This window comes from Streptomyces sp. NPDC088910 (assembly GCF_044749865.1).
Taxonomy (GTDB): Bacteria; Actinomycetota; Actinomycetes; order Streptomycetales; family Streptomycetaceae; genus Actinacidiphila.
Map to the genome: position 1 here is coordinate 57,672 of NZ_JBIVIV010000003.1, position 113,085 is coordinate 170,756.

Genomic DNA, 113,085 nt, shown 5'->3' on the forward strand with positions numbered 1-113,085 from the left:
GGACCTGTGGGCACGCCTGGCCGAACACCGCGACTGGCTGCTGATCTTCGACCGGGTCCGGTCCTACGGCGAGGGCCTGCGCGCGGCGCTGGAGGGATGCCTTCCCCCGTACGGCCGGGGCTCCGTGCTGTTCACCGTGGCCTCCCTCGACGGCGTTCGCGACCCGTCGAGCCTGGGCACCGTCGTCACCCTCGGCGAGCTGACCCGCGCCGAGATCATGGACCACCTCACCGCGAACATCGAGCCCGACCTGCTGGCGCTGGACCGCTCCACTCCGAGCAGGCTCTACGAACTGGCCCAGCGCATGCCGACCAACCCCGGCGCGCTCCAGGCGATCGACGTACGGGCCGAGTTCGGCCGCCTGTTCGGCAGCCCCGACGAACCGGTCCTGCCGCTGTACGAGTGGGCCACCGCCAAGGGCGACCGGGGCCTTGCCGGATACGTCTGGGGCGGCAGCGTGTGGCTGGTGGCGGCCGGTTACGGCCAGGGCGCGCACCTGTGGGACGCGGCCGGGAGCGCGGGCCCGGGCGTACCGCTGGAGGGCGGCCCCGACGCCGTGCAGACGCTCACCGTCTTCCCCGACGCGAACGGCCGTCCGCAGGCCGCCGTCGCGGGGATCGGCGGCGCCGTCTCCCTCTGGGACCTCCTTGCGGGCACACGGACGCGCACGCTCGTCGCCAACCCGTCGTTCGGGGCGCACCTCCTGACGACCTTCACCGACGCGGACGGACGGCTCGTCCTGGTCACGGCGGGCCCTGACGTCGCCCTGCGCTGCTGGGACCCCGGGACCGGCACCGAATTCGGCTCGGCCCTCACCCCCTTGGTGGGCCGCGTCCGCGCCCTCACCTTCTTCACCGGCCCCGGCGCACGGCCGCTCTGTCTCCACGTGACCGGGGACCACCCGCCGGAGAACCGCACCGTCCACGTCAGGGACGCCGCCAGCGGCGAGGAGGTCGACAGCGACCTGCCCGCACGGCTCGGACAGGTGGAGGCGCTCACCACCGTCCACGTCCATGGCCGGCCCGACCTGGTCGCGGCGATCGACGCCGAGGGCACGGTCACGCTCTGGGACACCGCGTCCGCTCAGCCGGTCGGCACCGTCGCTACCGGGGATACCAGCCGTGTGGTGGCCGTCGCCGCCTTCAACGGCACTTACGGCAGGCCCCTGTTGGCCACGGCCTCGTCCTTCGGCCGCGCGCGGATCTGGGACGTGGCGTCGGTGACGGCGGGTTTCACGGCGCGGGAGGCGGCCGACGCCGGTCCGTTCTCCCCGGCGCTTCCCCTCAGCCCCGACCTGCTGCTCACTCTGTGGCTGCTGGACTTCCTCGACACCGGCGACGGCGTCACAGGAGCCACGGTGTCCGCGCTGTGGGCGTCGTGGCCGGAGGGACGCGGTCCGTCCTCCGAACTCCCCGTCGACACCGCACGGTTGGTGGAAGGCAATCTGGCCGAGGTCGACGGGACGGCGCTGCGGCTGACCGAGTCGGCCCGTACCGCCGTGCGGGCCCGGGTGACCCGCCAGGACGCCGCGCGCTTCCGGCGCGCGCTGGTCGAGACCCTGTCCCGCTTCTACCCGGAGCCGACCCCCGATCCCGCAACCTGGACCGCGTACGAAAGCGGGCCGCCGTTCGGCGAGTTGGTCGGGCGGGTCGTGGATACCCGCGAGGACCAGGTGCTCCGCACCACCGACCCCATCCTCACCCTGCTCGTGAACTGGAGCCGGTATCAGCTGCTGCACGGCTCCGCGGCGGAGGCCGAACGGCTGGCCCTGATCGCGCTGGGCGACGACAGGCCCCTGTCGAGGTCGCTGTTCACCCCCAACGAGCGCCAGAGTTGGCGGATCATCTCCCTGCGGGCACGGCTGGCGCGCGGCCTGGTGCGGCAGGCGCTGGAGCGCTGCACCGAGATCGAGGCGGCTCCCGGCACCGGGCGCGGTTCGCCTTCCGCGAAGGAGGAGGCCGCGCTGGCCAGAGCCGAACTCGCGCTGTGGTGTGGCTCGTTGGATGCGGCGAAGGAGGAATACCTGAGGCTGGAGCCGACGGTGTCTCAGCGTGGTCGGCGCCTTGTCGGCCAGGGTCTCCTGAGGCACGGGTTCGTGACCGGCGACCTCAGCCGGGCGTCCCGGTCGTACGGCCGGTCGGCGGAGCCGTCGTCCTGGGGAGGTCGCAGGGACGACATGACGGCGGAACTCCTCGACAGCTGCCGGGACTCGTTCCTCGACGCCTCGATCGCGGCCGCCAGGGACGACGTGTCATCGTCCGCCATCGGTGCCGCTGTGCCGCTGGCCGAGGAGGCACTCCTGCGGTTGCGCCTCGGCGCCGCCGACAGCGGCACCGAGGCCGACCTCGCGTCTCTGGCCACGGCCGCGACACGCGAGCACTTCGATCTGTACCTGGCCCTCACCGAATTGCTCGCGACAAGCCTCGCGCAGTACGCGTCCGGCACGCAGTGGGCCGAGCGGGAACCGTACAGCGACGACCGGTGGTATCCGGCCATCACCCGGGCCCAACGGCACATCGATGCGATGCGGCCCTTCGTGGAGCGCGCGAACGTCGAACGGCCGCATCTCTACGCGCGGTTCAGGACGGCGGAGGGCCATGTGCTGCTGGCGGCCGGGGACGTCCAGGCGGCGGCGGTCCAACTGCTGCGCGCGCACGACGCCACCGTGGACGTCTACGGCTCCCGGTGCCCGCTGCTGCCGCGCCTGGAACTGCTGCTGGCCCGCGCCCGTGAACTGGCGGGTGACCGGTCGCGGGCCGAGGGGCACCTGTCCGCCGCCGAGTCGCTGCTGGACAGCCTCTTCGCCGACCGCCCGCACCAGGACCGGGTGACCGCGCTGCGGGCCAAGTCCCTGCTGGCGAGGCGGCGTTCGGACGCGCGGGACGCCGAGCGGCAGGCGCAGAGCATGGCCGCGCGGCTGCTGGCCGACAACCGGCAGGGCTGACCGCGGGTCAGCGCCTCACGGCCCGGTCTTCAGCGCCAGCCACAGCTCCATACGCACGTCCGGGTCGTCCAGCGAGCGGCCCAGGATTTCCTCGACGCGCCGCATGCGGTAGCGGAGCGTGTGGCGGTGGACGCCCAGGTCGGCGGCGGCGGCGTCCCATTGGCCGTGGTGGGAGAGCCAGGCGTGCAGGGAGGCGACGAGGTCGCCGCGGGAGGTGGCGTCGTGGTCGCGCAGCGGCCGCAGCAGACCTTCGGAGAACGCGCGGACGGCGTCGTCGGCGAGGAGGGGCAGGACGGAGCCCGCGCCGACCTCGCCGTGCTCGACGAGGTTGCGGCCGCGGCGCAGGGCGACGGCGAGGGCGCGTTCGGCCTGGCGGTGGGCCTCGGGGACCTCGGCGGGGAGTACGGGCGCGGACAGTCCCGCGGCCAGCGCGTCCTCGGCCTCGGCGAGGTCGGCGGCGGTGGACAGGGCCATGGACTCCTCGGCGGCGAGCACGATCAGCCGTGGGCCCTCGCGGACCGCGAGGAGTGCGTCGCCGGAGCGGGAGGCGACGGCCTCGGCGCGTTCGCCGAGGAGGGTGACGGCGTCGGCGCCCGCGGTGGCGTGGGCCTCGGCCGGTTCGGCGATGAGCACGCGGACCGGGTGGTCGAGGAGGGTGCCGTAGAGCTTGCCCGCGACGCTGCGGGCGTGGCCGGGCTCCCCGGCGAGCAGCATCCGCAACAGGGCGGCGGCCAGGCGCTGTTCGGCGTCCTGGAGGGTGCGGGACTGTTCGAGGGAGAGGGTGAGCAGGGCGACGGCGGCGTGCACGACGTAGCGCGCGGCGGTGTCGAGGCGTTCCTCGGTGCCGACGGCGAGGAAGCCGCGGGGGCGGCGGCCGGTGCCCAGCGACTGGAGTTCGACGCGGTCCTCGCTGCCCGCGGGTCCCGCGACGGCGGCGCTGGCCGGGGCGGGGGTGTCGCGCAGCCGGTCGATCTCGCCTGCGAGCCGGGCCGCCCTGCGGCCCGCCCAGTCGGGGGCCGCGGCCAGGACGGCGCCTGAGGCGTCGTAGAGCGCGGCCCAGCCGTCGAGGTGCTGGGCGAGGCGGCTGAGGAGCGCGGCGGTGCCGTCGGGGGCGAGGGCGGCGCGGGTCAGTTCGCGCTGGGCCTCGAAGCCCGCCGTGACGGCCTTGTACTGGTCGGCGGCGACGGCCGCGGAGACCGCTTTGCTGATGGCGATGAACGGGGTCTTGCGCGGCACCTCGAACAGCGGCAGCCGGGCGGTCTCCGCCGCGGCCACCAGGGCGGGGGGCACGGCGTCGTGGCCGACCCCGACGCCGAAGCCGAGGCCGACGACTCCGGCCGCCGCCAGCCGCGTCACGTACGCGCGTATGTGCTCCGCGTCGTCCACGGGCAGTTTCAGGCCGGTGGTGAGCAGCAGTTCGCCGCCCTCCAGGTACGGTCCCGGGTCGTCCAGCTCGCTGGTGTGGACCCAGCGCACTTCGGTGTCCCCCAGCCGGTCGCCTCCGGCGAGGACGGTGAGCTTGAGGACCGAGTGGTGGGCGAGGGACGCGAGCGTGAGGGGCATAGGTGCCTGGTACGGGAGAAGGCCGATTTTTGGCCGACCGGGAGCGGTCGCCACCCCCAATTGTGCCGCACCGTCCAGCACTGCCCTGACGCCAGCCGCCAATACCGGACACGCACGCCCCGCCGCCGCCCGACCCGACCGGGCCCGCACGCCCGGTCGCGCCCCACCAGACCGGGCCCGCACGCCCTGCCAGCGCCACCGGCGCCCGGCCCGCACGCCATCAGCCGCCCCCGGCGCCCGGCCCGCACGCCCTCGGCGCTACCCCCGCAGGTCCACCAGGACCGGCGGGGCGCTCTCCCCCGCGGTGGTCGTGAGCGAGACGACGGCCTGCCCGGCGGGCACGGTGTGGGCGAGGTCGGAGGCCGACCAGCGTTCGCGCTCGACCTCGCGGACGGTGACGGCGTCGGCGGTGACGACCCGGCCGGTGATCATCCGGCGTGCCACGCGGTTGACGCGCTGCGCCATGCCGCCCGATTGGTCGGCGCGGGTGACCTCGCGGGTCTCCACCCGCGTGGTGCCCCAGGACTCGGCGAAGAACTTGCCGTCCCACGGCGTGACCCCGGCCAGGGACATCCGGCAGCCCGCGGCGGCGACGAGCGGGCCGCGCAGGTGCTCGGGCACGTCGGCCAGGGTGCGCAGGCCGAGGACCATGCCCGCCGTGGTGGCCGGCAGGGCCGCCAGCGCGCGGACGGTCTCCGCGGTGACGGCCTGGCCGATGTCGTCGACGATCAGGCAGACGAAGCGGGTCCAGGTGCGCTGGGCGCGGACGGCGGCGGTGAACTGGGCGAGCAGCAGCCGGACGAGGATCCGGGAGGCTTCGGCGTGGCCGCGTTCGGGCAGTTCGATCCGCACCCGGATGGGGTGGACGAGCGCTTCCATCGAGAACGGCCGGGCCCGGTCGGGGGCGCCGAAGGAGCCGGCGAAGGCGGGCCGGTCGAGCAGCGCGATCCGGTTGGCGAGGTCGCCGCCGATGTCCCCGGTGCGGGCGGACTGCCGCTGCCTGGCGTCGAGTTCGCGCAGCAGCGCGGGCGCGCCCGCCGCGTCCACGGCGCGGCGCAGGTCCTCGTACGCCTCGGGGGCGCCGTCCAGCAGTTCGCGGAGCACCGGCACCGGGGGGAAACGGCCGTGCGCGGCGGCGTAGGGGCCGAGGAGCTGGCCGAGGGCGGCGACGGCTCGGCGTTGTTCGGCCTCGGGGCCGTCGACGAGGGCTTCGGCGAGCAGCCAGGCGGCCATGTCGGGGTCGGTGGTGCCGCCGTACAGGTCGAGGCTGTAGCGGGAGGCCGGGTCGCCGGGCGCGATGACGACGTCGTACGCCTCGTGCAGTCCGAGGTCGGTGTCCGCGCCGGCCACGACGACCACGGCGGCGGTGCCGGTGAGCGCCTGGAGGCAGAGCGACTCGGCCGCCGGGCGCATGACGCGGCGGGTCCTGTCGGCGCCGGGCGGGCCGACGACGAGCAGTCCCGTACCGAGCAGGGCGGGGTCGAGGGCCATGCCGGAGCCGCGGTACTGGAAGCCGTTGCGGTCGTCCTCGACGCCGCGGCCGATCCTGACCTGGCCGCCGAGCAGGTCGTGCGGGGCGGTGCGGGCGGGCAGGTCGCGCTCGCCCGACGGGTGGAGGCAGGCGCCGCCGCCGAGGCGCCGGACCTCGTCGGTGAACGCCAGTACCTCGCGGGGGCGCTGCCGGGTCTCGTCCCAGGCGTGCCGGACGCGGACGCAGTCCACGTCGTTCATCCGGCCCAGGCCCACATCCCGCGCCAGCCGGTCGGCCGCGTCGGAGCGCCCGGCCGCGCGCAGTTCCGGCCAGTCCGCGGGGGTCTCCCCGAAGGGGTCGGCGCCGGTGCGGGTGTACGAGGGGGCGGCGGGGCGCGCTCCCGCGGTGTCGTCGGGCTGCCAGCCGGGGATGCCGAACCAGCCGCCGAATGTGGCGCAGGGCCAGGCGATCAGCGCGGCGACGAGGGCGTAGATGGCGTAGGTGACCGCGGCGGCCCGGTTGGGGTTGCCGCCACCGCTTATCCACGAGTACGGGAAGAGGTCGAGCACCGTGTCGAGGAGGGGCACGTAGCCCGTCCAGCTCAGTTGCCACACCAGGGCGCCCGCGGCGAGCGCGAACCAGCCGCGGCGCGCGGGGGTGTTCAGGAAGCGGCGGGCCGCCTCGCCCCAGTTGCCGAGCCTGCCGGTGATCCAGACGATCACGGCGGCCGACAGCACGCTGTAGAGGTTCTGGGTGAAGACCTCGGGACGGGACTGGTGGCCGCTGAAGGACCAGCTGTGCGGGGTCAGGATCTTGAGCGGGAACTGCCACCAGGGCAGGAAGCCGTTGTTGCGCAGGGACCAGATGAGGATTCCGGCGAGGAGGGCGAGTGCGGCGCGGCCGAGGACGCGGCCGTCGGGGACCCGGTCGGCTTCGTTGGGCACGTGTCCGTAGGCGTACACGCCGGGCGCGTCGGAGATCCGGGGGGTGCGCAGCCAGCGCTCGGTCTCGGACATCGGCGGTGCCTGTTTGGGCACGGGGGGCGCGGCGGCCGGGCGCGCCGGTGTCCCGGCGGGCCGGGGCGGCACCTCGGGCCGGTGGCCGTACCCGTGCGCGCCCTCGTGATCCATGGCATCCATGGTGCGTGCCCCTCGCCCCTCGTCGCCGACGATGCGCTCAATGTAGTCGAGCGGCTACCGCCGTAAAAGGATCTTGCCGGTGGCGGGCGGTGGCACGCCGCGGCGCGCGCACTGGCCGTTACGGCGAATCGTCGGTGGGCAGTGTTACCTATCGGCGTATGCGGGCGGGCCGGGACGCGGCCTAGCCTGCGGGAAGAGCTGAAAAGTCCGAAGAGATCCGAAGAGACACCGCACAGACACCGCCGCCCGGCTTGAGGAGAGCACCCGCCATGACCGCACTTCCGCAGGAACGCAAGCTGGTCACCAGCATTCCCGGCCCGAAGTCGCAGGAGCTGTCGGCGCGCAAGAGCGCCGCGGTCGCGAACGGGGTGGGGGTGACGCTGCCGGTGTACGTGACGCGCGCCGGGGGCGGCGTGGTGGAGGACGTGGACGGGAACCGGCTGATCGACTTCGGCTCCGGGATCGCGGTCACGTCGGTGGGCAACAGCGCGGAGGCCGTGGTGCGGCGGGCCACGGCGCAGCTCGCCGACTTCACGCACACCTGCTTCATGGTGACGCCGTACGAGGGGTACGTGGAGGTCGCCGAGGCGCTGAACGAGCTGACGCCCGGCAGCCACGCGAAGAAGACGGCGCTGTTCAACTCGGGCGCGGAGGCGGTGGAGAACGCGGTGAAGATCGCGCGTTCGTACACCAAGCGCCCGGCGGTCGTGGTGTTCGACCACGGCTATCACGGCCGGACGAATCTGACGATGGCGCTGACCGCGAAGAACATGCCGTACAAGGAGGGCTTCGGGCCGTTCGCGCCCGAGGTGTACCGGGTGCCGCTGGCGTACGGCTTCCGGTGGCTGACCGGGCCGGAGCACGCGGCGGAGGAGGCGGCGGCGCAGGCGATCGACATGATCACCAAGCAGATCGGCGCGGAGCACGTGGCGGCGATCGTGATCGAGCCGATCGCGGGCGAGGGCGGCTTCATCGAGCCCGCCAAGGGCTTCCTGCCGCGGATCGCGCAGTTCGCGAAGGACAACGGGATCGTGTTCGTCGCGGACGAGATCCAGACCGGCTTCTGCCGTACCGGTCAGTGGTTCGCGTGCGAGGACGAGGGCGTGGTGCCGGATCTGATCACGACGGCGAAGGGCATCGCGGGCGGTCTGCCGCTGGCGGCGGTGACCGGGCGCGCGGAGATCATGGACGCGGCGCACGCGGGCGGCCTCGGCGGCACCTACGGCGGCAACCCGGTGGCGTGCGCGGCGGCCCTGGGCGCGATCGAGACGATGAAGGAGCTGGACCTCGCGGCGAAGGCGCGGCGGATCGGCGAGGTGATGAAGGCGCGGCTGACCGCGCTCCAGGAGAAGTTCCCGGCGATCGGCGAGGTCCGCGGGCGCGGCGCGATGATCGCGGTGGAGCTGGTCGAGCCGGGCACCACGACCCCGGACGCGGCGCTGACCGGCGCGATCGCCCGCGCGTGTCACAGTGCGGGCCTGGTTGTCCTCACTTGTGGCACCTACGGCAACGTGTTGCGTTTCCTCCCGCCGCTGGTTATCGGGGAGGATCTGCTCAACGAGGGCCTCGACATCATCGAGGAGGCCTTCGCCGGGGTGTGACCGGCGGTAAGGAATGGGGGGACGTGAAGAACGTGTGCGGGCCTGATGGCGGAGGGGTGATCCCTGGCCTTGTGGCCCTCCCGGTGACGTACGGTCTGAGCAGAACACCCCGCTCGGGGCGGCCTCCGAAGGAGATCACCACGGGCGACACCGCGCCGGTGTATCCCCAACACCGGCTCAGCAGTGCCCTCGCGCACGACACCGCCGGGACCGTAGGCCCCGGCACTCCTCGCCGATCGGTCGGCCGTTCGTCCCACACCCCCCGGGACGAGCGGCACGGCGGTCGCCCTGGCCGCCCCGGAACTCTCCCCCCTGTTCCGGGGCGGCTGACTTTTCTCCTGCTGCTGAGCGCCGTCGGCGCCGCCCTGTTCTCCCTGCTCACCTGGCAGGTCGAGACCGGCGGGCGGCTGGTCGGCCGCGACTGGACCGTACTCGGCTGGTTCCGGCGGGCGTCCGCCGCGCATCCGGGCGTGCACGGCACCGCGCAGGTCGTGAGCGACTTCGGCGACATCGAGGTGGCCGTGCCGGTCCTGCTCGTCGCGGTCGTGGCCGCCGCGGTGCTCGGGCTGCGGGCGGCCGTCGTCCGCTGGTGGCTGCCGCCGCTGGCCGCCTGCGTGGCCATGGCGCTGCTGCCGGTCGTCGTCGACACGGTCAAGTCCGCGGTGCACCGGCCCGCGCCCGGCCGCCTCCTGCCCCGGCTCGACGGCTACGGCTACTTTCCCTCCGGTCACGCCGCGACCTCCGCCGTCGCGTACGGCCTGGCCCTGCTGCTCCTGCTGCCGTACGTGCGCCGCCCCGCGGCCAGGACCGCGCTGACCGTTTTCACCCTCGCCCTCCAGGCGGCCGTGGGCGTCGCACTGGTGTGGTGCGACTACCACTGGCCGCTGGACGTGCTGGCGAGCTGGTTCCTGACGGTCACGCTGGTGGCGTGGGTGGCGGCGGCCGGGCTGTTCAGCCACGCGCCGGAAGCCGGCGAACCGGACGCCGACGGACCGGACGCCGACGGACCGACGGTCAGCTATTCGTCGGGAAGCCCAGATTGATGCCCCCGTGCGAAGGGTCGAGCCAGCGCTGCGTGACGGCCTTGCCGCGGGTGAAGAAGCGGACCCCGTCCTCGCCGTAGGCGTGGGTGTCGCCGAAGAGCGAGGACTTCCAGCCGCCGAAGGAGTAGTACGCGACCGGCACCGGGATCGGCACGTTGATGCCGACCATGCCGACCTCGACCTCGTGCTGGAAGCGCCGCGCGGCGCCGCCGTCGTTGGTGAACAGCGCGGTCCCGTTGCCGTACGGGTTGGCGTTGATCAGCGCCAGGCCCTCCTCGTACGAGGAGACGCGGACGACGGAGAGCACCGGGCCGAAGATCTCGTCGTCGTAGACGGACATGCCGGGCGTGACGCGGTCGAAGAGGGTGGGGCCGAGCCAGAAGCCGTCTGCGGTCTCCGCGCCCGAGATCGGGTGCTTGCGGCCGTCGACGGCCAGTTCCGCGCCGTCCGCGACGCCGGAGTCCAGATACGCGGTCACCTTGTCGCGGTGCACGCCGGTGACCAGCGGGCCCATCTCGGAGCTGGCGGCGCAGCCGGGTCCCACGGTCAGACCCGCGACGCGCTGCTTGATCCGCTCGACCAGGCCGTCGCCGACCGGGTCGACGGCGACCAGCACGGAGACCGCCATGCAGCGTTCGCCCGCGGCGCCGAAGCCCGCGTTGACGGCGGCGTCGGCGGCCAGGTCCAGGTCCGCGTCGGGCAGCACCAGCATGTGGTTCTTGGCGCCGCCGAGGGCCTGGACGCGCTTGCCGTGCCGGGTGCCGGTCTCGTACACGTAGCGGGCGATGGGGGTGGAGCCGACGAAGGAGACGGCCTTGATGTCGGGGTGTTCCAGCAGGCGGTCGACGGCGGGCTTGTCGCCGTGCACGACGTTGAAGACGCCGTCGGGCAGGCCCGCCTCCTGCCAGAGCCCGGCCATGAAGTTGGCGGCGGAGGGGTCCTTCTCCGACGGCTTGACGACGACGGTGTTGCCCGCGGCGATGGCCAGCGGGAAGAACCACATCGGCACCATGGCGGGGAAGTTGAACGGCGAGATGATCGCGACCGGGCCGAGCGGCTGGCGGATCGAGTAGACGTCGATGCCGGTGGACGCCTGCTCGGTGAAGCCGCCCTTGATCAGTTGCGGGATGCCGCACGCGTACTCCACGACCTCGATGCCGCGGGCGACCTCGCCGAGGGCGTCGGAGTGCACCTTGCCGTGCTCGGCGACGATGATCGAGGCCAGTTCGTCGCGGCGGGCGTTGAGCAGTTCGCGGAAGGCGAAGAGGACGCCGGTGCGCTTGGCGATCGAGGTGTGCCGCCACTGCTGGAACGCGTCGAGGGCGGCGTCGACCGCCGCGTCAACGACGTCGGCGGACGCGAGGTCCACCTGCCCGGTGATCGCGCCGGTCGCCGGGTCGTACACGTCTGCGTGCCGTTCCGCGCCGCCGGTCCAGCCCTTGCCTGCGATCCAGTGGGTGATGTGCTTGGTCGTCACGGGCTGACCCTTCCGTCGTTGTCTCATGTCAGTCTCCCCAGGCCGGGGAGGTGGTCACAAGCACCGCGCGGTGGGCTCGCTCCGCGGTGCGTCCTTCAGCCGCCGCCCGCGATCTGGGCGGCGGCCTCGTGCATGGCCAGTTCGAGCAGCACCGGGTCGGTGAGGTGCCCGCTGCCGTCCGGCGGCACCAGCCACCGCACCCCGCCGGTCGCCCGGCCCGGATACGGCACGACGATCCAGGTGCCGCGGCCCGCCGTCCGTACGCCGGTGGCCAGCCAGCGCGCCGCCGTGCCCGGCGGTACGAAGAACCCCATCCGGGAGTCGCCGAAGTCGGCGAGCACCGGGCCCGGCCGCTCCACGAGCCGGGTCAGGACGTCCAGGGTGGGGTAGCCGAGATCCCCGGTGAGGATCAGGACGTCCCACAGTTTCCCGGCGGGCAGCAGCGTGACCCCGAGGGGGTTGCGCTCCCACTCCCACCGGCAGCTCACCGGATCCACCGCCACCGACACCAGCCACTCGACCGCGCTTTTCGCACCGGTGCTGACCATGACCGGCTCCTCCGTCTCTTCCGCCCGACGACCGCTGTGGACGGTCGCTGTCATGGAAGAGAGCGGGTTGGGGGCCGATCATTACGCGGGTTTCGCTACTCATTGGTAGTGAAGTGGCTCACGCCGTATGCCGGTTGTGCGCCGGGGGATCACCGCGGGTCCGCGCCGGGCGGCCCCAGGGCCTGTCCGGCGGATCAGGCCCTAGCTGTCGAAGCCGAGCCCGGCGCGGTCCATCGCCTTCAGCCACAGATTGCGCCGCCCTCCCGACCGGTCGGCGCGGGCCAGCGACCACTGGGTGATGCCGATCCCGACGGTGGCCAGCGGCTCCGGCGGGAACGGCAGCGGCTTTTTGCGGACCATCTCCAGGCGGGTCCGCTCGGTCTCCTCCCCCGCCAGCAGGTCCAGCATCACGTCGGCGCCGAAGCGGGTGGCGCCCACGCCCAGCCCGGTGTACCCGGCCGCGTAGGCGACCCGGCCGCCGTACGCGGTGCCGAAGAAGGCGGAGAAGCGCGAGCAGGTGTCGATCGCGCCGCCCCAGGCGTGGGTGAAGCGGACGTCCTCCAACTGCGGGAAGCAGGTGCGGAAGTGCTCCGCCAGCTTCAGGAAGGTCTCGGGCCGCTGGTCGTACTCCGCGCGCATCCGGCCGCCGCGCGGATAGACCGCGTCGTAGCCGCCCCACAGGATGCGGTTGTCCGCGCTGAGCCGGAAGTAGTGGAAGTGGTTGGCGCTGTCGCTCAGTCCCTGGCGGCCCTGCCAGCCGATCGCCGCGAGCCGCTGTTCGGTCAGCGGCTCCGTCATCAGCGCGTAGTCGTAGACCGGCACGGTGTACGGGCGGGCCCGGCGGACCAGTGACGGGAAGACGTTGGTGCCGAGCGCCACCTGGCGGGCGGTCACCCTGCCGTACGGGGTGCGCACCCCCAGCGCCGTGCCATAGCCGGCCAGGTCGCGGGCCGGGGTGCGCTCATAGATCCGTACGCCCGCGTCGGCGGCGGCGCGGGCCAGGCCCCAGGCGAGCTTGGCGGGGTGCAGCATGGCGACGCCGCGCCGGTTGTACAGGCCGCCGAGGAAGGTGGGCGAGTCGACTTCGGCGCGGACCTGGTCGCGGTCCAGCAGTTCCGCGTCCAGGCCGTGCTCGGCGCCTTCCTGGGCGGCCTCGCGCAGTTCGTCGTACTGGTGCGGCTCGGTGGCCACGTCGATCTCGCCGGTCCGCTCGAAGTCGCAGTCCAGGCCGTAGCGGGCGACGGCCTCCTCGATGGCGTCGAGATTGCGGTCGCCCAGGCGCTGGAGCGCGTCGAATTCGTCGGGCCAGCGGGCGAGTCCGTTGGCGGCGCCGTGGGTGAGGCTCGCGGCGCAGAAGCCGCCGTTGCGCCCGGAGGCGGCCCACCCGATCCTGTCCCCCTCGACCAGCACCACGTCCCGCCGCGGATCGCGCTCCTTGGCCAGCAACGCGGTCCACAGCCCGCTGTAACCGCCCCCGACCACCAGCAGGTCGCAACTGTCGTGGCCGGTGAGCGCGGGGTGCGCCTGCGGCCTGCCGGGGTCGTCCAGCCAGTACGGTCGGGGCTCGGCCTCGGCGAGCGAGCGGGCTGCGTCCATGGTTCTCACACCTTCGTGCTGCGCGGGTCTGCGTCCGGAATACGGGGGCGGTACGGGTCAGGTGCGCGCCCTCCTGCGGCTGCTGCCGAGAAGCTGCCCGGCCAGTACGAGCAGCACCGCGATGACGAACATCGCCGTACCGATCACATTGACCTGGACGGGTGTGCCGCGCTGCGCGGAGCCCCAGACGAACATCGGGAAGGTGACGGTGTTGCCCGCGTTGAAGCTGGTGATGATGTAGTCGTCGAAGGAGAGCGCGAAGGACAGCAGGGCGCCCGCCGCGATACCGGGCGCGGCCAGCGGCAGCGTGATCCGCAGGAACGTCTGGGTCGGGGTGGCGTAGAGATCCTGCGCGGCCTGCTCCAGACGGGGGTCCATGCTCATCACGCGGGCCTTGACGGCGACGACGACGAAGCTCAGGCAGAACATGATGTGCGCGATGAGGATGGTCCAGAAGCCGAACTGGATGCGCATGTTGAGGAAGAGGGTGCCCAGCGAGGCGCCCATCACGACCTCGGGCATCGCCATCGGCAGGAAGATCAGCATGTTGGTGGTGGCGCGGCCCCTGAAGCGGTAGCGGGCCAGCGCGAAGGCGGTCATCGTGCCGAGCACGGTGGCGCCGATGGTCGAGTAGACGGCCAGCTTCAGGCTGAGCGTGAGGGAGTCGCACATGCCCGCGACGTCGCAGGGGTGCTGCCAGGCGTCGGTGGAGAACCGCGTCCAGGTGTAGTTGTAGCGGCCGTTGGGCTTGTTGAAGGAGAAGAGCAGCACCACGAGGTTGGGCACGATCAGGTACGTCAGGGTGAGCACCCCGGCGATCACCACGAGGTTCTTGCGCAGCCAGCGGATCGGACGCATCAGACCAGTTCCTCCGTTCCCGCGCGGCGGACGTAGACCATGACGATCGCCAGGATGACCGCCATGAGGATGAACGACAGGGCGGCGGCCGTCGGGTAGTCCAGCACCCGCAGGAACTGCGACTGGATGACGCTGCCGATCATCTTCTGGTTGGTGGAGCCCAGCAACTCGGCGTTGATGTAGTCGCCGGAGGCCGGGATGAAGGTGAGCAGGGTGCCGGCCACCACGCCCGGCATGGACAGCGGGAAGGTCACCTTGCGGAAGGTGGTGAACGGGGTCGCGTACAGGTCGCCCGCCGCCTCGTGCAGCTTGCCGTCGACCCGCTCCAGGGACGTGTAGAGCGGCAGGATCATGAACGGCAGGAAGTTGTACGTCAGGCCGCAGACCACCGCCAGCGGGGTGGCCATCACCCGGTTGCCCTCGGTGATGCCGAGCGCGGACGTGACGTCCAGCAGGTGGATGTGGTTCAGGAACGACACCAGCGGGCTCTGGTCGGCGAGGATCGTCTCCCACGCCAGGGTGCGGATCAGGAAGCTGGTGAAGAAGGGCGCGATCACCAGGATCAGCACCAGATTGCGCCAGCGTCCGGCCCGGAAGGCGATGGTGTATGCCAGCGGGTAGCCGATGCCCAGGCACAGCACGGTGGCGATGCCGGAGTAGACCAGCGACTTCACGAACTGCGGCCAGTACTCGTGGAAGGCGTCCCAGTACGTGGCGAAGTGCCAGGTCACCTTGAAGCCGTCGTCGAGCGAGCCGGTCTGCACCGAGGTCGACGCCTGGTAGACCATCGGGGCCACGAAGAAGACCAGCAGCCAGGCGACGCCCGCGAGCAGCAGCAGATACGGGATGCGCCGCCGTCTGCGGGCGGCCCTCTTCAGGGCGGCGGGCAGCGGGGCCGCCTCGGCCGGGGCCGGCGGCCCGGTGACGGGCGCGGTCGCTGCGCTCATGCGGCGGCCTCCCCCTCGTCGGTGTCGGTACCGGCGTCGATGTCCTGGTCGGCGTCGAGGCCGAAGGTGTGCTCGGGGTTCCAGTGCAGGACGACGGGCGCGCCGGGCACCAGGCGGCCGTCGCGTTCCACGTTGGGCACGAAGACCTCCAGCTCCGGGCAGACCGGGCTGTCGATGACGTACTGCGTGGAGACGCCGATGAAGCTGGAGTCGACGATCCGGCCGCGCACCCGGTTGCGGCTCTCGGCTATCTCGTGCTCGTCGTCACTGTGCGCCAGGGTGATCTTCTCGGGGCGGACCCCGGCCAGCACCCGGCCGCCGGTCGTCACGTCGACGCGACATCGGGCGGCGGGCAGGGTGAGCTTCTGTCCGGCGGCGGTGAGCTGGAGTTCGCCGCCGCTGACGCCGGTCACCTCGGTCTCGATGAGGTTGGAGGTGCCAAGGAAGTTGGCGACGAAGGTGGAGGCGGGGTTCTCGTAGAGGTCGGCGGGCGCGCCCATCTGCTCGACGCGTCCGGCGTTCATCACCGCGACGGTGTCGGCCATCGTCATGGCCTCCTCCTGGTCGTGGGTGACGTGGATGAAGGTGATGCCCACCTCGGTCTGGATGCGCTTGAGTTCGAGCTGCATCTGGCGGCGCAGCTTGAGGTCGAGCGCGCCGAGCGGTTCGTCGAGCAGCAGCACCTGCGGCTGGTTGATCAGCGCGCGGGCTACGGCGACGCGCTGCTGCTGGCCGCCGGAGAGCTGGTGCGGCTTGCGGCGGGCGAGCGCGCCGAGCTGGACGAGGTCCAGCATGTCGCCGACCTGCTTCTTGACGGATTTGATGCCGCGGCGGCGCAGTCCGAAGGCGACGTTCTCGTAGACGTCGAGGTGCGGGAAGAGCGCGTAGTTCTGGAAGACGGTGTTGACCGGGCGCTTGTACGGCGGCAGGGCGGTGACGTCCTGGCCGCCGAGGCGTACGGAGCCGGAGGAGGGGTCCTCCAGGCCCGCGATCATGCGCAAGGTGGTGGTCTTGCCGCATCCGGAGGCGCCGAGCAGAGCGAAGAAGGAACCGGCGGGCACGGCGAGGTCCAGCGGGTGGACGGCGGTGAAGGAGCCGTAGGTCTTGCTGATCCCGGTGAGGCTGACGGCGTCGTCGGCCGGGGTCTTGGGGGTCGTCATGAGGTGTCCCGGAAGTCGTCGGGGAGTGCGGGCTGCTGGAGCGCCGGTCAGGCGCCGGTGAGCTTGGAGAACTTCGCCTCGTACCGGGTGTCCTCGTCCTCGCTGAGCGAGCGGAAGGCGTGCGACGTGGCGTTCATCTGGGCGTTCGGGATGATCAGCGGGTTGGTGGCGAGCGACGGATCGATCTTGGCCAGTTCCTCGCGGACGCCCATCACCGGTGACACATAGGTGGTGTAGGCGGCCAGTTCGGCTGCGATCCGCGGCTGGTAGTACCAGTCGATCAGCCGCTCGGCGTTGGTCTTGTGCCGCGCCTTGGCGGGGATCAGCAGATTGTCCGTGGAGGTCATGTAACCGGCGGCCGGGAAGGAGTACTCGATGTTCGGGTCGTCGAGCCTGAGCTGCACCAGGTCACCGGCCCAGGCGATACAGGCGGCGATGTCGCCCTTGCTGAGGCCGTCGGTGTACTCGCCGCCGGTGAACTTGCGGATCTGCCCCTTGTCCACCGCGCCCTGGATGCGGTTGAGCGCGGCGTCGTACTCGTCGTCGGTGACGGTCTCCGGCTTCTTGCCCATGTCGAGCAGCGTCATCCCGACGGTGTCGCGCATCTCGGAGAGCATGGCGGCCTTGCCCTTGAGCGCGGGGTCGTCCAGCAGTTGCGACACCGAGGTGACCTTGCGGCCCTTGGTGACCTTCTTGTTGTAGGCGATGCAGGTGGGGATGCCGGCCCAGGGGTAGGAGTAGGCGCGGCCGGGGTCCCAGTCGGGGCTGCGGAAGCGCTGTTCCAGGTTGGCGAAGGCGTGCGGCAGGTTCGAGGGGTCGAGCTTCTGGACCCAGCCGAGCCGGATCATCCGGCCCGCGAGCCAGTCGGTGAGCACCATCAGGTCGCGGCCGGTGTCCTGGCCCGCGGACAGTTGCGGCTTGATCTTGCCGAAGAACTCGACGTTGTCGTTGATGTCCTCGGTGTAGTCGACCTTGATGCCGGTGGCCTTGGTGAACTGGTCGAGGCTCGGGCGGTGCTTGCCGTCGTCGGTGACGTCGATGTACTGGTCCCAGTTGGAGAAGTTCACGACCTTCTCCTGCGCCGAGTGGTCGGTCGACGCCGTGGTGTCGCCCTTGCGGCCCGCGGCCGGGATGCCGCACGCCGTCAGTCCCGCCGTGGCGACGGTGCCCAGCCCCGCGGCGCGCAGCAGCGTCCGGCGGCCGAGGGCGCCGCGCCCGCCGGTCATGCTGCGGAGTATCGCCGCGCGCACCGGCGGGGACAGGGTCTCGTACTGCTCCATGGGTGGTGCCCTTCCGCTATCGGTCTCCGAAGACGGTGCGGTGCCAGTCCTTCCGCGCCACCGCGGTGTTGTCGAACATCACGTGCTTGACCTGCGTGTACTCCTCGAAGGAGTACGTGGACATGTCCTTGCCGAAGCCCGAGGACTTCGCTCCGCCGTGCGGCATCTCGCTGACGATCGGGATGTGGTCGTTGATCCAGACGCAGCCCGCGGTGATCTCCCGCGCGGCCCGCCCGGCCCGGTAGACATCGCGGGTCCAGGCGGAGGCGGCCAGGCCGTACGGGGTGTCGTTGGCGTACGCCAGGCCCTGATCGTCGCTGTCGAACGGCAGCACCGCCAGTACCGGGCCGAAGATCTCCTGCTGGACGGCCTCGCTGTGCTGCGGCGCGCCGGTGAGCAGCGTGGGCCGGTAGTACGCGCCCGCCGCGAGCCCGCCGCCGGGCGCCGCGCCGCCGGTGACGACGGTGGCGTACGTACGGGCCCGCTCGACGACGGCCGCGACGCGGTCGCGGTGCGCGAAGGAGATGAGGGGGCCGAGGTCGGTGGCCGGGTCGGCGGGGTCGCCGAGCCGTACGGTGGCCATCAGGTCGGCGACGGCGGTCACGAAGGCGTCGTACAGCGGGCGCTGGACGTAGGCGCGGGTGGCGGCGGTGCAGTCCTGGCCGCTGTTGATCAGGGCGGCGGCGACCGCGCCGTGCACGGCCGCGTCGAGGTCGGCGTCGTCGAAGACCACGAAGGGGGCCTTGCCGCCGAGTTCGAGGTGCAGGCGCTTGACGGTGCCCGCGGTGAGCCGGGCGATCCGGGTGCCGACGGCGGTGGAGCCGGTGAAGGACGTCATGGCGACGTCGGGGTGGGTGACCAGGTGTTCGCCCGCGCCCTGCCCCGTGCCGGTGACGATGTTGAGCACGCCGTCCGGGATTCCGGCCTCGGTGGCGGCCTCGGCGAACATCAGGGCGGTCAGCGGGGTCAGCTCCGACGGCTTGAGCACGATGGTGTTGCCCGCCGCGACCGCCGGGAGGATCTTCCACCCGGCCATCTGGAGCGGGTAGTTCCAGGGGGCGACGGAACCGATGACGCCGACCGGCTCGCGGCGCACGTACGAGGTGTGGTCCGGGCTGTACTCGCCTGCCGCCTTGCCCTCCAGGTGGCGGGCGGCCCCGGCGAAGAACGCGGCGTTGTCCACGGTGCCCGGTACGTCGAATTCGGTGCTGAGCTTGATCGGCTTGCCGCACTGGAGGGTTTCGGCGCGGGCCAGTTCGTCGGCGCGCGCGTCGAGGGCGGCGGACAGCCGGTGCAGCGCGGCGGAGCGCTCGCCGGGCGCGGTGGCCGCCCAGCCGGGCAGCGCGGCCTTCGCGGCGGCGACGGCGGCGTCCACGTCGGCGGGTCCCGCGGTGGCGTACGTCCACACCGTGCGGCCCGTCGCCGGGTCCACGACGGAGTGCGTGTCGCCGCTGCCGCCGGTTCGCGGGCGGCCGTCGATGTACTGGGCTCCCGCGAACCGTTTCGCCACGTCCGTCACGTGGTCCATCACGTTCTCCTCGCCTCCGCGCCCACTCCTGGCGGCGTGGCCAAACTCTGGATTGATCGCCGATCCTGGCAGAGGAGCTGTCCTTCAACAAGTGATTCCGTTGTTGCCTTTTGGTTACGCGACGAATTCTGTGTGAATCCGGCCGTCGCGGCGATCCCCGGCGGCGTGACCGGGGGACGTCTGGGGGCCATGGTGCGACGTCGGCCGTCCCCGCCCGCCGTCACGGCGTCCCCGCCCGCCGTCACGGCATCGCCGCCCGCCGTCCCAGCGCCGTTTCCCGGTGCCGTTTACGATGAACCGCACCGATCGGACCCCTGGGAGGACCCCCGCATGCCCGACACCGCGCCCGGCTTCGGCTCCGGCCTCGACACCTTCATCGCCGGACTTCCGAAAGCCGAGTTGCATGTCCACCACGTCGGGTCCGCGTCACCGCGGATCGTCGCGGAACTGGCCGCCCGGCACCAGGACTCCGCGGTCCCCGCCGACCCCGCGGCCCTCGCCGACTTCTTCACCTTCAAGGACTTCGCGCACTTCATCCAGGTCTACCTGTCGGTGGTCGACCTGATCAGGGACGCCGAGGACGTACGGCTGCTCACCTTCGAGGTGGCCAGGGACATGGCGCGGCAGAACATCCGCTACGCGGAGCTGACCGTCACCCCGTTCAGCTCGACCCGGCGGGGCATCCACGAGCAGGCGTTCATGGAGGCCATCGAGGACGCGCGCAAGGCCGCGGAGTCCGAGCTGGGCGTGACCCTGCGCTGGTGCTTCGACATCCCCGGCGAGGCGGGTCTTGAGTCCGCCGAGCAGACCACGCACCTGGCGCTCGACCTGCGCCCCGAGGGCCTGGTCTCCTTCGGTCTGGGCGGACCGGAACTGGGCGTGCCGAGGCCGCAGTTCAAGCCGTACTTCGACCGGGCGCGCGCCGCCGGTCTGCACAGCGTGCCGCACGCGGGCGAGACGACGGGCCCCGAGACGATCTGGGACGCGATCAACGAACTGGGCGCGGAGCGCATCGGCCACGGCACCAGCGCGGTACGCGACCGGCGGCTGCTCGATCACCTCGCGGAGCAGCGCATCCCGCTGGAGGTCTGCCCCACCTCCAACATCGCCACCCGCGCGGTCACCGAGATCGACCAGCACCCGATCAGGGAGATGATCGACGCGGGCGTGCTGGTCACGGTCAACAGCGACGACCCGCCGATGTTCGGCACCGACCTCAACACCGAGTACGCGGTCGCCGCCCGGCTGCTGGAGCTGGACCACACCGGGGTCGCGGCGCTCGCCAAGAACGCCGTCGAGGTCTCCTTCCTCGACCCGGCGGGCAAGCGGGCGCTGGCCGCCGAGATCGACGCGTACACGGCGGCGTGGCGGTGACCGTCGCGGTCTCCCACCGGGGCGACCCGTACCACGAGCGCGAGAACACCCTGCCCTCCGTGCGGTCGGCGCTGCTCAAGGGCGCGGGCGCGGTGGAGGTCGACGTGAAGCTGACCGCCGACGGCGTGCCGGTGCTGCTGCACGACGAGACGCTGGAGCGGCTGTGGAAGGTGCCGGAGGCGGTCGGCGACCTGTCGTTGAACGACGTCGTGGACCTCACCGACGGCCGTGTGCCCACCCTGGCGGACGCCTTCGCCGAGCTGCTGCGGCACCCCGGCGGCGGCCGGATGATGCTGGACCTGACCTCGGTCGGCCAGGTGAAGGCGACCGTGGCCGCGGTGGCGGAGGCGGGCGTCGGCGACCGCGTCTACTACTGCGGCGGGCTCGGCGCGATGCTGACGGTGCGCGACCTGGACGCGTCGGCGGAGATCGCCATGACGTGGACGACGGTGGCCCCACCGCCGCGCTCGCTCCTGGACGAGCTGAAGCCGCGGTGGATCAATCTGCGCTTCGGGCTGATCGACGCCACGACCGTGCGGTGGGCCGCGGACAACGGGCTGCTGGTCGGCGCGTGGACGGCGGACTGGCAGCGCAACATGACCCGGCTGCTCGACCTGGGCGTGGACGCGATCACCACGAACCGGCTGGACGCCTTGCAGCGGCTGCTGCGGCGCCGCGCCTGACCGCCCCTCCCCCGCGGGGCCCGCCCGCGGGGGAGGCCGGACGGCCGGCTCAGCCGTCCAGCGAGGTCATCACGTGCTTGATCCGCGTGTAGTCCTCGAAGCCGTAGCCCGACAGGTCCTTGCCGTAGCCGGACCGCTTGAAGCCGCCGTGCGGCATCTCGGCGACCAGCGGGATGTGGGTGTTGATCCACACGCAGCCGAAGTCCAGCCGCTTGGACATCCGCATGGCGCGCCCGTGGTCCTTGGTCCACACCGAGGAGGCCAGCGCGTAGTCCACGCCGTTGGCCCAGGCGACGGCCTGCTCCTCGTCGGTGAAGGACTGGACGGTGATGACGGGGCCGAAGACCTCGCGCTGGATGATCTCGTCGTCCTGCCGCAGCCCGGACACGACGGTCGGCGCGTAGAAGTAGCCGCGCTCGCCGACCCGGTGGCCGCCGGTCTCGACCTTGGCGTGCGCGGGCAGCCGCTCGATGAAGCCGCTGACCTGGGCGAGCTGGTTGGCGTTGTTCAGCGGCCCGTACAGCACGTCCTCGTCGTCCGGCAGGCCGGTCCTGGTCTCGGCGGCGGCCTTGGCGAGGGCCGCGGTGAACTCCGCGTGGATCGACTCCTGGACCAGGACGCGGGTGGCCGCGGTGCAGTCCTGCCCGGCGTTGAAGAATCCGGCGACGGCGATGTCCTCGACGGCCTTGGCGATGTCGGTGTCCTCGAAGACCACGACGGGGGCCTTGCCGCCCAGTTCGAGGTGGACCCGCTTGACGTCCTTGGCGGCCGATCCGGCGACCTCGATGCCCGCGCGTACCGAACCGGTGATGGAGGCCATCGCGGGCACCGGGTGCTCGACCATCGCCCGGCCGGTGTCCCGGTCGCCGCAGACGACGTTGAAGACGCCCTTGGGGAGGATGCCGCCGAGGATCTCGGCGAGCAGCACGGTGGAGGCGGGCGTGGTGTCGGACGGCTTGAGGACGACGGTGTTGCCCGCCGCGATGGCCGGGGCGAACTTCCATACGGCCATCATCATCGGGTAGTTCCAGGGCGCGACCTGCGCGCAGACGCCGACCGGCTCGCGCCGCACGATGGATGTCATGCCCTCCATGTACTCACCGGCCGAGCGGCCTTCGAGCATGCGCGCGGCGCCCGCGAAGAAGCGGATCTGGTCCACCATCGGCGGGATTTCCTCGCTGGCGGTCAGTCCGATCGGCTTGCCGGTGTTCTCGCTCTCCACCGCGATAAGCTCATCGGCGCGCGCCTCGATCGCGTCGGCGATCTTCAGCAGCGCCTTCTGCCGCTCCGACGGGGTGGCGTCGCGCCACGCGGGGAAGGCGGCCGCCGCGGCGGCCATCGCCGCGTCCACGTCGGCCGCGCCGGACAGCGGCGCGGTGGCGTACGCGTCGCCGGTCACCGGGCTGACCACCTCGGTGGTCCGGCCGTCCGCGGCGTCGCGGAACTCTCCGTCGATGTAATTGCGCAGAGTACGGAGTTCGGTCACGGCGCTTGCTCCCTGGTCGTACGAGTCCGGTGTCCACGGGCTGAGACGTTCCCCAGCTTAGCCGCAGGACTGCCGTATTCGACACACCCATCCCCCCTCAACAACCGATTCGGTACCACAGAGGGCCGTCGGCGACGATTTTCATCGTGAAGGGCTTGCGCGACCGTCGACCTCTCCTGCACAGTGGGGCGCGTGGCCACTCGGGACAAGAACGGCGGAGCGCCGTCGATAGACGCGGTGTCGAACGCGATCATCGAACAGCTCCAGCAGGACGGACGCCGTCCGTACGCGACGATCGGCAAGGCCGTGGGCCTGTCCGAGGCGGCGGTGCGGCAGCGCGTACAGAAGCTGCTCGACCAGGGCGTCATGCAGATCGTCGCCGTCACCGACCCGCTCACCGTGGGCTTCCGGCGGCAGGCGATGGTCGGCATCAACGTGGACGGCGACATCGACCCGGTCGCCGAGACGCTGACCGCGCTGGACGAGGTCGACTACGTCGTCATCACCGCCGGTTCCTTCGACCTGATGGTGGAGATCGTCTGCGAGGACGACGACCACCTGCTGGACCTGGTGAACAAGCGGATCCGGGCACTGCCCGGCGTCCGCTCCACCGAGACCTTCGTCTACCTCAAGCTGCGGAAGCAGACCTACACCTGGGGAACCAGATAGCCATGACCTCCACGAACCCCGCACCGTCCGCGACTGCCTCGGACTCCTCCAGGACCGCCCACGACCACCTGTGGATGCACTTCACCCGCATGTCGTCGTACGAGAACGCCCCCGTGCCGACCATCGTGCGCGGCGAGGGCACGTACATCTACGACGACCACGGCAAGCGGTACATCGACGGTCTGTCGGGGCTCTTCGTGGTCAACGCCGGTCACGGCAGGCACGAGCTGGCCGAGACCGCGTACAAGCAGGCCCAGGAGCTGGCCTTCTTCCCGATCTGGAGCTACGCGCACCCCAAGGCGATCGAACTGGCCGAGCGGCTCGCGCACTACGCGCCCGGCGACCTCAACAAGGTCTTCTTCACCACCGGCGGCGGCGAGGCCGTCGAGACGGCCTGGAAGCTCGCGAAGCAGTATCACAAGCTGACCGGCAACCACACCAAGTACAAGGTGATCTCACGGGCCGTCGCCTACCACGGCACCCCGCAGGGCGCCCTGTCGATCACCGGGCTGCCCGCCCTGAAGGCCCCTTTCGAGCCGCTGGTCCCCGGCGCGCGCAAGGTGCCCAACACCAACATCTACCGCGCCCCGATCCACGGTGACGACCCCGAGGCGTTCGGCCGCTGGGCCGCCGACCAGATCGAGCAGCAGATCCTCTTCGAGGGCCCCGACACCGTCGCCGCCGTCTTCCTGGAGCCGGTGCAGAACGCGGGCGGCTGCTTCCCGCCGCCCCCCGGATACTTCCGGCGCGTCCGCGAGATCTGCGACCAGTACGACGTGCTGCTCGTCTCCGACGAGGTCATCTGCGCCTTCGGGCGGCTCGGCACGATGTTCGCCTGCGACAAGTTCGACTTCGTGCCCGACATGATCACCTGCGCCAAGGGCATGACCTCCGGGTACTCCCCCATCGGCGCCTGCATCATCTCCGACCGGCTCGCCGAGCCCTTCTACAAGGGCAACAACACCTTCCTCCACGGGTACACCTTCGGCGGCCACCCCGTCTCGGCCGCCGTCGGCATCGCCAACCTCGACATCTTCGAGCGCGAGGGCCTCAACCAGCACGTCCTGGACAACGAGGGCGCCTTCTTCGACACCCTCAAGAAGCTCAACGACCTGCCGATAGTGGGCGACGTCCGCGGCAACGGCTTCTTCTACGGCATCGAACTCGTCAAGGACAAGGCCACCAAGGAGACCTTCACCGACGAGGAGACCGAGCGCGTCCTGTACGGCTTCCTCTCCAAGGAGCTGTACGCCGCCGGCCTCTACTGCCGCGCCGACGACCGCGGCGACCCCGTCGTCCAGCTCGCCCCGCCGCTCACCTCCGACCAGTCCCTCTTCAACGACATCGAGGCCATCCTGCGCGGCGTCCTGACCGAGGCGTGGACCAAGCTCTGACGCTTCCAGCGCGCTCCCGCGGCGTGAGACGCCATCGCCGTGCTTTTTTTGGAGGCGCGGGGAACTGGGGCACCCGCCTGCGTCAGGCAGGCGTCGGGGGCTTGTCACCCGGACGGGCGGCTCGCGGGGGACGTACGCCGTGCCTGCGGGCCGCGGGGGCTGACGGCGCCTAACCTCCCCGGAGGGGATTGGTTCGCGAACCGCGGAGGTAACGGCATGGTGGCCCCGCCGGACAATGACGTGTTGTGGGCCCGTTCGCTGCGCCACGCGCACGACGGGTCCCCCGCGCTGCTGGGTGTGTCGCTGGGCGTACGGCAGGGCGAGATCCTGGCCGTCGTGGGTCCGCGAGGCGCGGGCAAGTCGACGCTGCTGCGCTGCCTGTCGGGGCAGTTGGTGCCGGACGAGGGCGAGGTGTGGTTCAACAGCGCCCCGGTCCACACCCTCCCCGAGACGGCCAGGGACGAGCTGCGCAGGGACCGCTTCGGCTGGGTCGGCAGCACCTCGCAACTGCTGCCCGAGCTGACGGCCTGGGAGAACGCGGCGCTGCCGCTGCTGCTGCGCGGCACCAAGTACCGCGCGGCCAGGGCCGCGGCGCAGGAGTGGCTTGACCGGCTCGACATCGGGGCCGCCGCCCGCAAGCGCCCGGCCGAACTCCTCCAGGCCGAGCGGCAGCGGATCGCGGTGGCCCGCGCCCTGGTCACCACCCCGGAGATCGTCTTCGCCGACGACCCGGGCGCGCCGCTGCACCGCCCCGACCGCGCCCTGGTGATGCGGACCCTCACCAGCGCGGCCCGCTCGCACGGCATCACCGTCGTGCTCAGCGCCTGCGACCACGACATCGCGCCCTTCGCGGACCGCGTGATCCCGCTGCTCGACGGCCGGGTCAACGCCGCGATGCCCGCGCAGGAGCGGGATTCCGAGCCGACCGCGACGACGACGCGGGCCGCGTCCGTATGACCTCGACTGTCCACACCGCCCGTGCCCTTACGGGTGCCCGCTTCGGCGGGGCCGGTGCCGTGGCCATGGCCCGTACGGGGCGGCGGCCCGTGTCGGAAGGGAGCCGGGCGTGCTGAGTTTTCGTGTCGTACGCGGGGCGCGGTACACCGCGCTGGTGCGGTGGGTGCTGGTCGCCGCCGCGTCGGCGGCCACCGGGCTGCTGCTGCTGGCCGCGCTGGGATACGCCCTCGGGCACCCGCACCGGCCGGCCGACGCCGCCGCGCGGCTGGCGTGGTGCGCGCTGCCGGTCGTGGTGACCGTGCAGTTCGCGGTCGCCGCGGGGCGGGCGGTGCCTGCGCGATGGCCGCGTCCCGGACTGGCCGCGGTGGGCCTCGGCCGGGTCGGCGTGGCCCTGCTCGCCGCGTCGGCGACCGCCCTGACCTGCGCGGTCGGCAGCGCGGTGGCCCTGCTGGCGTTTCTGCACCTGCGCGGCGACCTGACGGGCGCGCTGCCCCTCCACGGCGCCGCCTCCGACCTCCTCGGCGGCGGCGAACAGGTGCCGCTCGCGGGCGCGTTGACGCTGCTCGCGCTGGTCCCGGTGAGCGCCGCCGTCATCGGCGCGGCCCAGTTGTGGCCACCGCGCACCGTCTCCACCGCGCCCGCCCCCGCGACCCGCAAGGTCTCCGCGGCCGATCCGCCCGGCGGCCTGCCCTGGGGCGTCGCCCTGATCGCCGTCGGGCTCGCCGCCGAGGTGGCCGCGCCGCACGGCCACGAGGTGCCGCTGCCCGGCGGTCTCGGCTCCATCGCGCCGCTCGCGCTCGGCGGCTGGGTCGTCGCCACCGCGGGCATGGTCCTCGCGGGCCCCGGCCTCGTGCACGCCTGCGGACGGCTGCTCGCCGCCTTCCGCCCCGGCGCGCTCCGGCTGCTGGCCGGACGGGCCCTCCAGGAGGAGGCCGGTGCGATCGGCCGCCCGCTCGGCGCCCTGTGCGCCACCGCCGCCGCGGCCGTGGCCGCGTACGACCTGCACCGCGGCGGCGCCCGCCCCTTCGGCCCCCTCACCGCCCTGGCCGGTGTCCTGATCGTGGTGTGCGTGCTGGCCACCGCGGGCACCGCGCTGCTGGAGGCCCGGCGCGGCCGGGAGCCCGCGATGGCCGCCCTGCGCCAGGTCGGCGCCTCCCCCGCGCTCCTGCGCGGCGCGGTCGCGCTGCGGGCGGGCGTCCTGCTGGCCGCCGCCGTCCCCCTCACGGCCCTGGTCGCCGTACTCACCACCGTCCCGCCGGGCCGGTGAGCCGCACCGAGGACTATCGTTCAGACGTGCCCGCCGACATCCCGCCCGCAGCGCCCGACACTCCCCGAACTCCCGGACGGGACAGGGAAGTTGAGTCGCTGGCCGAATTCGACCAGGTCGCCCTGAGCGGTTCCTTCGCCGGATACCGCGTACAGGCCGTCGACCTGACCGACCGTACGTTCGCGCTCCTCGTCACCGACACCTCGCAGGCCGTCTTCCTCGGCTGCCCGATGGAGCCGCAGGCCCTCGCCCATGTGCGCGCGGGCGGCGCGCTGGTCTTCCCGCCCGTCCCCGACCTGCCCTTCGACCCGTACCGGGGCGCGCTCTACAGCCCCGACGAGCTGTACGCGGGCCTCGACGAGGACGGCTACGAGCGGACGCCGGACGCCCGTACGCACGCCTGGGCGCGCTCCGCCGCGGCGGAGGGCGACATACTCGCCTCGATGCTGCGCTCGATCCACGACGACGCCGTGTCCGACGCCCTCGACGAGCGCCTGCGCGGCCTCAGCGTGGTCGGCGTCATGGGCGGCCACGCCATGGAGCGCGGCTCCGACGCCTACGCGGGCGCCGCACGGCTCGGCCGCGACCTCGCCAGGGCCGGGCACACCGTCGCCACCGGCGGCGGCCCCGGCGCGATGGAGGCCGCCAACTTCGGCGCCTACGCCGCGCCCTACGACGACCTGATGCTCCGCAAGGCCCTCGCCGTCCTGGCCGGCGTCCCGTCCTTCGCGCCCTCCGTCGGCGACTGGGCCCGTACCGCCTTCGAGGTACGCGACCGCTGGCCGGACGGCGGCCCCTCCTACGGGCTGCCCACCTGGTTCTACGGCCACGAGCCGCCGAACGCCTTCGCCTCCGGCATCGCCAAGTTCTTCGCCAACGCGACCCGCGAGGACGGGTTGCTCTCGCGCTGCACCGGCGGGGTCGTCTTCCTCCCCGGCGCCGCCGGGACCGTCCAGGAGATCTTCGACGCCGCCACCCCCGACTACTACTGCTCCCGAGGGGTTCCCGTACCCCTCGTCCTCGTCGACCGCGTCCACTGGACCACCACTCTCCCCGCCTGGCCCCTCCTCACCGTCCTCGCCTCCGGCCGCCCCATGTCCCCCCTCCTCGCCCTCGTCGACTCCGTCGCGGAAGTCCCCGCCGCCCTGTCCAAGCTGGCCACCCCCTAGAACGGCTCTCTGACCGAGACGGTCAGCCGACCTTTTTCCCAACGGGGCGGATCGGTTGTCGTCGGACCACCGGCCGGTGGCGGATTGCTCGCGCGGTTCCCCGCGCCCCTGAAGGACCGGCCCTAGGGGCGGTGGGGGGCGTCCGCGAGGAGGACGACCTCTTCGGGGGCGAAGGTCACGGCGACCTCGGCACCGACCTCGGGTGCCGCCCGCCAAGGGCACCCGGCTTCGAGGCGCGGCCCCGCCTCCGGCGCCAGGACGAGCGTGATGTGGTCGCCACGAAACGTGCGGGCGACGACAGTGCAGCGAAGCCCGGACCCGGGTCCGGTGAGGCGCACCCCGGCGGGCCGGATGAGCAGGTGGCAGGGCCCCTGCGGGGTGCCGGAGGGCACCGGCACCTTCCCCCACGGCGTATCGGCGACGCCACCCCCGACGCTGGCGTCCACGATGTTGTCGAAGCCGAGGAAGCGGGCCACGAAGGGCGACACCGGCCGCTGCCAGACCTCCAGCGGCGTACCGGACTGCGCGATGCGCCCGTCGCGCATCACCACGACCCGGTCCGCGAGGGCGAACGCCTCGCTCTGGTCGTGCGTGACGGCCAGGACCGTCGTCCCCAGGCGACGGAAGAGTTCGCGCAGCTCCACGACGAGCCGTTCGCGCAGCGCCCGGTCGAGCTGTCCCAGCGGCTCGTCGAGCATGAGCAGGCGCGGCTCGGGGGCGAGGGCGCGGGCCAGGGCGACCCGCTGCTGCTCCCCGCCGGAGAGCGTGGCGACGCCGCGCCCGCCCGCGCCGGGCAGCCCGACGAGGTCGAGCAGTTCGCGCACCCGCTCCTCGCGCCGCTCGCGCGGCACCTTGTGCATGCGCGGCCCGAAGGCAACGTTGCCGCCGACGTCGCGCTGCGGAAAGAGCTGGTGGTCCTGGAACATCAGGCCGACGCCGCGCCGGTGCGCGGGAACGCCCGCCTGGTCGGCGCCGTCGAGCAGCACCCGTCCGCCGTCCAGCGGCTGGAGTCCGGCGACGGCCCGCAGCAGCGTGGACTTGCCGCTGCCGCTGGGCCCGAGCACGCACACCGTCTCGTGCGCGGCCACCTCCAGCGTGACGGCGTCCAGCGCGGCCCGCGCGCCGAACCGTACGGTCGCGTCCTCGACTCGCAGCAGCGTCATCAGAACTCCCCGGGTGAGGGGTCGGCGCCCCGGCCGCGCGGGCGCAGATTCTCCAGCACCAGCAGCGACGCGGCGCAGACCAGCATGAGGATGGTGCTCAGTGCCATGGCCTGGCCGTACGTGGACGGGCCCGCGCGGCCGAGCAGCCGGGCGACGGCGACCGGGAGGGTGGGGCTGTCGGGGCGGGCGATGAAGACGGTGGCGCCGAACTCGCCGAGCGACACGGCGAAGGCGAAGCCCGCGGCGACGGCCAGCGCCCGTCCGACGAGCGGGAGTTCGACCTCGCGCCAGACCCGTAGCGGTGACGCGCCGAGCACCGCGGCGGCCTCCCGCAGCCGGTCGTCCACGGCGCGCAGCACCGGCAGCATGACGCGTACGACGAACGGCACACCGACCAGCGCCTGGGCGAGCGGCACCAGGATCCAGGAGGACCGCAGGTCGAGCGGCGGCTTGTCGAGGGTGATCAGGAAGCCGAAGCCGACGGTGACGGCGGAGGTGCCGAGCGGCAGCATCAGCAGCGCGTCGAAGCCGCGGACCAGCCGTCCCGCCCTGCGGACCAGGGCCGCGGCGGCGAGCCCGCCGACCGTCAAGGCGATGACGGCGGCGACGGCGGCGTACCGCAGCGAATTCCAGACCGTCTCCAGCGGGGCGACGGTGAAGGTGCCGCCGCTCCGGCCCGAGCCGACGGAGCCGAGCGAGCGGTAGAAGGCGAAGCCGTAGCCGTCGGGGCCGTCCAGCGAGCGGGCGACGAGCACGCCCAGCGGCAGCAGGATCAGCAGCGCGATGACGGCGAGCACTCCGGCGAGCAGCGTCCGCTCCCCCCTGCCGCGCGGCCGGTGCGCGGTGGTGGCCGCGTCGACCAGCCGCAGCGTGGACTCCCGGCGGCGTACGGTCCAGGCGTGCACGGCGAGGATCGCGGCGACGGCGGCGAATTGCAGCAGGGTCAGCACGGCGGCGGTCGGCAGGTCGAGGAGTTCCGCGGTCTGCCGGTAGATCTCCACTTCGAGGGTGGAGTACAGCGGGCCGCCGAGGATCTGGATCACGCCGAAGGAGGTGAAGGTGAACAGGAACACCATCAGCCCGGCGGCGGCCACCGAGGGGCCGAGCGCGGGCAGCGTGACCCGCCGCCAGGCGGCGAGCCGGCTCGCGCCGAGCATCCGCGCGGCCTCTTCCTGACGCGGATCGAGCTGCGCCCACAGGCCGCCGACGGTGCGGACGACCACCGCGTAGTTGAAGAAGACGTGCGCGATGAGGATCGCCCACACGGTGGTGTCCAGGCGGACGCCCCACAGCGAGTCGGTGAAGCCGCCGCGGCCGAGCAGCGCGAGGAAGGCCGAACCGGCGACCACGGTCGGCAGCACGAAGGGCACGGTGACGACGGCCCGCAGCAGCCGCTTGCCGGGGAAGTCGAGCCGCGCGAAGACGTACGCGCCGGGCAGGGCGACGGCCAGGGTCAGCGCGGTGGACGCGGCGGCCTGCCAGCAGGTGAACCACAGCACGTGCCGGATGGAGCCGTCGCCGAGGACGTCGCCGATCCGGCCGAGCTGCCACCGGCCGCCCTGGTGCAGGCCGCGGCCGACGATGGAGATCACGGGGTAGGCGAAGAACACCCCGAAGAAGGCGGCGGGCACGGCCATCAGGGCGAGCCGGATCGCGGTGCCGCGACCGGGTACGAGCGACCGGGCCCTGCCGCGTACCGCAGGTGCCGTGCCGGTCGTGTCCGCCGTGCCGGTCGTGTCCGCCGTGCCGGTCGTGTCCGCCGTATCGGCGTGGCCCGACGTATCGGCCGCGTCCGTCTTTTCGGCGCCGGGCGTCACTTGAGGACGATCGACGACCATGCCTTGACCCACTCGTCGCGCTTGGCGGCGATCTTGTCGGGCGCCAGCGTCTTCGGGTCGGTGATCTTCGCGCCGTATGTGGTGAACACCTCGGGCTCGGCGGCGTCCTTGCGCACCGGGTCGACGTACATCTGGAGGGGCATGTCCTCCTGGAACGTCCTGCTCAGCAGGAAGTCGATCAGTGCCTTGCCGCCCGCGGTGTTCTTCGCGCCGTGCAGCAGCCCGGCGAATTCGATCTGGCGGAAGCAGGTGCCGGTGGAGACCCCGGTCGGGGACTGGGCGGGCGCGGGGGTGACGCCCACGACCTCGGCGGGCGGGCTGGACGCGTACGACACGACCAGCGGCTTGTCGCCCTTGGCCTTCTTGCCTGCCGAGGAGCCGGAGAAGCGGTCGTTGTACGCCTGCTCCCAACCGTCCACGACCTCGACGCCGTTGGCCTTGAGCTTCTTCCAGTACGACTGCCAGTCGGAGTCCCCGTAGGCGGCGGCGCTGCCGAGCAGGAAGGCCAGACCGGGCGAGGACGTCGCGGCGTTCTCGGTGACCAGCAGGTTCTTGTACTCCGGCTTGACCAGGTCCGCGAAGGTGACGGGCGGGGCCAGCTTGTGCGCGGTGAAGTACGCCCGGTCGTAGTTGACGCAGACGTCACCGGAGTCGATGGGCGTCACCCGGTGCTTGACCGCGTCGAGTTGGAGGTCGGCGGGCACCTGGTCGAGGCCCTTGGCCGCGTACGGGGTGAACAGGCCGTTGTCGAGCGCGCGGGACAGCAGCGTGTTGTCGACGCCGAAGAAGACGTCGCCCTGCGGGTGGTCCTTGGTGAGGATCGCCTGGTTGACGGCCGCGCCCGCGTCTCCGCCGCGCAGCACCTTGACCGTGTAGCCGGTCTCCTTGGTGAAGTCCTTGAGCACGGCGTCGGACGCCGCGAAGGAGTCGTGGCTGACCAGCGTCACGGTCTTGGACGTGCTGCCGCCGCTGGTCTTGGTGCCGCCCGAGTCGCTGCCGCACGCGGCGAGCGCGGTGGCGCCGACCGTGGCCAGGACGAGCGCGCCGATGGCACGCCGACGGATGGTGTTCATCTGTGCAGACTCCCTACGCCGGTATGACCCGGATCAGGTCCGAGGGTCTGCGGTCTCGTGGGCCGCACTCTCAGCGCCGTCTCAGGCGCTCCCCTGTCGGAATGTTCACTTGTCCGTACTTGTGTGATTGCACGAGCACGATAGCAGCAGGTGCGAAAGGGCTGGTCAGCGCCGGGCCCCTAACGCGCCCGGCGCCTCAGCGCTCCGAGGCCGCGAGCTGGCCGCACGCGCCGTCGATCTCCTGGCCGCGGGTGTCCCGTACGGTCACGGGCACGCCGTGGGACTCGAGCGCGGCGACGAACGCCCGCTCGTCCTCCGGCCGGGAGGCCGTCCACTTGGAGCCGGGCGTGGGGTTGAGCGGGATCAGATTGACGTGCACCCGGTGGTTCTTCAGCATCCGGCCGAGCCGGTCCGCGCGCCACGCCTGGTCGTTGATGTCCCGGATCAGCGCGTACTCGATGGAGATCCGGCGGCCGGAGACCTCGGCGTAGTGCCAGGCCGCGTCCAGCACCTCGCGGACCTTCCAGCGGGTGTTGACCGGCACCAGGGTGTCGCGCAGCTCGTCGTCGGGCGCGTGCAGCGAGACAGCGAGGCGGCACTTCAGCCCCTCGTCGGCGAACCGGTAGATCGCCGGGACCAGGCCGACCGTGGAGACGGTGATGCCGCGCTGCGACAGGCCGAGGCCGTCCGGCTCGGGGTCGGTGAGGCGGCGGATGGCGCCGATCACGCGCTTGTAGTTGGCCAGCGGCTCGCCCATCCCCATGAAGACGATGTTCGACAGCCGCGCGGGCCCCCCGGGCACCTCGCCGTCGCGCAGGCTCTTCATGCCCGCGACGATCTGGTGCACGATCTCGGCGGTGGACAGATTCCGGTCGAGACCGGCCTGCCCGGTCGCGCAGAACGGGCAGTTCATGCCGCAGCCCGCCTGCGAGGAGATGCACATCGTGACCCGGTCCGGGTACCGCATCAGCACCGACTCGACGAGCGTCCCGTCGAACAGCTTCCACAGCGTCTTACGGGTGTCCCCGTCGTCGCACGACGCGTGCCGCACCACCGTCATCAGCTCCGGCAGCAGGTCCTCCGCCAGCTTCCCCCGCGCCGCGGCCGGAATGTCCGTCCACGCCGCCGGATCGTCGGCGTACCGCGCGAAGTAGTGCTGCGACAGTTGCTTCGCCCGGAACGGCTTCTCCCCGAGCGCGGCCACCGCCTCCCGCCGCTCGACGGGAGTGAGGTCGGCAAGGTGCCGCGGCGGCTTCTTGGCCCCACGCGGCGCGGCAAAAGTGAGTTCTCCGGGTACAGGCATGATCTGACAAGTGTCGCAGATCGAAATGGGTCGGCCGGTCGCCCGCTGGTCCGGGGGCTGTCGCTCGGGCGGCGGGCCGTCGGGGTCAGCCGGTGCCGACGAAGACGGCCAGGAGGAGCCAGACCACGGGGGCGGTGGGGAGCAGGGAGTCGAGGCGGTCCATGATGCCGCCGTGGCCCGGCAGGAGGGTGCCCATGTCCTTGATGCCGAGGTCGCGCTTGATCATGGATTCGCCGAGGTCGCCGAGGGTGGCGCTGACGGCGGCGGCGAGGCCGAGGAGGAGGCCCTGCCACCAGCGGCCGTCGTCGATGACGTACTGCATGAGCAGGGCGCCCGCGACCATGGCGAAGGAGATCGCGCCGAGCAGGCCCTCGCGGGTCTTGCCGGGGCTGATGCGGGGCGCGAGCTTGTGCTTGCCGAAGCGCCAGCCGACGGCGTAGGCACCGGTGTCGCTGATCACGGTGAGCAGCAGGAAGACCAGGACGCGGCGCGGGCCGTCGTCGGCGGCGAGCATCATGACCACGAAGGTGGCCAGGAAGGGCACGTAGAAGGCGGCGAAGACGCCTGCGGTGACGTCGCGCAGGTAGTTCTCGGGCGGCTCCGTCATGCGCCACACGAGGATGGCGAGCGCGGTGAGGGCCATCGCCACCCAGGCGCCGTCCGCGCCGCGCAGATACCCGGCGATGATCATCGCCGTACCGCCGGCCGCGATCGGGATCAGCGGGGCGCGGATGCCCTTGCGCTCCGCCAGCCGCGAGGTCAGCTCCCAGACGCCGACGGCGGCGGCGACGACCACGACGCCGACGAACACCGCCTTCACGATGAAGAGCGAGGCGACGATGACCGCGCCGAGGCCGAGGCCGACCCCTATCGCCGCGCGCAGATTCCGCCCTGCGGACTTCTTCGCGGGGGGCTGCGGCGGCGGTGTCGGCTCCGGGGCGGTTGGCATAGGAGGAGTCTTCCTGCCACGCCCGGAATCGGGTGCGGAACCCGCCGGATAGATGATCGTGTCATCCGCAATCGAGCCGTCGGCCGCGCCGTTGGTGACCGTGTCCTCGGGCGCTCCCCAGTGACCGGCGCGTGGCGAAGCGCCCCAGGAAGAGTCGTTCACTGAGCTTCGCCTCGCGTCGTCGTGTGTCGGCCGGGAAGGGCTGAGGGCGGGATCGTGCATACGGTCGTTCTGCCGGTGTCCGGACGGGCGTCAGGAACGGCGCCAGGACGGGCGTGTCCGGACGGGCGTGTGTCCGGACGGACGGAGATGTCCGGGGCGGTGTTTCCGGGGCGGGCCCGGGGGCCCGGCCGGTCAGACCTCCAGCAGCTCGGCTTCCTTGTGCTTGAGCAGCTCGTCGACCTGGGCGACGTACTTCGACGTCGTGTCGTCCAGCTCCTTCTCCGCGCGGCGCACCTCGTCCTCGCCCGACTCGCCGTCCTTGACGAGCTTGTCGAGGGTCTCCTTGGCCTTGCGGCGGACGCTGCGGATCGAGATCTTGGCGTCCTCGCCCTTGGTCTTGGCGACCTTGATGTACTCCCGGCGCCGCTCCTCGGTGAGCTGCGGGAACGCCACCCGGATGATCCGGCCGTCGTTGCTCGGGTTGACGCCGAGGTCGGAGTTGCGGATCGCCTCCTCGATGTTGCGCAGACTGCTGCTGTCGAAGGGGGTGATCACCGCCATCCGCGGCTCGGGCACCGCGAACGAGGCGAGCTGGTTGATCGGGGTGGGCGCGCCGTAGTACTCGGCCACGATCTTGTTGAACATCGCGGGGTGCGCCCGGCCGGTACGGATCGCCGCGAAGTCCTCCTTGGCGACGACGACGGCCTTCTCCATCTTCTCCTCGGCCTCGAGGAGGGTCTCTTCAATCACCATGTGCTCCTGGTATTCAGAAGGCGGAGCCTGACGGTCGGGCCCCTGCGCGCGTCTTTCCTGCACGGTGTCCGACCGGCAGCCTGTTGTCCATCCCCGGACCGGGCGAACCGGGACGTGTCACCACCCGGCGCTCGGGCGGTCATTAAGCCCTGGAGCCCCGGTCGTTGACCAGCGTGCCGATCTTCTCACCCTTCACGGCCCGCGCGATGTTCCCTTCGGCGAGCAGCTCGAAGACGAGGATCGGCAGCTTGTTGTCCTGGCAGAGGGTGATCGCGGTGAGGTCGGCGACCCGCAGGTCGCGGGTGATGACCTCGCCGTACTCCAGGGCGTCGAACTTCACCGCGTCCGGGTTCAGCTTGGGGTCGGAGTCGTAGACCCCGTCGACCCCGTTCTTGCCCATCAGCATGGCCGCCGCGTCGATCTCCAGGGCCCGCTGGGCGGCGGTGGTGTCGGTGGAGAAGTACGGCATGCCCATACCGGCGCCGAAGATGACGACGCGGCCCTTCTCCAGGTGCCGTACGGCCCGCAGCGGGATGTACGGCTCGGCGACCTGGCCCATGGTGATCGCGGTCTGCACGCGGGTCTCGACGCCCTCCTTCTCCAGGAAGTCCTGGAGGGCCAGGCAGTTCATGACCGTGCCGAGCATGCCCATGTAGTCCGAGCGGGCCCGGTCCATGCCGCGCTGCTGGAGTTCTGCGCCGCGGAAGAAGTTGCCGCCGCCGACGACGAGGGCGATCTCGTAGCCGTCCGCGACGACCGCGGCGATCTCGCGGGCGATGGCGTGCACGACGTCGGGATCGACTCCGAGACCGCCTCCCCCGGCGAACGCCTCGCCGGACAGCTTCAGCAGATAGCGGCGGTGGGCGGTGGTGTGGTGGGCCGTATCGGCGCCTTTGTCCATGGAGATCTCCTCGTGCACGTACGAAGGAGGCCATTGCCGCGGGTCCTCGTGGGTTCCCTGTACGGCAATGGCCTCCTCGTCACATCTGCGGCCGGTCGGCGGGCGGCCGACCGCGTACGACCCTAGCCGGGCCGTCGGTCATTCGCTGCTTTCGTGTCCAGCGCGATCAGACGCCGACGCGGAAACGCGCGAAACGCTTCAGCGTGACGCCGGCCTCGTCCAGCACCTTCTGGACGGTCTTCTTGGAGTCCTTCGCGAAGGCCTGCTCCAGGACGACGTTCTCCTTGAAGAAGCCGTTCACCCGGCCCTCGACGATGCGCGCCAGGGCGGCCTCGGGCTTGCCCTCCTCGCGGGCGGTGGCCTCGGCGACGCGACGCTCGTTCTCGACCGTCTCGGCCGGGATCTCGTCGCGGGACAGGGCGGTCGGCGCGAAGGCGGCGATGTGCTGGGCGACGTCCTTGGCGACCTGCGCGTCGGCCTTGTCCAGCTCGACCAGGACGCCGACCTGCGGGGGCAGGTCGGGGCTGGTGCGGTGCAGGTAGGAGGTCACGTAGGTGCCGGAGAACTGGGCGAAGCGGTCGAGCACGATCTTCTCGCCGAGGGTGGCGTTCGCCTCGTCCACGTACGCCTGGACGGTCTGGCCGTCCTTGATCTCGGAGCCGAGCAGCGCCGTGATGTCGGCCGGCTTGCTGGCGGCGACGTGGGCGGCGATGGCGTCGGCCACGGCGACGAACTTGTCGCCCTTGGCGACGAAGTCCGTCTCGCACTTCAGCTCGACGAGGACGCCCTCGGAGTTGTCGGCGGCGATCAGGGAGACGACCGCACCGTTGGAGGCCGAGCGGCCCTCGCGCTTGGTGACGCCCTTCTGGCCCTTGACCCGAAGGATCTCGACGGCCTTGTCCAGGTCGCCTTCGGCCTCCACAAGGGCGTTCTTGCAGTCCATCATGCCCGCGGCGGTCAGCTCGCGGAGCTTCTTGACGTCAGCGGCGGTGAAGTTCGCCATGGGTTTAAGTCTCTTCCCGAATGGTCGGTGGATCTACGGGTGGACGGCGGGGGCATGGGCCCCCGCCGTCGTCACGCGTGGTTCACGTCGTACGCGTCGTACGCGATACGCGTCCTGCTGCTGTGCGGTTGACCGGTGGTGCCGGTGTGCCGTCGGTACGGGTCGGAACAGGCTCAGGCCTGCTCGGACTCGCCCTCCGTGGCGGCCGGGGCGGCGTCGGCCGGAGCCTCGGCGGTCTCGGCGGCGGCCGGGGCGGCGTCGGCCGGAGCCTCGGCCTCGGCGGCGGGCGCCTCGGCAGCGGCGGCGGTCGCGTCGGCGGCGGGCGCCTCGTCGGCCTTCTTCTCGCCCTCGAGCAGGTCACGCTCCCACTCGGCGAGCGGCTCGGCGACGCCTTCGGCCTTCTTGTCACCGGTGGCGGCACCGGAACGGGCGATGAGGCCCTCGGCGACGGCGTCGGCGATCACACGGGTGAGCAGCGTGACGGAACGGATCGCGTCGTCGTTGCCCGGGATCTTGTAGTCGACCTCGTCGGGGTCGCAGTTGGTGTCGAGGATCGCGACGACCGGGATGCGGAGCTTGCGCGCCTCACCGACGGCGATGTGCTCCTTCTTGGTGTCGACGATCCAGACGGCGCTCGGCACCTTCTGCATCTCGCGGATGCCGCCGAGGGTCTTCTCCAGCTTGTCCTTCTCGCGGGAGAGGACCAGCAGCTCCTTCTTCGTGAGGCCGGACGCGGCCACGTCGTCGAAGTCGATCTCCTCGAGCTCCTTCAGGCGCTGGAGGCGCTTGTAGACGGTCGAGAAGTTGGTGAGCATGCCGCCCAGCCAGCGCTGGTTGACGTAGGGCATGCCGACGCGGGAGGCCTGCTCCGCGATGGCTTCCTGCGCCTGCTTCTTGGTGCCGACGAACATGATGGAGCCGCCGTGCGCGACGGTCTCCTTGACGAACTCGTAGGCGCGGTCGATGTACGACAGCGACTGGAGCAGGTCGATGATGTAGATGCCATTGCGCTCGGTGAAGATGAAGCGCTTCATCTTCGGGTTCCAGCGACGGGTCTGGTGCCCGAAGTGGACGCCGCTCTCCAGCAGCTCCCGCATCGTGACGACGGCCATGGCCGTACTCCTTGAGGTACTCGGTTATCGCGACCGCCGGACGGCGGTCGCGCCTGACGTCCCGACGCGCCGTGCCACGAGGGACCGAGGGGCGCGGCCACCGTCCCGATGAGGGGAGTGGGTGGCGGGGCGTGCGAAGTCGACCCGGTGACCCGGATCGCCAGAGAAAGTGTACGGGACCGGTGGAGTGCCGGGCGACACCCGAGTTATCCACAGGCCAGGACCATGATCATCTTTCGCCGCCCGGATCCGGGATGCTCGTGCCATGGCACTTCACATGTGGTTGACGGTGGTGATGACAGCTCTGCTGACGGCCCTCCCCGGCGGCACGGGGACGGCGAGCGGCACGGGGACGGCGAGCGGCGCCGGTACGGCGGGCGGCGCGGGGTGCGCGGGCGCCGGCTCGGACGCGCGCTGCTGGCCCGTGGCAGGGCCGGGAGTACGGGGGCGGCCGGCGGTGCTGCGCGCCTTCGAGCCGCCCGCGACGCCCTATGCCGCGGGACACCGCGGGGTCGACTTACGCGCGGGGCCGGGGAGCGTGGTGCGGGCGGCGGCTCCCGGCGAGGTGACCTTCGCGGGGAAGGTGGCGGGCACCGATGTCGTCGTGCTGCGGCTCGACCGGCCGGACGCGAGCCTGCGCGTCACCTATGAGCCGGTACGGGGGACGGTCGCGGTCGGCACCCGGCTCGCCGCGGGCGGGCCGCTGGGAGCGGTGACCGACTCCGCCGTCCACCGCTCACCCGGTTGCCTCCACTGGGGCCTCCTGCGGGGTGACGTCTACCTCGACCCGTTGACCCTGCTGCCGCCGTGGCTGCTGCGCGCGGGGCCCTCCCGGCTGCTGCCGGTGTTCGGCGCGGCGGCGGGCGGGACGGTACGGAAGGCGGTGGCGGCAGCCCGGGTCAGGGGCGACCGGTCACCCCGTGCAGCGCCATCGTGACGGCCGACTCGGTGATGTGGACGGGGTCTTCTGCGGCGCCGAGTTCGATCCGGCGGACCGCGGCGTCGACCACGCCTTGCAGGAGCATGGCGGTCAGGCGGGGCTCGGCGTGGCCGAGGGCCGCGAGGGCGGCGCCGACCATCGTGACCAGGCCGCCGTGGGCGGCGCGGATCTTCTCGCGGGCGCCCGCGTCCAGTTCACCGGCGGAGATCGCGACGACGGCGCGGTGGCGGCGGTCGCCGACCAGCGCGAGCTGGCTGCGTACGTAGGCCTCGATCTGGCCCTCGGCGGTGTCGGCGGCCTGCATGGCGGCCTCGACCTCGGCGGCCCAGACGGGGAAGTCCACGGCGCACAGCTCTTCGACCACCGCGGCGCGGGAGCGGAAGTACTCGTAGACCGAGGAGCGCGCCAGTCCGGTGCGCTCGGCCAGGGCGGGGAAGGTCAGCGCCTCCGTGCCGCCCTCGGACAGCAGCGAACGCGCGGCGTCCAGCAGGGCCTGGCGCTGCATCGTCCGGTGTTCGGCCACCGAGGCCGCTCGAATCCTGGGCATCCCACCACTGTAGACACTGTGCCGCGCCTGTCACCGCCCGACGTCGGCCAGCTTTGCCCGTAGTTGGAGGACGGACTTGGTGTGGATCTGGCTGACCCTGCTTTCGGTGACGCCGAGTACCTGGCCGATCTCGGCGAGTGTCAGGCCCTCGTAGTAGTAGAGGGTGACGACGGTCTTCTCGCGTTCGGGAAGGGTGTTGACCGCGCGGGCGAGCAGTCGGCGCAGCTCACGGTCCTCGGCGACCTCGACGGGGTTGTCGGCGCCGGTGTCCTCCAGGGTGTCGACGAGGCTGAGCCGGTCGCCGCCCTCGCCGCCCGCGTGCAGGAGGTCCTCCAGCGCGACGACGTTGGCCAGGGACAGCGCGCTGAACACCGCGTGCAGGTCTTCGATCCCGACGCCCATCTCCGCCGCCACCTCGGGCTCGCTCGGAGTGCGGCGCAGCTTGGCCTCAAGGGTGGCGTAGGCGCGTTCGACGGCGCGCGCCTTCTGCCGGACGGAGCGCGGGATCCAGTCGAGCGCGCGCAGTTCGTCGATCATGGCGCCGCGGATACGGGTGATCGCGTAGGTCTCGAATTTGATCGCGCGTTCCGGGTCGAACTTCTCGATCGCGTCGATGAGTCCGAACACCCCGGAGGAGACGAAGTCGGCCTGCTCGACGTTGGCCGGGAGTCCGACGCTGACCCGGCCCGCCACGTACTTCACCAGCGGCGAGTAGTGCAGGATCAACTGCTCCCGCAGCCGGGCGTCCCCCGTGGACTTATAGGTCCGCCACAGTTCGTCGAGCGACGTGGGGGCGGCTGGCCGAGGGGAGGTGCGGGGGGCGGTCGCCGCCGTCGCCCGCTCGGACCCGGGGGTGTACTGGGGCATGTGCCGTTTTGAGCCGTTCTGCCGAGACGTGGGCGGGAAATCGAGCCTCCGCGAGCGTAGCGTGACCATAGTGTCGCTTATTGCTACATCATCCGTATGGGACATGCGCAGATACGTTCCTCTACCGGTGCGCGCTCACCGGACCGGCTATACCGCCCGGTACGGGGCCCGCGCGGGAGCCCCTCGGGTCATCATGGTGGGCCGCCGGGCCGCCCACGGCCGGTCCTACGATCGTCCCAGGTCACGGCGGTTTCCTGTCACCTGATGGTGTGTCGATGGCGTCAACCCTCCCGACGCGGCGCGCCGTCGTGCGCGGTACGGACCAACTTCCACCGCCCGTCGTCGCGTTCGACGAAGCCGAGGGCCTGCAATTCGTAGAGCCGTCTCAGCGTGTCGTCGCTGGTGGACCCCACGGCGAGGGCGATCTCCTCTTCGCGGGCGTCCCGTTGACCGGGGAGCGCTTCCAGTACGCGGGCCGCCGCCGGGTCGAGCAGATCGCGCGGCAGTACGGGTCCGCGGCGGGCGGGTGCGAGGTCGGCGCCGATCTCCCCCACCATCTCGATGACTTCGGCCGCGTCGGTCACCACCACGGCGTCCCCGCGCAGCAGTTCGTGCACCCCTTCCGACAGACCGCTCGTGCAGGGCCCCGGCACCCCCATCGTCACCCGCCCCAACTGGGCGGCCCGCCGCGCGGTGACCAGGGAACCGCTGCGGTAGCGCGCCTCGACCACCACCGTGCCGCGGGTCAGGGCGGCGATCACCCGGTTCCGCAGCACGAATCTGCTGCGGGTGGGGTGGTCGCCCGGCGGCAGTTCGCCGACGAGCAGGCCGCGTTCGGCGATCTCGCCGATCAACTGGGCGTTGCCCGGCGGGTACGGCACATCGACGCCGCTGGCCACCACGCCGATGGTGGCGCCGCCCGCCCGCAGCGCGCCCCGGTGCACCACACCGTCCACCCCGTAGGCGGCTCCCGAGACCACCACCCAGCCCGCCCGCGCCAGTCCCCCGCCGAGCCGCGCCGCCATGTGGGCGCCGTAGTCGGTGCAGGCCCGTGCGCCGACCACGGCCACCGAGCGCAGTGCCCACAGCCGTAGCGACGGCTGCCCGCGTACCCACAGGCCGTACGGGCGCTGCGGCCCGAGGTCGTCCAACTGCCCCGGCCAGTCGGCGTCCTCGGGGCAGACGAACCGTCCTCCGGCCCGGCGTGCGGCCTCCAGATCCCCCTCGGGGTCGGCGCGAACCGACCGCGTCCGGTATCCGTCGGTCCGCCGCGGACCGGCTCCGGGCAGCGCCTCCCCCTCCCGTAGCGCGCGCAGCACCTCTTCGGCTCCCCTCTCCCGCAGCGCCCGCCCCACTACCTCGTCCCCGGGATCGGCGATCCGCGTGATCGCCACCCGCGCCAACCGCTCCGCCTCCGGCACGGCAGCCGCCAAGGCAGGTACCGCCAAAGCGGGCACCGTCGGCGGGGGCACCGCCGGCGTCGGTGGACCGGCCCCACCGGCCGCGGCGCCGACCTGAGAGCCATCGGCGGCCTGCGAACCCCGGACCCTCCCTGCGCCACCCTCGGCGGCTGAACCAGTGGCCGTCTCCTCCCCCGGCGGCCCGGCCCCATCGGGGCCCGGCGACCCCCTCCGCCGCCGCATCACACACCTCCCGCTACGGGCACCCCGCGGCTGACACCGGTCCTGAGGTGGAGCGCCTGGAAGACGTCGTCGACATCGGGGCGGTCGTGGCCCGCGAGGTCGGCGAGGGACCAGGCGACGCGCAGGACGCGGTCGAGGCCACGGGCGGTGAGCAGGCCGCGTTCCATGTCGCGCTCGGCGGGGTGCAGGGCGCCGGGGGCGACGTGCCAGCGGGTGCGCATCTCGTGGCCGGGGATCTCGCTGTTCAGCTTCCAGGGGGTGTCCCGGTAGCGGGCCGCGGCACGCTCGCGCGCGGCGACGACCCGGGCGGCGACGGTGGCGGTGGATTCGCCGGGGCCCTGGCCGAGGAGGTCGGATCTGCTGACGGATTCCACTTCGACGCGCAGGTCGACGCGGTCCAGCAGCGGCCCTGAAAGCCTGCCCTGGTAGCGGCGGACGGCGGTGGGCGAGCAGTCGCAGCCCTCGCCCAGCATCGAGTAGCGCCCGCAGGGGCAGGGGTTGGCGGCGAGCACCAGCATGAAGCGGGCAGGGAGCCGCATCACGCCCGCCGCGCGGGCGACCACGACATGGCCCGATTCGAGCGGTTGCCGCAGCGCCTCCAGCGCCCGCACGCTGAATTCCGGAGCCTCGTCAAGGAACAGCACCCCGCGATGGGCGAGCGAGACCGCGCCCGGTCGGGGCAGTCCGCTGCCGCCGCCGACCAGCGAGGGCATGGTGGCCGAGTGGTGCGGCGCGCAGTACGGCGGGGCGTCGACCATGGGCCGTCCTGGCGGGAGGATGCCCGCCACCGAGTGGACGGCGGTGACCTCCAGGGACTCCTGGCGGGTGAGCGGCGGCAGGATGCCGGGCAGCCGCTCGGCGAGCATCGTCTTGCCCGCGCCCGGCGGGCCCTTCAGATACAGATGGTGTCCGCCGGCGGCGGCGACCTCCAGCGCGGTGCGGGCGGTCCGCTGTCCGGCGACGTCGGCCAGGTCGGGGCCGTGCCCGGTGAGCGAGGCGTCGCCGAGGCCGCCGGCCAGTCCGGTCCCGACGCCGCCGCCCGGCACGGTCAGCCCTGCCAGTATCGGGTCGGGGCGGCCGTCCGCCCGCGCCGGGTCCAGGTCCTCCTCGGGGGCCAGCTCGTCGTTGAGGAGGGCGACGAGCTGCCGCAGGGTGCGGATGCCGAGGACGGAGACGCCGGGGACCAGGGATGCCTCGGCCGTGGTGCGCTCCGGCACCACGACCTGCCGGTATCCGGCGTCGGCCGCCGCCAGGACGGCGGGCAGCACCCCGCGGACCGGGCGGACCCGTCCGTCGAGTCCCAGTTCGCCGATCATCATGAGATCGGCGATGGATCCGGGGGCGATGCGGTCGTTGGCGGCGAGGATCGCACACGCCACGGCGAGATCGAACCCCGAACCGCCCTTGGGCACCGAGGCCGGGCTGAGGCCGACGGTGAGCTTCTTCTGCGGCCAGACCTCGCCGCTGTTCACGATCGCGGCGCGCACCCGGTCGCGGCTCTCGGTGAGGCTCTTGTCGGGCAGTCCGACCAGGGCGAAGGCCGCCACGCCGGGTTCGAGGTCGGCCTGGACCTCGACCACGACGCCTTCGACGCCGATCAGCGCGACCGAGCACGTACGGGCGAAGCCCATCACGCCACCCCCCGCACATGCTCGACGCGGGCCGCGCCGCGGGCGGGCAGCAGGATGCCGACCAGGTCGATTCTCACGCCGCCCGGTGGCGCGCCGCCGTGTTCCGCCGCCCAGCGGTCGGCGAGCGACCGCAGCCGGTGGATCTGCCGCGGCCCGAGCGCCGCCATGGGGTGCTGGAAGCCGCCGTCACGGCGGGTCTTCACCTCGCACACCACCAGGGCGTCCCCCTCGGACGCCAGAATGTCGATCTCCCCGTCGCGCCCGCACCGCCAATTCCGGTCGAGCACGGTCAGTCCCGCGTCCTCCAGCCTGCGGGCCGCCAGCCCCTCGCCGTACCGCCCCAATGCACCTCGTGCGTTCATGCGTACCACCTCCGTCACTCACTGTGACAGAGTTCGACCGCCGAAGATGATCTTGGTCCCAGCCTGTGGATAACTCCCCGCGACACCACCGCGGTCCCGCACCGTAGCCCGCGCCGCGACCATGCACCGGGGGCCCGCGCCGCGACCCCGCGCCGCGATCCCGTACCGTGGCCCGCACCACCACCCGGACCCGCGCCCCACCAAGAGCGCACCGGCACCCCCGAAGCCCCCTCAAAAAGGGCCTCAGCTTCAACTATTGAAGCCCGACTCGTCCGACGGCAGATCCAGATCCGCCTTGTTCAGCTCCTCGATGTTCACGTCCTTGAACGTGAGGACGCGGACCTGCTTGACGAAGCGGGCGGGCCTGTACATGTCCCAGACCCAGGCATCGGCCATCGAGACCTCGAAGAAGACCTCACCCTGGACCGAGTGCACCTGCATCTCGTAGTCGTTGGTGAGGTAGAAGCGCCGCTCGGTCTCGATCACGTACTTGAACAGGCCAACGACATCGCGGTACTCCCGGTAGAGCTTCAGCTCCATCTCGGTCTCGTACTTTTCGAGGTCCTCGGCGCTCATGGCATGTTCCCCTTCAGCCGTACGTGCCCCCCATTGTGCGTCAGTCGCGCTCCGTCCCCAGGGGGATCGGGGATTGCGGGGGGCCTTCGCCGAGCAGCGTACGCAGCAGCTCAGCGAGTCTGATGGGGTACACCGTCTCACGAGTGCGCAAAAGTTCCTCGCAGGTCCACCAGCGCAACGACGAGACACTTCTGCGTTCCAGGTCCGTCTGGCCGCTGGTGTCGACGTCGACGGTGTCGGTACGGCCCAGGTGGTACCACTCGTCCTGCTCCCAGCGCCGCCCGTCGAAGCTGAAGGAGCTGGTCCGCTCCCACAGCACCGGGCCGAGCCGTACATCGGTGATGCCGGTCTCCTCGGCGAGCTCGCGCAGCGCCGTCTCCTCCAGGCTCTCACCGCCCTCGACCCCGCCGCCCGGCGTGAACCACGAGCCCACCGCCGGATCGGCCGGATCGACGCCGTTCAGCAGCAGGATCCGGTCCGCCGGGTCGAGCAGCACCACACGGGCGACGCGCCGACGCACCACGGTCACCTGCGCCGCCTCAGCAGCCCGGCCACCGGTCCGTACGCCGCGCCGCCGAGAATCAGCACGGCGCCCACGACCACCATGACGACGATCCAGCGCAGCGGCCCCTCGGCGGACGTACCGCCGCCCGGCACGGCCTTGAAGGCGGTCGTGGGCGACAGCGTCCCCATCCGCCCCATGGGCCACACCGTGCCGTCCACGCGGCCCTTCACGGCGCTCACGGGGACCGCGCCGTGCTGGGCGTCGCTGAGGCGGATACGGGAGTCCTGGGAGACCGCGCGGTTGTCACCGAGCAGGAAGAGCGAGCCGCGCGGCACCGTGGTGCTGAACTTCGTCACGGAGGCGGGAACGCCGGGAAGGCCGGAGCCGCCGGGCGCGGCGGAGGCGTCGGAGCCGTCGAGATAGCCCTCTTCGTCGACCGCCGTGCCGTTCACCGTGAGGCGGCTCTGGGTGTCGCAGCACTTGACGACGTCGCCGCCGACGCCGACGACCCGCTTGACCTCGGGCAGGTCGCCCCAGAGCTTGTCCTGGAAGACCACCACGTCGCCGCGGCGCACATCGGAGCCGGAGACCTTCTGGGCCAGCACCCGGTCGCCCGGCTGCACGGTCGGCTGCATGGAATTGGTGGGCACTGTGTACGGCCGGTACTCGACCGCTCCCCAGGCGAAGCCGCCGAGGAACAGGGCACAGCCAAGAGCGATGGCCAGCCCGGACACCGTACGTCCGAACCGGCCCTCACCCTTGCGTATCGCACTGCTGCTGCTCATGGACCGGAACCCTACCCGGCGGTACGCCCCGGACCGTAGGCCCGGACGCCCGTCGGTGCTCGATCGGGCGCCCGCCGCCGCGGGCCGGGTACGTCCGTCAGTCCTCTTCCGTCTCCGCAGTGACCGGCGGCTGTGCGCGCAGCAGCTTGCGGCGGCGCATCAGCACCAGCGGCGCGGCACCGAGGAGGCCCACCGCGGCCGGGCCCGCGGTGCCCGCCGCGTTGATGCCCGGCTGGCTGAAGGTGCTGGGGATGGAGAGCCAGTCCCAGCGGTTGACCGGCCAGGCCACCGTCACGGCGCGGCCGACGACCTCGTTGTCGGACACGGTGCCGCCGCCGGGCAGCGTCATGTGGTAGCGGGAGTCGAGGGAGTCCTGGCGGTGGTCGCCCATGACCCAGATCCGGCCCTTGGGCACGGTGACCTTGAACGGCCGGTCGGGGGTGCAGGGGGTGTTGCCCGCGAAGACGTACGGCTCGTCCAGCGCCTTGCCGTTGACCTTCACCGGTCCCGTGCCGTTGCACTCGACCGTGTCGCCGCCGACGCCGATGACCCGCTTGATCAGGTCCTTCTCCTCGGCGGACGGCATCAGGCCGATGAAGCTGAGGCCCTTTTGCACGCCCCTGGTCACCGCGTTGCCGCTGGCGGGCGGATTCTCGCCGAGCCAGCCGCCCGGGTCGTGGAAGACGACGACCTCGCCGCGGCTCGGCTTGGAGCCGAACCAGGGGGTGAGCTTGTCGACCAGGACGCGGTCGCCGCGCTCCAGAGTGTGCTGCATGGAGTCGGACGGGATGGAGAACGCCTGCACCAGGAAGGTCTTGATCAGCAGCGCCAGGACCAGCGCGATGCCGATCAGGAGCGGCAGTTCCTTCCAGAACGACCGGTTCTTGCTCGCGGAGCCGCCCGAGGAGTGGGACGGCGGCTCGTCACCCGAGCCGGGGTCCCCGGGGCCGCCGGGGCCCTGGGGGCGGTCAGCGGGACCGCCCGCCGCGGGGTCCCGCGGGTCCGTGCCGTCCGCCGGCCCCACGGGGGCCTCCGGAGCCTGGCCGGGAACCTGACCCGCATCGGCGTGGCTGCCGGGGTACGACCCGCCGCCCGGGTACTGCCCGCCGCCGTACTCCGTACTGTCCGCGGGCTCGGGGACTCGGCCATCGGCCTCCGACTTGTCGACAGACGGCACCGTGACATCCCCTTTTTCGGGCTCGCCGGATCCAGACCGTGCGCCGACCACCAGGTCCCCCACATCCACTCCTCACTCCAGTCCGCCGCCTGCCCCGTTTCCGGCGCAGGCCCGCCACTCCCATAACGAGCGGGAGTTCCGCAGGAGTCGGTGTCTGGCTCGTTCCTTGGCCGTTGTTGGCCTGGGCCACCCTAGCCGTCCCGGCTGTGGCCGCGGTCGCCGCCACCTGCGCGTCGGGGACGGACGCGAACGTGCCGGGTTCCTTCAGTCGCTCCCAGTGACCGAACGGCCAGGCGATGACGAAGGCCCTTCCCACCACCAGATTCAGCGGAATCGTGCCGCCTCCGGGCTTGTCCGTGTGGTACCGCGAGTCGGCCGAATCCGACCGGTGGTCGCCCATCACCCAGAGCCTGCCCTGGGGTACGTGCACGGTGAATTTCATCATTGAGGGTGGATTACCGGCGTAAAGATACGGCTCACTGAGGGGCACGCCGTTGACGGTGATGCGCCCGTCGGCGTCGCAGCACTTCACGGTGTCGCCGCCGACGCCGATGACCCGCTTGATCAGGTCCTGCTCGTCGGCGGACGGCAGCAGGCCGATGTAGGTGAAGAACTGCTTCACCTGCTTGATCACCACGGGGTCGGGCTTCTTCTGCTCCTCGGGCGGCAGCCAGCCGCCGGGGTCCTTGAAGACCACGACGTCACCGCGGTGCGGCTCGGCGCCGAACCACGGGGTGAGCTTGTCGACCAGCACCCGGTCGCCGATCTTGATGGTCTGCTCCATCGACCCGGACGGGATGACGAACGCCTGGAGCAGGAACGTCTTGAGCACCAGCGCGATCAGCAGGGCCACCATGACCAGCAGCGGCACCTCCCTGGCGAGCGAGCGGCGGCGCTTGCGCTTGACCTTGCGGGCCAGTTTGCGGCGCTCGATACGAGTGCTGCCGCCGCCGGGCGGTCCGCCGTACGCGCCGTCGCCCGTGCCGCTTCCCGGGGCGCCGCCCGCGCCGGAGCCCGCCGCGCCCGTCACCGGGGCGGCGCGGTGGTGGCCGTAGCGGGGCCGCCCGCGGTTACCCATGGTGACCCGCGGCGGGTGCGGGGACGGCGGCGAAGGTCGCGGGGCGGTTGAGCCGGGTCCAGTGGCCGAACGGCCAGCCGATCCACTCGGCCCGGCCGATCACCTTGCCGAGCGGTACGGTGCCGCCGCCCGGTTCCCCGAGGTGGTCCCGTGAGTCGCGGGAGTCGTCGCGGTGGTCGCCCATCACCCACAGCCTTCCGTCCGGCACCACGATGTCGAAAGGTACCCGCGAGGGCGCGTCGCCGGGGAAGAGGTAGCCCTCGTCCAGCGGGCGGCCGTTGACCAGCAGCCTGCCCTGCTTGTCGCAGCAGGTGACGCGGTCGCCGCCGATGCCGATGACGCGCTTCACGTAGTCCGTCCCACCCTGCTGAGTGAACGATCCGTCGCCGTCGAAGACGATCACGTCCCCGCGCCGCGGATGGCCGCCGAAACGGTACGCCAGCTTGTTGACCAGCACCCGGTCGCCGACCCGCAGCGTGTTCTCCATGGAGCCGCTGGGCACTTGGAAGGGCTGCACGACATACGTGCTCACCAGCAGCAGCGCGACGACGCAGCCGACCGCGAGCAGCACCGTACGCCGCCACTCCGCCCACCAGCGCGGCACGGCCTCGCGCACGAGGACCCGCATCGGGGACCGGGATCCGGGACCCGCCGCATCGCGTCCTGACACGACGAAACGCGACCGCTCCTCCGTATCCGCCTCGTCGGCGGGAGAGGAACGGTCGCGTTCCGGAAGTGTCGCTTCGCTGTCCATCGAGGCCAGAGCTTATCCGGCCTTCCCATGGATCAGTTGTCGCGCTTCTCCTTGATCTTCGCGGCCTTGCCGCGCAGCTCACGGAGGTAGTACAGCTTCGCGCGACGGACGTCACCGCGGGTGACGACCTCGATCTTCTCGACGATCGGGGTGTGCACGGGGAACGTGCGCTCGACGCCGACGGAGAAGCTGACCTTGCGGACCGTGAAGGTCTCGCTGATGCCCGCGCCCTGGCGGCGGATGACAACACCCTTGAACTGCTGCACACGGGAGCGGTTGCCCTCGATGACGCGCACGTGGACGTTGACGGTGTCGCCGGGGCGGAAGGCCGGGACGTCGGTGCGCAGCGAGGCGCTGTTGACGCTGTCGATCAGGTTGGGCATGAGATTCTGCTTCCTCGCCGATGCCACAGGTCATCGACGGAATGTCGCGATGCGGATTTGCCAAAAAATGGGGTGCCACCGCGTCGGACGGACGTCGTTCCCCCTGTGGCAGGGGCGCGCGCCGGACGGACAGCAGCGGCTCATTCTTCCACGGCCTCCGGGCTGGGCCCAAATCGGCCGTCGGGGCCGGGGCCCCAGCCGAGGATGGAGAGCATCTCGCGGTCCTTCTTGTCGAAGGCCGCGGGGTCGCAACGCTCCACCAGGTCGGGCCGGTTGGCGACGGTACGGCGCAGCGCCTCGTCCCGCCGCCAGCGCGCGACCTTGCCGTGGTGGCCGCTGAGCAGCACGTCGGGGATGCCGCGCCCGCGCCACTGCGGCGGCTTGGTGTAGACCGGGCCCTCCAGCAGATTGGCCATCGGTCCCGGCGCGAAGGAGTCGTCGCGGTGCGACTCGGCGTTGCCGAGGACGCCGGGCAGCAGCCGGGCCACCGCCTCGGTGATCACCAGGACCGCCGCCTCGCCGCCGGCCAGCACGTAGTCGCCGATGGAGACCTCGTGGACCGGCAGCCGGGTCGCGTACTCGTCGGTGACGCGGGTGTCGATGCCCTCGTAGCGGGCGGGTGTGAAGATCAGCCAGGGGCTGGCGGAGAGTTCGACGGCGAGCGCCTGGCTGAAGGGCCGGCCGCTGGGGGTGGGGACGACGAGCGCGGGGCGGCGGGCGCCCGCCTCGTAGCCGTCGGCGAGGGTCTGGTCGAGCGCCTCGCCCCAGGGGCCGGTCTTCATGACCATGCCGGGTCCGCCGCCGTACGGGGTGTCGTCCACCGTGTTGTGCCGGTCGTACGCCCACCCGCGCAGGTCGTGCACCCGCACGTCGAGCCGCCCGCTCGCCCGCGCCTTGCCGACCAGCGAGACGTTCAGCGGCTCCAGGTACTCGGGGAAGATCGTGACGACGTCGATCCGCATGTCACACGCCGTCCGCGTCGTCGCCGGACGTGGCGCCGTCATCCGTGGCGTCGGCATCAGTGGCACCGTCATCCGTGGCGCCGCCCGCGCCCTCGCCGGACGTCGCCACTTCCGCGTCGGCCTCGTCCAGCAGCCCCGGCGGCGGGTCGATCACCGCGCGCTGCTCCTCCAGGTCGATCTCCGGCACGATCTCGCCGACGAACGGGATGAGCACCTCGGTGCCGTCAGGCCGCCGGACGATCAGCAGGTCCTGGTACGGGAGATGGCTGATCTCGGCGATCCGGCCGACCCCGCGCCCGTCGACCGTCACGACGTCGAGGTCGATGAGCTGATGGTCGTAGAACTCCTCGGGGTCCTCCGGCGTCTGCTCCGGGTCGACCTCGGCGATCAGCAGCGTATTGCGCAGCGCTTCGGCGGCGGTGCGGTCGGCGACGCCCTCGAAGCGCAGCATCAGCCGGCCGCTGTGCACGCGTCCGGTGGCGATGGTCAGCGGGCCCGTGGCGGCCGGGTCGGTGGCGAGGACGGCTCCGGGCGCGAGCCGCAACTCCGGCTCGTCGGTCCGCACCTCGACGCTGACCTCACCCTTGATGCCGTGGGCGCGGCCGATCCTGCCGACTACCAACTGCATGTACGGCTCACTCTCCGACTCCGGAACAGGGATGAAAAGGGTACGAACGCGGCGCGGGCCGGGAGCGGCGACTGCCACCCCCGGCCCGCGCCGGTGTTCTCTGTGTCGGCCCGCTCAGCGAACCTGGTCCACGTCGACGAGGTCGACACGGACACCACGGCCGCCGAGGGCGCCCACGACGGTACGCAGCGCGCGGGCGGTACGGCCGTTGCGGCCGATCACCTTGCCGAGGTCGTCGGGGTGCACCCGGACCTCGAGCACGCTGCCGCGACGCAGGGTGCGCATACCCACGTGCACATCGTCAGGATTGTCGACGATGCCCTTCACGAGGTGCTCAAGGGCCTCCTCGAGCATGCTCAGGCCTCGGTCGACTCGGCCGCGGCCGGAGCCTCGGCGGTGTCATCGGCCTTCTTCTCGGACTTCTCGGACTTCTTCGCCTTCGGGGTGATCGCCTCACCCTTGGGCTCGTCCGCGCTGTCCTTGGCGGCGGCCTCGAAGAGGGCGCGCTTGTCGGCCTTCGGCTCGGCGACGAGCAGCGGTGCCGGGGCATCGAGGCCCTTGTACTTCTGCCAGTCGCCGGTGAGCTTCAGGATGGCGAGCACGGGCTCGGTCGGCTGAGCGCCGACGGAGAGCCAGTACTGCGCGCGGTCCGAGTCGACCTCGATGCGCGAGGGGTTCTGCACCGGGTGGTACAGGCCGATCTCCTCGATGGCCCGGCCGTCACGGCGGGTACGGGAGTCGGCGACGACGATGCGGTAGTGAGGCGAACGGATCTTGCCCAGACGCTTCAGCTTGATCTTGACTGCCACGGGAGTGGGTTCTCCTGGAATTGACGTGTTTGGGCACAGCGGACTTCCACGTGGGGTTGTGGGAGTCGTCGCGCCCGGTGGACGCGTCAGCCGAAGGAGAGAGGGTTCCTGCACGGCTGTCGAGTTCTCGACTGGACATTCTGCCACACTCAGCCGACCCCGACGACCTCCGGGATCCGGAACGGCTGCCCGCAGGCCCCGCACATGATGGGCGCCTGGGCCAGCACCGACGGGACGACCCGGACATTGCGCCCGCAGTCGCACACGGCCTTGACCCGTACCCCGCCGCCCGACGAGCCGTGCCTGGCGGCCGGCCCGCGGAAGGAGCGTGCGGTGTCGGCGGTGGTGGCCACGGTGTGCGCCTTGAGGGCGCGCTGTAGCCGGTCGATGGTGACCCGGTAACGCTTCCGGGTGTCCGGGCGCATCACCACGAGGGAGAAGCCGCTGCTCGGGTGCGGCTCCTCCGCGTGATCGAGGCCCATTTCGTCGGCGATGGCCAGGAATCGGCGGTTGTGGTAGCGGCCGGCACGCGAGGTGTCACGGATTCCGCGGGCAGCGGCGATCCCGTGCACGGCCTCGTGCAGCAGCCTTTCGAAGGAGAGCTCGTTGCCGCAGGCGGACGACGACTCTCCGATCAGGGACTCGGGCGCGGCCAGGTCGGGCAGCTCGGGATGGTGCCGTTGAATATCGGCCCAGGCGACTGCCAGCTCGGCGGCGAGAACAGGTGGTGTCGTGCTCACGCCGTGACAACGAGCCGGGCGCTCCCGGTGTTCCGATACCGGGCTACCGTAAATAATTTGCACTGATCGGTCAGTTCCGGATGATGCGCATGACGAAGGGCGGGTGTGCAGGTCTGTGGAGAACCCGCGCACCCGCCCCATCGACGGACGATTCACATATAACGCACGCCGCTTTTCGGTCAGCGGACGCGAGCGGCCTCAGTAGGCGCGCGCGACGATCGCCAGCGTGCCCGGGGTGTCGTCGGCGTCCGGCACCGAACCGTCGGGCGCGACCAGGCAGCGTACGGAAACGCCCTGCTCAGCCAGCTTGGCCTCGCCCTCGGGACCGAGGTCGGCCCAGGGGATGCGGGCCCAGCCGGTGGCGGCGGCCTCGGCGGCCTCCTCGATCGTCGTGACGTCCACGGTGCGGGACGTCCGGCGCTCGCGGGACTCGCGCAGCAGCGTCGCCTGGTCCTCTTCGAGCACCTTGGGCAGCAGGTCGGCCAGGGTGTCGATCGCGACCGGCTCCTTGCCGCCGGGAATCCGGCGGGCCAGCATCGCGGTGCCCGCCTCCAGGTCGCGCGGCCCGATCTCGACGCGGACGGGCACGCCCTTCAGCTCCCAGTCGACCGCGCGGCGGCCGAAGGGGGTGTCGGTGCGGTCGTCCACGTGCACGCGCAGCCCGGCCGCGCGCAGCGTCTCGCCGATCTCCCGCACCTTGGCGACGACCGCCTCGTCGCCCTTGATCGCCAGCACCACGACCTGGGTCTGCGCGAGCCTCGGCGGCACCCGCAGCCCGTTGTCGTCGCCGTGCGTCATCACCAGGGCGCCGATCATCCGCGTCGTGCTGCCCCAGGACGTCTGCCAGACGTGCTCCTGCGTGCCGTCCTTCGACAGGTACTGCGTGTGGAACGCCTTGGCGAAGTTCTGCCCCAGTTCGTGGCTGGTGCCGAGCTGGAGCGCCTTGCCGTCACCCATCATCCCTTCCAGGGTGAGGGTGTTGATCGCGCCCGCGAACCGCTCCTTGGCGGTCTTGCGGCCGAGGACGACGTCCATCGCCAGCACGTTCTCCATGAAGTCCGCGTAGACGTCCTTCTGGATCCGGGCGGCGTAGGCGCGCGCGTCCTCGTACGTGGCGTGGGCGGTGTGGCCCTCCTGCCAGAGGAATTCGGTGGTGCGCAGGAACAGCCGCGGGCGCAGCTCCCAACGGACCACGTTCGCCCACTGGTTGATCAGCAGCGGCAGGTCGCGGTAGCTCTGCACCCACTTGGAGAAGTACTCGTTGATGATCGTCTCGGACGTGGGCCGGACGACGATCGGCTCTTCCAGCTCCTTGCCGCCGGCGTGCGTCACGACCGCGAGCTCGGGCGCGAAGCCCTCGACGTGCTCGGCCTCGCGCGTCAGGTACGACTGCGGGATGAAGAGCGGGAAGTACGCGTTCTGCGCGCCCGCTTCCTTGATCCGCGCGTCCATGTCCTGCTGCATCCGCTCCCACAGGCCGTAGCCGTAAGGCCGGATGACCATGGTGCCGCGCACCGGGCCGTTGTCGGCCAACTCGGCCTTGCTGATCAGGTCCTGGTACCAGCGCGGGAAATCGTCCGCCTGGGGGGTGAGAACGGGAGCCTTTGCCATGACGCAGATGTTACGGCCCCGCCCGCCCCGAGCGTGAATCGGTCCGGTCGGCCCCGGGACCGGTGCGGCGCCTGGGCGGGTAGTTCCAAAAATGGGCACTCCGGACCCTGGACGGCGTCGGGATTCAGCAGTTGTCTGGCTTTCGGGGACGCAAGCGGCAGGTACGGCACCACGGGGGCAAAACGACGGCGCACATCTGATTGGGGCGGTCGATGGCTTCTACGCTCTATCGCGGAACCAGGTCCGACGCGGAGAGCAGGGCGCGGGACTGGGCGGAGATCCAGGAACGGATGCTCGTCCCGCTGTACGAGAGCGTGTACGACCGGCTGGAGGTCGGCGCGGACACCCGGTTACTGGGCCTCGGCTGCGGCGCGGGGCTCGCGCTGCTGCTGGCGGCGGACCGGGGCGCGGCCGTCACCGGCTTCGAGACGGACGAGCAGCGGCTGGCGCTGGCCCGCGAGCGGCTGCTTCCCGCGCATCCCTGGGGCGGACCGGCGCGCGCCCGGGGCAGGACGCGGCTGACGGCGGGTGTTCCGCACCGGCTCACCGGCGGCTTCGACCTGGTCACGGCCTTCGACCCGGCGGCTCCCGCGGCCGAGTTGCTGCCGTCGCTGTGCGCCGCCGCGGCCACGGCGGACCCCGACACCGCGATCGTCCTGGCGGGCTGGGGTCCGCCCGAGCGGTGCGCGACCTCGCGGGTCCTGCGGGTGGCGACCCGGCTGGCGGAGCCGCGCGGGCCCGCCGCCCGGGAGGTACGGCTCAGCGGCCGGGACGACCTGGAGAATCTGGCGCTCGCCGCGGGGCTGCGCCCTGACGGCTCGGGGCGGGTGTCCTGCCCCTTCGGCTACCCGGATCTGCCGAGCGCGGTGCGCGGTCTGCTCTCCACCGGGCTCTTCGACGCGGCGGTCGAGGCCACCGACCGGCAGCAGGTCGACAAGGAGATCGCCGAGGCGCTGCACCCGTACCGCCGGCCGGACGGCTCGGTGCGGATGGAGAACGTCTTCCGGTATCTGATCGTCCGCACGCCGGACGCGGGTGGTCCCGGCGGAGACCGGCCCGGCGGGCAGGCCGCGCGGAGGCGGGCGTAGGCGGGCGTAGGTAAAATCTTGCCCCGCTCCGATAACGGTTCCGCGTCCGAACCCGCGTCGGCGTCGTATACGAAGCGGCGCACGCGGTCCGGCCGGCCCACCCGCCGAAACCTCGCGGGGCCGTAGGAATCCGGTGGTCCGCTGGCATCCGGTGGCTCGCGCAGAACCAGGCGGTCCGCGGAAATTCGGTGGCCCGCCCCGCCGCGCGTCGGACAGGGTCGGCGGCATGCCCGACACTCCCCCGCCGCTCCCGGCCGCCGCCCCGACCACCGTCCGCCTGACGAAGGCCGGCCGCGAGAAGCGCCGCTATCCCGCGACCGTGCTGCACGACGACGGCGTACGCGTGACCGTACGCGCCGACTGGGCGGCGCCCGCGGCCAGGGACTTCGGCTTCGTCCGCTTCGAGCCCGGCGACGTGTTCACCGAGACCTACTGGCGCGACCGCTGGTACGCCGTGAAGGAGGTGCGCGACGGGCGCGGCTGCCTCAAGGGCTGGTACTGCGACATCGCCAGGCCCGCGCTCGTGGCCGCCGACGGCCTCACCGTCGAGGATCTGGACCTCGACCTGTGGGTATCCGCCGACGGCACGGCCGTACTGCGCCTGGACGAGGACGAGTTCGCGGCGAGCGGCCTGCCGGGCACCGACCCCGAGGCCGCGGGGCGGGCCGTCCGCGCGCTGGACGAACTGGAGGCGCTGGCACGGGCCGGAGGGCTGCGCGGGCTGCTGGCCTGAGCGCCGGGCCCTGCGACCGCACCCCTACGTATGCGGATACGGATACGCGTACGGCGGCCGGTCGTCAGTCGGACGGCAGGCCCGGCCACTCCTCGGCGGTGAGCGCGAACCGCTCGTGGTCGCGCCACGCGTCGTTGATGAAGAGCATGCGCGGCGAGAAGCCCTCGTGGCGGAAACCGAGCCGCTTGGCCATCGCGACCGAACGGCTGTTGTCCGGCTGGACGTTGATCTCCAGGCGGTGCAGCCCGAGCCCGTTCGGATAGCTGGTGAAGCAGCGGTCCACCACCAGCCGCAGCCCCTCGCTCATCCGGCCGGTGCCGTTGTACGGCAGGTAACTGTCGTAGCCCAGCGCGGCGTTGCGGAAGCGGGCCCGCACGATGTTGGCGACATTGCACTTGCCGACCAGGCCGCCGTCCTCGTCGTTGAAGATGAGGAAGGTCCGCAGCTCGCCGCCCTGCTGCCGCAGCAGCTCGTGGAAGCCGTCCGGGTCCACCGGATTCCACGGTCTGAGGTGTTCCGCTGAGCGCAGCACCGCCGCGCGGTGGGCTTCGGCGTCTGCGGGCCTGGGCTCTCGAATGGAAACGCGCATGCGCCCATCATCGCCTCCCGTACGGCGTGCGCGCCTGCGGGATGCGCACGCCGCCGGGTCCCGTCGCCGGGCTCAGCCCATGAACTTCTTGAACTCGTCGGGCAGTTCGAAGTTCTCGCCGCCCGGGGGCAGACCGAACGGGCTGTCGCCCTCCTGCCCCTGGCCCTGCTGCTCGCGGCGGGCGGCGGCAGCCGCGGCCTCCGCCTTGCGCTTCATCGGGTTGCCCGACTGCCGCTTGCCCTTGGCCTGCTTCTGCTGCTTCTTCTGCCGCCCCGGACCGCCGCCCATGCCCGGCATCCCCGGCATTCCGGGCATGCCGCCGCCCTGGGCCATCCGCGACATCATCTTGCGCGCCTCGAAGAACCGCTCCACCAGGCCCTTGACCGCGCTGACCTCGACGCCGGAGCCCTTGGCGATACGGGCGCGGCGCGAGCCGTTGATGATGTGCGGGTCCTGCCGCTCGCCAGGCGTCATCGACTTGATGATCGCGGCGGTGCGGTCGACGTCCTTCTCGTCCAGATTGTTGATCTGGTCCTTGATCTGGCCCATGCCCGGCAGCATGCCGAGCAGCTTGGAGATGGAGCCCATCTTGCGGACCTGCTCCATCTGGGCCAGGAAGTCGTCGAGCGTGAAGTCCTTGCCGCCCTTGCTGCTCTGCAGCTTGGCGGCCATCTTCTCGGCCTCGGCCTGGCTGAAGGTCTGCTCGGCCTTCTCGATCAGCGACAGCATGTCGCCCATGCCCAGGATCCGGGAGGCCATCCGGTCCGGGTGGAACGCGTCGAAGTCGTCCAGCTTCTCGCCGTTCGACGCGAACATGATCTGCTTGCCGGTGACGTGCGCGATCGACAGCGCGGCGCCGCCTCGGGCGTCGCCGTCCAGCTTGGACAGCACCACGCCGTCGAAGCCGACGCCGTCGCGGAACGCCTCCGCGGTGTTGACCGCGTCCTGGCCGATCATCGCGTCGACGACGAAGAGGATCTCGTCGGGGCGTACGGCGTCGCGGATGTCCGCGGCCTGCCGCATCAGCTCCTCGTCGACACCGAGGCGGCCCGCGGTGTCGATCACGACGATGTCGTACTGCTGGGTCTTCGCGAACTCGATGGAGTCCCCGGCGACCTTGACGGGGTCGCCCACCCCGTTGCCCGGCTCGGGCGCGTAGACGGCGACGCCCGCGCGCTCGGCGACGACGCTGAGCTGGTTGACGGCGTTGGGGCGCTGGAGGTCGCAGGCGACCAGCAGCGGGGTGTGTCCCTGGCCCTGGAGCCACTTGCCGAGCTTTCCTGCGAGCGTCGTCTTACCGGCGCCCTGGAGGCCCGCGAGCATGATCACGGTCGGCGGCTGCTTGGCGAACCTCAGGCGGCGGGTCTCGCCGCCGAGGATGCCGACCAGTTCCTCGTTGACGATCTTGACGATCTGCTGCGCGGGATTGAGCGCCTTGGAGACCTCCGCGCCCAGGGCGCGCTCCTTGACGTTCGCGATGAAGGAGCGCACCGCGGGGAGGGCGACGTCGGCTTCGAGCAGCGCGATCCGGATCTCGCGCGCGGTGGCATCGATATCCGCCTCGGACAGACGGCCTTTGCCCCGGAGGTTTTTGAAGGTTGCTGCAAGGCGGTCGGAGAGGGTATCGAACACGTCGGTCGTGGATCCTCGCGTCGGGGGTGGGCGGTGGTCGTCCTCAAGGGTACTTGGCCGACCCCCGTTCGGTTCGCCCCGGATTCATTGTCGCCGCCGCGCGACCGCCCCCTCACCGCAGCGCCTTCTCGACCTGGCGGGCCACCTCGGCCGCGCGGGCGGGCGGCAGCGGCTCGCCGTCCTTGCCGACGACGTAGAAGGCGTCGACCGCGTTCGCGCCCAGGGTGGAGATGCGCGCGGAGCGGACGGTGACGGCGGTGGCGGTCAGGGCGAGGCCGATGCGGTGCAGCAGGCCGGGGGCGTCGTGGGCGCGGACTTCGAGGACGGTGGCGGTCTGCGAGGTGCCGCCGGGGGCGACGCTGACGCGGGGCGGCGGCGGGGTGATGCCGCGCCGCCGCGGATAGGCGGCCTCCCGCTCGGCGAGCCTGGCCTCGATGTCCAGGGTGCCCTCGACGGCGCGGGCGAGGTCGGCGCGGAGCCTGGCGGCCTCGGGCAGCGCGCCGTACTCGGCGGAGACCCGCCAGGTCAGCAGCGCGATCGGGCCCTCGCCGAGGGGGTCGACGGCGCGCAGGTCGGCGGCCCTGACGGTGAGCCGGTGCAGGGCGAGGACGCCCGCGGCCTGGGCGACCAGGCCGGGCCGGTCGGGGACGGCGAGGACGAGTTCCACGCCCAGCGCCTCGTCCTGGGCGTCGCCCTCGGCCTCGGGCTCGGTGTGGGCGTGCAGCGCCAGCACCGGGCCGCCGGTGCGGGCGGCCTCGATGACCAGGCGTTCCTCCTCGGCGGTGGGCTCGCGGTCGGCGACCTGCGGCAGCGCGCCGCTGTCGAGGGCCCCGGCGACCCGGTCGACCAGGTCGGCCAGGAGCGAGGCCCGCCAGGTGCTCCAGGCGGCGGGCCCGGTGGCCAGCGCGTCGGCCTCGGTGAGGGCGGCGAGCAGTTCCAGCGTGGAGGTGTCCCGTACGGTCTCGGCGACCGACCGGATGGTCTCGGGGTCGTCGAGGTCGCGGCGGGTCGCGGTGTCGATGAGCAGCAGGTGGTGGCGGACCAGCAGGGCGAGGGTGTCGACGTCGGCCTCGTGGAAGCCGATCCGGGTGGCGACGTCGCGGGCGATGACCTCGCCCGCCTCGCTGTGGTCGCCGGGCCAGCCCTTGCCGATGTCGTGCAGCAGCGCGGCGGTCAGCAGCAGGTCGGGGCGGCCGACGCGGCGGGTCAGCTCGGCGGCCTGCACGGCGGTCTCCACCAGGTGCCGGTCGACGGTGAAGCGGTGCACGGCGTTGCGCTGCGGGCGGCAGCGGACCCGCTCCCAGTCGGGCAGGAGCCGGGTGATCAGCCCTTCGGCCTCCAGCGCCTCCCAGACCTGGACGGTGGACTCACCGGCGCCCAGCAGCGTCACGAGCTGTTCGCGGGCCTCCCCCGGCCACGGCACGGGCAGCGGCTTGGCCGACGCGGCGAGCCTGCGGACGGCGTGCAGCGACAGCGGCAGCCCGGCCTGGGCCGCGGCCGCCGCGGCGCGCAGCGCCAGTACGGGGTCGCGGTCGGGTCTGGCGGCCAGCGCCAGCACGGCCTCGCCCTCCTGCTCCACGACGCCGTCGGCCAGCGGTACGCGTTCGGGGGTGTGGACGGCGGCGGGGGTCGTACGGCCGCGGCCGAGCAGTCCGCGGCGGCGGGGGCGCTGCTGGCGTGAGCGCAGGACGCGGCCGACCTCGCGCCAGGTGACGTCGGAGGCGTACGCGATCCGCCGGGCGGCCTCGTAGACCTGGCGCAGCAGCGCGTCGGCGTCGAGCAGGCCGAGCGCGTCGGCGACCTGGTCCTGCTCCTGGAGGGCGAGCCGGTCGGTGGCGCGGCCGGTGGCCAGGTGCAGGGCGTCGCGGGCGTCCAGCAGGGTGGTGCGGGCCTCTTCGAGGCCCTCGCGGGGCGCGTCGGCGAGCCAGGAGGCGGCGACGGCCCGCAGCGCGGTGGCGTCGCGCAGGCCGCCGCGGGCCTCCTTGAGGTCGGGTTCCAGCAGGTACGACAGCTCGCCCTGGCGTTCGGCGCGCTCCTGGCACATCTCGTGCAGCGCGGGCAGCCGCTTGGGTGCCTGATTGCGCCAGTCGGCCAGGACGCTGCTGCGCAGGGCCGCGGTGAGCGCGGAGTCGCCCGCGATGTGCCGGGCGTCGAGCAGGCCGAGCTGGACCTTGAGGTCCTCCCCCGCGGTCTGCCGGGCCTCCGCCGGGGTGCGTACGGAGTGGTCCAGGGCCAGGCCGAGGTCCCAGACCGGGTACCAGATGCGGTCGGCGAGGGCCGCGACGGTCTTCTGCGAGTCGTGCAGCAGCACCAGGTCGAGGTCGCTGCGCGGTGACAGCTCGCCGCGCCCGTAGCCGCCGACGGCCAGCAGGGCGAAGCCCGTGGTGCCGGTGGCCGCCGCGGCCTCGGTGGCGAGCTGCGCGAGCCACTGGTCGGTGAGGGCGGCCAGGGCCGCACGGCGCGGCGGCCCGGACCGCGCCTCCTCGTTGAGGAGACGCAGCCGGGCCGCCGCGTAACTGCTGTCCTGCGCTTCGACGCTGTCGGTCACTCGTTCTCCACGCTGGGGGCCAATGGTGTGGTCCTGATGCCCCTCCCGGCGAACACCGCCGGTCACGGCACTAAAGCGCGTCGGGGCCGCGCTCGCCGGTGCGGACCCTGACGGCCGTGTCGACCGGCAGACTCCACACCTTGCCGTCACCGATCTTGCCGGTTCTGGCCGCTTTCACGATCACTTCGATGAGCTGTTCGGCGTCCGCGTCCTCCGCCAGTACCTCTATGCGGATCTTCGGCACCAGGTCGACGGTGTACTCCGCGCCCCGGTAGACCTCGGTGTGTCCACGCTGCCGACCGTAGCCGCTGGCCTCGGTGACCGTGAGGCCGTGGACGCCGAACGCCTGGAGTGCTTCCTTGATCTCGTCGAGCCGGTGGGGCTTCACGACGGCGGTGATGAGCTTCACGCGTCCACCTTCTTGCTGGAGGCGTCCGCCTCGCTGTTCGCACCGGGCACGGGGACGGAGGACCGGCCGCCGACACCCGCGAAGTCGTACGCGGTCTCGGCGTGCAGGACCTGGTCGACGCCGGTGACCTCTTCGTCGTCGGTGACCCGGAAGCCCATGGTGACATCGATGAGCTTGGCGAGGATCGCGGCGCACACCAGGGAGTAGCCGAGGACCGCGCCGACGCCGATGAACTGGAGGCCGAGCTGGTGCCAGCCGCCCCCGTAGAAGACGCCCTTGGCGGTCTGGCCGACGCCGCCGGTGGCGAAGAAGCCGATGAGCAGGGAGCCGACGATGCCGCCGACCATGTGGACGCCGACGACGTCGAGCGAGTCGTCGTAGTTGAAGCGGTACTTCAGGCCGACGGCCGCGGCGCAGGCGACACCGGCGATCAGACCGACGGCGATGGCGCCGAGCGGGGAGACCGAGCCGCAGGCCGGGGTGATGGCGACCAGACCGGAGACCGCGCCGGACGCGGCGCCCAGGGTAGTGAAGGAGCCGTGCCTGATCCGCTCGTAGATCAGCCAGCCGAGCATCGCGGCGGCGGTGGCGACCTGGGTGTTGGTGAAGGCCACGGCGGCGACGCCGTCGGAGCCGAGCCAGGAGCCCGCGTTGAAGCCGAACCAGCCGAACCACAGCAGGCCGCAGCCGAGCATGACCAGCGGGAGGCTGTGCGGGCGCATCGGGTCCTTCTTGAACCCGTTGCGCTTGCCGATCACGAGGATGACTCCGAGGGCCGCGGCGCCGGCGTTGATGTGCACCGCGGTACCACCGGCGAAGTCGATGACACCCTTCTTGAACAGCCAGCCGTCGGAGGCCCACACCCAGTGCGCGACCGGGAAGTAGACGACCGTGGCCCACAGGGTGATGAACAGCGCCCAGGCGGTGAACTTGACGCGGTCGGCGAGGGCGCCGCTGATCAGCGCCGGGGTGATGATCGCGAACATGAGCTGGAAGACGGCGAAGACATAGACCGGGATGCCGTATCCGGGCCAGAGCTCCGAGATACCGATACCGCGCATGCCCAGCCAGTCGGTGCCGCCCATGAAGCCGCTACCGCTGTCGAAGGCGAAACTGAATCCGTACAGCGTCCAGAGAATGGTGATGATGCCCAGACTGATAAAACTCATCATCAACATGTTCAGGGCGCTCTTGACGCGCACCATGCCGCCGTAGAAGAAGGCGAGACCTGGGGTCATCACCATCACTAGGGCGGCGCTGATCAGCATGAACGCCGTACTTCCGGTATCGAGCTTGGGCGCATCCGCGGCCAGCGTGATGATGGCTGGTGCCATCGGCGTCTCCTCGTCATCCGAACGGCCCGTGCGGGCGGTGCAAGGGTTGGGCCGGTTTTCGCCAAGAGATTCGCTCAGGCGGGTTTCCGACGATGCCGCACGGTGTTTCGGCGCCGTGACGAAGAAGTCGCGCGTGTTACGTGAAGGTGAACCGGCCGTACGTGACCGGAAGGCTGTATACGCGTGTGACGTGGGATGGGATACGAAGCGGATACGGACCGGCCACGAGTCGGGGAAGCCGGTCGGATACCCGTCGGTATACGGGACGGCCGGGACAGGCGTGACAGTAATGCCGCGTTACGCGGAGGGCCGCGCCACAGCGGACGCGGCGGCGTTTACGCGGGCGCGTTGACGTGTACGGACGCGGTGACGTTCACGCGGACGCGGCGACTTCCGGGAGTTCCGCCGAGAGCCGGTCGGAGAGCGCGACGACCTCGGCGACATCGCCGTAGTCGCGTACCGCGGACTGGGTGGTCTTGCGGATACGGGTGTTGACGCGCTCGGAGCGGACCCGCTTGGCGACGGTGATGGCGTGCTCGGTGAAGTGCGCGGCCTGCTCCGGGTTCTGCTGGAGCAGGTGCACGGTGGCCATGCCCACCAGATTGAGCGCGTACGCGCGTTGGTGCACCGGGTCGTCGCTGAACAGCTCGACGGCGCGCTCCATGACGGGGTGCGCGAGGGAGGCGTACGTGGGGCTGCGGCCCGCGATGTAGGCGAGGTCGCGGTAGGAGTGCGCGTTCTCCGCGTTCAGTTCGGCCTCGTTGAAGAAGCTGATCCAGGACGGGTCCTCGGCCGGGCGGGAGTCGCTCCAGGTGTCCTCGGCCATCCGGACGGCGCGGTGGCACTTGTTGACCTGGCCCATGTTGGCGTACGCGCGGGCCTCCAGTGAGTGCAGCATCGCCTGGGTGGTGGCGGTGGCCGAATCCCGACTGCCGTACTGCGCGAGGTGGATGAGCTCCAGGGCGTCGTCCGGCCGGTCCAGGTGGATCATCTGACGGCTCATCGAGGACAGGATGAAGGCGCCGAGCGGCCGGTCGCCCGCTTCCTTGGCCGCGTGCAGCGCGAGGACCAGGTACTTCTGGGCGGTGGGCTGGAGTCCGACGTCGTAGCTCATCCATCCGGCGAGCGCGGCGAGGTCGGCGGTGATCCGGTACAGCCTGCGGGCCACGGCCTCGGGCTGCGGTTCCTGGAGCAGGTCGGTGACCTCGTGGAGCTGGCCGACGACGGCTTTGCGGCGCAGGCCGCCGCCGCACTGATTGTCCCACTCGCGGAACATCACGGTGGTGGACTCCAGGAGCTGCAACTCCTGTTCCGACAGCCGCGAGGGGCGTCCCGCGGTGTCGCGGGGCGCGGTGAGCAGCGGGCCGTCGGCCCCCGTGGGGCCCTGCGGGCCGCCCGCGGCGGAGCCGGTGGGCACCAGCCAGCGCTGCATGGGCTCGATGAGCGCGGGGCCCGCGGACAGCGCGAGCGAGGCGCCGAGGAAGCCGCGGCGGCCGAGCATCAGGTCGCTGCGGGAGAACTCGTTGATCAACTGGACGGTCTGCGGGCCCGCCCACGGCAGGTCGACGTCGCCGCCCGCGGCGGGCTGGTGCGCGGAGCGCAGCCCCAGGTCCTCGACGGGCACCACGCAGCCGAAGCGCTCGGAGAACAGCTCGGACAGGATGCGCGGGATGGGCTCGCGGGGCTGCTCGCCGTCGAGCCAGCGGCGCACGCGTGAGGTGTCGGTGCTGACGTGGTGGGCGCCCAACTGGCGTGCCCTGCGGTTCACCTGACGGGCCAGCTCGCCCTTGGACCAGCCGCTGCGCACGAACCAGGAGGTCAACTGCGCGTTGGGCTGCTTCTCTTGTGTGCCGCCCACGGTCAAGCCCCCATCCGAACTAGCTCAACCCTTTGGATACCAGGGCTGGTTGAGTCCTGTCGACACCGCACGCACCGCCGTAGGCATGCCTGCGGCACAACCGAGCAGGCGTGCGGACGGCCCTCGTCGGCCTACGAACCGAAAGTAATCCTACGATCACCCGTCCGCGACCGTTGTTGCGGAAACGCCACCATTCGCCACCCCTTCGAATGAACTCGACTATGGCGACAGGCGATTCACTTGACACATGCCGGTCGGACGAGGTCAGGCGGGTGCGTAACCATCGGGCGCGGCGATCCGTTGGAGGTGTCATGGTGTTCACGATCGGCAGCATGCGGGAGATCCGGCAGCAGCGGACCGGAGGGCGGTCCGGGGTTCGGCCCGGCGCGCGCCGGCGAACGCGCGCCGCCGTGTGCACCACTGTCGCGGAGTACACGGGGTTGTGCGGCTGGGCCGTGGTGCCCGGCGCGCGGGCCTCGCGCGGCGGCGGTTCGTGCTCGTGCGGCGCGGACGACTGCAAGGAGCCGGGCGCGCATCCGCTGCCCTTCGCCGACGAGATCCCTGCGGGCACCACGCTTGAGCGGGCCGCCCATGCCTGGTCACAGGTGCCGGGGGCCGCGGTGCTGCTGCCCGCGGGGCGGACCTTCGACGTGCTCGACGTGGCCGAGGCGTCCGGGCGCCGGGCGCTGGTACGGCTGGAGCGGATGGGACTGCGGCTCGGTCCGGTCCTGCTGACGCCGACGGGGCGCGCGCAGTTCTTCGTCGCGCCGGGCGCCGCCGCCGAGCTGCCGCACCTGCTCTACCGGATGGGCTGGGACGACGCGCGCCTCGACCTGCGCTGCCTGGGCCCCGGCGACCATGTGACGGCTCCCCCGTCCGACCTCGGCGGCCACGGCCCGGTCCGCTGGCTGCGCGAGCCGGTCCTCGACTCGGCCGCCCAGCCCCCCGAGGCCCGCCTCCTGCTCGGCACTCTGGCGTACGTCAGCCACCGCGACAGCGCCTTCGCCTGAGCCCTGCCGTCCCGCTCGGCGCTTGCCGCTTGCTCCTCGCCGCCTGCCGCCTGCCGTACACAACCAGGTACGAGTAAGGGACGCCCACCTGGGTGAGCGCCCCTTACCGCAGCCGTACGACAGGCCCTAGTCCCCGATGAGCGCGTCCACGAAGGCGCCCGGCTCGAACGGGGCCAGGTCGTCGGCGCCCTCGCCGAGGCCGATGAGCTTGACCGGGACGCCCAGCTCCCGCTGGACGGCGACGACGATGCCGCCCTTGGCGGTGCCGTCGAGCTTGGTGAGGACGATGCCGGTGATGTCGACGACCTCGGCGAAGACGCGCGCCTGGACGAGGCCGTTCTGGCCGGTGGTGGCGTCGAGGACGAGCAGCACCTCGTCGACCGGGCCGTGCTTCTCCACGACGCGCTTGACCTTGCCCAGCTCGTCCATCAGGCCGGTCTTGGTGTGCAGGCGGCCCGCGGTGTCGATGAGCACCGCGTCGGCGCCCTCGGCGATGCCTTCCTTGACCGCGTCGAAGGCGATGGAGGCGGGGTCGCCGCCCTCGGGGCCGCGTACCGTACGCGCCCCGACGCGCTCGCCCCAGGTCTGGAGCTGGTCGGCGGCGGCGGCGCGGAAGGTGTCGGCCGCGCCGAGCACGACGCTGTGGCCGTCGGCGACCAGCACGCGGGCGAGCTTGCCCGTGGTGGTGGTCTTGCCGGTGCCGTTGACGCCGACGACCATCAGGACGGCCGGGGACGTCTCGTGGCTCTCGGTGTGCAGGGTGCGGTCCAGCTCCGGGTCGAGGAGCGTGATCAGCTCTTCGCGGAGCAGCCCGCGCAGCTCGTCCGGGGTCCGGGTGCCGAGCACCCGCACGCGGGTGCGCAGCCGCTCCACCAGTTCCTGGGTGGGCGCGACGCCGACGTCCGCGGTGAGCAGGATCTCCTCGATCTCCTCCCACGTGTCCTCGTCGAGGCGTTCGCGGGAGAGCAGCGTGAGCAGGCCCTTGCCCAGCGAGTTCTGCGAGCGCGACAGGCGTGAGCGCAGCCGGACGAGGCGTCCCGCCGTGGGCTCCGGCTGTTCGAGCACCGGCGCCTGGGGGACCTGCACCTCCTCCACCGCGTCGGGCGCGGCGGTCGCGCCGGGCAGGGCGACCTCTTCGATGGTCCTGCGGGGCTCCTCCCGCGGGGCCTCGGCCTCGTCACCGACGTGCGGTTCCGCGGGAGGCGCGGTGACGGACGGGCTGCTCGGCGGCGTCGGCGGGAGCTGCCGCTTCTTGCGGCGGCTGCCGACGACCAGTCCACCGGCGCCGAGGATCACGACCAGGGCGATGACTACGGCAAGGACGACGATTTCCATGGTTTCTTTCGGAGCCTTTCACCAGGTCAGGGCGTGTGCATGCTAGCCCACCGACGCTCGGGACCACCGAGGCGTCACGGCTCGGTCAGGCACACGCGCACGTCAACCGTACGGGAAACCCCCCGCCCGCCCAGGACCCGCGCCCGTATCCGCGCCGCGCGGGCGGCGCGCGGGCGCCGAGCGAGCGGCGAGCGGGCGGCGAGCGGGCGGCGAGCGGGCGGCGGACCGCGGCCTTCCCGGCCCGCCCCAGCCGTCCCCGGACCGTCGCGGCCCTGTGAATCTGACGCTGCGTCAGCTAATCTCCGGTCGCCCGCATCCGGCGAAGGGGGCCGTCCGCCATGACCGTGACCGTCGTGCGCATGAATCTGATCGATCCGGGGGCCGAGCCGAAGGCACTCGGCGCACGGTACCGGGCGGCCCTGGAGATGGCCAGGTACGCCGACGAGCACGGCGTCACCACCGTGCAGACCGAGGAGCACCACGGCGCGGAGAACAACTGGCTCTCGGCGCCGCTGGCCTTCGCGGGAGCCGTGCTCGGCGCCACCAGCCGGATCTCGGTGACGGTGTCCGCGCTGATCGGGCCGCTGCACGACCCGCTGCGGCTGGCGGAGGACCTGGCCGTACTGGACCTGGTCAGCGGCGGGCGGCTGGTCACGGTGGCCGGGATCGGCTACCGCCCGGAGGAGTACGCGGCCTTCGGCCAGGACTGGCACCGGCGCGGCGCCCTCCAGGACGAGGTGCTCGACACGCTGATCGCGGCCTGGACCGGCGAGCCCTTCGACTACCGCGGCCGTACCGTACGCGTCACGCCCCGTCCGTACTCCCGGCCGCATCCGCCGCTGCTGATCGGCGGCAGCTCACGGGCCGCGGCCCGCAGGGCGGCCCGGCTCGGCCTGCCGTTCTTCCCCAGCGCGCACCTGCCGGAGCTGGCGGCGTACTACGAGGAGCGGCTGGCCGCGTACGGCACGGAGGGCTGGTGCCTGATGCCCCCTGCCGACGTGCCGCTGCTGCACATCGCGGAGGACCCGGACCGGGCCTGGGCCGAGTACGGCGGGCACCTGCTGCACGAGGCGCGTACCTACGCGTCCTGGCAGTCGGGCGACATCCACTCGGCGGTCCGCTCGGCCGCGTCGGGCGTGGCGGAACTGCGCGCGGAGGGCGTCTACCGGATCGTCACACCGGCGCAGTGCGTCGCCCTCGCCGAGGCGGGCGGTGACCAGGCGAGCCTGGTGCTGCACCCGCTGTGCGGGGGCATGCCCGTCGACGAGGGCTGGCGGAGCCTGCGGCTGCTCGCGGAGCAGGTGCTCCCCAAGCTCGCCGCGTAGCCTCCGGGGACCGCGGCCCGGCACCCGGCACCCGGCACCCGGCACCCGGCGAGCTTGGCGCCCGGCTATCCCATCTCCTCCAGCGTCTTGCCCTTCGTCTCCTTCACGAACACCAGCACGAACGGGATGGAGAGCGTCGCGAAGCACGCGTAGATGACGTACGTGCCCGACAGATTCCAGTCCGCCAGGCTCGGGAAGCTCGCGGTGATGGCCCAGTTGGCGATCCACTGCGCGGAGGCGGCGACGCCGAGCGCCGCGGCCCGGATCTTGTTGGGGAACATCTCGCCGAGGAAGACCCAGACGATGACGCCCCACGACAGGGCGAAGAAGAGCACGAAGCAGTGGGCGGCGATCAGGGCGACCGTGCCCTCGGTGTTCGGCAGGGTGGCACCGGACTTGGACGAGAAGGCCCACGCCTCCAGGGCGAGCGCGACGGCCATGCCGGTGGAGCCGATCAGCGCCAGCGGCTTGCGGCCGATCCGGTCCACGAAGATCATCGCGATCACCGTGCCGATGATGTTCACGATCGACGTGGTGAAGGAGTAGAAGAACGAGCTGCTGGGGTTGATGCCGACCGACTGCCAGAGCGTGGACGAGTAGTAGAAGGCCACATTGATGCCGACGAGCTGCTGGAAGACCGACAGGCCGATACCGATCCAGACGATCGGCAGGAAACCGCCGCGGGAGCCGAGCAGGTCCTTGAAGGTCGACTTGTGCTCGCGCCGCATGGCGGTCTCGATCTCGGCGACACGGGCGTCCAGGTCGGTGTCCGAGCCCTCGACATCGGCGAGTACGGCCTTGGCGTCCTGCTCGCGCCCCACGGAGATCAGGAAGCGCGGCGATTCGGGGATCGCGAACGACAGCAGCCCGTAGACCACCGCGGGGATGACCATCACACCGAGCATGACCTGCCACGCCTCCAGGCCGACGATGTGGCCGCGCTGGTCGCCGTGGGCGCCCTTGAGGATGGCGTAGTTGACGAGCTGTGAGACCGCGATGCCGAGCACGATGGCGGCCTGCTGGAACGAGGCGAGCCTGCCGCGGTAGGCGGGCGGCGAGACCTCGGCGATGTAGGCCGGGCCGATGACCGAGGCCATGCCGATCGCGAAGCCGCCGATGATCCGCCACAGGGCCAGGTCCCACAGCGCGAAGGGCAGTGCCGAGCCGACGGCGCTGACGGTGAACATCACCGCGGCGATCTGCATGCAGCGGATACGGCCGATCCGGTCGGCGATCCGGCCCGCGGTCGCGGCGCCGATGGCACAGCCGATCAGGGCGATGGCGATGACCTGGGCGAGCGTGCCGGAGCCGATGTTGTACTTGTCACGGATGGCCTCGACGGCGCCGTTGATGACGGAGCTGTCGTAGCCGAAGAGAAAGCCGCCCATGGCGGCGGCGGCCGTGATGAAGATGATGTGGCCGATGTGCTCCGGCAGCGGGTTGTGATCTGCCGAGGCGGAGGCTCGTGCGGTGCTGGTCAAGATGGCTCCTCGGGCTCGGCGGTGAGCCCTCACATGAGGGTCTGGATCTTCGAGTGTCAGCCGACGCGTCGGTCACCACCACTCGGGAACCGGGCCTGACCCGGAGCCCTACGCGGCCGGCTGCTTGCCGTTCCGCAGCCGTTGGCTGATCACCTTGGAGACACCGTCGCCCTGCATCGATACGCCGTACAGGGCATCGGCGACCTCCATCGTCCGCTTCTGGTGCGTGATCACGATGAGCTGCGAGCTCTCCTGAAGCTCCTCCATGATCCGGATGAGCCGCTGGAGATTGGTGTCGTCCAGCGCGGCCTCGACCTCGTCCATCACATAGAACGGACTCGGCCGTGCCTTGAAGATCGACACCAGCATCGCCACCGCGGTCAGCGAGCGCTCACCGCCCGACAGGAGCGACAACCGCTTGACCTTCTTCCCGGGCGGACGCGCCTCAACCTCCACACCTGTGGTCAGCATGTTGTCCGGGTCGGTGAGCAGCAGCCGACCCTCCCCACCTGGGAAAAGCCGCGAGAAGACGCCCTCGAACTCGCGGGCGGTGTCATGGAAGGCGGCGGTGAAGACCTGCTCCACCCGCTCGTCCACGTCCTTGATCACCTGGAGCAGGTCGGCCCGCGTCCTGCGCAGGTCCTCCAGCTGCTCGGTGAGGAATTTGTGCCGCTCCTCCAGCGCCGCGAACTCCTCAAGCGCCAGCGGGTTGACCTTGCCGAGCTGCGCGTACGCCTTCTCCGCCGCCTTCAGCCGCTTCTCCTGCTCGGGGCGGTGGTACGGGCGCGGCTGGTTGCGCGGGTCCTCCGGGTCCTCGGGCAGGATCTCGCCCTCGGCGGGCGGCGACGGCGGCACGAGCTGGTCGGGGCCGTACTCCGCGACGAGCCCCGCGGGCTCCATGCCGTGCTCCTCCAGCGCCTTGGCCTCCAGCTGCTCGATCCGCATGCGCTTCTCCGCGCCCAGCACCTCGCCCTTGTGGACGTCGCCGGTCAGCCGGTCCAGCTCGCTCTTCAGGTCCCGGCCGCGCCGCCGCTCCTGGCCCAGCTCCGCCTCGCGCTCCGCCCTCGCCTGCTCGGCGGCGGCCCGCTCCTCCTCGGCGCGGCCCAGCGAGATCTGGACGCAGTCCAGCAGCGCCCGGGCGCCCTCCACCACGGCCGCCGCGACCGACGCCTCGTAGGCGAGCCGGGCCCTGCGCTGCTGGGCGCGGGCCCGGGTCTCGCGCTCGGCGCGCGCCGCCCGGTCCAGGCCGTCGGCCCGGCCCGCCAGGCCCTTGACCCGCTCCTCGTGCGTACGGACCTGGAGCCGCGCCTCCATCTCGGTCTGCCGGGCGTTCGCGCCGTCGGCGGACAGCCGGTCCCGTACGGAGGTGTCCGGCTCCTCCTCGCCAGGCTCCTCCTCGGCCTCGCTCAGCCGGTACGACAGCTCCTCGAACTCCTCGCGGGCCGCCGCCAGCGCCTCCTCGGAGCGGCCCACGGCCGCGGCGGCCCGGTCCGCCTCCCCCGCCGCCGCCCTGGCCTGGCCGCCGAACCGGCCCAGCTGCTGCGCGACCGAGGACTTCTCCTTCTCCGCCGCGCGGCGCAGCTGCGTCAGCGCCTCGACCTCGCGCGTCGCCACCGCCCGGCGCTCCTTGGCGTCCTGCTGCTCGGCCGCCAGCGCCGCACAGCGCGCGTCGAGCTGTTCCAGCTCGGCCGTCGCCTCGTCCACCTGCGCCTGCACTTCCAGCAGGCTGGGCGCCTTCGCCGAGCCGCCCTGCGCGAGATGCGCGGACAGCACATCGCCCTCCGCGGTCACCGCGGTCAGCTCGGGACGCCGTCCGACCAGCGCCTCGGCCTCCTCCAGCGACTCCACGACGACGATCCCGTCCAGCAGCCGCCGCACCGCGGGCAGCAGCTCCCCGTCCGCGGCGACCAGTTCCACGGCCCACCGCGCCTGCCCGGGCAGCCCTGCGGCCTCCGGCCTCGGACCCGGCACACCGGCGCCCGCCGTCGCCGCCGGAAGGCGACCCCCGTCACCGGCCACGGCGGAGCCGCCGCCCGCCTGCCCCGGCAGCGCGGCACGCCGCCCGCCCGCTTCGGCCGCGTCCGGCCCCGGGTCGCCGGAAACGCCCGCGTCTGCCGGGCCCGGGCCCGACCCGCCGGGCCCCGCGCCGCCCCCGGAAACGCCCCCGCTCGCGAGGCCCTGACCGTCCCCGTCGGCCGCGTCGCGGGCGGCCTCCGTCGGCGGGCGGTGGTCGCGGGCGACGACGGGCTCGGCGGCCGGGGCCGCGAGGAGGAGGGCCGCGCGGCCCGCGTCCTCTTTGCGGAGCAGGCGCAGCGCGTCCGCGGCGGCGGAGGGGCCGGTGACCGCGACGGCGTCGGCGGCGGCGCCGAGCGCGGCGGCGAGCGGGATCTCGTAGCCGGGGGTGACGCGGAGCAGCGCGGCGGCCGAGCCCAGGATGCCGGGCAGGGCGTCGCGCCCCTCGCCCGCGCTGAGCAGCGCGCCGGTGCCGTCCTTGCGGCGGAGCGACGGCGCGAGCGCGTCCCGGCGGGCGGCGACGGCGGCCCGGCGGCGCTCCGCCGCGGTGGCGGCCTCGCGCGCGGCGCTGAACGCCTCCTCCGCCGCGGCCTGTTCGCGGCGCGCGGCCTGGAACCGCTCCTCCAGCTCCGAGTCGTCGGCGTCCAGGCCGTCGACCTGCGCGCGCAGTTCCTCGTACTCGCCCTGCGCGGACTCCGCCCGGTCGCGGGCCTCGTCGCGGGCGGCGGCCAGGCGGCCGATCTCGGCCTCGGCGGAGGCGGCCTTGGAGCGGGCGGCGTTGACCTGGGCGTGCAGCCGGGCCAGACCCTCACGGCGGTCGGCGATGGCGCGGGCGGCGGTCCTGAGCCGGGCCTCCTCCTCGGCGAGCCGGCGCTCCAGCTCGGCGCGGTGGTCGACGGTGTCGTCCAGGGCGCGCTGGGCCGCGTCCAGCGCCTCGGACAGCTCGGCCTCCTGCTCGCGGATGCGGGCGGCCTCGCGTTCCATGTCCTCCGGGTCCCGGCCGCGCCGCTCCTCGGCGGGCTGGGACGTGGCGTGCCGGTGCCGCTGCTCGGCGAGGCCGATCGTGCCGCGTACGCGTTCGGCGAGCTGGGACAGCGCGTACCAGGTGGCCTGCGCGTCGGTCAGCCGCGGCGACAGGGCGCGTACCTGCTCCTCCAGGCGGGCCTCGCGCTGGACGGCGGCGGCCAGTTCCGTCTCGACGGCGTCGCGGCGCTCCTTGAGCGCGGCCTCGTCGGCGACCTCGGCGCTCAGCGCCTCCCGCAGCGTGACCAGGTCGTCGGCGAGCAGCCGCAGCCGGGCGTCGCGCAGGTCGGCCTGGATAACGGCGGCGCGGCGGGCGACCTGGGCCTGGCGGCCGAGCGGTTTGAGCTGGCGGCGCAGCTCACCGGTGAGGTCCGTCACACGGGCGAGATTGGCCTGCATCGCGTCCAGTTTCCGCAGCGCCTTCTCCTTGCGCTTGCGGTGCTTGAGCACACCCGCGGCCTCCTCGATGAAGGCGCGGCGGCCCATCGGGTCGGCGTGCAGTACGGAGTCGAGCTGGCCCTGGCCGACGATGACGTGCATCTCGCGGCCGATGCCGGAGTCGGAGAGAAGTTCCTGGATGTCCAGCAGGCGGCAGGTGTCGCCGTTGAGCTGGTACTCGCTGCCGCCGTTGCGGAACATGATCCGCGTGATGGTGACCTCGGCGTACTCGATCGGCAGGACGCCGTCGCTGTTGTCGATGGTCAGGGACACCTCGGCGCGGCCCAGCGGGGGGCGGCCCGTGGTGCCGGCGAAGATGACGTCCTCCATCTTGCCGCCGCGCAGCGACTTGGCCCCCTGCTCCCCCATCACCCAGGACAGCGCGTCGACCACATTGGACTTGCCGGACCCGTTGGGGCCGACGACGCAGGTGATTCCGGGTTCGAAGCGCAGGGTCGTCGCCGAGGCGAACGACTTGAAACCGCGCAGCGTGAGGCTCTTGAGATGCACGCCGGTCGACTCTACTAGCCGTCCTCGGTTTCACCGAGGAAGGCGCAGGGCACATCATGCGTTAAGAAGCGAACGTCCAGGCGGGGAGCGGGTGGGGAGCAGGGCGAGGGGACAGCGCGCGGAATGACGAAAGGGACGCCGAAGCGTCCCTCGCGGATTCTGCAGATTCTCAGGCGGTGTCCGGGGACACCTGTCCGGGCCGGGGACCGGTTCAGGCGAGCACGGGCTCCGCGCGAGATACGTCGATGCTGCTGAGCAGCGACTCTTCGTGCGATGCGACAGTCAGAGCGTCGTTCTCGGCCTGCATCCGGACAAGCTCGGATTCCAGATCCTGAACGCGCTGCTGGAGCCTTCGCATCTCGGCGAGAAGTCGCGGGTCGGGACCGCCGACGTAACCGAGAAGCGCCTTTGCCATGATGGATGGTCCTCCACGCTGAGTGACCGACCGAATGCGGTTTGGGTCGTGGGTGAGGGTTGCTCGCCCGCGCAGGGTGAGTGCCGTGACCGCCGCTGAACAATCCTGGAGCCACGATGCGCGGGGCTTCCAGAGTCTCACCAAATAACGGGACGGTCAACACGATCACAGCCCAGTCGTCGGGTCCGCCTCAGAAAACACGGCGCTGACGGCGCCGCGGGCTGCCCGCGTGGCATAGGGATCATGCTCGATGGGGGCAGCCTGACACGGCGATCGTCGTATGGCAACCAAATTGCTCAGCGGATCTCGAAACCTTCGTATCCGCCCCGCGGCCGGCCCCAGATCTCGGTCACTCCGTCGACCCGTCCGGGCGTGTCCCCGCGGCGCAGCCACTCCAGCAGCCGCTCGCACTGTTCGCGCGTGCCCTCGGCCACGACCTGGACCCGGCCGTCGCCCAGATTGCCCGCGTAGCCGACGAGGCCGCCCAGTTCCAGGGCGGTGGCCCGGGTCCACCACCGGAAGCCGACGCCCTGGACGCGGCCGCGCACCCACGCGGTGAGCCGGACATCTTCGTTCATGTCCGCACGCTATCCCGCCAGTTGGATCAGCAGCACATCGGCGGGCGGCGTCATTCGCTACAGTCACCCGACAACGGGGTCACCCGTTCGGGTTAATCCGCCGAATCGGGCCGCCAGAACCGAGCCGACCAGAGGAGCGCGAAGGATGGGCCGTCACAGCCGTCATGCGCAACCGGCAGCGCCGGAGACGGGACCCCGCTCGCACCGCGGGCGCCGTAAGCACCACCCGGTCCGTACCGGACTGCTCGCCACGTCGGCCGCGATGGCCGTGGGCGCGGTCGCCGCGTCCTCCGGGATGCTCAGCGGCCTCACCGCCGGTCTCGACTACCGCCAGGGCGACGCGGGCCACACGCAGGCCGACGGCCCGGCGGACCCGTCACGCGACGGCAGCGACATGCCCTCGCCGCTGGGCGACAGCACGGCGCCGACCCCCGGGCAGACCACCGGCTCCCCCGGCACCCCGTCCTCCGGTACGCCGTCGAAGCCGGGCACGATGCGGTCGAACACGGCGACGCCGTCCCGTACGGCCACCAGCCCGGCCGCCGCCCCCACGCCGACCCGTACGACGGCCGCGCCCACCACCCCGGTGCCGACCACCACCGCGGCCCGCACCCAGCCGCCCACGACCGCCGCCCCGGCCTCCGCCGACGCCGTCACGGCGGCCCGCGCGGCGATCCTCTCCCTGGTCAACACCCAGCGGGCGAGCGCGGGCTGCTCGCCGCTCACCGCCAGTTCCTCCCTCGACGGCCTCGCGCAGGCGTTCAGCGAGGACATGGCCGCCCGCGGCTTCTTCGACCACACCGACCCCGACGGCAAGACCCCGTGGGACCGCGCCAAGGCCCTGGGCATCACCAACCTCGGCGGCGAGAACATCGCCCGCGGCCAGGCCACCGCCCAGGCCGTCATGGACGCCTGGATGAACAGCCCCGGCCACCGCGCCAACATCCTCAACTGCGACTACAAGACCCTCGGCGTCGGCATCCACTACGGCAGCGGCGGCCCCTGGTGGACCCAGGACTTCGGCTTCTGAGGCCGCTGGAGCCGTCGCGGCCTGTGGAGCCGTGGGAGCCGTGGGAGCCGGAGCCGCCCTGGCCAGGGCGCTAACCGGGGGATCGCGCACCCCTGAGGTGCGCGCTGTGCGGGGGTACGCTGGCCGTATGACAGACAGCGACCGGACGGCGGAGTGCGCCGGGGCCACCGTGAAGGACGACGGCAGGCTCGCCTTCGACGTCTTCGCGCGCTCCTGCCCGTCGCGCGGGACGCTGGAGCACGTCACCGGGCGGTGGGGCGGCCTGACGCTGGGCGCGCTCTACGAGGACACGCTGCGGTTCAACGCGCTGCGCCGCCGCGTGGACGGGGTCAGCGAGAAGATGCTGTCGCAGACGCTGCACGCGCTGGAGCGCGACGGCCTGGTCGTCAGGGACGCGCGGCCGACGAATCCGCCGCACGTCGAATACCGGCTCACCCCGCTCGGCCGGGACACCGCCGCGCGCCTGCTGTCACTGATCGCACTGGTCGAGGGCCGGATGCCGGAGGTGCTGGCCGCGCGCGAACGCTACGACGCGGAGCGCGGCACCGGCTGACAGCGCGGGCAGAAGTAGCTCGACCTGTTCATCCACGGCCGGCGCCTGATCGGTGTGCCGCAGCGGCGGCACGGCTCGTCCTCACGGCCGTACGCGTCCAGCGACCGGTCGAAATAGCCCGATTCACCGTTCACATTGACGTACAGGCTGTCGAAGCTGGTGCCGCCCGCGGCGAGCGCGTCGCCCATCACCTCGCGGATGTGCGTGACCAGCTCCGCCGTACGCGGCCTGGTCATCGACGCCGTCGGCCGCTCGTAGTGCAGCCGCGTGCGCCACAGCGCCTCGTCGGCGTAGATGTTGCCGACCCCGCTGATCAGCGACTGGTCGAGCAGCGCCCGCTTGATCGTGGTGCGCTTGCGGCGCAGCGCCGTGTGGAAGGCGTCCTCGTCGAAGGCGTCGTCCAGCGGGTCGCGCGCGATGTGCGCCAGGACCGCCGGGAGGCCGTCCGCCGCGCCCGGCACCGCCTCGTGCAGGGACAGCCCGCCGAAGGTGCGCTGGTCGACGAAGCGCAGTTCGGTGCCGAGGGTGTCCTGGAAACGGATACGGATCCGCAGGTGGGTCTCGGCCGCCGCGGTTTGCGGCTGCACCAGGAGCTGACCGCTCATCCCCAGGTGGGCCATGAGCGACAGGTCCTCGGTGACCGGCAGCCACAGATACTTGCCCCTGCGGTGCGCCTCGCCCATCGCCGCGCCCTTGAGCCGCGCCGCGAAGTCCTCGGGCCCGGCCACGTGCCGCCGTACGGCCCGCGGATGGAAAACGGTGGCCGTCTCGACGGTGCGGCCCGAGACCCAGCGCGAGAGTCCGCGCCGGACGACCTCCACCTCCGGCAGCTCCGGCATGACATCCCCTCATGGTCCACGCGGTGCGTGTGCCCCTGCCATGGGCGCGGGGAACCGCGCGACAGGCCCCCCACGGCCGGTGGTCGGGAGACGACCGGTCTGCCCCGCCGGGGCCGGTGGTGACCTGCGGCCGCGTCGCGGCCGATCGCGCGGTTCCCCGCGCCCCTTCGGGGCTCAGCTCGCCGCTGAGGCGGCGGCTTCGCGGATGGAGCGCCAGGCGGACTCCGCCGCCTGCTGCTCGGCTTCCTTCTTGCTGCGGCCGGTGCCGGTGCCGTACTCGACGCCACTGACGCGGGCGGCAGCCGTGAAGGTCTTCTCGTGGTCGGGTCCTGATTCGGTGACCACGTACTCGGGAACGCCGAGCCCTTCGGCTGCGGTGAGTTCCTGGAGGCTGGTCTTCCAGTCCAGTCCCGCACCGAGGTTGGAGGACTGCTCGATGAGCGGGTCGAAGAGCCGGTGCACCAGCTCGGAGGCCGCTTCGAGCCCCTGGTCGAGATAGACCGCGCCGATGACGGCTTCCAGGGTGTCCGCGAGGATGGATGCCTTGTCCCGGCCGCCGGTGCCCTCTTCGCCCCGGCCCAGGCGGATGAACGCGCCGAGGTCGAGCCCGCGGCTCACGCCCGCCAGGGCACGCGAGTTGACCACCGCGGCCCGCAGCTTGGCCAGTTGGCCCTCGGGCAGGTCGGGGTGGGTGCGGTAGAGGGTGTCGGTGACCACCAGGCCGAGCACGGAGTCCCCGAGGAACTCCAGCCGCTCGTTGGTGGGCAGCCCGCCGTTCTCGTACGCGTACGAGCGGTGGGTCAGCGCACGCACCAGAAGGGCGGGCTCGAGGGTGTACCCGAGCCGCCCTTCCAGAAGCGTGGGGGACGAGGCTTTGTCCGCCGTGGCCGACTGTGGCGCTGAGGCGTCTGACATGGAGCCTGTCACCTGCCGATCAGACGTCGATGACCTGACGGCGGTTGTACGTGCCGCAGCTCGGGCACGCGATGTGCTGGAGCTTCGGCTCGTGGCAGCGCTCGCACGCCACCAGGCTCACGGGCGCAGCCTTCCACTGCGAACGGCGGTGGCGCGTGTTGCTGCGCGACATCTTCCGCTTCGGAACAGCCACGGCTACTTCTCCTGGTTCTCGTCGGCACCATGGTCGGTACCGAAACTCTGGTTGAGATCCTTCAAGGCCGCCCACCGGATGTCGGTGACCTCGTGGTGGTGGTCCGGGTCGTCCGCGAGGCGAACTCCGCATTCGGAGCACAGCCCTTCGCAGTCCTCCCGGCACACCGGCTGCAACGGCAGTGCGAGCACCACCGCGTCGCGCAGTACGGGTTCGAGGTCGAAGAGATCGTCCTCGAGTTCCAGCGCGTCCTCGTCCTCGGCGTCGTCACCGGCTTCGTCCTTGCGGGCGGTCCTGGTGTCGGCGTCGGGGTAGGAGAACATCTCCTGGAATTCCGCGTCCAGCTCACGCTCGACGGGCTCCAGACACCTTACGCACTCCCCCGTGACCGGCGCATGGGCGGTGCCGGTGACCAGCACACCCTCCATGACCGACTCCAGGCGGAGCTCCAGCTCGACCGTGGCGCCCTCCGGCACCCCGATGACATCGACGAGGCCGAGGTCCTTGGGGGCCGGCACCGAGCGGGAGACCTTCCTCATCGCACCAGGACGCCGACCCAGCTCGTGTGTGTCGAACACGAGTGGGTTGCGGTGGTCGAGGCGGGTGTTCAGGGCTTCCTGCTTTCATCGGTACGGCCTGCCCCGCGGCCCTCGCGGGCGACCCTTGCGGGCGGGCAGGCCAAAGCGCCGGGAATTCACACGGCTGGAAGTGACAGGATACTGGACCACCCCGCCCGCACCCAAACGGAGCCTGTCCGGGGCCGCCGACAGGCTCCCGCGGGCGTCCTCAGCGGCCCTGCTCCAGCTCTCTCAGCCGGTTGAGGTCGATCAGTCCGGTGTCGAAGAAGCTGGTCTCGTCCAGCGCCGCGGGCTGCTGCCCCTGCGGCTGCTGCTGCGGATAGCCCTGCTGCTGGTACGGGATCTGCTGGTCGTACTGCTGCTGGTCGTAGCCGTAGCCGGCCGCGTCCTGCTGGTACGCGGGCTGCTGCTGGCCGTACGGGTCCTGGGCCTGGGTGCCGTAGTCGACGTAGGCGCCGGAGTCGGCGGCGGCCTGCTGGTACTCGGGCCGGTAGCCGCCGTCGCCCTGGTAGCCGCCCTGCTGGTACGCGGTGTCCTGCTGCGAATAGCCGTAGCCGGGAGCCGCCGCGGCGGCGGCCTGCTGCGGGGCCGGGTCGTAGCCGTACTGCGCCAGGTCGGCCTGCTCGGGGGCGGTGGGCGCGGCCAGGCCCGCCATGTAGTCGGCGTCGCTCTGCCGCTGCCCGCCGTGCTCGCCGTCGCCGTCCGCGGCGTCCTGCGCGGCCATCTGTGCGGCGAGGTCGTCGATCGGATTGTGGCCGGTGAGCTTCAGGCGCCCGCGGCCGACGGCCTCCAGGGTCTTGCTCAGGACGGCCTCGAAGGCGCCCAGCTTGGCGTCCACGTACTCGTCGGCGCGGCGGCGCAGGGTCTCCGGGTCGGCGCTGCGCTCGGGGGCGTCCGCGTCCTCCTCGGCCTGGTCGTAACCCTGGTCGTAGCCGTTGGGGTCGTGGCCGAGCAGCTTCTCCCGGCCGCGGTCGACCGAGCCGATGGTCTTGGTGAGGACCACTTCGAAGTTGGCGAGCTTGCTGTCGACGTAGTCGTCGGCCTCGGCGCGGATCTCGGCGGCCTCGCGGCGCGCCTCGGCGACGATCCGCTCCGCCTCGTCCTGCGACTGGCGGGCCACCTGGGTGTCGGAGACCAGCGATCCGCGTTCGGCGTGGGCCGATTCGATGATCCGCTGGGCTTCGGCTCGGGCCTCCCCGACCATCGTCTCCCGGTCGCCGAGCAGTGCCTGCGCCTGGGAGAGGGAGTCGGGAAGCGCGGCGGCGACCTCGTCGAGCATGGCGAGCAGCTCGGCACGGTTCACCACGCAGGAGGCCGACATCGGCATCGACCGGGCGTTAGCCACGGTGGCCGCGATCTCATCGAGCTTCTTCTGGACGTCCACGGGGGAGAGCCTAGCGCTGTCGGAGTTTGGGCTTGAGCGCGTCGAGGACGACGGACGGCACCAAGTGGGAGATGTCGCCGCCCCATTGGGCGACTTCCTTGACCAGACTCGAGGACAGGAAGCTGTAGGCGGGGTTGGTGGGGACGAAGAGGGTCTCGACACCGGTGAGGCCGATGTTCATCTGGGCCATCTGCAACTCGTAGTCGAAGTCGCTGACCGCGCGCAGGCCCTTCACGATGGCCGGGATCTCGCGCTGCTTGCAGAAGTCCACCAGCAGGCCGTGGAACGACTCGACCTTGACGTTGCCCAGGTCGCCCGTGACCTCCTCGATCAGCGCGATGCGCTCCTCGATGGTGAACAGGCCCTGCTTGGACTGGTTGATCATCACGGCGACGTACACGGTGTCGTACAGCCGTGAGGCGCGGGCGATGATGTCGAGGTGTCCGTTGGTGATGGGGTCGAAGGACCCCGGACAGACGGCGCGGCGCAAGAGTGGTTCCTCGCTCTCCGTACGGCGGGTGCTACGGCTCATGGTGCGGGTTCATGTCGACTCCGCGGGCTCATGACCCGGCGGTGACCCGGGCGGCGCGACCGTACCAAAGCGTCGCTTCGCCGTACCGCCGGGACCGCAGGCCCGTGAAACCCGGGGGCCAGCCGAATTCGCCGCCCCGGGTCCTGCGCTCCACGGTGACCAGCGCTTCCTCCGTCAGCCAGTCATTGGCCAGGAGTGTGAGCAGGATCTCCCGCAGTTCGCCGTCCTCGACGTCGTACGGCGGGTCGAGGAAGACCACGTCGTACGGCCGCGGCGCCGGTCCCGCGACGATCTTCTCCGCGCGTCCCGAGCGCACCTCGGCGCCGGGCAGTTTCAGCGCCGCCACGTTCTCCCTGATCACTCGCGCCGCCCGCGGCTCGGCCTCGGCCAGCAGGACGTGTTCGGCGCCGCGCGAGAGCGCTTCGAGGCCGACCGCGCCGGAGCCCGCGTAGAGGTCGAGCACCCTGGCCCCCTCCAGCGTGCCGCACAGCGACTGAAGGGTGGAGAACAGCCCCTCCTTGGCGCGGTCGGACGTCGGCCTGGTGCCGTCGCCCGGCGGTACGGCGAGGCGCCGCCCCCCGGCGGCGCCGGCGATCACGCGGGTCATGGAACTCACTTCCGGTGCGGGGACCTGGTCCGACGCGCCCCACGATACGGGCCCGGGCCCGGCTACCCCTTTTCCAGATACTCCTCGCGGTCCGCGTCCAGCAGGCTGTCCAGGGCGCTGCGGAGATCGGGGTGCGCGGTGAGTTCGGGATCGGCGGTCACGACCGCGGTGGCCTCCTCGCGGGCGGCCTCGATGACGTCGCGGTCGTCCATGACGGTGAGCACCCGCAGCGAGGAGCGGCTGCCGGACTGGGCCTGGCCGAGGACGTCGCCCTCGCGGCGCTGCTGGAGGTCGATCTCGGAGAGTTCGAAGCCGTCCAGCGTCCCGGCCACCGCGTCCAGGCGCATCCGGGCCGGGGTCGCCTCGGGCGCCTCGGAGACCAGCAGGCACAGGCCGGGCGCGGAGCCGCGGCCGACCCGGCCGCGCAGCTGGTGGAGTTGCGAGACGCCGAAGCGGTCGGCGTCCATGATCACCATGGCGGTGGCGTTCGGCACGTTCACCCCGACCTCGATGACCGTGGTGGCGACCAGGACGTCCACCTCGCCCGCGGTGAAGCGGCGCATCACGTCGTCCTTGGCGTCCGGCTGCATCCGGCCGTGCAGCACCTCGACGCGCAGCCCGCGCAGGGCCCCCTGGGCGATCTGCTCGGCGACGTCCAGCACCGCCAGCGGCGGCCTGCGCTCGTCGTCGTCGGGCCCCGGCTCCTTGTCCTTCTTGGCCGCCTTGGCCTTGCCGCTCCCCTTGCCCTCCTCCTCGTCGCCGATCCGCGGGCACACCACGTACGCCTGGTGCCCGCCCTCGACCTCCTCCCGTACCCGCTCCCAGGCCCGGCTGAGGAAGTGCGGCTTCTCGGCCGCCGGTACGACATGGGTGGCGATCGGCGAGCGCCCGGCGGGCAGTTGGTCCAGTACGGACGTCTCCAGGTCGCCGAAGACCGTCATGGCGACGGTCCGCGGGATCGGGGTGGCCGTCATCACCAGCAGGTGCGGCGGCTGGGCGGCCTTGGCGCGCAGCGCGTCCCGCTGCTCCACGCCGAAGCGGTGCTGTTCGTCGACCACGACCAGGCCCAGGTCGTGGAACTTCACCTTGTCCTCGATCAGCGCGTGCGTGCCGATCACGATCCCGGCCTCGCCCGTCACCAGGTCGAGCAGCGCCTGCCGCCGCGCGGGCGTCCCCATGGAACCGGTCAGCAGCACGACCTTCGTCCCGAGGTCCGAGCCGCCCAGCATGCCCGAGGACTCGGCCAGTTCGCCCATCATCTCGGTGACGGAGCGGTGGTGCTGCTGGGCCAGCACCTCGGTCGGCGCGAGCATCGCCGCCTGGCCGCCCGCGTCCACCACCCCGAGCATCGCCCGCAGCGCCACCATCGTCTTGCCCGAGCCGACCTCGCCCTGGAGCAGCCGGTGCATCGGGTGCTCGGCCGCCAGGTCCTCGAAGATCTCGCCCGACACCCTCCGCTGGCCGTCGGTCAGTGTGAACGGCAGCTTCGCGTCGAACGCCGTCAGCAGCCCGTCCCGGCCCGGCCGGCGCGGCACCGCGGGCAGCGCGGAGTCCGCCGCCCTGCGGCGGGCCAGCGCCACCTGGAGCACGAACGCCTCGTCCCACTTCAGCCGGTCCCTGGCCGCCGCGATGTCCGCCTTCGTCCGCGGCCGGTGGATCCGCTCCAGCGCCTCCGGCAGCGGCGCGAGCCCGCGCGCCTCGCGCAGCGCCGCGGGCAGCGGCTCCCCCACGCCCTCCCAGCCGATCGCCGTCAGCGAGTTGAGCGCGGTGTCCACCGCCTGCCCGATCCGCCACGAGGTGATCTGCTTGCACGCCGGATACAGCGGGATCAGCCGGTTCGCGAACGCGTCCAGCGCGTCCTTCTCCGCCCCCTCGTCCGCGTCCAGCAACTGGTAGTCCGGGTGGGCCAGTTGGCGCGTCCGGTTGAAGACCGAGACCTTCCCCGAGAACATCCCGCGCCGCCCCGGGATCAGCCGGTGGGCGTGCGCGTGCGCCGCCTTGCTGAAGAACACCAGGGTCAGCGAACCGCTGCCGTCGGTCACCACGACTTCGAGCCGCACCCCGGACCCGCGGCCGTACGTCCGCTTGTCCGCCTTCGCGATCTGCGCCACCACCGTGACGTACTCGTCCACCGGCAGATCCGCCAGCCGCGTCAGCTCCCCGCGCTCGGCGTACCGGCGCGGATAGTGATGCAGCAGGTCACCGGCGGTGTGCAGCCCGAGGTGGTCGGCGAGCACCTTCGCGGTACGGTCACCGACGATTTTCCGCAGCGGATCGTCCATGGGGTTCGACATCGGGATCTATCTTGGCGCACCCCACCGACAAATCCCCCTCGGGCAGGTCCGCGCGGCGGTCCGCGGGAGGGGCGGGTTACTCGACGCCCACCAGCAGGGGGCAGGTGCCCTGGCCGCCCTCGTAGGTCACGGTGTCCACCGCCAGGTGGGCCTCGCGGACGTGGGACTCGATGTGGGCGGTGAGGTCGGCGGGGGCGTCGGGTCCCGGGATGAGGGTGACGAGTTCGCCGCCGGCGGCGAGCATGCGGTCCAGGACGGCGGTGGCGGTACCGGCGAGCGTGGTGCCGATGACGGAGACGTCGCCGTCGATGAGGCCGAGGATGTCGCCGGCCTGGCAGATGCCGGCCGAGGTCCAGGAGCGGTGCTCGGCGACGGCGAGTTCGGCGTAGCGGGTGGCTCCGGCGGCGGAGGTCATGGCGACGACGTCCTCGTCGAAGCGCCGGGAGGGCTCGTGGACGGCGAGGGCGGCCAGGCCCTGGACGGCGGAGCGGGTGGGGATGAGGGCGACCCGGACGCCGTCGGCGCGGGCCTGTTCCGCGGCGGCGCCCGCCGCGTGCCGCAGGTCGCGGTCGTTGGGCAGCAGGACGACCTCAAGGGCGTGGGCGCGGCGGATGGCGGCGGCGATCTCGCCGCTGGCGGGCTGTTCGCCGGGGCGGACGGCGACGACGGTGGCCCCGGCGCGGGCGCACAGTTCCGACAGGCCGTCGCCGCGGACGACGGCGACGACGGCGCGGTGCGCGGGTTCGGTGCGCGGCCTGGTCTGGTCGGCGAAGTGGGTGACGCGGATGCGGTACGGGCGGCCGGCCTCGATGCCCGCCTCGATGGCGGCGCCGACGTCGTCCACGTGGACGTGCACGTGGAAGAGTCCGTCGCCGCCGACGACGACGAGGGAGTCGCCGAGCGCGTCGAGCCGGGCCCGCAGCAGGGTGACGGCGGAGTCGGCGGCCTCCAGCAGGAAGATCACCTCGAAGGCGGGGCCGTCGGGGACCGCGTCGTCGGGGCACAGGTCCTCGTCCTCGACCGGGACGGTGTGCCCGGCGCGGAAGTCCGTTCCGGCCAGGGGCTGTTCCGGGGCGTCGCCGGTCACGGCGTCGGCCAGCGCGCCGAGCACGGCGACCAGGCCGAGGCCGCCCGCGTCGACCACTCCCGCGCGGCGCAGCACGCCGAGCTGTCCCGGGGTGGCGGCCAGCGCGGCGCGCGCTCCGGCGTACGCGGCCCGTACGACCTCGTCGACGCCGCCCGTCGCGGCCTCCGCGGCGTCGGCCGCGCCGACGGCCACCGTGAGCATCGTGCCCTCGACCGGCCGGGCGACCGCGTCGTACGCCGATTCCGCGGCGATCCGCAGGGCCCGCCGCAGTTCGGCGGCCCCGATCCGTTCAGGGGCGTCGGCGGGCGAGGCGACCGCCTCGTTCATGCCGCGCAGGAGCTGGGCGAGGATCGTGCCGGAATTGCCGCGGGCGCCGATGAGGGCGCCGTGCGACATGGCGCGGAGCACGTCGGGGAGGGTGGGCCGGGTCGCGGGGGCGGCGGCCGTCGCGTGCGCGTCGAAGACCGCTTCCACGGCCTGGGCGGCGGACTCGAACGTCAGGTACAGATTGGTGCCGGTGTCCCCGTCCGCGACGGGATAGACGTTGATCGCGTCGATCTCCTCGCGGGCCCTGCCCAGTGCCTGGAGCGAGAGGCGGCACCAGGCGAGCACCGCGGAAGCGTCGAGCGAGGGCGGCAACAGGTCCTCCTGCGGAACACCGGGATATCGGGAACTGCCAGGTGAGCCTAGGCCCTTTCGGGGCGGTCGGGAGCGGGCCGGGCGGCGACGGGGCCGCCCGTGACCGCACGGAAACGGCCTGGTGGTGACCCCGGTCACGGGGGCGGGCGTCCGGATCTGGGCACCCGCGGACCATGGTAGTTTCGTTGTACGGGAGCGGTCGTTGTATGCTGCTCCGGTTGCCTGGGGCTCTCTCAGGCTTTTCATCGTAAGTGCATCTGAAGTCTTTGGAGTGACCCGTGGCTGCCAACTGCGACGTCTGCGGCAAGGGGCCGGGCTTCGGCAACAGCATCTCCCACTCGCACCGCCGTACCCCGCGTCGTTGGAACCCCAACATCCAGCGCGTGCGTGCAGTGGTCGGGCGGACGCCGAAGCGCCTCAATGTCTGCACCTCGTGCATCAAGGCCGGTAAGGTCTCGCGCTGACGCGTCGTCGTACATCACGTCGTAGCAGCGCAGCCTTAGCGGCTACTCGAATGCCGGTCCACCTCAGGGTGGGCCGGTTTTCTTGCGTTCTACGGGTGCCCGTGCGGCTCGGGTGACGGCTCAGCGCGTGCGCCAGCCGTGGTCGACGGGGCCGGTCCCGGCGCCGAGCGGGAAGCCCGCCGCGATGGCGCCGGTCACGTACGTCTTCGCCCGCCCGACGGCGTCCGGCACGTCGCGGCCGAGGGCGAGGTGGCAGGCGATCGCGCTGGCCAGGGTGCAGCCCGTCCCGTGGGTGTGCCGGTTGTCGAGCCGCGGGGCGCGGTACCAGTGCTCGGCGGCGCCGTCGGTGAGCAGGTCGACGGCCTCGGCCGAGCGGCTGTCGGCGAGGTGGCCGCCCTTGACCAGGACCCAGCGCGGCCCGTGGGCGAGTACGGCGTCGGCGGCGGCCCGCATGCCGGCCTCGTCGTGCACGGTACGGCCGGTGAGCTGGGTGACCTCGTCCAGGTTGGGGGTGGCGACGGTGGCGAGCGGCAGCAGCCGGGTGCGTACGGTCTCGACGGCTTCCTCGGCGAGCAGCGCGTCGCCGTGCTTGGAGATCCCGACCGGGTCGACGACGACGGGGACGCGGCCGTCCAGCGCGGCGAGGAGACCGGCGACGGTCTCGGTGAGGGCCGCCGAGGAGAGCATGCCGGTCTTGACCGCCGCCACCCCGATGTCGCCGACGACGGCGTGGAACTGGGCGCGTACCGCCGCCTCCGGCAGGTCCCAGACGCCGTGCACGCCCAGCGAATTCTGCGCGGTGACGGCGGTGAGCACGCTCATGCCGTGCACGCCGAGGGCGAGCATCGTCTTGAGGTCGGCCTGGACGCCCGCGCCGCCGCTGGAGTCGGATCCGGCGACGGTGAGCACCCGGGCGGGGGCGGCTGGCACAGGTGCGGGGCGCGGGAGGCCGGGGTCTGGGACGGTGGGGCGCGGGAGGCCGGGGTTCGGGAGGCCGGGGTTCGGGAGGGTCACTCCTCGTCCCCGAAGTGGTCCCAGCCGCCCGCCTTGTCCCAGGGCGCGCCGTCCACGGTGACCTGCGGGGTGCGGCCCGCGGGGGCGCTGACGGCGCCGATGACCCGCCAGCGGGCGGGCAGCTTCACATCGCGGGGGAAGGCGGCGACGATCGCGTGGTCCTCGCCGCCGGTGAGCACCCAGTGCAGCGGGTCGACGCCCACGGCCTGCCCGATGTCGGACATCTGGGCGGGTACGTCGATGTCGGCTGAGCGCAGGTCGATGTCGACGCCGCTGGCGGCGGCGATGTGGCCGAGGTCGGCGACCAGGCCGTCGCTGACGTCGGTCATGGCGGTGGCGCCGAGTTCGGCCGCCGCGGGGCCCGCGTGGTACGGCGGTTCCGGGCGGCGGTGGGCCTCCACGAAGGCGCGCGGGGAGCGGAAGCCGCGGGAGAGCACGGCGAGTCCGGCGGCGGACCAGCCGAGCCAGCCGGTGACGGCGATGATGTCGCCCGCGCGGGCACCCGATCGGGTGATGGCCTCGCGGCTGCGGAGGTCGCCGAGCGCGGTGACGGCCACCGTGATGGTGTCGCCGCGTACGACGTCGCCGCCGACCACGGCCGCTCCCGCGACCTGGCACTCGTCGCGGATGCCGTCCATCAGTTCGACGGCCCAGGTGGCGGGGAGTTCGGCGGGGACGACGAGGCCGAGCAGCACGGCGGTGGGGAAGGCGCCCATGGCGGCGATGTCGGCGAGGTTCTGCGCGGCGGCCTTGCGGCCCACGTCGTAGGCGGTGGACCAGTCGCGGCGGAAGTGGCGGCCCTCGATGAGGACGTCCGTGGTGGCGACCACCCGGCGGTCGGGCGCGGCGACCACGGCCGCGTCGTCACCCGGTCCGATTTTCACCGCGGGTGTGGTGGTGAGCCGGGAGGTCAACTCCCTGATGAGCCCGAACTCGCCCAACTCGCCCACAGTCCCCTTCATCCCAACGTCCCCTCGAGTCGCGGCCTGAGCCGGTTCTGCTGCGTGTTTCCCGTCAATACGGGCGTGAGACCCGTCAATACGGGGGTCAGGTACCGCGCGGGTCTCCCCGCTGTGCGCGACGACGCGATAACGTGGCGTCCCCCTTCCCACATGATCCTCGAAGCCGCCCTGGAGGTTCCGTGGTACAGGCGTACATCCTGATCCAGACCGAGGTCGGCAAAGCCTCGGCAGTAGCGGAGGTGATCTCCAAGATCGAAGGAGTCATTCAGGCCGAGGACGTCACCGGTCCTTATGACGTCATCGTCAGGGCCCAAGCAGACACGGTCGATGATCTCGGCCGCATGGTGGTCGCCAAAGTCCAGCAGGCGGACGGCATCACTCGAACGTTGACCTGCCCCGTCGTCCATATCTAGCCCCCACTATGCTCACCGGTGATGCTGTATCGCCGAGTTGTACTGACCGCCGTGTCCGCCGTCGCGTGCCTTTCTGCGGCGGCGGTCTACGCGTTCACGTCCGGTACGGACGAAGCGATCGCCGTACCGGTTCCTGACGCACGTGTCGCCGGATACTGTCACGCGCTGTACGGCGATCTGCCCGCGAAGGTCGACGGACTCTCCCGGCATGATCTCAAGCCGGAATCGGAGCTGACAGCCGGGTGGGGCAATCCGCCGATCGTGTTGCGCTGCGGTGTCCCGCGGCCCGCCGCCGACGCGGACCCCTCCACTTACGGCGCCGAGGTGGACGGCGTCTCCTGGTCGGTGGAGCAGGGAGCCGACGGTGGGGTGCTGATGACGACGACGCTGCGCAAGGCGTATGTCGAGGTGGCTCTGCCGAAGCGTTTCGCCCATGACATCAGTCCGCTGACGGATCTCGCGGACGCGATCAAGCGCACGATCCCCGAGGGGGTCTGACCCCCTCGGGGTTCGGCTGTCCGTCCGAAGGCCGCGCGCAGGCGCGGCCCCGGCGGGCTAGCGCAGGCCGGTCGAGCGGCGCAGCGCCGCCTGGATGAGCAGGTCGACCAGTTGCCGGTAGTCGACGCCCGTCTCCTGCCACATCCGCGGGTACATCGAGATCGGGGTGAAGCCCGGCATCGTGTTGATCTCGTTGATGACGAACTCCCCGCTGTCCAGCAGGAAGAAGTCGGCGCGGACCAGGCCCTCGCAGGACGCGGCCTCGAACGCCTCGACGGCGAGCCGCCGTACCTCGGCGGTCTGCTCCTCGGTGAGCGGCGCAGGAACGATTCCCTCGGCGGAGTCGATGTACTTCGCCTCGAAGTCGTAGAACGCGTGGCTGGTGACCGGCGGGATCTCGGCCGGTACGGAGGCGCGCGGGCCGTCCTCGAACTCCAGGACGCCGCATTCGATCTCGCGTCCGCGCAGCAGCGCCTCGACGATGACCTTGGGGTCGTGCCGCCTGGCCTCGGTGATGGCCGCGTCGAGCCCTTCCGGGCCTTCGACCTTGGTGATGCCGAAGGACGATCCGGCGCGGGCGGGCTTCACGAACAGCGGCCAGCCGTGCTCGGCGGCGAAGTCGGTGACCTTGCGGCGTACGGCGTCGCTGTCGCGTTCCCATTCGCGGGGGCGGATGACGGTGTAGGGGCCGACGGCCAGGCCGAAGGAGGTGAAGACGCGCTTCATGTACTCCTTGTCCATGCCGACGGCGGAGGCGAGCACGCCCGCGCCGACGTACGGGACGCCGGAGAGTTCGAGCAGGCCCTGGAGGGTGCCGTCCTCGCCGTACGGGCCGTGCAGCATGGGGAAGACGACGTCGACCTCGCCGAGCGCCTTGGGGACGGCGCCCGCTTCGGTGTAGACGACCTCGCGGTTGGCCGGGTCGACCGGGAGCATGACGGCGCCCTCGTGGTCGGTGACCTGTTCGACGGTCGGCATCCGGCGGTCGGCGATGGCCATCCGCTCGGGGGCGTCCGCGGTCAGTGCCCAGCGGCCCTCGGTGGTGATGCCGATGGGCAGGACGTCGTACTTGTCGCGGTCGATGGCGCTGAGCACGCTGGCCGCGGTGACCACCGAGACGCCGTGCTCGGAGCTGCGTCCGCCGAAGACGACCGCGACCCGCGGCTTGCGCGGGTAGTTCTCGCTCGCGTGGCCTACCACGCGCCGGTCCGCGTACGGGTCCGCGGGCCGGTCCGGGCCGGATTCGCGCCGGTCAGGGCTCTGGGAGCTGTCGTGGGATGCAAGGTTGCTCATGTCGCGATGACCCTACCGTTCCGGCTTGGCGGAGCGTGACATCAACTCCTGTACGGCCACGACGGGCGGTTTCCCGTTGTGCACGATGTCGACCACGGTGTCCGTCAGCGGCATGTCGACGCCGTGCCTGCGGGCCAGATCGGCCACGGACTCGCAGGACTTGACGCCCTCGGCCGTCTGGCTGGTGACGGCGATGGTCTCGGCCAGGGTCATGCCGCGGCCGAGGTTCATGCCGAAGGTGTGGTTGCGCGACAGCGGTGAGGAGCAGGTGGCGACCAGGTCGCCCATGCCCGCGAGGCCGGCGAAGGTGTGCGCGTCGGCGCCCATCGCCATGCCGAGCCTGGTGGTCTCGGCCAGGCCGCGGGTGATCAGGGACGCCTTGGTGTTGTCGCCCAGGCCCATGCCGTCGGCGATGCCGACCGCGAGGCCGATGACGTTCTTGACGGCGCCGCCCAGTTCGACGCCGACGACGTCGGTGTTGGTGTACGGGCGGAAGTAGCCGGTGTGGCAGGCGGCCTGGAAGCGGCGGGCGACGGCTTCGTCGCGGCTGGCGACGACGGCGGCGGCGGGCTGCCTGGCGGCGATCTCCGGGGCGAGGTTGGGGCCCGACAGGACGGCGACGCGGTCGGGTCCTGCCTTGGCGACCTCCTCGATCACCTCGCTCATCAGCTTGGCGGTGCCCAGTTCGACGCCCTTCATCAGGCTGACCAGGACCGCGTCGGGGCGCAGCAGCGGTGCCCAGTCGGCGAGGTTGGCGCGCAGCGTCTGGGACGGGACGCACAGGATGACGAATTCGGCGTCGGCGGCGGCTTCCGCGGGGTCCGCGGTGGCGGTGACGGCGGCGGGCAGTTCGAGGTCGGGGAGGTATTCGGGGTTCCTGCGGTCGGCGTTGATCGCCGCGGTCAGCTCGGGGCGGCGGCCCCAGAGCGCCACCTCGCACCCGGCGTCGGCGAGGACCATCGAGAAGGCGGTGCCCCAGGAGCCGGTGCCGTAGACGGCGCAGCGGACCGTCATGCGCCCTCCCGTGCCTTGCGCGGGTCGTAGAGACCGGCGGGCGCGGGTTCCTGGCGTACCTCGGCGAGCAGCGCGGTGACCGCGAGCATGATGGTCTCGGTGACGGCGCGCAGCACGTCGGGGGTGGGGTCCTGGCCGTAGAACGCGGTCAGGTCGACGGGTTCGCCCGCGAGCACCCGCAGCGTCTTGCGCGGCAGCAGGCGTACGCGCTTGCTCTTGGCGTACGGCGGCACGGCCTCGTTGGCGCCCCACTGGGCGACGGGGATCACGGGCGCCTTGGTGAGCAGCGCGACGCGGGCGACGCCGGTCTTGGAGACCATCGGCCACATGTCGGGGTCACGGGTGAGGGTGCCTTCGGGGTAGAAGGCGACGCACTCGCCGGAGTTGATGGCGTCGACGGCGGCGCGGAAGGCGTTCGCGGCGTCGGTGGTCTCGCGGAAGACGGGGATCTGGCCGGTGCCGCGCAGCATCGTGCCGACGAAGAAGGGCTTGAAGAGCCCCGCCTTGGCCAGGAAGCGGGGGACGCGGCCGGTGTTGTACTGGAAATGCGCGTACGACAGCGGGTCCAGGTACGAGTTGTGGTTCACCGCCGTGATGAAACCGCCGTCGGCCGGAATGTGCTCCATTCCGTGCCAGTCCCGCTTGAACAGCACAATGAGCGGCGGTTTCGCGATGACGGCCGCCAGGCGGTACCAGAAACCGATTCTGCGGCGGGACACCAGGACTCCTCTTCGTTGCTGTGACGCTGCGCTCGTAGAGGCTCGCGCAGCACCACCCGTGCGGCAGCCGCACAAGTCTGCGGCTATGGACACGTTAACGCCAGGGCCCGGCGGCCCGTGGGGCGCCTGGGGAAGGCCGCACAATGGTGCGGTGGCGATAGATGTGACCTGGAAGTGGTCCCTTGTCGTGCCGCTGAAGCCGCTGGCCGTGGCCAAGAGCCGGTTGGCCACGGCGGCCGGTGCGGTACGGCCCGCGCTGGCCCTGGCGTTCGCGCTGGACACGGTCGCGGCGGCGCTGGCCTGCGCCGAGGTGGCCGACGTGACCGTGGTCACGGACGACGAGCGGGCCGGGGCGGAGCTGGCCGCCCTGGGTGCCTTCGTGGTGCCCGACGCCCCGGCGGCGGGGCTGAACGCCGCGCTGCGGTACGGGGCGGACCGGGTGCGGGCCCGCGATCCGTACGCGGCGGTCGCGGCGCTGAACGGCGATCTCCCGGCCTTGCGGCCCGCTGAGCTGGCGTGGGTGCTCCGGGAGGCCGCGGGCGGCCAGGGGCGGGCTTTTCTGGCCGACGCGGCCGGTGTGGGGACAACCTTGCTCGCCGCTCCGCGCGGTTCGGCCCTCTCCCCCGCCTTCGGCGGCGCCTCCCGCGCCCGCCACCTGGCCACCGGGGCCCGCGAGATCGCCCTGCGACGGGTGCCGTCGGTGCGGCAGGACGTGGACACCGGCGACGACCTGCGCGCGGCCCTGGCCCTGGGCGTCGGCGAGCGTACGGCGCTGGCCGCCGCCGGGCTGCTGATCGCGGACTGAACCGCCGGCCGGGCCGGGCACCCGTGCCGTGACCGGCGGTCTCCCCCGGGCCGGGCACTAGGCTGCGGCCCATGCAGGCAACCGCGTTCACCTACGACCCCGAGACCCGCGGCGGCAGCGTGCTCCTCGACGACGGGACGCCGCTGCCCTTCGACGCCGCCGCCTTCGACGCGGGCGGCCTGCGCCTCCTGCGCCCCGGCCAGCGCGTCCGCATCCGCACCGACGGCTCCGCCGACACCCGCCGGGTGGTCTTCATCACCCTCCAGACCTTCCCGGACCCTGCGGGACCGAAGGTGTAGCGAAGGGGCTCCCTGACGCAGGGCGGTTCGCCGGTAGCCGGCGAGCCGAAGGCGGGTCCAAGCCGCCCGTGGGGGCGCCCCCGGACGGAGTCCGGGGGAGAGAAGGCGGCCAAAAAAACGAGCGCGGGCCGGGCTCCCCTGGGGGAACCCGGCCCGTCGCGGTCCGTGGGACGGACTACTACCTGGTGGCGCTCCGCTTGGCGGCGGTCTTGCGGGCGGTCGCGCGCTTGGCCGGGGCCTTCTTCGCGGCGACCTTCTTGGCCGGGGCCTTCTTGGCCGCCGCCTTCTTGGCGGTGGTCTTCTTCGCCGTGGCCTTCTTGGCGGTGGTCTTCTTGGCCGCCGTGGTCTTGGCCGCGGCGGTCTTCTTGGCGGCGGAGGCCTTCTTCGCGACCGTCTTCTTGGCCGCGGTGACCTTCTTGGCCGCCGCCTTCTTGGTGGTGGTCCTCGTGGTGGTGGAAGCGCCGCCGCTGAGGCTGCCCTTGGGCGCCTTCTTCACCGCGACGTCGTTCTTCGGGAGCTTCTTGGTGCCGCTGACCAGGTCCTTGAAGCCCTGACCCGCGCGGAACCGCGGCACCGAGGTCTTCTTGACCCGGACCCGCTCCCCGGTCTGGGGATTGCGGGCGTAACGGGCCGGACGCTCCACCTTCTCGAACGAACCGAAACCGGTGACCGAGACCCGGTCGCCCGAGACCGTCGCACGGACGATCGCGTCGAGAACCGCGTCAACCGCGTCCGCGGCGGCCTGGCGGCCGCCTACCTTGTCGGCAATCGCTTCTACGAGCTGCGCCTTGTTCACGTCTTCCCCTTCGGAAACTTGCCCGGCGAATGAGTGCGGGCTTTTTCGCACGCTAGGCGGATATATACCGCAAATCAAATACGAAACGGGCGAATCACCCTTGTGCCGCAACGAACTCGGTGCTCTACGGGATCAGCGATCCGGGATTCCGAGGTCGTCCAACTCAGCCGTTAACACGTCCAGGCGCCGTGCCGCGTCGGCGAGATCGTGCTTCGCCACAGCGGTCACCGCGAGCAGCCGGCGACTCAACTCCCGCCGTGTCCCATCAGGGACTTCGGGATTCGCGACGCGCAGATGCGCCTGCTTCAGACGCGCGGCGAGAACCCCGTAGAGCTGGAGTTGGCCGTCGCGTTCCATGCGTCGATTGTGCCATCTGCGGCGAGTTGTCGGGAGCGACAGGGCCAACCGGGTGTTCCGGGCCGTTTTCCGGACACTCCTGGACCGCCCGGACGGACCCTCCTGGGCCGCCCCCACGGGCACTTCGGGACCGGCCCAGACATCGCCCGGACACGCAGAAGCGCCCTCTGCGGACGGGCAGAGGGCGCTTCTTGGGGCCGAACAGGGCCGAACGGGTCGGTCAGACCTGCACGGTGCTCGGCTTGAAGGACGGGCGGCCGGCTTCGAACGCCGAGATGTCGGCCTCGTTGGCGAGGGTCAGGCTGATGTCGTCCAGCCCTTCCAGCAGCCGCCAGCGGGCGTTGTCGTCCAGCTCGAACGCCTCGGTCAGCGACACACCGGGGCCCTCGGCGCGCACCTCGCGGGCCACCAGGTCGACGGTGATCTCGGCCTGCGGGTCGGCCTCGACCAGTTTCCAGAGCGATTCCACCGTCTCCTGCGGCAATACGACCGTGAGCAGGCCGTTCTTCAGCGAATTGCCGCGGAAGATGTCCGCGAAGCGGGACGAGATCACGGTCTTGAAGCCGTAGTTCTGCAAGGCCCAGACCGCGTGTTCGCGCGACGAACCGGTGCCGAAGTCGGGTCCGGCGACGAGCACGGTGGCGCCCTGCCGCTCGGGGGCGTTGAGGACGAAGTTCTCGTCCTTGCGCCAGGCTTCGAACAGGCCGTCCTCGAATCCGTTGCGCGTGACCTTCTTCAGCCAGTGCGCGGGGATGATCTGGTCGGTGTCCACATTGCCGCGGCGCAGCGGTACGGCCCGGCCGGTGTGCGTGGTGAAGGCTTCCATGGGGGCTCAGACCTCCGTCAGGACAGGGGCGTCGGACAGGTCGGCGGGCGAGGCGAGGTGGCCGAGCACCGCGGTGGCGGCGGCCACCTGCGGCGAGACCAGGTGCGTACGGCCGCCCTTGCCCTGCCGTCCCTCGAAGTTGCGGTTCGAGGTGGACGCGGAGCGCTCGCCGGGGGCGAGTTGGTCCGGGTTCATACCCAGGCACATCGAGCAACCCGCGTGCCGCCATTCGGCGCCGGCGGCGGTGAACACCTTGTCCAGGCCCTCCTCGACGGCCTGCAACGCGACCCGTACGGAGCCCGGCACGACCAGCATGCGGACGCCGTCGGCCACCTTGCGGCCCTCGACGACCGACGCGGCGGCCCGCAGGTCCTCGATCCGGCCGTTGGTGCAGGAGCCGACGAAGACGGTGTCCACGGCGACCTCGCGCAGCGGCTGGCCCGCGGACAGGCCCATGTACTCCAGCGCCTTCTCGGCGGAGAGCCGGTCGCCGGGGTCGGCGAAGGACGCCGGGTCCGGCACGGCCGCGCTCAGCGGCGCGCCCTGGCCGGGGTTGGTGCCCCAGGTGACGAACGGCGCCAGGGTGGCGGCGTCGATCCGCACCTCGTGGTCGAAGACCGCGTCGTCGTCGGTGCGCAGCGTCTTCCAGTACGCCACCGCCGCGTCCCAGTCCGCGCCCTTGGGGGCGTGCACGCGCCCTTCCAGGTAGTCGAACGTGGTCTGGTCGGGGGCGATCATGCCGGCCCGCGCGCCCGCCTCGATCGACATGTTGCAGACGGTCATCCGCGATTCCATCGACAGCTTCTCGATGGCGGAGCCGCGGTATTCGATGACATAACCCTGGCCGCCGCCGGTGCCGATCTGCGTGATCACGGCGAGGATCAGGTCCTTGGCGGTGACGCCGGGGGGCAGTTCGCCGTCCACGGTGATCGCCATCGTCTTGAACGGCGCGAGCGGCAGCGTCTGGGTGGCCAGCACGTGCTCGACCTGGGAGGTGCCGATGCCGAACGCCAGCGCGCCGAAGGCGCCGTGCGTGGAGGTGTGCGAGTCGCCGCAGACCACGGTGGTGCCCGGCTGGGTCAGCCCGAGCTGCGGGCCCACCACGTGCACGACGCCCTGCTCGACGTCGCCCAGCGGGTGCAGCCGTACGCCGAACTCCGCGCAGTTCTTGCGCAGCGTTTCGAGCTGGGTGCGGGAGACCGGGTCCGCGATGGGCTTGTCGATGTCGAGGGTGGGGGTGTTGTGGTCCTCGGTGGCGATGGTGAGGTCGGTACGCCGCACCGGTCGGCCGTTCATCCGCAGCCCGTCGAACGCCTGGGGGCTGGTCACCTCGTGGAGCAGGTGAAGATCGATGAAGAGCAGATCGGGCTCGCCCTCGACGCGGCGGACGACATGGTCGTCCCAGACTTTTTCCGCGAGTGTCCTACCCATCGCTGTCCCTCCGGCCCGCACCCTCGCGGGCCAACTCGTGTGTGGTGCACGTGTATGCCGGACGCCGTCGGTTCCCCTGGTGTCTCCGCGGGAGCACGGCGGTCCTGCCCTGTGCCCCCAGCCTGACGGCTTCCCCGGAAAATTGAGCTTGCGTTTCACAGTGTGAGACGCGAATATCGTTGCATGGACAATTCTAGCGGCGTCGGCGTTCTCGACAAGGCGGCTCTGGTGCTCAGCGCACTGGAGTCGGGACCGGCCACCCTGGCCGGCCTCGTCGGCGCCACGGGCCTGGCCCGCCCCACCGCGCACCGCCTGGCGGTCGCGCTCGAACACCACCGCATGGTGGCCCGCGACATGCAGGGCCGCTTCATCCTGGGACCGCGGCTGTCGGAGCTGGCCGCCGCCGCGGGCGAGGACCGGCTGCTGGCGACGGCGGGCCCGGTCCTGACCCACCTGCGGGACGTCACGGGAGAAAGTGCCCAGCTCTACCGCCGTCAGGGCGACATGCGCATCTGCGTGGCCGCGGCGGAGCGCCTTTCCGGCCTGCGGGACACCGTGCCGGTCGGCTCCACGCTCCCGATGAAGGCCGGGTCCGCCGCGCAGGTCCTGATGGCCTGGGAGGAGCCCGAGCGGCTGCACCGCGGCCTCCAGGGCGCGCGCTTCACCGCCACCGCGCTGTCGGGCGTACGCCGCCGCGGCTGGTCGCAGTCGATCGGCGAGCGGGAGCCCGGGGTCGCCTCGGTGTCCGCGCCCGTCCGCGGCCCCTCCAACCGCGTGGTCGCCGCCGTCTCCGTCTCGGGACCGATCGAGCGGCTGACCCGGCACCCGGGGCGGATGCACGCGCAGGCCGTCATCGACGCCGCGGCCCGGCTGAGCGAGGCGCTGCGCCGCAGCGGCTGAACCGTCCTCGGCAGGGGCCGCCGGTGCGCGAACGCCCCTGCCCGGTACGGCGGTTGGCCCGTGGGAGAGGACGACGGCCGGGAACGGCGGCCGGAAACGAAAAAGGCCCCCACCTGAGTGAGGACCTCGGCCGTACCGTTACTTCTCTGCTTGCGTACCCCCGACCGGATTCGAACCGGCGCTACCGCCTTGAGAGGGCGGCGTGCTAGGCCGCTACACAACGGGGGCCCTAGCGATCCTGCATCATGACCAACGGGTGCGACCCAGGTGATCACGCGGGAAGGATCTGTACCCCCGACCGGATTCGAACCGGCGCTACCGCCTTGAGAGGGCGGCGTGCTAGGCCGCTACACAACGGGGGCTCGCACTGCAATGCACTGAACTATGCGCTGGGGTACCAGGACTCGAACCTAGAACAACTGAACCAGAATCAGCCGTGTTGCCAATTACACCATACCCCATCAAAACGCAACCCCTTGCGGGATTGTGCTTGGATCACGCCCCCGTGCCGGACCTTTCGGCCCTCTCGGGCGGCGCAGGAAGAACATTACCCGATGCGGGACACCGCTCCAAAACGAGTATCGCCGCGCAGCAGGTCAGCAAGCTCGGCGAGACCGGTGATGCGGGTGAGGTCGGGACGGGAGCCGAGGTCGTGGCGGTCCAGCCAGATGCCGACCAGGCCCGCGTCGGCCGCGCCGCGGGCGTCGATGTCCGGCTCGTTGCCCACGTACGCGACCTCGTGCGGCTCCAGGGACAGCGCCTCGCAGGCCGCGTGGAAGGCCGCGGCGGCAGGCTTGGAGACCCCCAGCTCCGCGGCGCACAGCAGCACCTCGAAGCGGTCCCGTACGCCCAGCGCGCGCAGCTTGCGGTCCTGTACGACGAAGGCGGAGTTGGACAGCACCGCGTGCCGGTAGTGGGGGGTGAGGCCGTCCAGGGCGGGTACGGCGTCGGGGAAGAGGGACCAGGCGGCCTCGTAGTGCGTGCGGTGGCGGTCGAACCACTCCTCGGCCTCCGCGTCCGTCAGCGGCAGCCCCAGGAAGTCGCGCACGCGGTCCCTGCGCTGCGCCTCGAAGTCGCACTCCCCCGCCGAGAACCGCGCCCAGTGGAGCTCGGTCAGCTCGGCCCAGCGCAGCACGGCGGCCTCCACGCTCCCGCACCCGTCCGGCAGTCCCTCGACGGCCAGATGGGCCCGCAGGCCGACGCGGTCGGCGCTCGCGTAGTCGAAGATCGTGTCGTCGATGTCCCAGAGAACCGCTCGTATCGGCATAACACCCAGGGTACGAAGCGGGTCAGCTCCGCGCGACGACCTTGTTGGTCAGGGTGCCGATGCCCTCGACCGTCACGGAGACCTCGTCACCCGGCCGGATCGGGCCGACGCCCGCGGGGGTGCCGGTGAGCAGCACGTCACCGGGGAGCAGCGTCATCGCCTCGGTGATGTTGACGATCAGGTCCTCGATCGAGTTGATCATCTGCGCGGTGCGGCCCGCCTGGCGCAGCTCGCCGTTGACCGTCGCGGTGATGGCGAGGTCGGAGGGGTCGAGGTCGGTCTCGATCCAGGGGCCGAGCGGGCAGGAGGAGTCGAAGCCCTTGGCGCGCGCCCACTGCTTCTCGGTCCGCTGGGTGTCGCGGGCCGTCACGTCGTTGGCGCAGGTGTAGCCGAGGATGACGTCGCGGACCCGCTCGCGCGGCACCTCGCGGCACAACCGGCTGATGACGACGGCCAGTTCGGCCTCGTGGTGCACCTCCTGCGAGAAGGAGGGGTACACGATCGGGTCGCCGTGGCCGATCACGGAGGTGGAGGGCTTGAAGAAGGCCCAGGGCGCCGTCGGCACCTCGTGGCCCAACTCCTTCGCGTGGTCCGCGTAGTTGCGGCCGATGGCGACGACCTTGTTCGGCAGCACGGGCGGCAGCAGCCGCACCTTGTCGAGCGGGACCCGCGTACCGGACAGCTCGAAGTCCGCGAAGGGGATGCCCTTCATGATGTTGATGACGAGGCCGTCGTGGCCGGCTGTTACGCCGTCGCCTTCGCCGCCGTCGGTGCCTTCGGCCGCTTCGACAGCCCCAAAGGCGACATTGCCGTCGATCGAGAACCTCGCGATACGCATGGGCCCAGCTTAGTGGCCGGGCCCATACGCGCCGATCAGGCGGTGGGCAGCTCGTGCAGGACGGTGCGGCGCGGGTTCGCGGTGACCTGCGGCAGGGGCTCGGCGACGGCCTGCTCGGCGGTCGTGGCGGCTTCGGTGTCCGACGCGGCGGGGACCCCGAGTTCAGCGGCGTCCTTGAGGTGCGCGAGGGTGGTGCGGCGCGGGTTCGCGATCGGACGGAACAGCATGGTGGTCTTCATCGGCCGTGTGGACCTCGGTGACTCGGGGCGCCCGCAGGGCGCGGGTTGACAGAAAACCGCGATGTGTAAAGCACCAGGCTAGTGCGGCCCTTTCCCGGAACAACGTGGCCCAGACATGCACCAGGCTGTGATTTTGCTCACTAAGTGAGTCGCAAAGCAGGCATTGCGCGCATCCGACCGGCAGACTCAAACCGGTCAAGTCCCACACAGTCGTACGATTCAGCTGTCATCGACCCGGCTGGGACAGCGAGTGACTCGTGCGAACAGGGGGGTGCTAGGTCCGGAATCCCCCGCTTTCACCACATCAAATGTCAACACTCAGTGCTTGGCCCGACGCGACGAGTAACGGATTCCAACAGGTCGGCTACGGCCCTTGTTGGGAGATCCAGCACTGTGCTGGAATTCCCCGGACCGCCGCATCACATCGAGCCGGCGCGCAGGGGGCGCGTTCGAGCACCGAGCGGTGGTGAAGGGCATCAATCGGCCTCCTCGCAACCCGGGGCGGCCTGAGCCCCCATGACTCGACACCGTCCTGTCCGCTTCATCGCGGGGGACGCCTGGTCCAGAGGTTGCGACGCTAGTGCAGGGACGTTTCAAGAGGGACAGCGGCGCTGCGGGCGACCCGGAGCAGCAGCCCGGCGGGACCGGCAACGGCCCGACACCGCAGCAGGCGGGTGACTCGGCGAGCACTGCGCCGGGCACGACGGCTGCCACCGGACGACCGAGCACGCCCAGCGGCATCGAGGCGGGCAAGATCACCGGTCTCGCGGGCAAGCCGGGGCCCCGAATAGCCATGCGCAACTGGCGCATCAGCACCAGACTCGTCTCCCTGCTCGCCCTCCCGGTGGTCACGGCCACCGTCCTGGGCGGCATGCGCATCAACAGCTCGCTGGACAACATCAACCAGCTCGAGCACATGAAGACGCTGACCGACATCACCGAGCACGCGACGCAGCTCGCCGCCGCGCTCCAGGAGGAACGGGACAGCTCGGCCGGACCGCTGTCGTCCGGCGACAAGACCAACGACGCGGTGGAGGCCTCCCGGCAGGCCACCGACCGCGAGTACAAGCAGTATCTGAACGCCAGCGACAACGTCTCCGAGCGCGACCCGGTCTTCTCCGGCGTCCGCGCCACCCTGCTGGCGATCGGCACGCAGCTCGCCAACCTGGCGGAGATCCGCGACGAGGCGTACACCTCGACCTCCACCATCTCGCAGACGGTCTCGCAGTACGACGACCTGGTGCAGTCCCTGCTCTCGCTGTCCCAGGACATGGCGCAGGCGACCAACAACCCCGAGATGATCCAGAGCACCCGCGCGCTGGCTGCCTTCTCCTCCGCCAAGGAGTACGAGTCGATCCAGCGCGCGGTGATCAGCGCCGCGCTGGCCACCGGCGGCAAGCTGAACGCCAACGACTACCAGTCGGTGAAGTACGGCGCCGCGAACGAGGACACCGCGCTCACCCGGTTCCAGAAGATCTACGGGCCCAAGAGCGCGGCGCTGCTGACCCCGATCGAGGGCGGCAACCTCACGATCAGCGCGCACGACACCACGCGCCAGCGCATCGCCGCCTCGCAGAACGCGATCACCAAGATCGACAGCTCGTACCTCGACTGGGACGACGCGGCCAAGACCAAGATCCAGGCGATGAGCCAGATCGAGCGGTCGCTGCTCAACGAGATGCAGCAGAAGGCCCTCAAGCTGCAGAGCGAGGCCAAGCAGTCCGCGCTGATCTCCGGCGCGATCATCCTGCTGGTCCTCGGCGTCGCCGTGGTCGGCGCCTTCATCGTGGCCCGCTCGATGATCCGGTCGCTGCGCAGGCTCCAGCAGACCGCCAACGACGTGGCCCAGAAGCGGCTGCCCGAGCTGGTCAAGCAGCTCTCCGAGACCGACCCGCAGGACGTCGACACCTCGGTCGAGTCGATCGGCATCAACAGCCGCGACGAGATCGGCCAGGTGGCGCGGGCCTTCGACGAGGTCCACAGCGAGGCCGTACGACTCGCCGCCGAGCAGGCCCTCCTGCGAGGGAACGTCAACGCGATGTTCACCAACCTCTCGCGCCGCAGCCAGGGCCTCATCCAGCGTCAGCTCTCGCTCATCTCCGAACTGGAGTCCCGCGAGGCCGACCCGGACCAGCTCTCCTCGCTCTTCAAGCTCGACCATCTCGCGACCCGCATGCGCCGCAACGGTGAGAATCTGCTGGTCCTCGCCGGTGAGGAGCCGGGCCGCCGGTGGACCCGCCCGGTCCCGCTGGTCGACGTGCTGCGCGCCGCCGCGTCCGAGGTGGAGCAGTACGAGCGGATCGAACTGACGTCGGTACCGTCGGCCGAGGTCACCGGCCGTATCGTCAACGACCTCGTCCACCTGCTCGCCGAGCTGCTGGAGAACGCGACGTCGTTCTCCTCGCCGCAGACCAAGGTGAAGGTCACCGGTCACTCGCTGCCGGACGGCCGGGTGCTGATCGAGATCCACGACACCGGTATCGGCCTGTCGCCCGAGGACCTCGCGGACATCAACGAGCGGCTGGCGAACCCGCCGACGGTGGACGTCTCCGTCTCCCGCCGCATGGGTCTGTTCGTGGTCGGCCGCCTGTCCCTGCGGCACGGCATCCGGATCCAGCTCCGCCCGTCCGACTCCGGCGGTACGACCGCGCTGGTCATGCTGCCCGTGGACGTCACGCAGGGCGGCCGTAACCCCAAGAACATCGGCCAGATGGGCGGCGGGCGCCCCGCGGGCGCTCCCCCGGCCGCCGCGGGCTCCGGCATCGCCGGCGCGTTCGGCAACTCGCCCAACTCCGCGCCGGTCAACCGGCCGCCGCAGCGCACCCCGGTCGCGGGCGGCCAGCAGCGTCCGGCGCTGAGCCCCGGAGCGGGCCGTCCCGGCGGTCCCCCGCAGCAGGGCGGCACGCCGCGCTGGGCGCAGGACCAGAACGGCGGCCAGCAGGGCTTCCCCGACGACCGCGGTCTCCAGGACACCCCGCGCGGCCACGAGGACGTCGAGGCGGCCTCCGCCTTCGACGCTCCCGGACAGGGCCCGCGCGGCGACTTCCAGCAGCCCGGTGGCGCCTTCGGCCGTCCCCCCGGCGGCGGTCAGGACTTCGGCCAGGGCGGTCAGGGCGGTCAGCAGGGCGGCCAGAACTTCGGCGGCCGGCAGGGCGGTCAGCAAGGCGGTCAGCAGAGCGGTCAGCAGCAGCCGGGCCAGTTCCCGCCGCCGCAGCCGCAGAGCACCGGCCCCTCCGGCTTCCGTTCCGACGTGTTCGGCGGTCGCTCGGGCCCCGCGCCGCGGCAGAACGGCCCCGCTGACACCGCGCAGTTCCCGCCGGTCCGCGACGACGACTTCGCACCGACCGGCCAGGGCAACCAGGGCCAGGGCGGCCAGGGTCACGGCAACCAGGGCAACCAGGGCAACCAGGGCGGCGGTCGCGGCACCAGCGACACCGGGCAGTTCCCGGTGCAGGGCGGCCCCAACCCGGGCCTGCCGCAGCGCGGCGCCCGCAGCCCCGAAGAGACGTACAGCACGGGTCAGTTCGCGATGCCCGGCCAGCCGCAGGGCGGCCAGGGCCAGGGCGGTCCCGGCGACACGGCGCAGTTCCCGGCCGTGCAGGCCGACGGCACCGGCGAGTTCCGGATGCCCGGCCAGCAGCCGCAGGCCCGTCCGGGCCAGGGCGGTCAGCAGGGACAGGGCGGTCAGCCCGGTCAGCAGCAGGGCTTCCCCGGCAACAACCAGTACCAGGGCCCGCCCCCCAGCGGCCCGCGCCCCGACGCCTTCCCCGGCCAGGGTCTGCCGCAGCGCGGCGGCCCCCAGCAGGGCAACGGCGGCCAGGGCTACGACCAGAACCAGCAGCAGTACCAGGACCCGTACGGGACCGGGCAGTTCCCCGTGCAGCCGCAGCAGCCGCAGCAGGGCAACACCGGTCAGTACCCGGTCCAGCAGCCGATGCAGAGCCCGCAGCAGCCCCAGGCGCCGCAGCCTCAGCAGCAGCCCCAGCAGCCCGCCGAGCCGATGGCGCTGCCCCCGGCCCCGACCCGCGGGGACGAGCCGACGCCGATCTTCTCGTCGATCGAGTCGGACTGGTTCCGCACCGGCCAGGCCGAGCGGATGCAGCAGATCCACGTGGAGCAGAGCGCGCGCGGCCAGGAGGCCCCGCCGGTCCGCCCGGTGGGCCGTACAGCTCCGCCCGCGGCCCCGCAGCGGTTCCGCCCGCAGCGCCCCGGCACGACGGCGCCCGGTGTCGCCAATGGCAACGGCAATGGAAACGGCAACGGCGGGAACGGCAACGGGAACGGCGTCCAGCGCCCCGGCGGCGGTCAGCAGCAGCCCGTACAGGCGCCGCCCGCCTCCGTGCCCGCTTCGGCGCAGTACCAGGGCCAGGCGCCCGCCGCTCCGGTGGCGCAGCCGCTGCCCAGGGAGACCCCGAACTGGCGGACCTCGCCCAACGACGCGCTGCGTCAGCGGGCCGAGCAGATCCGCGAACCTTCGGCCGGCGGGGTCACTCCGTCGGGGCTGCCGCGCCGGGTGCCGAGGGCCAACCTCGTCGCCGGTGGCGCGGCGCCGCAGCAAGCGCCGCAGGGCGGCCCGCAGATCTCGCGGGCGCCCGACGACGTACGCGGACGTCTGACCAACCTCCGCCGTGGTATCCAGCAGGGCCGCGAGGCCGGGGGCAACACCGACGGCCGTGGTTTCGGTACGAATCAGGAGCGTTAGTTGAGTGCGATGAGCCAGGCGGCACAGAACCTGAACTGGTTGATCACCAACTTCGTGGACAACACCCCCGGGGTGTCCCACACGGTGGTGGTCTCCGCCGACGGCCTGCTGCTCGCGATGTCCGACGGATTCCCCCGCGACCGCGCCGACCAGCTCGCCGCCGTCGCCTCCGGGCTGACCTCCCTCACGGCCGGGGCGTCCCGGATCTTCGAGGGCGGCGCGGTCAACCAGACCGTGGTGGAGATGGAGCGCGGCTTCCTGTTCATCATGTCCGTCTCCGAGGGTTCCTCCATCGCCGTGCTGGCGCACCCCGAGTGCGACATCGGCCTGGTCGGCTACGAAATGGCCCTGCTCGTCGACCGAGCGGGCACCGTCCTCACCCCGGATCTCCGTGCAGAGCTCCAGGGCAGCCTCATGCACTGAACCATCCGTCTCCCCCCATGTTTTTCCGTACTTCCCGCACCGCGACAGCACTGCCCGGACACGGAGGACCCTCATGACCCCGCCACCCGCTTCGCCGGGCCCGTACGGCGCGTCCCACCACGCGCCGTACGGGGTGGAAGGCGATCAGCCGCTGGTTCGGCCGTACGCCATGACAGGTGGCCGCACTCGGCCCCGCTACCAGCTCGCCATCGAGGCGCTGGTCAGCACGACCGCCGACCCGGGGCAGTACGCGGGGCTGCTGCCGGAACACCAGCGGATCTGCCATCTCACGCGCGAGATCAAGTCGGTCGCGGAGATCTCCGCTCTGCTCGCCATCCCGCTCGGTGTGGCCAGGATTCTTGTGGCCGACCTCGCCGAGGCCGGCATGGTCGCCATCCATCAGCCGGGCAGCGGCGAGGCGGGCGGCCAGCCTGATGTGACACTGCTTGAGAGGGTGCTCAGTGGACTTCGGAAGCTCTAGGCCGCAGCCGCAGCCGGCGTACGGCGCGCAGCAATCGGTGCGGTCCACCACGTCTGCGAAGATCGTGGTGGCGGGTGGCTTCGGTGTCGGCAAGACCACGTTCGTGGGTGCCGTGTCGGAGATCAACCCGCTGCGCACCGAGGCCGTGATGACCTCGGCCTCGGCCGGGATCGACGACCTGAGCCACGTCCAGGACAAGACCACCACCACGGTGGCCATGGACTTCGGCCGTATCACCCTGGACGACGACCTGATCCTGTACCTGTTCGGGACGCCCGGCCAGGACCGTTTCTGGTTCATGTGGGACGACCTGGTGCGCGGTGCGATCGGCGCCGTGGTGCTGGTGGACACCCGCAGGCTCGCGGACTGTTTCCCGGCCGTCGACTACTTCGAGAACAGCGGCCTGCCGTTCGTCATCGCCCTCAACGGCTTCGACGGACACCAGCCGTACCGTCCGGAGGAGGTGCGCGAGGCCCTCCAGATCGGGCCCGAGGCACCGATCATCACGACCGACGCCCGCCATCGCGGCGAGGCGAAGAGCGCGCTGATCACGCTGGTCGAGCACGCGCTGCTTGCCCGGCTGAAGTAGCGGGCAGGCTCGGAAGAAGGCTCAACAGACAGGCGCCAGCGGCGAGTTGCTGGTGAAAACAAGCCACGGGGACCGGCTGTGTCAGGAGACACGGCCGGTCCCCGTCTTCATAACATTTCGAGAGAGTTTCGGCGGGCGTCGAACACGGCTCGCGCTCAGCCGGTGTCGCAGCGCGTACATCTGTCATATGGTTTGACGGGGGATTTTACTTATGCCCGTTTTATCTTCGCCGTTACTGTGCCGCGTCCCATATGCCGGACGTTTGGCTGGGGCCTACATGACGTGCTGGAATTCGCAGAACCCGAGAGTAGTAACGGCCTTCGTTCGTGCCGTCGCCGAGAGGTTGTTGGTCCAGTGAGGAACACGAGGCGAGCAGAAGCGGGCCCTGCTCAGGGTCCGCGGGGGAACTTCACGCCGCCCCAACGTCCCGGGGGCGCACCCGCCATCTCGGCTCCCGAGCCGCCGGACGACCCGGGCACCCGGCTGAGCATGCGCAACTGGCGGGTCGCGACCCGCCTCAACGTCATCCTGCTGATCCCGGTCCTGGTCGCCCTCGTCTTCGGCGGCTTCCGGGTCAAGAGCTCGGTCGACACCTGGAGCCAGGCCGACGACGCCGTGCGTACCGCCAATCTGGTACGCGCCGCCACGACCTACAGTCACGCACTGATCAACGAACGTGATGTCACCGCGGTTCCGCTGCTGGCGGGAAAACGTGACGATCCGGCGGTCTCCACCGCCCGCGCCGCCACCGACGAGGCGGCCCGCGAATTCGACGCCGCCGCGGCCAAGATGCCGAACGAGGCCGGGCTCAAGCGCCGGATGGCCAACTTCAGGACCGTCGAGCCGCAGCTCGCCACGCTCCGCAAGGTCGCGTACACCCGTCAGCTCTCCGGGGTGCAGACCGAGGAGTTCTACGTCAAGATCCAGCACCCGCTGTTGGAACTGGACAATGAGCTGGGTTACGGCACCAGCAATGTCACCGCCTACGGCCGCACCCTCTACGCGGTGTCACTGGCCAAGGCCGCCGAGTCCCTGACCAGGTCGATCGGCACGCACATCCTGGTGCAGAAGCCGGTCTCCGACAAGGAGCTGGCCCTCCAGAAGACCGCGCTGGGCTCGTACCAGTACCTCCAGGGCATCTCGGTCGCGGAGTACAACGGCAGCGGTACGGCCGCGGACGTGCAGCGGCTGAAGGACGCGCAGGCCGCCGCGGAGAAGAAGGGCACCGACCTGATCGGCGAGGCGCAGCGCAAGGCGGAGGCCGCGCACACGGCGTTCGTCGTACCGCCGGACCTGCCGAAGATGGTCACCGAGATCGCCACGCCGGGGAAGACCGTCGCGCAGCTGCGCGCCGAGGGCATCACGCCCGAGTCGTACTTCGCCGCCTCCACGCTCTCCTTCGACGCCTACCACACGGTCGAGAACTCGCTGGCCGACCAGGCCGCCGCCGACGCCTCGACGATCGCGTCGAACGCCAAGCGGGACGCGATCGTGAACTCCGCGATCGTGATCGTGGCCCTGATCCTGGCCTTCATCGTGGCGGGCATGATGGCCCGCTCGATGAGCCGGGCGATGCGGCGGCTGCGCGGCGCGGCCTTCGAGATCGCCGAGACGCGGCTGCCGTCGATGGTCGACCAGCTCTCGCGGACCGACCCGGGCCGGGTGGACACCACCGTGGCGCCGATCCCGATCAACAGCCAGGACGAGATCGGCGAGGTCGCGCGCGCCTTCGACCAGGTGCACCGCGAGGCCGTGCGGCTCGCCGCGGAGCAGGCGCTGCTGCGGGGCAACGTCAACGCGATCTTCACCAACCTCTCGCAGCGCAACCAGGGCCTCATCCAGCGCCAGCTCACCCTGATCACCGAGCTGGAGAACAACGAGGCCGACCCCGACCAGCTCGAGCACCTCTTCCAGATGGACCACCTCGCCACCCGCATGCGCCGCAACGGCGAGAATCTGCTGGTCCTCGCGGGTGAGGAGCCGGGCCGGCAGTGGAATCAGCCGATTCCGCTGGTCGACGTACTCCGCGCCGCCGCGTCCGAGGTGGAGGCGTACGACCGTATAGAGCTGGTCGGCATCCCGGAGACGGACATCCACGGCAGCGCCGTGACCGACCTGGTGCACCTGCTGGCCGAGCTGCTGGAGAACGCGACGACGTTCTCCTCGCCGCAGACCAAGGTGCGGGTGACCGCGACCCGGCTGCCGGACGGCCGGGTGATGGTGGAGATCCACGACAAGGGCATCGGCCTGACCGCCGAGGACTTCGCCGACATCAACCACAAGCTGGCCGACCCGCCGACGGTCGATGTGGAGATCGCCAAGCGGATGGGCCTGTTCGTGGTCGGGCGGCTGTCCGACCGGCACGGCATCCGGGTGCAGCTCAGGCCGTCGGGCGAGCAGGCGGGTACGACCTCGCTGGTGATGCTGCCCGAGCCGATCACCCACGGCGGTGGCGGCGAGGCCCTGCTGCCGGAGGACGACGAGCGCGACTTCACCGTCTCGCGGATCGTGCCCGAGCAGTCGGTGCAGGACGTCGGCCACATGCCGACCGCGGCCGAGCTGGGCTTCGACGACTCGCGTTACGAGACCGCCGACGGTACGGCGGCGCCGACGCTCGACCCGGTGGGCCGGTCGCTGGTCCGCGAGGAGCGCCGCGCCCAGCTCGAAGCGGCCACGTCGGACCGCCAGGGCGACGAGCCCGGCTTCCCGGAGCAGAACGGTTTCCCCGGACAGGGCGGCTACCCGGAGCAGGCGGAGCAGAACGGCTACCCGGAGCAGGGCCGGCAGGCGCAGCCCCCGTACGACCCGAGCTTCGACCCCGGCTATCAGCAGCAGACCTACGAGCAGGGCTTCCAGTCCGGTTACGAGCAGCAGGGCTACCAGCGGAACGGTTTCCCCGAGAGCGCGCGGGCCTTCGACGACGGCGCGGTGCCGGGGTACGGGCAGGGCGCCCAGCAGGGCTATGACCAGGGCGTCCCGCAGGGCTTCGACCAGGGATTCGACCAGCCCTACGACCCCGCGTACGGCCAGAGCTTCCAGCCGGAGTTCACCGGTTACCAGGCCCCGTCGCAGGAGTGGCCGGTTCCGGAGCCCCCGCAGGAGCCCGAGCCGCGGGCGGACGTAACGGAATCCGCTCCGCCGCTCCCCCAGCGGCCGTCCGAGAGCGTAGGCTCCCCTTCGCTGACGGACGCGGGTTTGCCGCGCCGTGACCGCCAGCGGCCGGAACCACCTCAGGAACAGCCTGCCCAGGAGGCTCCAGAGCCCCGGCAGCACCGGGAACCGGAGCCGACGACCGAATGGCGGTCGACGAATGACGAGAACTGGCACCGGGCCGAGCAGGTCCGCGAGCCCAAGGCGGGCGGGGTCACCCCCTCGGGCCTGCCCCGACGGGTGCCCAAGGCCAATCTGGTCCCGGGTACCGCGGCGCAGACCCCGCAGGGCGGCCCACAGGTCTCCCGCGCCCCCGAGGACGTACGCGGCAGGTTGAGTAACCTGCGGCGTGGCGTCCAGAAGGGACGCACTGCTGGAACTGATACGAACGGACAGGCCACCGAGCACCCATTCGGCGGCCCCCAGAACCAGGAGCGCTAGTTGAGTCCGATGAGCCAGGCGGCACAGAACCTGAACTGGTTGATCACCAACTTCGTGGACAACACCCCCGGGGTGTCCCACACGGTGGTGGTCTCCGCCGACGGCCTGCTGCTCGCGATGTCCGACGGATTCCCCCGCGACCGCGCCGACCAGCTCGCCGCCGTCGCCTCCGGGCTGACGTCGCTCACCGCCGGAGCCTCCCGCATCTTCGAGGGCGGCTCCGTCAACCAGACCGTGGTGGAGATGGAGCGCGGCTTCCTCTTCATCATGTCCGTCTCCGACGGATCCTCGCTGGCCGTGCTGGCGCACCCCGAGTGCGACATCGGCCTGGTCGGCTACGAAATGGCCCTGCTCGTCGACCGAGCGGGCACCGTCCTCACCCCGGACCTGCGGGCCGAGCTTCAGGGCAGCCTGCTCAACTAGCTCGAACAGCGTCAACAAAGCGAAGGGCAGCGGTCGTCCGAGTACCAGCCGGGTACTCGGACGGGGGATCGCAGCCGTATCAGGAGGAGGACTCGTGAGCACGTCCCCCGGTGGAGACCCGTACGGCAGCCAGCATCAGCCGCCCCTCAACCCCTACAACTTCCCCTCGGCGCCCTCTCCGGAGCCCGAGCCGCAGTACCGGCAACCGCGTATCCAGCCCTACGCGCCGCCGCAGGGCCCCCGCCACGGCGGCGGCAGCGGCGGTCACGGGGGCGGCGGCAGTTACGGGAACGGCGGTGGGAGCGGCGGCGCGAGCAAGCGGCCCCCCGCCCCTTCCGGGCTCGTCCGCCCTTACGCGATGACCGGCGGCCGTACCAGGCCGCGTTACCAGCTCGCCATAGAGGCGCTGGTCAGTACCACCGCCGACCCCGAGCGACTGCGTGGGCAGTTGCCGGAACACCAGCGGATCTGCCTGCTCTGCCGGGAGATCAAGTCGATCGCGGAGATCTCCGCTCTGCTGACGATTCCGCTCGGTGTGGTCCGGATTCTCGTGGCCGACCTGGCTGAGGCCGGACTGGTCCAGATCCACCAGCCCGGCGGCGACGAGTCCTCGGGCGGACAGCCAGCCGTGACATTGCTTGAAAGGGTGCTCAGTGGACTTCGGAAGCTCTAGCGGGGGCTCCAGCGGGGGCGATACGGTCCGCCGGTCGACCACGTCTGCGAAGATCGTGGTGGCCGGCGGGTTCGGCGTGGGCAAGACCACGTTCGTCGGGGCCGTGTCGGAGATCAATCCGTTGCGCACCGAAGCAGTGATGACGTCCGCGTCGGCCGGGATCGACGATCTGACGCACGCGCCGGACAAGACCACGACGACCGTGGCGATGGACTTCGGCCGCATCACGCTCGACGAGGATCTGATCCTCTATCTGTTCGGGACGCCGGGGCAGGACCGTTTCTGGTTCATGTGGGACGACCTGGTGCGCGGCGCGATCGGCGCGATCGTGCTGGTCGACACGCGGCGCCTGGCGGACTGCTTCCCGGCCGTCGACTACTTCGAGAACAGCGGCCTGCCGTTCGTCATCGCCCTCAACGGCTTCGACGGACACCAGCCGTACGGTCCCGAGGAGGTCCGTGAGGCCCTCCAGATCGGGCCCGAGGCCCCCATCATCACGACGGACGCGCGCAACCGCGGCGACGCCAAGAGCGCGCTCATCACGCTGGTCGAGCACGCCCTGATGGCGCGGCTGCGGTAGGCGCCGGGTCCCCTCTCCCGTAACGGCTTCGGGCCCCACCGCGAAAGCGGTGGGGCCCGAAGCCGTCGTGGGTCGCGCCGGGCGGCCCGTGGAAGGTGCGGCTCAGCCCTGCCAGGAGTGCGGGGCGCGGAAGCCGGGGGTGCGCTCCAGGCGGCGCCAGCCGGCCGTGGAGCGGCGCTTGGGGGTGTCGGCGGCCTCGGGGGCGTCACCGGCGGCGGCACGCGCCAGCAGGATGGCGGTGAGCGCGGCCAGCTCCTCAGGAGCGGCGTGCCCCTTCTCGACGCGCACGAGGGAATCGGCGGGAGTGCTCAAGGTGGTCTCCATGACTACTGGGGCGGGTTGCCGTGCTTGCGCGACGGAAGGTCCGCGTGCTTGGTGCGGAGCATCGCCAGCGAGCTGATCAGCACCGCGCGGGTGTCCGCGGGGTCGATCACGTCGTCGACGAGGCCGCGCTCGGCCGCGTAGTACGGGTGCATCAGCTCGGACTTGTACTCCTTGACCATGCGCGTCCGCATCGCCTCGGGGTCGTCGGCCTCCGCGATCTGGCGGCGGAAGATGACGTTGGCGGCGCCTTCCGCTCCCATCACCGCGATCTCGTTGGTGGGCCAGGCGTAGGTCAGGTCGGCGCCGATGGACTGTGAGTCCATGACGATGTACGCGCCGCCGTACGCCTTGCGCAGGATGATCGAGATGCGCGGCACGGTGGCGTTGCAGTACGCGTACAGCAGCTTCGCGCCGTGCCGGATGATGCCGCCGTGCTCCTGGGAGACGCCGGGCAGGAAGCCCGGCACGTCCAGCAGCGTGACCAGCGGGATGTTGAAGGCGTCGCACATCTGGACGAAGCGGGCGGCCTTCTCGGACGCCTCGATGTCCAGCACACCGGCCAGCGACATCGGCTGGTTGGCGATGATGCCGACCACCTGGCCGTCGAGCCGGGACAGCGCGCAGATGATGTTGGTCGCCCAGCGCTCGTGGATCTCCAGGAACTCGCCCTCGTCGGCGATCTCCTCGATGACCTTGCGCATGTCGTAGCCGCGGCTGCCGTCGGCCGGCACCAGGTCGAGCAGGACGTCGCCGCGCCGGTCGGCCGGGTCGTGGCTCTCGACGGCGGGCGGGTTCTCGCGGTTGTTCTGCGGGAGCAGCGAGAGCAGGTAGCGCACCTCTTCGAGGCAGGTCTGCTCGTCGTCGTACGCGAAGTGCGAGACGCCGGAGACCTCGGAGTGGACGTCGGCGCCGCCGAGTCCGTTCTGCGTGATCTTCTCGCCGGTCACGGCCTGGACGACGTCGGGACCGGTGATGAACATCTGCGAGGTCTCGCGGACCATGAACACGAAGTCCGTGAGCGCCGGGCTGTACGCCGCGCCGCCCGCGCACGGGCCGAGCATCACCGAGATCTGCGGGATCACGCCCGACGCCTTGGTGTTGCGCTGGAAGATGCCGCCGTATCCGGCGAGCGCCGAGACGCCCTCCTGGATGCGGGCTCCGGCACCGTCGTTGAGGGAGATCAGGGGCGCGCCGGCCGAGATGGCCATGTCCATGATCTTGTGGATCTTGGTGGCGTGCGCTTCGCCGAGCGCGCCGCCGAAGATCCGGAAGTCGTGGGCGTAGACGAAGACCGTACGGCCGTGGACGGTGCCCCAGCCGGTGATGACGCCGTCGGTGTAGGGCCGCTTGGCTTCGAGACCGAAGCCGACCGCACGGTGCCGCCGCAGCGGTTCCACCTCGCGGAAGCTGTCCTCGTCGAGCAGCAGATCGATCCGCTCGCGGGCGGTGAGCTTGCCCTTGGCCTTCTGGGCCTCGGTCGCCCGCTCGCTCGGCCCGCGACGGACCTGCTCGCGGATGGCGAGCAGATCGGCTACGCGACCGCGGGCGTCGTTCACGTCCGCAGGCACCTCTTGCGATGTGGTCATGCCTCGACAGTACGAGCGGGAACCGAATAACGGGCCATCTACTTCGTACAGTGTCCGTCCGCACTTCATGGTGGATCCCAACAGAAGCGCATGCGGGCGGGGCCCCGCCGCCGGTCGGCCGGGCCCCGCTTCTTGTCGCTTTTTGCCCGTCCTTGACGGGCATTCGGGTCAGCGTCCGGCGACGGCCTCGGCCAGGGCG

General features: G+C 71.8%; 103 protein-coding genes, 3 tRNA genes, 1 pseudogene and 1 riboswitch (2 of these 108 running past the window's edge). Of the genes and pseudogenes, 31 read left to right on the forward strand and 76 right to left on the reverse strand.

Features of this window, described 5'->3' with window-relative positions; all coding sequences use genetic code 11:
- A protein-coding gene (locus ACIP4Z_RS08625) for an SAV_2336 N-terminal domain-related protein (RefSeq protein WP_401306089.1) crosses the window boundary here: on the forward strand, positions 1–2,944 show its 3' portion. It extends 2,207 nt beyond the left edge of the window; only the last 2,944 of its 5,151 coding nucleotides appear in the window; the start codon falls outside the window, past its left edge; its stop codon occupies positions 2,942–2,944.
- 15 nt (positions 2,945–2,959) lie between these two features.
- Here ACIP4Z_RS08625 and ACIP4Z_RS08630 read toward each other — a convergent pair whose 3' ends face one another.
- Positions 2,960–4,507, reverse strand: coding sequence for a PucR family transcriptional regulator ligand-binding domain-containing protein (locus ACIP4Z_RS08630; protein WP_355346565.1), 1,548 nt, complete (start codon positions 4,505–4,507; stop codon positions 2,960–2,962).
- A gap of 258 nt (positions 4,508–4,765) precedes the next feature.
- Positions 4,766–7,108: an ATP/GTP-binding protein gene (locus ACIP4Z_RS08635; protein WP_401306092.1), complete on the reverse strand. Its 2,343-nt coding sequence runs from the start codon at positions 7,106–7,108 to the stop codon at positions 4,766–4,768.
- A 278-nt stretch (positions 7,109–7,386) separates the two neighbouring features.
- Here ACIP4Z_RS08635 and gabT point away from each other — a divergent pair, with 278 nt between their 5' ends.
- Together gabT and ACIP4Z_RS08645 are read left to right on the forward strand one after the other, a co-directional pair.
- Positions 7,387–8,718: a 4-aminobutyrate--2-oxoglutarate transaminase gene (gene gabT / locus ACIP4Z_RS08640; protein WP_391130647.1), complete on the forward strand. Its 1,332-nt coding sequence runs from the start codon at positions 7,387–7,389 to the stop codon at positions 8,716–8,718.
- 56 nt (positions 8,719–8,774) lie between these two features.
- On the forward strand, positions 8,775–9,761 hold the full coding sequence (locus ACIP4Z_RS08645; RefSeq protein ID WP_401306095.1) for a phosphatase PAP2 family protein: 987 nt from the start codon (positions 8,775–8,777) through the stop codon (positions 9,759–9,761).
- On the opposite strand, the gene ACIP4Z_RS08650 is transcribed toward ACIP4Z_RS08645, so the two are convergent.
- The 8 genes from ACIP4Z_RS08650 to ACIP4Z_RS08685 form a co-directional block, all read right to left on the reverse strand.
- Positions 9,733–11,265: a CoA-acylating methylmalonate-semialdehyde dehydrogenase gene (locus tag ACIP4Z_RS08650; RefSeq protein ID WP_391050328.1), complete on the reverse strand. Its 1,533-nt coding sequence runs from the start codon at positions 11,263–11,265 to the stop codon at positions 9,733–9,735. The genes ACIP4Z_RS08645 and ACIP4Z_RS08650 overlap by 29 nt on opposite strands.
- A gap of 68 nt (positions 11,266–11,333) precedes the next feature.
- Positions 11,334–11,786 carry a hypothetical protein gene (locus tag ACIP4Z_RS08655; RefSeq protein ID WP_355346550.1) on the reverse strand — a complete coding sequence of 151 codons (453 nt, stop codon included), beginning with the start codon at positions 11,784–11,786 and terminating at the stop codon, positions 11,334–11,336.
- A 201-nt stretch (positions 11,787–11,987) separates the two neighbouring features.
- Entirely contained in the window at positions 11,988–13,382 is a 1,395-nt protein-coding gene (locus tag ACIP4Z_RS08660; protein ID WP_401306098.1) for an NAD(P)/FAD-dependent oxidoreductase, read from the reverse strand.
- Positions 13,383–13,439: 57 nt separating this feature from the next.
- Positions 13,440–14,240: an ABC transporter permease gene (locus ACIP4Z_RS08665; RefSeq protein WP_188280861.1), complete on the reverse strand. Its 801-nt coding sequence runs from the start codon at positions 14,238–14,240 to the stop codon at positions 13,440–13,442.
- A complete protein-coding gene (locus tag ACIP4Z_RS08670) occupies positions 14,240–15,187 on the reverse strand; it encodes an ABC transporter permease (protein WP_355346541.1) in 948 nt (315 codons plus the stop codon). The genes ACIP4Z_RS08665 and ACIP4Z_RS08670 overlap by 1 nt, the downstream gene beginning before the upstream one ends.
- The gene (locus tag ACIP4Z_RS08675; RefSeq protein WP_188280859.1) at positions 15,184–16,347 is read right to left on the reverse strand and encodes an ABC transporter ATP-binding protein; all 1,164 of its coding nucleotides are present in this window, start codon (positions 16,345–16,347) and stop codon (positions 15,184–15,186) included. Before ACIP4Z_RS08675 ends, ACIP4Z_RS08670 begins: the two co-directional genes overlap by 4 nt.
- A gap of 47 nt (positions 16,348–16,394) precedes the next feature.
- The gene (locus ACIP4Z_RS08680; protein ID WP_391050330.1) at positions 16,395–17,627 is read right to left on the reverse strand and encodes an extracellular solute-binding protein; all 1,233 of its coding nucleotides are present in this window, start codon (positions 17,625–17,627) and stop codon (positions 16,395–16,397) included.
- Positions 17,628–17,643: 16 nt separating this feature from the next.
- Positions 17,644–19,155, reverse strand: a complete 1,512-nt coding sequence (locus tag ACIP4Z_RS08685) for a gamma-aminobutyraldehyde dehydrogenase (RefSeq protein ID WP_401306101.1) — start codon at positions 19,153–19,155, stop codon at positions 17,644–17,646.
- Between the two features lie 330 nt (positions 19,156–19,485).
- Here ACIP4Z_RS08685 and ACIP4Z_RS08690 point away from each other — a divergent pair, with 330 nt between their 5' ends.
- Together ACIP4Z_RS08690 and ACIP4Z_RS08695 are read left to right on the forward strand one after the other, a co-directional pair.
- Positions 19,486–20,529, forward strand: a complete 1,044-nt coding sequence (locus ACIP4Z_RS08690; protein WP_401306103.1) for an adenosine deaminase — start codon at positions 19,486–19,488, stop codon at positions 20,527–20,529.
- On the forward strand, positions 20,520–21,212 hold the full coding sequence (locus ACIP4Z_RS08695) for a glycerophosphodiester phosphodiesterase family protein (protein ID WP_391161436.1): 693 nt from the start codon (positions 20,520–20,522) through the stop codon (positions 21,210–21,212). The genes ACIP4Z_RS08690 and ACIP4Z_RS08695 overlap by 10 nt, the downstream gene beginning before the upstream one ends.
- A 49-nt stretch (positions 21,213–21,261) precedes the next feature.
- Here ACIP4Z_RS08695 and ACIP4Z_RS08700 read toward each other — a convergent pair whose 3' ends face one another.
- The gene (locus tag ACIP4Z_RS08700) at positions 21,262–22,698 is read right to left on the reverse strand and encodes a gamma-aminobutyraldehyde dehydrogenase (RefSeq protein ID WP_401306106.1); all 1,437 of its coding nucleotides are present in this window, start codon (positions 22,696–22,698) and stop codon (positions 21,262–21,264) included.
- A 192-nt stretch (positions 22,699–22,890) separates the two neighbouring features.
- Between ACIP4Z_RS08700 and ACIP4Z_RS08705 the strand changes: the two genes are divergently transcribed.
- The 5 genes from ACIP4Z_RS08705 (at position 22,891) to ACIP4Z_RS08725 (ending at position 28,154) form a co-directional block, all read left to right on the forward strand.
- Positions 22,891–23,367: an Lrp/AsnC family transcriptional regulator gene (locus ACIP4Z_RS08705; RefSeq protein ID WP_355346522.1), complete on the forward strand. Its 477-nt coding sequence runs from the start codon at positions 22,891–22,893 to the stop codon at positions 23,365–23,367.
- 2 nt (positions 23,368–23,369) lie between these two features.
- A complete protein-coding gene (locus ACIP4Z_RS08710) occupies positions 23,370–24,761 on the forward strand; it encodes an aspartate aminotransferase family protein (protein WP_355346519.1) in 1,392 nt (463 codons plus the stop codon).
- Positions 24,762–24,977: 216 nt separating this feature from the next.
- Entirely contained in the window at positions 24,978–25,718 is a 741-nt protein-coding gene (locus ACIP4Z_RS08715) for an ATP-binding cassette domain-containing protein (RefSeq protein WP_355346516.1), read from the forward strand.
- Positions 25,719–25,827: 109 nt separating this feature from the next.
- Positions 25,828–26,985, forward strand: coding sequence for a hypothetical protein (locus tag ACIP4Z_RS08720; protein ID WP_401306109.1), 1,158 nt, complete (start codon positions 25,828–25,830; stop codon positions 26,983–26,985).
- Between the two features lie 26 nt (positions 26,986–27,011).
- A complete protein-coding gene (locus tag ACIP4Z_RS08725; RefSeq protein WP_401306111.1) occupies positions 27,012–28,154 on the forward strand; it encodes an LOG family protein in 1,143 nt (380 codons plus the stop codon).
- Positions 28,155–28,276: 122 nt separating this feature from the next.
- On the opposite strand, the gene ACIP4Z_RS08730 is transcribed toward ACIP4Z_RS08725, so the two are convergent.
- The 9 genes from ACIP4Z_RS08730 to rpsB all read right to left on the reverse strand — a co-directional run bounded on the left by ACIP4Z_RS08730 (position 28,277) and on the right by rpsB (position 38,411).
- Positions 28,277–29,317 (reverse strand): ATP-binding cassette domain-containing protein, encoded by a 1,041-nt coding sequence (locus tag ACIP4Z_RS08730; RefSeq protein ID WP_391161441.1) that lies wholly within the window; start codon positions 29,315–29,317, stop codon positions 28,277–28,279.
- Positions 29,317–30,954 carry an ABC transporter permease gene (locus ACIP4Z_RS08735; RefSeq protein ID WP_401306565.1) on the reverse strand — a complete coding sequence of 546 codons (1,638 nt, stop codon included), beginning with the start codon at positions 30,952–30,954 and terminating at the stop codon, positions 29,317–29,319. The genes ACIP4Z_RS08730 and ACIP4Z_RS08735 overlap by 1 nt, the downstream gene beginning before the upstream one ends.
- A 176-nt stretch (positions 30,955–31,130) precedes the next feature.
- Positions 31,131–32,228 carry a thiamine ABC transporter substrate binding subunit gene (locus tag ACIP4Z_RS08740; RefSeq protein ID WP_401306113.1) on the reverse strand — a complete coding sequence of 366 codons (1,098 nt, stop codon included), beginning with the start codon at positions 32,226–32,228 and terminating at the stop codon, positions 31,131–31,133.
- Positions 32,222–32,333, reverse strand: a riboswitch (TPP riboswitch). (Overlaps the previous gene by 7 nt.)
- Before the next feature lie 91 nt (positions 32,334–32,424).
- Positions 32,425–33,531, reverse strand: coding sequence for a 23S rRNA (adenine(2503)-C(2))-methyltransferase RlmN (rlmN, locus tag ACIP4Z_RS08745; protein ID WP_355346501.1), 1,107 nt, complete (start codon positions 33,529–33,531; stop codon positions 32,425–32,427).
- A gap of 85 nt (positions 33,532–33,616) precedes the next feature.
- Complete coding sequence (locus ACIP4Z_RS08750) at positions 33,617–34,642, reverse strand: phosphatidate cytidylyltransferase (protein ID WP_355346498.1); 1,026 nt, start codon at positions 34,640–34,642, stop codon at positions 33,617–33,619.
- Positions 34,643–34,834: 192 nt separating this feature from the next.
- Entirely contained in the window at positions 34,835–35,392 is a 558-nt protein-coding gene (gene frr, locus ACIP4Z_RS08755; protein ID WP_188281238.1) for a ribosome recycling factor, read from the reverse strand.
- A 145-nt stretch (positions 35,393–35,537) separates the two neighbouring features.
- Positions 35,538–36,296, reverse strand: a complete 759-nt coding sequence (pyrH, locus tag ACIP4Z_RS08760; protein ID WP_355346495.1) for a UMP kinase — start codon at positions 36,294–36,296, stop codon at positions 35,538–35,540.
- A 166-nt stretch (positions 36,297–36,462) separates the two neighbouring features.
- Positions 36,463–37,299, reverse strand: coding sequence for a translation elongation factor Ts (tsf, locus tag ACIP4Z_RS08765; protein WP_391050340.1), 837 nt, complete (start codon positions 37,297–37,299; stop codon positions 36,463–36,465).
- Between the two features lie 173 nt (positions 37,300–37,472).
- Positions 37,473–38,411: a 30S ribosomal protein S2 gene (gene rpsB / locus ACIP4Z_RS08770; protein WP_355346489.1), complete on the reverse strand. Its 939-nt coding sequence runs from the start codon at positions 38,409–38,411 to the stop codon at positions 37,473–37,475.
- Between the two features lie 265 nt (positions 38,412–38,676).
- Here rpsB and ACIP4Z_RS08775 point away from each other — a divergent pair, with 265 nt between their 5' ends.
- Positions 38,677–39,348 carry a peptidoglycan DD-metalloendopeptidase family protein gene (locus tag ACIP4Z_RS08775; protein WP_401306117.1) on the forward strand — a complete coding sequence of 224 codons (672 nt, stop codon included), beginning with the start codon at positions 38,677–38,679 and terminating at the stop codon, positions 39,346–39,348.
- Here ACIP4Z_RS08775 and ACIP4Z_RS08780 read toward each other — a convergent pair.
- From ACIP4Z_RS08780 to proS, 18 genes and pseudogenes are all read right to left on the reverse strand, one after another.
- Positions 39,311–39,898 (reverse strand): helix-turn-helix domain-containing protein, encoded by a 588-nt coding sequence (locus ACIP4Z_RS08780; RefSeq protein ID WP_355346483.1) that lies wholly within the window; start codon positions 39,896–39,898, stop codon positions 39,311–39,313. The genes ACIP4Z_RS08775 and ACIP4Z_RS08780 overlap by 38 nt on opposite strands.
- 30 nt (positions 39,899–39,928) lie before the next feature.
- Complete coding sequence (whiG, locus tag ACIP4Z_RS08785) at positions 39,929–40,765, reverse strand: RNA polymerase sigma factor WhiG (RefSeq protein WP_355346480.1); 837 nt, start codon at positions 40,763–40,765, stop codon at positions 39,929–39,931.
- 281 nt (positions 40,766–41,046) lie between these two features.
- The gene (gene dprA / locus ACIP4Z_RS08790; protein ID WP_401306119.1) at positions 41,047–42,213 is read right to left on the reverse strand and encodes a DNA-processing protein DprA; all 1,167 of its coding nucleotides are present in this window, start codon (positions 42,211–42,213) and stop codon (positions 41,047–41,049) included.
- 194 nt (positions 42,214–42,407) lie between these two features.
- Positions 42,408–44,039, reverse strand: coding sequence for a YifB family Mg chelatase-like AAA ATPase (locus tag ACIP4Z_RS08795; protein ID WP_401306121.1), 1,632 nt, complete (start codon positions 44,037–44,039; stop codon positions 42,408–42,410).
- Positions 44,039–44,423 (reverse strand): annotated as a pseudogene (locus ACIP4Z_RS08800) (YraN family protein). The gene ACIP4Z_RS08795 and the pseudogene ACIP4Z_RS08800 overlap by 1 nt, the downstream one beginning before the upstream one ends.
- 227 nt (positions 44,424–44,650) lie before the next feature.
- On the reverse strand, positions 44,651–44,977 hold the full coding sequence (locus tag ACIP4Z_RS08805; protein WP_188281213.1) for a DUF2469 domain-containing protein: 327 nt from the start codon (positions 44,975–44,977) through the stop codon (positions 44,651–44,653).
- Positions 44,978–45,017: 40 nt separating this feature from the next.
- Entirely contained in the window at positions 45,018–45,497 is a 480-nt protein-coding gene (locus tag ACIP4Z_RS08810) for an NUDIX hydrolase (protein ID WP_355346595.1), read from the reverse strand.
- A 5-nt stretch (positions 45,498–45,502) separates the two neighbouring features.
- Positions 45,503–46,267, reverse strand: coding sequence for a signal peptidase I (gene lepB / locus ACIP4Z_RS08815; protein ID WP_355346404.1), 765 nt, complete (start codon positions 46,265–46,267; stop codon positions 45,503–45,505).
- Between the two features lie 97 nt (positions 46,268–46,364).
- Positions 46,365–47,291 carry a signal peptidase I gene (gene lepB / locus ACIP4Z_RS08820; protein WP_401306124.1) on the reverse strand — a complete coding sequence of 309 codons (927 nt, stop codon included), beginning with the start codon at positions 47,289–47,291 and terminating at the stop codon, positions 46,365–46,367.
- Positions 47,236–48,522 carry a signal peptidase I gene (lepB, locus tag ACIP4Z_RS08825; protein ID WP_355346398.1) on the reverse strand — a complete coding sequence of 429 codons (1,287 nt, stop codon included), beginning with the start codon at positions 48,520–48,522 and terminating at the stop codon, positions 47,236–47,238. The genes lepB (ACIP4Z_RS08820) and lepB (ACIP4Z_RS08825) overlap by 56 nt, the downstream gene beginning before the upstream one ends.
- A complete protein-coding gene (gene lepB, locus ACIP4Z_RS08830; RefSeq protein ID WP_355346395.1) occupies positions 48,515–49,276 on the reverse strand; it encodes a signal peptidase I in 762 nt (253 codons plus the stop codon). The genes lepB (ACIP4Z_RS08825) and lepB (ACIP4Z_RS08830) overlap by 8 nt, the downstream gene beginning before the upstream one ends.
- Before the next feature lie 32 nt (positions 49,277–49,308).
- Positions 49,309–49,659 (reverse strand): 50S ribosomal protein L19, encoded by a 351-nt coding sequence (gene rplS, locus ACIP4Z_RS08835; protein WP_093716565.1) that lies wholly within the window; start codon positions 49,657–49,659, stop codon positions 49,309–49,311.
- 140 nt (positions 49,660–49,799) lie between these two features.
- Positions 49,800–50,621, reverse strand: a complete 822-nt coding sequence (trmD, locus tag ACIP4Z_RS08840) for a tRNA (guanosine(37)-N1)-methyltransferase TrmD (protein WP_355346392.1) — start codon at positions 50,619–50,621, stop codon at positions 49,800–49,802.
- 1 nt (position 50,622) lies between these two features.
- Positions 50,623–51,249 (reverse strand): ribosome maturation factor RimM, encoded by a 627-nt coding sequence (gene rimM, locus ACIP4Z_RS08845; RefSeq protein WP_401306127.1) that lies wholly within the window; start codon positions 51,247–51,249, stop codon positions 50,623–50,625.
- 114 nt (positions 51,250–51,363) lie between these two features.
- The gene (locus ACIP4Z_RS08850) at positions 51,364–51,603 is read right to left on the reverse strand and encodes an RNA-binding protein (protein ID WP_355346386.1); all 240 of its coding nucleotides are present in this window, start codon (positions 51,601–51,603) and stop codon (positions 51,364–51,366) included.
- Between the two features lie 2 nt (positions 51,604–51,605).
- Positions 51,606–52,058, reverse strand: coding sequence for a 30S ribosomal protein S16 (rpsP, locus tag ACIP4Z_RS08855; protein WP_355346383.1), 453 nt, complete (start codon positions 52,056–52,058; stop codon positions 51,606–51,608).
- Between the two features lie 149 nt (positions 52,059–52,207).
- Positions 52,208–52,798 carry a hypothetical protein gene (locus ACIP4Z_RS08860; RefSeq protein ID WP_188281222.1) on the reverse strand — a complete coding sequence of 197 codons (591 nt, stop codon included), beginning with the start codon at positions 52,796–52,798 and terminating at the stop codon, positions 52,208–52,210.
- A 198-nt stretch (positions 52,799–52,996) separates the two neighbouring features.
- Complete coding sequence (proS, locus tag ACIP4Z_RS08865; RefSeq protein WP_355346380.1) at positions 52,997–54,409, reverse strand: proline--tRNA ligase; 1,413 nt, start codon at positions 54,407–54,409, stop codon at positions 52,997–52,999.
- A gap of 212 nt (positions 54,410–54,621) precedes the next feature.
- On the opposite strand from proS, the gene ACIP4Z_RS08870 reads away from it, so the two are divergent.
- Together ACIP4Z_RS08870 and ACIP4Z_RS08875 are read left to right on the forward strand one after the other, a co-directional pair.
- On the forward strand, positions 54,622–55,497 hold the full coding sequence (locus ACIP4Z_RS08870) for an SAM-dependent methyltransferase (protein ID WP_401306130.1): 876 nt from the start codon (positions 54,622–54,624) through the stop codon (positions 55,495–55,497).
- A 226-nt stretch (positions 55,498–55,723) separates the two neighbouring features.
- Positions 55,724–56,230, forward strand: a complete 507-nt coding sequence (locus ACIP4Z_RS08875) for a DUF402 domain-containing protein (RefSeq protein ID WP_391050349.1) — start codon at positions 55,724–55,726, stop codon at positions 56,228–56,230.
- A 64-nt stretch (positions 56,231–56,294) separates the two neighbouring features.
- Here ACIP4Z_RS08875 and ACIP4Z_RS08880 read toward each other — a convergent pair whose 3' ends face one another.
- The 6 genes from ACIP4Z_RS08880 to ACIP4Z_RS08905 all read right to left on the reverse strand — a co-directional run bounded on the left by ACIP4Z_RS08880 (position 56,295) and on the right by ACIP4Z_RS08905 (position 64,600).
- Positions 56,295–56,819 (reverse strand): GNAT family protein, encoded by a 525-nt coding sequence (locus ACIP4Z_RS08880; RefSeq protein WP_355346371.1) that lies wholly within the window; start codon positions 56,817–56,819, stop codon positions 56,295–56,297.
- A 72-nt stretch (positions 56,820–56,891) separates the two neighbouring features.
- Positions 56,892–58,451, reverse strand: coding sequence for a signal recognition particle protein (gene ffh, locus ACIP4Z_RS08885; protein ID WP_391050350.1), 1,560 nt, complete (start codon positions 58,449–58,451; stop codon positions 56,892–56,894).
- A gap of 112 nt (positions 58,452–58,563) precedes the next feature.
- Positions 58,564–60,999 carry a [protein-PII] uridylyltransferase gene (locus tag ACIP4Z_RS08890; protein ID WP_391161456.1) on the reverse strand — a complete coding sequence of 812 codons (2,436 nt, stop codon included), beginning with the start codon at positions 60,997–60,999 and terminating at the stop codon, positions 58,564–58,566.
- A gap of 70 nt (positions 61,000–61,069) precedes the next feature.
- Positions 61,070–61,408, reverse strand: a complete 339-nt coding sequence (locus ACIP4Z_RS08895) for a P-II family nitrogen regulator (protein ID WP_355346362.1) — start codon at positions 61,406–61,408, stop codon at positions 61,070–61,072.
- A complete protein-coding gene (locus ACIP4Z_RS08900) occupies positions 61,405–62,742 on the reverse strand; it encodes an ammonium transporter (protein WP_391050352.1) in 1,338 nt (445 codons plus the stop codon). The genes ACIP4Z_RS08895 and ACIP4Z_RS08900 overlap by 4 nt, the downstream gene beginning before the upstream one ends.
- A gap of 373 nt (positions 62,743–63,115) precedes the next feature.
- Positions 63,116–64,600 (reverse strand): hypothetical protein, encoded by a 1,485-nt coding sequence (locus ACIP4Z_RS08905; protein WP_401306134.1) that lies wholly within the window; start codon positions 64,598–64,600, stop codon positions 63,116–63,118.
- 311 nt (positions 64,601–64,911) lie between these two features.
- Between ACIP4Z_RS08905 and ACIP4Z_RS08910 the strand changes: the two genes are divergently transcribed.
- The gene (locus tag ACIP4Z_RS08910) at positions 64,912–65,610 is read left to right on the forward strand and encodes a bifunctional DNA primase/polymerase (RefSeq protein WP_391050354.1); all 699 of its coding nucleotides are present in this window, start codon (positions 64,912–64,914) and stop codon (positions 65,608–65,610) included.
- 126 nt (positions 65,611–65,736) lie between these two features.
- On the opposite strand, the gene ftsY is transcribed toward ACIP4Z_RS08910, so the two are convergent.
- Positions 65,737–66,945 (reverse strand): signal recognition particle-docking protein FtsY, encoded by a 1,209-nt coding sequence (gene ftsY / locus ACIP4Z_RS08915; RefSeq protein ID WP_391050355.1) that lies wholly within the window; start codon positions 66,943–66,945, stop codon positions 65,737–65,739.
- 338 nt (positions 66,946–67,283) lie between these two features.
- Here ftsY and ACIP4Z_RS08920 point away from each other — a divergent pair, with 338 nt between their 5' ends.
- A complete protein-coding gene (locus tag ACIP4Z_RS08920; RefSeq protein WP_188281234.1) occupies positions 67,284–68,270 on the forward strand; it encodes an LLM class flavin-dependent oxidoreductase in 987 nt (328 codons plus the stop codon).
- A gap of 65 nt (positions 68,271–68,335) precedes the next feature.
- Here the strand turns inward: ACIP4Z_RS08920 and ACIP4Z_RS08925 are convergent, their stop codons facing one another.
- The 4 genes from ACIP4Z_RS08925 to ACIP4Z_RS08940 all read right to left on the reverse strand — a co-directional run bounded on the left by ACIP4Z_RS08925 (position 68,336) and on the right by ACIP4Z_RS08940 (position 74,728).
- Entirely contained in the window at positions 68,336–69,751 is a 1,416-nt protein-coding gene (locus tag ACIP4Z_RS08925; RefSeq protein WP_355346347.1) for a sugar porter family MFS transporter, read from the reverse strand.
- A 108-nt stretch (positions 69,752–69,859) separates the two neighbouring features.
- Positions 69,860–73,735 (reverse strand): AAA family ATPase, encoded by a 3,876-nt coding sequence (locus tag ACIP4Z_RS08930; RefSeq protein ID WP_401306138.1) that lies wholly within the window; start codon positions 73,733–73,735, stop codon positions 69,860–69,862.
- 211 nt (positions 73,736–73,946) lie between these two features.
- A complete protein-coding gene (locus tag ACIP4Z_RS08935; protein ID WP_188281861.1) occupies positions 73,947–74,150 on the reverse strand; it encodes a hypothetical protein in 204 nt (67 codons plus the stop codon).
- Between the two features lie 296 nt (positions 74,151–74,446).
- Complete coding sequence (locus tag ACIP4Z_RS08940; protein ID WP_355349478.1) at positions 74,447–74,728, reverse strand: acylphosphatase; 282 nt, start codon at positions 74,726–74,728, stop codon at positions 74,447–74,449.
- A gap of 145 nt (positions 74,729–74,873) precedes the next feature.
- On the opposite strand from ACIP4Z_RS08940, the gene ACIP4Z_RS08945 reads away from it, so the two are divergent.
- Positions 74,874–75,758, forward strand: coding sequence for a CAP domain-containing protein (locus ACIP4Z_RS08945; RefSeq protein WP_391050357.1), 885 nt, complete (start codon positions 74,874–74,876; stop codon positions 75,756–75,758).
- A gap of 127 nt (positions 75,759–75,885) precedes the next feature.
- The gene (locus ACIP4Z_RS08950; RefSeq protein ID WP_391050358.1) at positions 75,886–76,311 is read left to right on the forward strand and encodes a winged helix-turn-helix transcriptional regulator; all 426 of its coding nucleotides are present in this window, start codon (positions 75,886–75,888) and stop codon (positions 76,309–76,311) included.
- Here ACIP4Z_RS08950 and mutM read toward each other — a convergent pair.
- The 9 genes from mutM to ACIP4Z_RS08995 all read right to left on the reverse strand — a co-directional run bounded on the left by mutM (position 76,284) and on the right by ACIP4Z_RS08995 (position 85,379).
- The gene (mutM, locus tag ACIP4Z_RS08955) at positions 76,284–77,150 is read right to left on the reverse strand and encodes a bifunctional DNA-formamidopyrimidine glycosylase/DNA-(apurinic or apyrimidinic site) lyase (RefSeq protein ID WP_401306141.1); all 867 of its coding nucleotides are present in this window, start codon (positions 77,148–77,150) and stop codon (positions 76,284–76,286) included. The two genes, ACIP4Z_RS08950 and mutM, sit on opposite strands and share 28 nt — an antisense overlap.
- A 174-nt stretch (positions 77,151–77,324) precedes the next feature.
- Complete coding sequence (rnc, locus tag ACIP4Z_RS08960) at positions 77,325–78,065, reverse strand: ribonuclease III (RefSeq protein ID WP_188281856.1); 741 nt, start codon at positions 78,063–78,065, stop codon at positions 77,325–77,327.
- Between the two features lie 19 nt (positions 78,066–78,084).
- Positions 78,085–78,258, reverse strand: a complete 174-nt coding sequence (rpmF, locus tag ACIP4Z_RS08965) for a 50S ribosomal protein L32 (RefSeq protein ID WP_188281855.1) — start codon at positions 78,256–78,258, stop codon at positions 78,085–78,087.
- Between the two features lie 2 nt (positions 78,259–78,260).
- Positions 78,261–78,869, reverse strand: coding sequence for a YceD family protein (locus ACIP4Z_RS08970; RefSeq protein ID WP_355349491.1), 609 nt, complete (start codon positions 78,867–78,869; stop codon positions 78,261–78,263).
- A gap of 175 nt (positions 78,870–79,044) precedes the next feature.
- Complete coding sequence (locus ACIP4Z_RS08975) at positions 79,045–80,220, reverse strand: cell division initiation protein (RefSeq protein WP_391050359.1); 1,176 nt, start codon at positions 80,218–80,220, stop codon at positions 79,045–79,047.
- A gap of 10 nt (positions 80,221–80,230) precedes the next feature.
- The gene (gene coaD / locus ACIP4Z_RS08980; RefSeq protein ID WP_355349488.1) at positions 80,231–80,710 is read right to left on the reverse strand and encodes a pantetheine-phosphate adenylyltransferase; all 480 of its coding nucleotides are present in this window, start codon (positions 80,708–80,710) and stop codon (positions 80,231–80,233) included.
- Positions 80,711–80,780: 70 nt separating this feature from the next.
- Positions 80,781–81,359, reverse strand: coding sequence for a 16S rRNA (guanine(966)-N(2))-methyltransferase RsmD (gene rsmD, locus ACIP4Z_RS08985; protein ID WP_391161460.1), 579 nt, complete (start codon positions 81,357–81,359; stop codon positions 80,781–80,783).
- 62 nt (positions 81,360–81,421) lie between these two features.
- Complete coding sequence (gene recG / locus ACIP4Z_RS08990; RefSeq protein WP_391050360.1) at positions 81,422–83,653, reverse strand: ATP-dependent DNA helicase RecG; 2,232 nt, start codon at positions 83,651–83,653, stop codon at positions 81,422–81,424.
- Between the two features lie 76 nt (positions 83,654–83,729).
- Positions 83,730–85,379, reverse strand: coding sequence for a DAK2 domain-containing protein (locus ACIP4Z_RS08995; protein WP_355349455.1), 1,650 nt, complete (start codon positions 85,377–85,379; stop codon positions 83,730–83,732).
- A gap of 278 nt (positions 85,380–85,657) precedes the next feature.
- Between ACIP4Z_RS08995 and rpmB the strand changes: the two genes are divergently transcribed.
- Positions 85,658–85,843 carry a 50S ribosomal protein L28 gene (rpmB, locus tag ACIP4Z_RS09000; RefSeq protein WP_028426177.1) on the forward strand — a complete coding sequence of 62 codons (186 nt, stop codon included), beginning with the start codon at positions 85,658–85,660 and terminating at the stop codon, positions 85,841–85,843.
- Between the two features lie 120 nt (positions 85,844–85,963).
- On the opposite strand, the gene thiD is transcribed toward rpmB, so the two are convergent.
- Entirely contained in the window at positions 85,964–86,773 is an 810-nt protein-coding gene (gene thiD, locus ACIP4Z_RS09005) for a bifunctional hydroxymethylpyrimidine kinase/phosphomethylpyrimidine kinase (protein WP_401306145.1), read from the reverse strand.
- Positions 86,774–86,853: 80 nt separating this feature from the next.
- On the reverse strand, positions 86,854–87,819 hold the full coding sequence (locus tag ACIP4Z_RS09010; protein ID WP_355349451.1) for a thiamine-phosphate kinase: 966 nt from the start codon (positions 87,817–87,819) through the stop codon (positions 86,854–86,856).
- Positions 87,820–87,998: 179 nt separating this feature from the next.
- Between ACIP4Z_RS09010 and ACIP4Z_RS09015 the strand changes: the two genes are divergently transcribed.
- Entirely contained in the window at positions 87,999–88,232 is a 234-nt protein-coding gene (locus ACIP4Z_RS09015) for an Lrp/AsnC family transcriptional regulator (protein ID WP_188284985.1), read from the forward strand.
- Between the two features lie 51 nt (positions 88,233–88,283).
- The gene (locus ACIP4Z_RS09020; protein ID WP_355349448.1) at positions 88,284–88,730 is read left to right on the forward strand and encodes a DUF3515 domain-containing protein; all 447 of its coding nucleotides are present in this window, start codon (positions 88,284–88,286) and stop codon (positions 88,728–88,730) included.
- Positions 88,731–88,787: 57 nt separating this feature from the next.
- Here the strand turns inward: ACIP4Z_RS09020 and ACIP4Z_RS09025 are convergent, their stop codons facing one another.
- Genes ACIP4Z_RS09025 through ACIP4Z_RS09035 form a run of 3 tightly spaced genes read right to left on the reverse strand, consistent with a single transcriptional unit; the run spans position 88,788 to position 91,756 of the window.
- Entirely contained in the window at positions 88,788–90,023 is a 1,236-nt protein-coding gene (locus tag ACIP4Z_RS09025) for a D-alanine--D-alanine ligase (RefSeq protein WP_391050363.1), read from the reverse strand.
- A 12-nt stretch (positions 90,024–90,035) separates the two neighbouring features.
- On the reverse strand, positions 90,036–91,037 hold the full coding sequence (locus ACIP4Z_RS09030; RefSeq protein ID WP_355349442.1) for an NAD(P)H-dependent glycerol-3-phosphate dehydrogenase: 1,002 nt from the start codon (positions 91,035–91,037) through the stop codon (positions 90,036–90,038).
- Positions 91,034–91,756: a lysophospholipid acyltransferase family protein gene (locus tag ACIP4Z_RS09035; RefSeq protein WP_355349439.1), complete on the reverse strand. Its 723-nt coding sequence runs from the start codon at positions 91,754–91,756 to the stop codon at positions 91,034–91,036. The genes ACIP4Z_RS09030 and ACIP4Z_RS09035 overlap by 4 nt, the downstream gene beginning before the upstream one ends.
- A gap of 151 nt (positions 91,757–91,907) precedes the next feature.
- Here ACIP4Z_RS09035 and cofC point away from each other — a divergent pair, with 151 nt between their 5' ends.
- Positions 91,908–92,561 carry a 2-phospho-L-lactate guanylyltransferase gene (cofC, locus tag ACIP4Z_RS09040; protein ID WP_401306148.1) on the forward strand — a complete coding sequence of 218 codons (654 nt, stop codon included), beginning with the start codon at positions 91,908–91,910 and terminating at the stop codon, positions 92,559–92,561.
- A gap of 71 nt (positions 92,562–92,632) precedes the next feature.
- A complete protein-coding gene (locus ACIP4Z_RS09045; protein WP_401306150.1) occupies positions 92,633–92,860 on the forward strand; it encodes a hypothetical protein in 228 nt (75 codons plus the stop codon).
- Between the two features lie 178 nt (positions 92,861–93,038).
- Here the strand turns inward: ACIP4Z_RS09045 and ACIP4Z_RS09050 are convergent, their stop codons facing one another.
- From ACIP4Z_RS09050 to leuC, 4 genes are all read right to left on the reverse strand, one after another.
- Positions 93,039–93,656 (reverse strand): HU family DNA-binding protein, encoded by a 618-nt coding sequence (locus tag ACIP4Z_RS09050; protein ID WP_355349430.1) that lies wholly within the window; start codon positions 93,654–93,656, stop codon positions 93,039–93,041.
- Positions 93,657–93,788: 132 nt separating this feature from the next.
- On the reverse strand, positions 93,789–94,013 hold the full coding sequence (locus ACIP4Z_RS09055; protein WP_188284977.1) for a hypothetical protein: 225 nt from the start codon (positions 94,011–94,013) through the stop codon (positions 93,789–93,791).
- 220 nt (positions 94,014–94,233) lie between these two features.
- On the reverse strand, positions 94,234–94,839 hold the full coding sequence (leuD, locus tag ACIP4Z_RS09060) for a 3-isopropylmalate dehydratase small subunit (RefSeq protein ID WP_355349427.1): 606 nt from the start codon (positions 94,837–94,839) through the stop codon (positions 94,234–94,236).
- A gap of 6 nt (positions 94,840–94,845) precedes the next feature.
- Positions 94,846–96,270 carry a 3-isopropylmalate dehydratase large subunit gene (leuC, locus tag ACIP4Z_RS09065; RefSeq protein ID WP_355349424.1) on the reverse strand — a complete coding sequence of 475 codons (1,425 nt, stop codon included), beginning with the start codon at positions 96,268–96,270 and terminating at the stop codon, positions 94,846–94,848.
- A gap of 183 nt (positions 96,271–96,453) precedes the next feature.
- On the opposite strand from leuC, the gene ndgR reads away from it, so the two are divergent.
- Positions 96,454–97,170, forward strand: a complete 717-nt coding sequence (ndgR, locus tag ACIP4Z_RS09070; protein ID WP_188284974.1) for an IclR family transcriptional regulator NdgR — start codon at positions 96,454–96,456, stop codon at positions 97,168–97,170.
- Positions 97,171–97,325: 155 nt separating this feature from the next.
- Here the strand turns inward: ndgR and ACIP4Z_RS09075 are convergent.
- The 6 genes from ACIP4Z_RS09075 to ACIP4Z_RS09100 all read right to left on the reverse strand — a co-directional run bounded on the left by ACIP4Z_RS09075 (position 97,326) and on the right by ACIP4Z_RS09100 (position 99,514).
- A tRNA-Glu gene (locus ACIP4Z_RS09075) sits at positions 97,326–97,398 on the reverse strand.
- Between the two features lie 61 nt (positions 97,399–97,459).
- Positions 97,460–97,532 (reverse strand) — tRNA-Glu (locus ACIP4Z_RS09080).
- A 27-nt stretch (positions 97,533–97,559) separates the two neighbouring features.
- Positions 97,560–97,631, reverse strand: a tRNA-Gln gene (locus tag ACIP4Z_RS09085).
- Positions 97,632–97,717: 86 nt separating this feature from the next.
- Entirely contained in the window at positions 97,718–98,437 is a 720-nt protein-coding gene (locus ACIP4Z_RS09090; protein WP_391050365.1) for an HAD-IA family hydrolase, read from the reverse strand.
- A 22-nt stretch (positions 98,438–98,459) separates the two neighbouring features.
- On the reverse strand, positions 98,460–99,275 hold the full coding sequence (locus tag ACIP4Z_RS09095) for a fumarylacetoacetate hydrolase family protein (protein ID WP_401306154.1): 816 nt from the start codon (positions 99,273–99,275) through the stop codon (positions 98,460–98,462).
- 35 nt (positions 99,276–99,310) lie between these two features.
- On the reverse strand, positions 99,311–99,514 hold the full coding sequence (locus ACIP4Z_RS09100; protein WP_188284971.1) for a hypothetical protein: 204 nt from the start codon (positions 99,512–99,514) through the stop codon (positions 99,311–99,313).
- A 580-nt stretch (positions 99,515–100,094) separates the two neighbouring features.
- Here ACIP4Z_RS09100 and ACIP4Z_RS09105 point away from each other — a divergent pair.
- From ACIP4Z_RS09105 to ACIP4Z_RS09140, 8 genes are all read left to right on the forward strand, one after another.
- Entirely contained in the window at positions 100,095–104,216 is a 4,122-nt protein-coding gene (locus tag ACIP4Z_RS09105; RefSeq protein ID WP_401306156.1) for a nitrate- and nitrite sensing domain-containing protein, read from the forward strand.
- Between the two features lie 9 nt (positions 104,217–104,225).
- Positions 104,226–104,639, forward strand: a complete 414-nt coding sequence (locus tag ACIP4Z_RS09110) for a roadblock/LC7 domain-containing protein (protein ID WP_317452960.1) — start codon at positions 104,226–104,228, stop codon at positions 104,637–104,639.
- A gap of 73 nt (positions 104,640–104,712) precedes the next feature.
- Positions 104,713–105,120, forward strand: a complete 408-nt coding sequence (locus ACIP4Z_RS09115; RefSeq protein WP_093717892.1) for a DUF742 domain-containing protein — start codon at positions 104,713–104,715, stop codon at positions 105,118–105,120.
- The gene (locus tag ACIP4Z_RS09120; protein ID WP_391050368.1) at positions 105,101–105,709 is read left to right on the forward strand and encodes an ATP/GTP-binding protein; all 609 of its coding nucleotides are present in this window, start codon (positions 105,101–105,103) and stop codon (positions 105,707–105,709) included. Before ACIP4Z_RS09115 ends, ACIP4Z_RS09120 begins: the two co-directional genes overlap by 20 nt.
- 489 nt (positions 105,710–106,198) lie before the next feature.
- On the forward strand, positions 106,199–109,300 hold the full coding sequence (locus ACIP4Z_RS09125) for a nitrate- and nitrite sensing domain-containing protein (RefSeq protein ID WP_401306159.1): 3,102 nt from the start codon (positions 106,199–106,201) through the stop codon (positions 109,298–109,300).
- A 9-nt stretch (positions 109,301–109,309) separates the two neighbouring features.
- Entirely contained in the window at positions 109,310–109,723 is a 414-nt protein-coding gene (locus ACIP4Z_RS09130; RefSeq protein ID WP_033173109.1) for a roadblock/LC7 domain-containing protein, read from the forward strand.
- 94 nt (positions 109,724–109,817) lie between these two features.
- Entirely contained in the window at positions 109,818–110,396 is a 579-nt protein-coding gene (locus ACIP4Z_RS09135; protein WP_391050370.1) for a DUF742 domain-containing protein, read from the forward strand.
- On the forward strand, positions 110,377–110,976 hold the full coding sequence (locus ACIP4Z_RS09140; RefSeq protein WP_355349403.1) for an ATP/GTP-binding protein: 600 nt from the start codon (positions 110,377–110,379) through the stop codon (positions 110,974–110,976). Before ACIP4Z_RS09135 ends, ACIP4Z_RS09140 begins: the two co-directional genes overlap by 20 nt.
- 102 nt (positions 110,977–111,078) lie before the next feature.
- On the opposite strand, the gene ACIP4Z_RS09145 is transcribed toward ACIP4Z_RS09140, so the two are convergent.
- The 3 genes from ACIP4Z_RS09145 to ACIP4Z_RS09155 all read right to left on the reverse strand — a co-directional run.
- The gene (locus ACIP4Z_RS09145) at positions 111,079–111,288 is read right to left on the reverse strand and encodes an acyl-CoA carboxylase epsilon subunit (RefSeq protein WP_391050371.1); all 210 of its coding nucleotides are present in this window, start codon (positions 111,286–111,288) and stop codon (positions 111,079–111,081) included.
- A 14-nt stretch (positions 111,289–111,302) separates the two neighbouring features.
- Positions 111,303–112,886, reverse strand: a complete 1,584-nt coding sequence (locus ACIP4Z_RS09150; RefSeq protein ID WP_401306163.1) for an acyl-CoA carboxylase subunit beta — start codon at positions 112,884–112,886, stop codon at positions 111,303–111,305.
- Positions 112,887–113,054: 168 nt separating this feature from the next.
- A protein-coding gene (locus ACIP4Z_RS09155) for a CoA ester lyase (RefSeq protein ID WP_355349394.1) crosses the window boundary here: on the reverse strand, positions 113,055–113,085 show its 3' portion. The gene runs 839 nt beyond the window's last position; only the last 31 of its 870 coding nucleotides appear in the window; its start codon lies off the right edge, out of view; its stop codon occupies positions 113,055–113,057.

Bases quoted from the DNA above. Each gene is read 5' to 3' on its own strand.
- ACIP4Z_RS08630 (WP_355346565.1), bottom strand. From the start codon at position 4,507: ATGCCCCTCACGCTCGCGTCCCTCGCCCACCACTCGGTCCTCAAGCTC.
- ACIP4Z_RS08635 (WP_401306092.1), bottom strand. From the start codon at position 7,108: ATGGATCACGAGGGCGCGCACGGGTACGGCCACCGGCCCGAGGTGCCG.
- gabT (WP_391130647.1), top strand. From the start codon at position 7,387: ATGACCGCACTTCCGCAGGAACGCAAGCTGGTCACCAGCATTCCCGGC.
- ACIP4Z_RS08650 (WP_391050328.1), bottom strand. From the start codon at position 11,265: ATGAGACAACGACGGAAGGGTCAGCCCGTGACGACCAAGCACATCACC.
- ACIP4Z_RS08655 (WP_355346550.1), bottom strand. From the start codon at position 11,786: ATGGTCAGCACCGGTGCGAAAAGCGCGGTCGAGTGGCTGGTGTCGGTG.
- ACIP4Z_RS08660 (WP_401306098.1), bottom strand. From the start codon at position 13,382: ATGGACGCAGCCCGCTCGCTCGCCGAGGCCGAGCCCCGACCGTACTGG.
- ACIP4Z_RS08665 (WP_188280861.1), bottom strand. From the start codon at position 14,240: ATGCGTCCGATCCGCTGGCTGCGCAAGAACCTCGTGGTGATCGCCGGG.
- ACIP4Z_RS08670 (WP_355346541.1), bottom strand. From the start codon at position 15,187: ATGAGCGCAGCGACCGCGCCCGTCACCGGGCCGCCGGCCCCGGCCGAG.
- ACIP4Z_RS08675 (WP_188280859.1), bottom strand. From the start codon at position 16,347: ATGACGACCCCCAAGACCCCGGCCGACGACGCCGTCAGCCTCACCGGG.
- ACIP4Z_RS08680 (WP_391050330.1), bottom strand. From the start codon at position 17,627: ATGGAGCAGTACGAGACCCTGTCCCCGCCGGTGCGCGCGGCGATACTC.
- ACIP4Z_RS08685 (WP_401306101.1), bottom strand. From the start codon at position 19,155: ATGGACCACGTGACGGACGTGGCGAAACGGTTCGCGGGAGCCCAGTAC.
- ACIP4Z_RS08690 (WP_401306103.1), top strand. From the start codon at position 19,486: ATGCCCGACACCGCGCCCGGCTTCGGCTCCGGCCTCGACACCTTCATC.
- ACIP4Z_RS08710 (WP_355346519.1), top strand. From the start codon at position 23,370: ATGACCTCCACGAACCCCGCACCGTCCGCGACTGCCTCGGACTCCTCC.
- ACIP4Z_RS08715 (WP_355346516.1), top strand. From the start codon at position 24,978: ATGGTGGCCCCGCCGGACAATGACGTGTTGTGGGCCCGTTCGCTGCGC.
- ACIP4Z_RS08730 (WP_391161441.1), bottom strand. From the start codon at position 29,317: ATGACGCTGCTGCGAGTCGAGGACGCGACCGTACGGTTCGGCGCGCGG.
- ACIP4Z_RS08735 (WP_401306565.1), bottom strand. From the start codon at position 30,954: ATGGCCGTGCCCGCCGCCTTCTTCGGGGTGTTCTTCGCCTACCCCGTG.
- ACIP4Z_RS08740 (WP_401306113.1), bottom strand. From the start codon at position 32,228: ATGAACACCATCCGTCGGCGTGCCATCGGCGCGCTCGTCCTGGCCACG.
- rlmN (WP_355346501.1), bottom strand. From the start codon at position 33,531: ATGCCTGTACCCGGAGAACTCACTTTTGCCGCGCCGCGTGGGGCCAAG.
- pyrH (WP_355346495.1), bottom strand. From the start codon at position 36,296: ATGGACAAAGGCGCCGATACGGCCCACCACACCACCGCCCACCGCCGC.
- tsf (WP_391050340.1), bottom strand. From the start codon at position 37,299: ATGGCGAACTTCACCGCCGCTGACGTCAAGAAGCTCCGCGAGCTGACC.
- rpsB (WP_355346489.1), bottom strand. From the start codon at position 38,411: ATGGCCGTCGTCACGATGCGGGAGCTGCTGGAGAGCGGCGTCCACTTC.
- ACIP4Z_RS08775 (WP_401306117.1), top strand. From the start codon at position 38,677: ATGGCACTTCACATGTGGTTGACGGTGGTGATGACAGCTCTGCTGACG.
- ACIP4Z_RS08780 (WP_355346483.1), bottom strand. From the start codon at position 39,898: ATGCCCAGGATTCGAGCGGCCTCGGTGGCCGAACACCGGACGATGCAG.
- whiG (WP_355346480.1), bottom strand. From the start codon at position 40,765: ATGCCCCAGTACACCCCCGGGTCCGAGCGGGCGACGGCGGCGACCGCC.
- ACIP4Z_RS08795 (WP_401306121.1), bottom strand. From the start codon at position 44,039: ATGGGCTTCGCCCGTACGTGCTCGGTCGCGCTGATCGGCGTCGAAGGC.
- ACIP4Z_RS08805 (WP_188281213.1), bottom strand. From the start codon at position 44,977: ATGAGCGCCGAGGACCTCGAAAAGTACGAGACCGAGATGGAGCTGAAG.
- lepB (WP_355346404.1), bottom strand. From the start codon at position 46,267: ATGAGCAGCAGCAGTGCGATACGCAAGGGTGAGGGCCGGTTCGGACGT.
- lepB (WP_355346398.1), bottom strand. From the start codon at position 48,522: ATGGGTAACCGCGGGCGGCCCCGCTACGGCCACCACCGCGCCGCCCCG.
- lepB (WP_355346395.1), bottom strand. From the start codon at position 49,276: ATGGACAGCGAAGCGACACTTCCGGAACGCGACCGTTCCTCTCCCGCC.
- rplS (WP_093716565.1), bottom strand. From the start codon at position 49,659: ATGCCCAACCTGATCGACAGCGTCAACAGCGCCTCGCTGCGCACCGAC.
- trmD (WP_355346392.1), bottom strand. From the start codon at position 50,621: ATGCGGATCGACGTCGTCACGATCTTCCCCGAGTACCTGGAGCCGCTG.
- rimM (WP_401306127.1), bottom strand. From the start codon at position 51,249: ATGCAGTTGGTAGTCGGCAGGATCGGCCGCGCCCACGGCATCAAGGGT.
- ACIP4Z_RS08850 (WP_355346386.1), bottom strand. From the start codon at position 51,603: ATGCTCGAGGAGGCCCTTGAGCACCTCGTGAAGGGCATCGTCGACAAT.
- proS (WP_355346380.1), bottom strand. From the start codon at position 54,409: ATGGCAAAGGCTCCCGTTCTCACCCCCCAGGCGGACGATTTCCCGCGC.
- ACIP4Z_RS08870 (WP_401306130.1), top strand. From the start codon at position 54,622: ATGGCTTCTACGCTCTATCGCGGAACCAGGTCCGACGCGGAGAGCAGG.
- ACIP4Z_RS08875 (WP_391050349.1), top strand. From the start codon at position 55,724: ATGCCCGACACTCCCCCGCCGCTCCCGGCCGCCGCCCCGACCACCGTC.
- ACIP4Z_RS08880 (WP_355346371.1), bottom strand. From the start codon at position 56,819: ATGCGCGTTTCCATTCGAGAGCCCAGGCCCGCAGACGCCGAAGCCCAC.
- ACIP4Z_RS08900 (WP_391050352.1), bottom strand. From the start codon at position 62,742: ATGGCACCAGCCATCATCACGCTGGCCGCGGATGCGCCCAAGCTCGAT.
- ACIP4Z_RS08910 (WP_391050354.1), top strand. From the start codon at position 64,912: ATGGTGTTCACGATCGGCAGCATGCGGGAGATCCGGCAGCAGCGGACC.
- ftsY (WP_391050355.1), bottom strand. From the start codon at position 66,945: ATGGAAATCGTCGTCCTTGCCGTAGTCATCGCCCTGGTCGTGATCCTC.
- ACIP4Z_RS08920 (WP_188281234.1), top strand. From the start codon at position 67,284: ATGACCGTGACCGTCGTGCGCATGAATCTGATCGATCCGGGGGCCGAG.
- ACIP4Z_RS08935 (WP_188281861.1), bottom strand. From the start codon at position 74,150: ATGGCAAAGGCGCTTCTCGGTTACGTCGGCGGTCCCGACCCGCGACTT.
- ACIP4Z_RS08940 (WP_355349478.1), bottom strand. From the start codon at position 74,728: ATGAACGAAGATGTCCGGCTCACCGCGTGGGTGCGCGGCCGCGTCCAG.
- ACIP4Z_RS08945 (WP_391050357.1), top strand. From the start codon at position 74,874: ATGGGCCGTCACAGCCGTCATGCGCAACCGGCAGCGCCGGAGACGGGA.
- ACIP4Z_RS08950 (WP_391050358.1), top strand. From the start codon at position 75,886: ATGACAGACAGCGACCGGACGGCGGAGTGCGCCGGGGCCACCGTGAAG.
- mutM (WP_401306141.1), bottom strand. From the start codon at position 77,150: ATGCCGGAGCTGCCGGAGGTGGAGGTCGTCCGGCGCGGACTCTCGCGC.
- rnc (WP_188281856.1), bottom strand. From the start codon at position 78,065: ATGTCAGACGCCTCAGCGCCACAGTCGGCCACGGCGGACAAAGCCTCG.
- rsmD (WP_391161460.1), bottom strand. From the start codon at position 81,359: ATGACCCGCGTGATCGCCGGCGCCGCCGGGGGGCGGCGCCTCGCCGTA.
- recG (WP_391050360.1), bottom strand. From the start codon at position 83,653: ATGTCGAACCCCATGGACGATCCGCTGCGGAAAATCGTCGGTGACCGT.
- ACIP4Z_RS09010 (WP_355349451.1), bottom strand. From the start codon at position 87,819: ATGAAGGGGACTGTGGGCGAGTTGGGCGAGTTCGGGCTCATCAGGGAG.
- ACIP4Z_RS09025 (WP_391050363.1), bottom strand. From the start codon at position 90,023: ATGAGCAACCTTGCATCCCACGACAGCTCCCAGAGCCCTGACCGGCGC.
- ACIP4Z_RS09030 (WP_355349442.1), bottom strand. From the start codon at position 91,037: ATGACGGTCCGCTGCGCCGTCTACGGCACCGGCTCCTGGGGCACCGCC.
- ACIP4Z_RS09045 (WP_401306150.1), top strand. From the start codon at position 92,633: ATGCAGGCAACCGCGTTCACCTACGACCCCGAGACCCGCGGCGGCAGC.
- ACIP4Z_RS09055 (WP_188284977.1), bottom strand. From the start codon at position 94,013: ATGGAACGCGACGGCCAACTCCAGCTCTACGGGGTTCTCGCCGCGCGT.
- leuD (WP_355349427.1), bottom strand. From the start codon at position 94,839: ATGGAAGCCTTCACCACGCACACCGGCCGGGCCGTACCGCTGCGCCGC.
- leuC (WP_355349424.1), bottom strand. From the start codon at position 96,270: ATGGGTAGGACACTCGCGGAAAAAGTCTGGGACGACCATGTCGTCCGC.
- ndgR (WP_188284974.1), top strand. From the start codon at position 96,454: ATGGACAATTCTAGCGGCGTCGGCGTTCTCGACAAGGCGGCTCTGGTG.
- ACIP4Z_RS09090 (WP_391050365.1), bottom strand. From the start codon at position 98,437: ATGCCGATACGAGCGGTTCTCTGGGACATCGACGACACGATCTTCGAC.
- ACIP4Z_RS09095 (WP_401306154.1), bottom strand. From the start codon at position 99,275: ATGCGTATCGCGAGGTTCTCGATCGACGGCAATGTCGCCTTTGGGGCT.
- ACIP4Z_RS09100 (WP_188284971.1), bottom strand. From the start codon at position 99,514: ATGAAGACCACCATGCTGTTCCGTCCGATCGCGAACCCGCGCCGCACC.
- ACIP4Z_RS09110 (WP_317452960.1), top strand. From the start codon at position 104,226: ATGAGCCAGGCGGCACAGAACCTGAACTGGTTGATCACCAACTTCGTG.
- ACIP4Z_RS09115 (WP_093717892.1), top strand. From the start codon at position 104,713: ATGACCCCGCCACCCGCTTCGCCGGGCCCGTACGGCGCGTCCCACCAC.
- ACIP4Z_RS09125 (WP_401306159.1), top strand. From the start codon at position 106,199: ATGCGCAACTGGCGGGTCGCGACCCGCCTCAACGTCATCCTGCTGATC.
- ACIP4Z_RS09130 (WP_033173109.1), top strand. From the start codon at position 109,310: ATGAGCCAGGCGGCACAGAACCTGAACTGGTTGATCACCAACTTCGTG.
- ACIP4Z_RS09150 (WP_401306163.1), bottom strand. From the start codon at position 112,886: ATGACCACATCGCAAGAGGTGCCTGCGGACGTGAACGACGCCCGCGGT.